The sequence below is a fragment of the Oscillospiraceae bacterium MB08-C2-2 genome (assembly GCA_035621215.1).
Taxonomy (GTDB): Bacteria; Bacillota; Clostridia; order Oscillospirales; family Ruminococcaceae; genus WRAV01.
On the sequence record CP141729.1, the window covers coordinates 2652514 to 2767856 of the forward strand.

Annotated in this window: 89 protein-coding genes, 1 pseudogene, 1 riboswitch and 1 other annotated feature (1 of these 92 running past the window's edge); of the genes and pseudogenes, 64 read left to right on the forward strand and 26 right to left on the reverse strand. The window is 52.0% G+C overall.

The genetic code is table 11. The features are described 5' to 3' along the window. On the forward strand, nt 1-326 hold the 3' portion of the coding sequence (locus U6B65_11965; GenBank protein ID WRS28951.1) for an Rrf2 family transcriptional regulator. It extends 115 nt beyond the left edge of the window; 326 of the gene's 441 nt are visible here — the last part of the coding sequence; the start codon falls outside the window, past its left edge; it ends in the stop codon at nt 324-326. A 163-nt stretch (nt 327-489) separates the two neighbouring features. On the opposite strand, the gene typA is transcribed toward U6B65_11965, so the two are convergent. From typA to ypeB, 5 genes are all read right to left on the reverse strand, one after another. Beyond that, a complete protein-coding gene (gene typA / locus U6B65_11970; GenBank protein ID WRS27037.1) occupies nt 490-2301 on the reverse strand; it encodes a translational GTPase TypA in 1812 nt (603 codons plus the stop codon). Between the two features lie 180 nt (nt 2302-2481). After that, on the reverse strand, nt 2482-3075 hold the full coding sequence (lexA, locus tag U6B65_11975) for a transcriptional repressor LexA (GenBank protein ID WRS28952.1): 594 nt from the start codon (nt 3073-3075) through the stop codon (nt 2482-2484). 651 nt (nt 3076-3726) lie between these two features. Then, nucleotides 3727-4743, reverse strand: a complete 1017-nt coding sequence (gene trpS / locus U6B65_11980) for a tryptophan--tRNA ligase (protein WRS27038.1) — start codon at nt 4741-4743, stop codon at nt 3727-3729. Between the two features lie 19 nt (nt 4744-4762). Further along, nucleotides 4763-5950 carry a PLP-dependent aminotransferase family protein gene (locus U6B65_11985; GenBank protein WRS27039.1) on the reverse strand — a complete coding sequence of 396 codons (1188 nt, stop codon included), beginning with the start codon at nt 5948-5950 and terminating at the stop codon, nt 4763-4765. Nucleotides 5951-6143: 193 nt separating this feature from the next. After that, nucleotides 6144-7502 (reverse strand): germination protein YpeB, encoded by a 1359-nt coding sequence (ypeB, locus tag U6B65_11990; protein WRS27040.1) that lies wholly within the window; start codon nt 7500-7502, stop codon nt 6144-6146. 406 nt (nt 7503-7908) lie between these two features. Between ypeB and U6B65_11995 the strand changes: the two genes are divergently transcribed. The 14 genes from U6B65_11995 (at nt 7909) to ilvB (U6B65_12060) (ending at nt 29227) form a co-directional block, all read left to right on the forward strand. After that, on the forward strand, nt 7909-9051 hold the full coding sequence (locus tag U6B65_11995) for a cysteine desulfurase family protein (GenBank protein WRS27041.1): 1143 nt from the start codon (nt 7909-7911) through the stop codon (nt 9049-9051). Nucleotides 9052-9076: 25 nt separating this feature from the next. Next, entirely contained in the window at nt 9077-10252 is a 1176-nt protein-coding gene (gene thiI / locus U6B65_12000) for a tRNA uracil 4-sulfurtransferase ThiI (protein WRS27042.1), read from the forward strand. Nucleotides 10253-10352: 100 nt separating this feature from the next. Then, complete coding sequence (gene srtB / locus U6B65_12005; protein WRS27043.1) at nt 10353-14135, forward strand: class B sortase; 3783 nt, start codon at nt 10353-10355, stop codon at nt 14133-14135. A 234-nt stretch (nt 14136-14369) separates the two neighbouring features. Further along, nucleotides 14370-14640: a binding site (T-box leader), on the forward strand. Between the two features lie 78 nt (nt 14641-14718). Continuing rightward, a complete protein-coding gene (locus U6B65_12010; GenBank protein ID WRS27044.1) occupies nt 14719-16248 on the forward strand; it encodes a 2-isopropylmalate synthase in 1530 nt (509 codons plus the stop codon). Nucleotides 16249-16291: 43 nt separating this feature from the next. Next, nucleotides 16292-17554, forward strand: a complete 1263-nt coding sequence (gene leuC / locus U6B65_12015) for a 3-isopropylmalate dehydratase large subunit (protein ID WRS27045.1) — start codon at nt 16292-16294, stop codon at nt 17552-17554. 30 nt (nt 17555-17584) lie between these two features. Then, nucleotides 17585-18091, forward strand: coding sequence for a 3-isopropylmalate dehydratase small subunit (locus U6B65_12020; GenBank protein WRS27046.1), 507 nt, complete (start codon nt 17585-17587; stop codon nt 18089-18091). After that, complete coding sequence (gene leuB / locus U6B65_12025) at nt 18088-19161, forward strand: 3-isopropylmalate dehydrogenase (protein WRS27047.1); 1074 nt, start codon at nt 18088-18090, stop codon at nt 19159-19161. Before U6B65_12020 ends, leuB begins: the two co-directional genes overlap by 4 nt. 147 nt (nt 19162-19308) lie before the next feature. Then, complete coding sequence (gene ilvB, locus U6B65_12030) at nt 19309-20931, forward strand: biosynthetic-type acetolactate synthase large subunit (protein ID WRS27048.1); 1623 nt, start codon at nt 19309-19311, stop codon at nt 20929-20931. Next, nucleotides 20928-21425, forward strand: a complete 498-nt coding sequence (ilvN, locus tag U6B65_12035) for an acetolactate synthase small subunit (GenBank protein ID WRS27049.1) — start codon at nt 20928-20930, stop codon at nt 21423-21425. Before ilvB (U6B65_12030) ends, ilvN begins: the two co-directional genes overlap by 4 nt. Nucleotides 21426-21456: 31 nt before the next feature. Further along, nucleotides 21457-22452, forward strand: coding sequence for a ketol-acid reductoisomerase (gene ilvC, locus U6B65_12040; GenBank protein WRS27050.1), 996 nt, complete (start codon nt 21457-21459; stop codon nt 22450-22452). A gap of 281 nt (nt 22453-22733) precedes the next feature. After that, on the forward strand, nt 22734-23927 hold the full coding sequence (locus U6B65_12045; GenBank protein ID WRS27051.1) for an ATP-binding protein: 1194 nt from the start codon (nt 22734-22736) through the stop codon (nt 23925-23927). 2 nt (nt 23928-23929) lie between these two features. Beyond that, nucleotides 23930-25591 carry a dihydroxy-acid dehydratase gene (ilvD, locus tag U6B65_12050; protein WRS28953.1) on the forward strand — a complete coding sequence of 554 codons (1662 nt, stop codon included), beginning with the start codon at nt 23930-23932 and terminating at the stop codon, nt 25589-25591. A 713-nt stretch (nt 25592-26304) separates the two neighbouring features. Further along, nucleotides 26305-27510 (forward strand): threonine ammonia-lyase, encoded by a 1206-nt coding sequence (gene ilvA / locus U6B65_12055; protein WRS27052.1) that lies wholly within the window; start codon nt 26305-26307, stop codon nt 27508-27510. A 40-nt stretch (nt 27511-27550) separates the two neighbouring features. Continuing rightward, complete coding sequence (gene ilvB / locus U6B65_12060; GenBank protein WRS27053.1) at nt 27551-29227, forward strand: biosynthetic-type acetolactate synthase large subunit; 1677 nt, start codon at nt 27551-27553, stop codon at nt 29225-29227. 497 nt (nt 29228-29724) lie between these two features. Here ilvB (U6B65_12060) and U6B65_12065 read toward each other — a convergent pair whose 3' ends face one another. Beyond that, a complete protein-coding gene (locus U6B65_12065) occupies nt 29725-32007 on the reverse strand; it encodes a hydratase (protein WRS27054.1) in 2283 nt (760 codons plus the stop codon). Between the two features lie 248 nt (nt 32008-32255). On the opposite strand from U6B65_12065, the gene U6B65_12070 reads away from it, so the two are divergent. After that, nucleotides 32256-33134: an LCP family protein gene (locus U6B65_12070; GenBank protein ID WRS27055.1), complete on the forward strand. Its 879-nt coding sequence runs from the start codon at nt 32256-32258 to the stop codon at nt 33132-33134. A 54-nt stretch (nt 33135-33188) separates the two neighbouring features. Here the strand turns inward: U6B65_12070 and U6B65_12075 are convergent, their stop codons facing one another. Beyond that, entirely contained in the window at nt 33189-33896 is a 708-nt protein-coding gene (locus tag U6B65_12075; protein ID WRS27056.1) for a GAP family protein, read from the reverse strand. Nucleotides 33897-33993: 97 nt separating this feature from the next. Continuing rightward, nucleotides 33994-34096: riboswitch (guanidine-I (ykkC/yxkD leader) on the reverse strand. Between the two features lie 415 nt (nt 34097-34511). After that, complete coding sequence (locus tag U6B65_12080) at nt 34512-36041, reverse strand: ABC-F family ATP-binding cassette domain-containing protein (GenBank protein WRS27057.1); 1530 nt, start codon at nt 36039-36041, stop codon at nt 34512-34514. Nucleotides 36042-36552: 511 nt separating this feature from the next. On the opposite strand from U6B65_12080, the gene U6B65_12085 reads away from it, so the two are divergent. The 3 genes from U6B65_12085 to U6B65_12095 are packed head-to-tail and all read left to right on the forward strand — an operon-like array spanning nt 36553 to nt 38670. Continuing rightward, the gene (locus U6B65_12085; protein WRS27058.1) at nt 36553-36870 is read left to right on the forward strand and encodes a PadR family transcriptional regulator; all 318 of its coding nucleotides are present in this window, start codon (nt 36553-36555) and stop codon (nt 36868-36870) included. Next, nucleotides 36867-37481, forward strand: coding sequence for a DUF1700 domain-containing protein (locus U6B65_12090; GenBank protein WRS27059.1), 615 nt, complete (start codon nt 36867-36869; stop codon nt 37479-37481). Before U6B65_12085 ends, U6B65_12090 begins: the two co-directional genes overlap by 4 nt. Beyond that, nucleotides 37474-38670 (forward strand): hypothetical protein, encoded by a 1197-nt coding sequence (locus U6B65_12095; GenBank protein ID WRS27060.1) that lies wholly within the window; start codon nt 37474-37476, stop codon nt 38668-38670. The genes U6B65_12090 and U6B65_12095 overlap by 8 nt, the downstream gene beginning before the upstream one ends. Before the next feature lie 54 nt (nt 38671-38724). Here U6B65_12095 and U6B65_12100 read toward each other — a convergent pair whose 3' ends face one another. Together U6B65_12100 and secA are read right to left on the reverse strand one after the other, a co-directional pair. Continuing rightward, entirely contained in the window at nt 38725-39153 is a 429-nt protein-coding gene (locus tag U6B65_12100; protein WRS27061.1) for a hypothetical protein, read from the reverse strand. 95 nt (nt 39154-39248) lie between these two features. Further along, the gene (secA, locus tag U6B65_12105; protein ID WRS27062.1) at nt 39249-41993 is read right to left on the reverse strand and encodes a preprotein translocase subunit SecA; all 2745 of its coding nucleotides are present in this window, start codon (nt 41991-41993) and stop codon (nt 39249-39251) included. A gap of 468 nt (nt 41994-42461) precedes the next feature. On the opposite strand from secA, the gene U6B65_12110 reads away from it, so the two are divergent. Further along, nucleotides 42462-43154, forward strand: a complete 693-nt coding sequence (locus U6B65_12110; GenBank protein ID WRS27063.1) for a hypothetical protein — start codon at nt 42462-42464, stop codon at nt 43152-43154. A 19-nt stretch (nt 43155-43173) separates the two neighbouring features. Continuing rightward, nucleotides 43174-44172 carry a GGGtGRT protein gene (locus tag U6B65_12115; protein WRS27064.1) on the forward strand — a complete coding sequence of 333 codons (999 nt, stop codon included), beginning with the start codon at nt 43174-43176 and terminating at the stop codon, nt 44170-44172. A gap of 66 nt (nt 44173-44238) precedes the next feature. Here U6B65_12115 and U6B65_12120 read toward each other — a convergent pair whose 3' ends face one another. The 6 genes from U6B65_12120 to hrcA form a co-directional block, all read right to left on the reverse strand. Then, nucleotides 44239-44682, reverse strand: a complete 444-nt coding sequence (locus U6B65_12120; GenBank protein WRS27065.1) for a hypothetical protein — start codon at nt 44680-44682, stop codon at nt 44239-44241. Further along, nucleotides 44669-44884 carry a helix-turn-helix transcriptional regulator gene (locus tag U6B65_12125; protein WRS27066.1) on the reverse strand — a complete coding sequence of 72 codons (216 nt, stop codon included), beginning with the start codon at nt 44882-44884 and terminating at the stop codon, nt 44669-44671. The genes U6B65_12120 and U6B65_12125 overlap by 14 nt, the downstream gene beginning before the upstream one ends. A 143-nt stretch (nt 44885-45027) precedes the next feature. Beyond that, complete coding sequence (gene dnaJ, locus U6B65_12130; protein WRS27067.1) at nt 45028-46170, reverse strand: molecular chaperone DnaJ; 1143 nt, start codon at nt 46168-46170, stop codon at nt 45028-45030. Nucleotides 46171-46642: 472 nt separating this feature from the next. Next, nucleotides 46643-48466 (reverse strand): molecular chaperone DnaK, encoded by a 1824-nt coding sequence (dnaK, locus tag U6B65_12135; GenBank protein WRS27068.1) that lies wholly within the window; start codon nt 48464-48466, stop codon nt 46643-46645. A gap of 95 nt (nt 48467-48561) precedes the next feature. Continuing rightward, nucleotides 48562-49107 (reverse strand): nucleotide exchange factor GrpE, encoded by a 546-nt coding sequence (grpE, locus tag U6B65_12140; GenBank protein WRS27069.1) that lies wholly within the window; start codon nt 49105-49107, stop codon nt 48562-48564. 31 nt (nt 49108-49138) lie between these two features. Then, the gene (gene hrcA / locus U6B65_12145; protein ID WRS27070.1) at nt 49139-50167 is read right to left on the reverse strand and encodes a heat-inducible transcriptional repressor HrcA; all 1029 of its coding nucleotides are present in this window, start codon (nt 50165-50167) and stop codon (nt 49139-49141) included. Nucleotides 50168-50810: 643 nt separating this feature from the next. Between hrcA and U6B65_12150 the strand changes: the two genes are divergently transcribed. The 7 genes from U6B65_12150 to U6B65_12180 all read left to right on the forward strand — a co-directional run bounded on the left by U6B65_12150 (nt 50811) and on the right by U6B65_12180 (nt 55995). Further along, nucleotides 50811-51866 carry a class B sortase gene (locus tag U6B65_12150; GenBank protein WRS27071.1) on the forward strand — a complete coding sequence of 352 codons (1056 nt, stop codon included), beginning with the start codon at nt 50811-50813 and terminating at the stop codon, nt 51864-51866. 150 nt (nt 51867-52016) lie between these two features. Next, entirely contained in the window at nt 52017-53111 is a 1095-nt protein-coding gene (gene cobT / locus U6B65_12155; GenBank protein WRS27072.1) for a nicotinate-nucleotide--dimethylbenzimidazole phosphoribosyltransferase, read from the forward strand. A 2-nt stretch (nt 53112-53113) separates the two neighbouring features. Next, nucleotides 53114-53635: a cob(I)yrinic acid a,c-diamide adenosyltransferase gene (locus U6B65_12160; GenBank protein WRS27073.1), complete on the forward strand. Its 522-nt coding sequence runs from the start codon at nt 53114-53116 to the stop codon at nt 53633-53635. After that, nucleotides 53632-54189: a bifunctional adenosylcobinamide kinase/adenosylcobinamide-phosphate guanylyltransferase gene (locus U6B65_12165; protein ID WRS27074.1), complete on the forward strand. Its 558-nt coding sequence runs from the start codon at nt 53632-53634 to the stop codon at nt 54187-54189. The genes U6B65_12160 and U6B65_12165 overlap by 4 nt, the downstream gene beginning before the upstream one ends. Next, complete coding sequence (locus tag U6B65_12170) at nt 54173-54925, forward strand: adenosylcobinamide-GDP ribazoletransferase (GenBank protein WRS27075.1); 753 nt, start codon at nt 54173-54175, stop codon at nt 54923-54925. The genes U6B65_12165 and U6B65_12170 overlap by 17 nt, the downstream gene beginning before the upstream one ends. Nucleotides 54926-55051: 126 nt before the next feature. Beyond that, nucleotides 55052-55423: a bifunctional adenosylcobinamide kinase/adenosylcobinamide-phosphate guanylyltransferase gene (locus U6B65_12175; protein WRS27076.1), complete on the forward strand. Its 372-nt coding sequence runs from the start codon at nt 55052-55054 to the stop codon at nt 55421-55423. After that, on the forward strand, nt 55396-55995 hold the full coding sequence (locus U6B65_12180) for a phosphoglycerate mutase family protein (GenBank protein WRS27077.1): 600 nt from the start codon (nt 55396-55398) through the stop codon (nt 55993-55995). Before U6B65_12175 ends, U6B65_12180 begins: the two co-directional genes overlap by 28 nt. A gap of 130 nt (nt 55996-56125) precedes the next feature. Here the strand turns inward: U6B65_12180 and polA are convergent, their stop codons facing one another. Then, on the reverse strand, nt 56126-58726 hold the full coding sequence (gene polA, locus U6B65_12185; protein ID WRS27078.1) for a DNA polymerase I: 2601 nt from the start codon (nt 58724-58726) through the stop codon (nt 56126-56128). A 52-nt stretch (nt 58727-58778) separates the two neighbouring features. After that, the gene (locus U6B65_12190; GenBank protein WRS27079.1) at nt 58779-58973 is read right to left on the reverse strand and encodes a hypothetical protein; all 195 of its coding nucleotides are present in this window, start codon (nt 58971-58973) and stop codon (nt 58779-58781) included. 117 nt (nt 58974-59090) lie between these two features. Here U6B65_12190 and dusB point away from each other — a divergent pair, with 117 nt between their 5' ends. The 11 genes from dusB to U6B65_12245 all read left to right on the forward strand — a co-directional run bounded on the left by dusB (nt 59091) and on the right by U6B65_12245 (nt 72354). Then, complete coding sequence (gene dusB / locus U6B65_12195) at nt 59091-60071, forward strand: tRNA dihydrouridine synthase DusB (protein WRS27080.1); 981 nt, start codon at nt 59091-59093, stop codon at nt 60069-60071. 140 nt (nt 60072-60211) lie between these two features. Further along, complete coding sequence (locus U6B65_12200) at nt 60212-61261, forward strand: helical backbone metal receptor (protein WRS27081.1); 1050 nt, start codon at nt 60212-60214, stop codon at nt 61259-61261. A gap of 420 nt (nt 61262-61681) precedes the next feature. Continuing rightward, nucleotides 61682-64327, forward strand: coding sequence for an alanine--tRNA ligase (gene alaS / locus U6B65_12205; GenBank protein ID WRS27082.1), 2646 nt, complete (start codon nt 61682-61684; stop codon nt 64325-64327). A gap of 27 nt (nt 64328-64354) precedes the next feature. Beyond that, entirely contained in the window at nt 64355-64693 is a 339-nt protein-coding gene (locus tag U6B65_12210; GenBank protein WRS27083.1) for a histidine triad nucleotide-binding protein, read from the forward strand. Between the two features lie 51 nt (nt 64694-64744). Then, a complete protein-coding gene (locus U6B65_12215) occupies nt 64745-65284 on the forward strand; it encodes a phosphoribosyltransferase family protein (GenBank protein ID WRS27084.1) in 540 nt (179 codons plus the stop codon). A gap of 78 nt (nt 65285-65362) precedes the next feature. Continuing rightward, the gene (locus tag U6B65_12220; protein ID WRS27085.1) at nt 65363-67447 is read left to right on the forward strand and encodes a ComEC/Rec2 family competence protein; all 2085 of its coding nucleotides are present in this window, start codon (nt 65363-65365) and stop codon (nt 67445-67447) included. Beyond that, on the forward strand, nt 67444-68490 hold the full coding sequence (gene holA / locus U6B65_12225; protein WRS27086.1) for a DNA polymerase III subunit delta: 1047 nt from the start codon (nt 67444-67446) through the stop codon (nt 68488-68490). The genes U6B65_12220 and holA overlap by 4 nt, the downstream gene beginning before the upstream one ends. Nucleotides 68491-68523: 33 nt before the next feature. After that, the gene (locus U6B65_12230; protein WRS27087.1) at nt 68524-69117 is read left to right on the forward strand and encodes a DUF4093 domain-containing protein; all 594 of its coding nucleotides are present in this window, start codon (nt 68524-68526) and stop codon (nt 69115-69117) included. 58 nt (nt 69118-69175) lie between these two features. Further along, nucleotides 69176-70510, forward strand: coding sequence for an MBOAT family O-acyltransferase (locus tag U6B65_12235; protein ID WRS27088.1), 1335 nt, complete (start codon nt 69176-69178; stop codon nt 70508-70510). A 24-nt stretch (nt 70511-70534) separates the two neighbouring features. Beyond that, nucleotides 70535-71680: a DHHW family protein gene (locus U6B65_12240; GenBank protein WRS27089.1), complete on the forward strand. Its 1146-nt coding sequence runs from the start codon at nt 70535-70537 to the stop codon at nt 71678-71680. Further along, on the forward strand, nt 71677-72354 hold the full coding sequence (locus U6B65_12245; protein ID WRS27090.1) for an HD domain-containing protein: 678 nt from the start codon (nt 71677-71679) through the stop codon (nt 72352-72354). Before U6B65_12240 ends, U6B65_12245 begins: the two co-directional genes overlap by 4 nt. Before the next feature lie 125 nt (nt 72355-72479). Here U6B65_12245 and U6B65_12250 read toward each other — a convergent pair whose 3' ends face one another. Together U6B65_12250 and U6B65_12255 are read right to left on the reverse strand one after the other, a co-directional pair. Then, nucleotides 72480-73097 carry a DUF47 family protein gene (locus tag U6B65_12250; protein WRS27091.1) on the reverse strand — a complete coding sequence of 206 codons (618 nt, stop codon included), beginning with the start codon at nt 73095-73097 and terminating at the stop codon, nt 72480-72482. A gap of 134 nt (nt 73098-73231) precedes the next feature. Continuing rightward, nucleotides 73232-74251 carry an inorganic phosphate transporter gene (locus tag U6B65_12255; GenBank protein ID WRS27092.1) on the reverse strand — a complete coding sequence of 340 codons (1020 nt, stop codon included), beginning with the start codon at nt 74249-74251 and terminating at the stop codon, nt 73232-73234. Between the two features lie 738 nt (nt 74252-74989). Between U6B65_12255 and U6B65_12260 the strand changes: the two genes are divergently transcribed. The 3 genes from U6B65_12260 (at nt 74990) to U6B65_12270 (ending at nt 83143) form a co-directional block, all read left to right on the forward strand. Further along, complete coding sequence (locus U6B65_12260; GenBank protein WRS27093.1) at nt 74990-75754, forward strand: SDR family oxidoreductase; 765 nt, start codon at nt 74990-74992, stop codon at nt 75752-75754. A 621-nt stretch (nt 75755-76375) separates the two neighbouring features. Beyond that, nucleotides 76376-82012 (forward strand): hypothetical protein, encoded by a 5637-nt coding sequence (locus U6B65_12265; protein ID WRS27094.1) that lies wholly within the window; start codon nt 76376-76378, stop codon nt 82010-82012. A gap of 75 nt (nt 82013-82087) precedes the next feature. Next, entirely contained in the window at nt 82088-83143 is a 1056-nt protein-coding gene (locus U6B65_12270) for an AEC family transporter (protein ID WRS27095.1), read from the forward strand. A gap of 88 nt (nt 83144-83231) precedes the next feature. On the opposite strand, the gene U6B65_12275 is transcribed toward U6B65_12270, so the two are convergent. Both U6B65_12275 and U6B65_12280 read right to left on the reverse strand, forming a co-directional pair. Beyond that, nucleotides 83232-83531, reverse strand: coding sequence for a Dabb family protein (locus tag U6B65_12275; GenBank protein ID WRS27096.1), 300 nt, complete (start codon nt 83529-83531; stop codon nt 83232-83234). A 74-nt stretch (nt 83532-83605) separates the two neighbouring features. Next, nucleotides 83606-85147, reverse strand: a complete 1542-nt coding sequence (locus U6B65_12280; protein ID WRS27097.1) for a YifB family Mg chelatase-like AAA ATPase — start codon at nt 85145-85147, stop codon at nt 83606-83608. A gap of 259 nt (nt 85148-85406) precedes the next feature. On the opposite strand from U6B65_12280, the gene U6B65_12285 reads away from it, so the two are divergent. The 7 genes from U6B65_12285 to U6B65_12315 all read left to right on the forward strand — a co-directional run bounded on the left by U6B65_12285 (nt 85407) and on the right by U6B65_12315 (nt 93478). Then, nucleotides 85407-87113: a phospho-sugar mutase gene (locus U6B65_12285; protein WRS27098.1), complete on the forward strand. Its 1707-nt coding sequence runs from the start codon at nt 85407-85409 to the stop codon at nt 87111-87113. Between the two features lie 104 nt (nt 87114-87217). Further along, complete coding sequence (rpmE, locus tag U6B65_12290; GenBank protein WRS27099.1) at nt 87218-87421, forward strand: 50S ribosomal protein L31; 204 nt, start codon at nt 87218-87220, stop codon at nt 87419-87421. 134 nt (nt 87422-87555) lie between these two features. Next, entirely contained in the window at nt 87556-88179 is a 624-nt protein-coding gene (locus U6B65_12295; GenBank protein WRS27100.1) for a YigZ family protein, read from the forward strand. Between the two features lie 405 nt (nt 88180-88584). Further along, a complete protein-coding gene (locus U6B65_12300) occupies nt 88585-89583 on the forward strand; it encodes a deoxyguanosinetriphosphate triphosphohydrolase (GenBank protein ID WRS27101.1) in 999 nt (332 codons plus the stop codon). A gap of 130 nt (nt 89584-89713) precedes the next feature. Continuing rightward, complete coding sequence (gene dnaG / locus U6B65_12305) at nt 89714-91471, forward strand: DNA primase (GenBank protein WRS27102.1); 1758 nt, start codon at nt 89714-89716, stop codon at nt 91469-91471. Between the two features lie 13 nt (nt 91472-91484). Next, on the forward strand, nt 91485-92573 hold the full coding sequence (gene rpoD, locus U6B65_12310; protein ID WRS27103.1) for an RNA polymerase sigma factor RpoD: 1089 nt from the start codon (nt 91485-91487) through the stop codon (nt 92571-92573). Between the two features lie 470 nt (nt 92574-93043). Beyond that, nucleotides 93044-93478: an Rrf2 family transcriptional regulator gene (locus U6B65_12315; protein WRS27104.1), complete on the forward strand. Its 435-nt coding sequence runs from the start codon at nt 93044-93046 to the stop codon at nt 93476-93478. Between the two features lie 244 nt (nt 93479-93722). Here the strand turns inward: U6B65_12315 and U6B65_12320 are convergent, their stop codons facing one another. The 3 genes from U6B65_12320 to U6B65_12330 form a co-directional block, all read right to left on the reverse strand. After that, nucleotides 93723-96053, reverse strand: a complete 2331-nt coding sequence (locus U6B65_12320; protein WRS27105.1) for a SpoIIE family protein phosphatase — start codon at nt 96051-96053, stop codon at nt 93723-93725. Nucleotides 96054-96212: 159 nt separating this feature from the next. Further along, a complete protein-coding gene (locus tag U6B65_12325) occupies nt 96213-97055 on the reverse strand; it encodes a DNA glycosylase (GenBank protein WRS27106.1) in 843 nt (280 codons plus the stop codon). Nucleotides 97056-97151: 96 nt separating this feature from the next. Next, complete coding sequence (locus U6B65_12330; GenBank protein ID WRS27107.1) at nt 97152-99410, reverse strand: transglycosylase domain-containing protein; 2259 nt, start codon at nt 99408-99410, stop codon at nt 97152-97154. Nucleotides 99411-99838: 428 nt separating this feature from the next. Between U6B65_12330 and U6B65_12335 the strand changes: the two genes are divergently transcribed. The 3 genes from U6B65_12335 to U6B65_12345 all read left to right on the forward strand — a co-directional run bounded on the left by U6B65_12335 (nt 99839) and on the right by U6B65_12345 (nt 101539). Beyond that, nucleotides 99839-100201 (forward strand): hypothetical protein, encoded by a 363-nt coding sequence (locus U6B65_12335; protein WRS27108.1) that lies wholly within the window; start codon nt 99839-99841, stop codon nt 100199-100201. Nucleotides 100202-100374: 173 nt separating this feature from the next. After that, on the forward strand, nt 100375-100743 hold the full coding sequence (locus U6B65_12340) for a VOC family protein (protein WRS27109.1): 369 nt from the start codon (nt 100375-100377) through the stop codon (nt 100741-100743). Between the two features lie 301 nt (nt 100744-101044). Further along, nucleotides 101045-101539, forward strand: a complete 495-nt coding sequence (locus U6B65_12345; protein ID WRS27110.1) for a hypothetical protein — start codon at nt 101045-101047, stop codon at nt 101537-101539. 171 nt (nt 101540-101710) lie between these two features. Here U6B65_12345 and U6B65_12350 read toward each other — a convergent pair whose 3' ends face one another. Then, the gene (locus U6B65_12350; GenBank protein ID WRS27111.1) at nt 101711-102208 is read right to left on the reverse strand and encodes an NAD(P)H-dependent oxidoreductase subunit E; all 498 of its coding nucleotides are present in this window, start codon (nt 102206-102208) and stop codon (nt 101711-101713) included. A 274-nt stretch (nt 102209-102482) separates the two neighbouring features. Here U6B65_12350 and U6B65_12355 point away from each other — a divergent pair, with 274 nt between their 5' ends. The 12 genes and pseudogenes from U6B65_12355 (at nt 102483) to U6B65_12410 (ending at nt 115301) form a co-directional block, all read left to right on the forward strand. Then, the gene (locus tag U6B65_12355; protein WRS27112.1) at nt 102483-105107 is read left to right on the forward strand and encodes a valine--tRNA ligase; all 2625 of its coding nucleotides are present in this window, start codon (nt 102483-102485) and stop codon (nt 105105-105107) included. Between the two features lie 661 nt (nt 105108-105768). Next, nucleotides 105769-106092, forward strand: coding sequence for an STAS domain-containing protein (locus U6B65_12360; GenBank protein ID WRS27113.1), 324 nt, complete (start codon nt 105769-105771; stop codon nt 106090-106092). Beyond that, nucleotides 106089-106535 (forward strand): anti-sigma F factor, encoded by a 447-nt coding sequence (gene spoIIAB / locus U6B65_12365; protein ID WRS27114.1) that lies wholly within the window; start codon nt 106089-106091, stop codon nt 106533-106535. The genes U6B65_12360 and spoIIAB overlap by 4 nt, the downstream gene beginning before the upstream one ends. Continuing rightward, the gene (locus U6B65_12370; protein ID WRS27115.1) at nt 106528-107193 is read left to right on the forward strand and encodes a sigma-70 family RNA polymerase sigma factor; all 666 of its coding nucleotides are present in this window, start codon (nt 106528-106530) and stop codon (nt 107191-107193) included. Before spoIIAB ends, U6B65_12370 begins: the two co-directional genes overlap by 8 nt. A 109-nt stretch (nt 107194-107302) precedes the next feature. Continuing rightward, nucleotides 107303-107797, forward strand: a complete 495-nt coding sequence (locus U6B65_12375; GenBank protein ID WRS27116.1) for a DUF4830 domain-containing protein — start codon at nt 107303-107305, stop codon at nt 107795-107797. Nucleotides 107798-108055: 258 nt separating this feature from the next. Then, entirely contained in the window at nt 108056-108634 is a 579-nt protein-coding gene (locus U6B65_12380) for a hypothetical protein (GenBank protein ID WRS27117.1), read from the forward strand. A 50-nt stretch (nt 108635-108684) separates the two neighbouring features. After that, nucleotides 108685-109419, forward strand: a complete 735-nt coding sequence (locus U6B65_12385; GenBank protein ID WRS27118.1) for a pseudouridine synthase — start codon at nt 108685-108687, stop codon at nt 109417-109419. Between the two features lie 364 nt (nt 109420-109783). Further along, nucleotides 109784-110869, forward strand: coding sequence for a helix-turn-helix domain-containing protein (locus U6B65_12390; GenBank protein ID WRS27119.1), 1086 nt, complete (start codon nt 109784-109786; stop codon nt 110867-110869). A 45-nt stretch (nt 110870-110914) separates the two neighbouring features. Continuing rightward, a pseudogene (gene ftsE, locus U6B65_12395) lies at nt 110915-111568 on the forward strand (cell division ATP-binding protein FtsE). A 187-nt stretch (nt 111569-111755) separates the two neighbouring features. Beyond that, nucleotides 111756-112661: a permease-like cell division protein FtsX gene (ftsX, locus tag U6B65_12400; GenBank protein ID WRS27120.1), complete on the forward strand. Its 906-nt coding sequence runs from the start codon at nt 111756-111758 to the stop codon at nt 112659-112661. Between the two features lie 19 nt (nt 112662-112680). Then, entirely contained in the window at nt 112681-113916 is a 1236-nt protein-coding gene (locus U6B65_12405; GenBank protein WRS27121.1) for a peptidoglycan DD-metalloendopeptidase family protein, read from the forward strand. 140 nt (nt 113917-114056) lie between these two features. Further along, on the forward strand, nt 114057-115301 hold the full coding sequence (locus tag U6B65_12410; protein WRS27122.1) for a S41 family peptidase: 1245 nt from the start codon (nt 114057-114059) through the stop codon (nt 115299-115301). The last annotated feature ends 42 nt before the right edge of the window (nt 115302-115343 follow it).

Sequence of the window (115343 nt, forward strand, 5' to 3'; positions counted from 1 at the left end):
AAAAATATTTGGAGCATATTGTCAGCCTTCTTGGTCAATCCAATGTTTTGCGGGCCAATCGGGGCTATCAAGGCGGCTATATGCTGGCACAGGAGCCCAGTGAATATACAGTGGGCCAGATTTTGCGCATTACAGAGGGATCATTTGTCCCGGTTGCCTGCATGGAGGATGAGCCCAACCGCTGCGACCGAAAGGATTTTTGTATGACCTTGCCTGTATGGGAGGGTCTTGGCCGGGTGATGGAGGATTATTTGAATCACATCACGCTGCAGGATATTCTGGATAGTGCCAATCAGAGGCAGGATGCCGCCTTGGCACATGAATAAAATATTGGTACGGGATTGATTTTTATAGTGTGAAAAAGGCCGGCACCGTTTTTTGTGGAGGCCTTTGCTGTAACCATTAAGCAAAGCCATTAAAAAAGGAGCCGCACAGTGAAAACTGTGTGGCTCCTTTTTTAATTATGGCAAACGGCGAATGCTGTTGTTTCTATTTAGCCTTCATGCGCAGCTGGCGGCTCAAAATTCGCTTGCGCAGGCGAATGTTTTTGGGGGTTACCTCGATAAGCTCATCATCGGCGATAAACTCCAAGGATTCTTCGAGACTCATGTTGCGGTAGGGAATCAGGCGCAGAGCCTCATCCGAACCACTGGCCCGCATGTTGGTAACATGCTTTTTCTTGCAGACGTTAACAGTTAAATCCTCGGCCTTGGGGGAAAGGCCCACAATCATACCCTCGTAAACCGGTGTGCCGGGGCCGATGAACAAAACACCACGCTCCTGTGCGTTGTAGAGGCCGTAGGTTACTGCCTCACCGGGTTCAAAGGCAATAAGAGCGCCGGTACGCTGGGCGGCGATTTCACCCTTATGGGGCTTGTAGCTGTCAAACACCGAGCTGAGAATGCCTTCACCCTTGGTGTCGGTGAGGAATTCGTTGCGATAACCAAAGAGACCCCGGGAAGGAATAATAAACTCCAGACGCATCCGGCTGCCCTGAGGGGCCATGTGCATCAGCTCGCCCTTGCGGGGGCCCATTTTTTCCATGACAGCGCCCACGGCGGTTTCGGGGCAGTCAATGACCAGCTTTTCAAAGGGCTCGCATTTTACACCCTCAACCTCCCGGTAAAGAACACGGGGGGTGCTCACCTGAAATTCAAAGCCTTCACGGCGCATGGTTTCAATGAGGATAGAAAGATGCATCTCGCCACGGCCGGAAACATTAAAGCTCTCGGTGCTGTCGGTTTCGGCAACACGCAGCGAAACATCCTTGAGAAGTTCCCGGAACAACCGCTCACGCAGGTGGCGGGAGGTGACGAATTTACCCTCCTGACCGGCAAAAGGGCTATCGTTGACCGAAAAGGTCATTTCCACTGTGGGTTCAGAAATTTTTACAAAAGGTAGCGGCTCGGGCGCCGTCATGTTTCCACAAATGGTGTTGCCGATGTTGATATTTTCAAGGCCGGAGACACACACAATATCCCCCACCTTGGCAGAGGCGGTGGCCACACGGCTCAGTCCCTGAATTTCATAGAGATTTACCAGCTTGCCCCGATAGGGAGAGATGCTCTGGTGCCAGTCGCAGACCATGCATTCCTGCCCTTGGTTCAGAGTGCCGGCTTCAATGCGTCCAATGGCGATGCGCCCTACATATTCATTGTAGTCAATGGAGGAAACCAGCATTTGCAGAGGGACGGTATCGTCCCCTTCGGGTGCCGGAATGTAATCCAGAATGGTATCGAAAAGAACAGTGAGGTCTTCATCCTGTGAATCCACGCTCTTAGAAGCTGTGCCAGCACGGCCAGAGCAGTAAATAACCGGGCTGTAAAGCTGCTCTTCGTTGGCTTCCAGGTCCATTAACAGCTCCAGAACCTCACCCTCAATTTCCTGCGCACGGGCATCGGGGCGGTCCACTTTATTGACCACCACAATAACCCGGTGGCCTAGGTCTAGGGCCTTTTGCAGAACAAAACGTGTTTGGGGCATAGCGCCTTCAAAGGCATCCACCAAGAGAAGAACGCCGTTGACCATTTTCAGCACACGTTCCACTTCGCCGCCGAAATCAGCATGCCCGGGTGTATCCACAATGTTGATTTTGACTCCGTTATAGGTAACGGAGGTGTTTTTTGCCAAAATGGTAATGCCCCGCTCCCGCTCCAGGTCGCCGGAATCCATAACACGGTCGGCTACAACCTGGTTTTCACGGAAAGCGCCGCCCTGTTTGAGCATTTCATCCACCAGAGTGGTCTTGCCATGGTCGACGTGGGCAATAATTGCCACGTTGCGTAAATCTTCTCTAATCAAAAATTGATTTCCCCTTTTTTTTGAGTATCCTGTGAAACACAAAGATGACCGCACCCAGCAAATGAGTGCGGTTAAACAGACAGCCGGATTTTTCAACTCACCCAGTATACATGAAAATTGGCCGAAACACCAGCTTTTTTAAATAAATTTGGCTAATATAACGAAAATTTCCAATTCCGCCTAATGGTAAAACCGCATAACCGATAGAACTCGGCCCAATATTTCCACTTGCTCTGCGATAATTGGCTCAAAACTGGCATTTTCCGGCTGGAGCCGGTAATACCCTTTTTCTTTAAAAAACCGCTTTACAGTGGCTTCATCCTCGATTAGTGCCACAACAAGCTCGCCGTTGCGGGCAGTGGAGGTTTTTTCCACCACCACAATGTCGCCATCCAGAATGCCGGCCTCGATCATGCTTTCTCCCTTGATGTGCAGGGCAAATAAATCCTTGGAGCTGCCCTTGCCACGAAAAGGAATGTATTCTTCGATTTCTTCCACCGCCAAAATGGGATTGCCCGCCGTTACCGTGCCCAACAGCGGCACCCGAACCATAGCGGCACCGGGGAGACGAATGGTGCGGTTAAGCCCATCGTTTTTAAGAATATGTCCCTGCTGCTGGAGAGCAGCCAAATCGCTGTGTACGGTGGAGGTGGAGGGAATATGGAGAGCCTCGCATATTTCCCGGACTGTGGGGGAGGGGTGACCGGCCTCTTCGCATTCGGCCAGAAAACGTAAAATCTGTTCCCGCCGCTCCTGAACCCGTTTCATAGGAATCTTCCTTTCAAAAAGTGATCGGGATTTCCCCCGCTTATGAGAAAAACTGGTGTGTATTTTGAGTGAATTTGGCGAAAAAGAACCGATTTCCTCGAAATTTTAGCTTCATAAATTATCCAATCAATCTTTAAGGTTTATTTACACGCTGGTAACAACCCCGCCGAAAAAAAGAGTATAATAAAGCCATACCCTAAAGAAACGAAGCCGCAACGGTTCTTGGGTATTGATCGACCCTCCTCAAAAACACACCTCAAACAAATTGGTAGAATGGCCGCACTCCGGTGCGGCCATTCTACTGTTTTTTTAAAAAACAGCAGGGGGCTTCGCGCCTTTTGTTGAAAATAGGCTAGCTATTCTGGTTGCGATTGTGCCTGGTAAGCTGCACTTTCCCAGCGCCGACAGAGGCTATTTTCCTGTAACTTTATTTTTCTTGGCTTTATACGGTTGTTTTTTTCACTTCCGCACTCATGCCGTGCGGCTGGCACATCCTTTCTCCACGATGAGAAAGGATGCAAAGAATCGCCAAGGGGGCGCTCCCCCTTGGTACCCCCCAGATCCGAACTTGAGCTAACTATAACATTGGGGCTCGGTTCATGGTTGTATCCGTCACAATTCTCGCAAAATACTTAATTGTGTCAGCAAGCGAGGATTTTAAAGCCCCGAGGAGGTAAAGCCGATTTTCTTATAAACCTTTTCTATTGTGCGGTTGGCAACCGAGCAGGCGGCTAAAGCACTCTCTTTGTAGCATTGGGTGATATAGCCCTTATCCGCCGAAAGCTCTTTGAAGCGTTCCTGAATGGGGCGCAGATGCTCGGCAACCGCTTCACCCACCGCTGTTTTAAAGTCGCCGTAGCCTTTGCCTTCAAAATCCAAAGCAATTTGCTCCATGGTTTTGCCGGTTACCAGCGAATAAATGGTCATCAGATTGTTGATGCCGTCCTTGCCCTCCCCGTACATAACCTGTGTATCCGAATCGGTGACTGCGCTGCGGAATTTTTTCACGATGGTTCCCGGCTCGTCCAGAATGGAGACAAAAGCCTTGGGGTTGGCATCCGACTTGGACATTTTTTGAGTGGGGTTAGCCAGCGACATAATCTTGGAGCCTTCCTTGGGGATATAAGGCTCAGGAACGGTAAAGGTGTTGCCATAAATACCGTTGAAACGTTCGGCAATGTTGCGGGAAAGCTCCAGATGCTGCTTCTGGTCGGCACCCACCGGCACCAGATCAGCCTGATAAAGCAAAATATCCGCAGCTTGCAGCACCGGATAGGTGAAAAGCCCGGCGTTGATGTTTTCGGGGTGGCTGGCGGATTTATCCTTAAATTGGGTCATACGGCCCAGCTCACCATAGGGGGTAAAGCAGCCCAGCACCCAGTTCAGCTCGGCGTGGGCGGAGACATGGCTCTGCACAAACAGGATGCTTTTCTGGGGGTCAATGCCGCAGGCCATCAGCAGGGCATAAGCCCGCAGAACGTTTTCACGCAGCACCTTAGGGTCCTGCCGGATGGTGATGGAATGCATATCCACCACACTATAAATGCAGCGGTAATCCTCTTGCAAGGCTACCCAGTTTTTAATGGCACCCATATAATTCCCCAGAGTCATGACTCCGGTGGGCTGAATACCGGAAAAGATAACCGGCTTTTTAACAGATGGAGACTGCTCCATAACAAAATCACTCCTGCTTTTACTTTTTCAGTGCCTGCGTAAGCCTTCCGATGCCTTCAACAATCTGTTCATCGGTGGGGGTGGAAAAATTCAGCCGGAAGGAAGAGGTGGGTGTATTCATCTGGGCACAGAAGGTGGAACCGGGCACCACGCACACCTTATGATCCCGAACCAAACAGGTGGCCAGTTCATCGGTGTTTTCCATGCCGGGCATGGTGGCCCAAATGAACAAGCCGCCCTGAGGTCGTGTAAGCTCCAGCATGTTTCCGAGAGAGCGATCCAGCTCCGAAAGCATCAGGGAGCATTTGCGGGCATAGACGGTGCGCAGATTAGCCAGATGGCTTTCCATATCACATTGAGTAATAAAGTAGTAGGCCAGCATTTGAGAAAGCATGCTGGAGTGGACATCGGTGCACTGCTTGGCCACCACCAGCCTGCCCATAAGTCCTTGAGGAGCACAGGCAATACCCACCCGGATACCGGGCGAAAGAATCTTGGAGAAGGTGCCGGCGTAGATCACTCGGCCATCGGTATCCATAGATTTAATGGTAGGCAGAGGCTCCCCTGCAAAACGCAGATCACCATAGGGGTTATCCTCTAAAATAATGGTGTTGTATTTTTGGGCAAGGGCATAGCAGGCCTTGCGTTTCTCAAGGCTCATGGTGATGCCCGTTGGGTTTTGAAAGTTGGGAATCAGATAGATAAAGCGAGTATTCGGGTTGGCCTTTAAAGCATCTTCCAGCTTTTCGATGGAGATACCATCGGATTCCACATCCACTCCCACCAAACGGGTGTTGTAAGAGCGGAAGGCGTTGAGGGCCCCGATGAAGGAAGGATTCTCGCAGATAACGGCATCCCCTTCGTTGCACAGCACCTTGCAGGTCAGGTCTATGGTCTGCTGGGCGCCCGAAACAATAAACAGATCATCGATTGAAGGATCAAAGGATTGATACCGCTCAGCCAAGAACTTTTTCATATAATCGCGCAAAGGTATATACCCTTCGCTTAGGCCATATTGCAGAGCCAGATAAGGGTTATCTTCCAGCAGCTCCCGGGTCAGACGTTTGATTTCTTCCACAGGCAGTGCCTCAGAGGAGGGGCTGCCCGCAGCCAGTGAAATCACCGCGGGATCGGCGGCGTATTTGAACATTTCCCGGATAGCCGAAGGCTTCAGCCCAGCCATCTTTTCTGAAATTGTATATTCCATCACAAGGCTCCTTTTTCCGGTCAGGCCGTTTTGCGTCAGCTCTGATTTTTATTTATATAGTATAGCACAGCTTGCCGGGGATTCCAATACTTTACAGGAACAAACATTCAACACAAAAGCCGATACCTCCCAGAATTCTGAGAGATACCGGCAGGCAAATGCGCAGCAAGAGAAGAGGACAGTGCTCTAGGGGTTACATGGCCAGAACGCCGCTTTCGGTTTCCATCAGCACAAGAATCTGCTCCTCGGCTCCGGTCTGGACATTGACATAAACCAGAATGTTGCCGCCCTCGGCGTTTTTGGTCTTGAATTCATAGGTTAGCACTTCGTTTTTTCCACCAGTAGGAATCAGGGCAAGGCCGGTGCTCTGCACCTCTAAAAGCGGGCTGATGGATTTGGAGGCTTCCTCCACAGTCAGGGTAGGCTCCGGCAGCTCACGCTGGGTGTGGTTGTTCACAAAGCCTCGGGCATCATAGAATACAATCTGGCCGTTATCCATGGCCACGCCTACCTTAATCAGATCGGTGTAGCAGAGAACATCCCCATCTTTATAAGCAAAGTTAATGGTGCATATTCCCCCAGAAATTTCATAGTAGGTTTCCTCCATGTTTTCCAGATTGTGTCCACGGAGGAACTCGAGAGCCTTTTGCCGGGCAGTATCATGGGTTAAGGTGTTATCACCAATTTCACGGGAGGATACGATATAGGTTACAAAGCCGCCTGCCTTGGTAACAGCCGCATAATATTCCTTGCCGCCAAAGGTATAGGAGGGCATCCTTGATTTTTCCTCGCTGGACTGGGTGAAAAGGGCGGCATCGATTTTGGCGTAGGCGGCAGCCTTATCCCGGGCCTCATCCTGACTGATTTCATTCATTCCCTTTGTCATCTGGGGGTCCTTTTCCAGAATGTTATCCGAGAAGGGGCCGTCGTAAATCAGGGTGGGGTAGCCGGTCATACCGTCCTCCACTGCCTTGAAGCCAACAGAGGTGCCTTCCTCCAAGGTGCTTTCGGGCAGCTCCAGAGCCTTTTCCAGCACATAGCCATCCAGCAGCTCCTGTACCGAAATCTGCCCCGAGCGCAGCAGCGCTTCCATATAGGAAACCTGCTCGTTGAGTATTTTGGCGTGCTCCAGCAGGGCCTTGTAGCTGGCCCGCTCCTCATCGGAGATTTGCTGCTGTTGGCCGGCCTTTTTGGCTAGAAACATGGAGTAATCCCCCACCTGCGAAAGAAAGCGGTAGGTGTTTTCCATTTGGAATTCCCCGGCAGGCAAAGAGGCAAACGCCGCCTTGGCTGTGCCGGAGTTTTTGAGAATTTTGGCCGAGAGAGCGGAGATTTGAGCCGGCGTGCCCGCATAGCTGGTTTTTTCCAGATCGGTGATGATGCTGTTAAGCTGGCTTGAAAGCTCCTGCAAGGAACGGGTATAGCTTTGCTCCACCTGCCGCTGGTAACGGTCAACACGGATATATTGGTTGATCAGCCCCCCGAACAGGGCGAGCACGAGAGCGCAGGTGAACGAAACAGTGCGGACAAGCTGGCGCTTTGTAAAGGACATAAAGGCAGTTTCCTCCTTTTTGGGATGGTGTTGCTTTCTATCCATTAGGTTTGCCCGGAGATGCCAATATATGTGCCAGAGTATGGCAATTTTTTGAGCCTGTATTTTTCGTTGAATATAAAGCGGCAAAGGTGTATAATATGGAGCATAATGCAACCTTCCCGCACAAAAGGGCAAACGAAAAGAAGGCATGTCTTTTTATCCGTAGTTTTTCCGAAGTCGAATTGATTTCGACGCAGGAATTCCGCTTTTGCGCCGTGGCGGCGCAATCCGGGGGGAATATGGGGGGTATTGGATACCCCCCATAGAGGGTGTAGACAAAAGTCTACACCCTCTAGCATAATGGCATGGTGCCGCCACTGAGATGCACAGTCAAAAAAACGTTTTAAACAGGAGGAACAGGCCCTTGGCAGAGATTTATCTGGATAATTGCGCCACCACCCGGGTGGATGAAAGGGTGGCGCAGCTGATGCTGGACTGCATGACCCGGTGCTATGGGAACCCTTCCTCCCTGCATCCCTTGGGAACACAGGCCGCCCTTGCGCTGGAAAAGGCCGGGCAGCAGGTGGCAAAGGCACTTGGCTGCAGGGAGGATGAGGTGCTTTTCACTTCCGGCGGAACCGAGGCCAACAATCTGGCTCTGCTGGGGGCGGCCGAGGCTATGAAACGCCGGGGCAACAAAATTGTGGCCACTGCTTGGGAGCACTCCTCCATTCTGGAGCCCCTGCGGCAGCTGGAGCAGGCAGGCTTTGCGGTTACCCTGATTTCCCCTGAGCCGGATGGGCATATCAGCCCACAGAAGCTGGCGGAAGCGGTGAATGAGCAGACCATTTTGCTCAGCTGCATGCTGGTCAACAGTGAGGTGGGGGCCGTTGCTCCCATTGCTGAAATTGCCCGGCTGGCCAAAGCGAAAAATCCCCGGCTGCTGGTGCACTGCGATGGGGTGCAGGGCTTTGGTAAGCTGCCCTTTAACGTGACCAAGTGGGGTGTGGATTTGGTCACGGTCAGTGGCCACAAGATTCACGGGCCCAAAGGGGTGGGTGCTCTGTATATCCGCAAGGGGGTTCGGGTTCTGCCCCGGGTCTTCGGCGGCAGCCAGCAGAAAAAGCTGCGGCCCGGCACCGAGAACATGCCCGGCATCTGCGGCATGGGCCTTGCGGCGGAGCTGGCCTGCGCAAATTTGGAGGAAAGCTTCTGCCATGTTACCGCTTTGAAGGAAAGCTTTTTGGAAAACCTAAAAAAAATCCCGGGACTTTGCAGTAATTCACCCATTGATGCGACACCTTATATTGTGAACATATCGGTGCCCGGCTACCGGTCGGAAACCCTGCTCCACTTTCTGGGGGCAAGGGGGATTTGTGTCTCCAGCGGCTCGGCCTGCTCCAAGGGAGCCAAAAGCCATGTGCTGGTGAGTATGGGCCTGCCGGATGCGGTGATTGACAACGCTTTGCGGGTCAGCCTGTGCGCCCATACCACAGAGGAAGAACTAAATGCCTTTGTTTCCGGTTTAGGGGAGGCTGTGGAAAGCCTTGCCGGCATTAAAAAATAGAACCAAGGAAAGGATCAGCACTCCCATGAAGGAACTGATTTTACTTAAAAGCGGCGAGATCGCTCTCAAGGGCCTCAACCGGGCCAGCTTTGAGGATATGCTCATTAAAAACGCCAAATACAGTCTTTCCGATTTGGGAAGATTTAAATTCTATAAAGCCCAATCCGCTCTTTATTGCGAACCTACCGAGGAAGGGCAGGATTTGGACGAGGTTATGGTTCGCCTTTCCCGGGTATTCGGCTTTGCTGGGCTTTCCCGGGCGCTGATTGTGGAAAAGGATTTTGACGCTATCCGGGCGGCGGCACCTAACTATCTGCGGGAAACCCTTATGGCCGCCCGCACTTTTAAGGTGCAGGCCAAGCGTTCGGATAAAAAGTTTCCGTTCAATTCCCCCCATATCTGCCGGGAGCTGGGCGGCGATCTGCTGGAGCACTTCCCCCACCTGAAGGTGGATGTGGAAAACCCGCAGGTGACCGTGACTGTGGAGGTGCGGGATTTTGCCGCTTACATCCACACCGATCAGCAGCCGGGTGCAGGCGGTATACCCGTAGGCTCTGGCGGGCGGGCGGCACTGCTGGTTTCCGGCGGGATTGACAGCCCTGTGGCCGGCTATATGATGGCCAAGCGGGGGCTGAAAATCATTGGCGTCCATTTCGCAAGCCCGCCTTATACCAGCGACCGGGCCTTGCTTAAAGTGGAAAAGCTTTGTGAAATCACCAGCGACTATCTGGGCCGGGTTCGCCTGCATGTGGTTCCCTTCACCCGGATTCAAGAGGAAATCAAGGATAAATGCCCCGAGGATTATTTCACGCTGGTCATGCGCCGGTATATGATGAAAATCGCCACCATCATTGCACAATCGGAGGATTGTGGGGCTCTTGTCACCGGCGAAAGCTTGGGGCAGGTTGCCAGCCAGACCGTTCAGGCGCTGGCCTGCACCGATGAATCGGCCGGATTGCCGGTTCTGCGCCCGGTGATCGGTATGGATAAGGAAGAAATTATCCGCATTGCCCGGCATATTGATACCTTTGAAACCTCGATTCTGCCCTATGAAGATTGCTGCACCGTGTTCACCCCCCGTCATCCCCGCACCAAGCCCAAGCTGGCCGATCTGCTGGCTGTGGAGCAAAAGCTGGATGAAGAAGCCCTGATCCGGGAGGCTGTGGAAGGCACTGTGCTCAAAACCCTTTACCGCAAGTAAGTCTTTTCCTTCTCTTGATCGAAAAGGCTGCTCCAATAAATGGCCGCTTTTAAAAGGGCGGCACGCATTGCCCAATATGTATGTAGGAGGTACCCTAGGAGTGGTAGCTGAGATTGTATTAATCCCCTCTTCCGACAGCCTGTCTCTGGAGGAATGCGCCCAGATAACAGCCCGGGGCCTTGGCGCCATCGGAATCAAGGTGCGCCCGGAGACCAGTGTCTGCAAAGGAAAAGTGGAACTTCAAAGAGCAGTGGCCAAGGCTCTTGGCCGCAGCAATGTGGTTGTTGCCATCGGCGGTATGGACAGTCGCACCGATTACCTGACCAAATCGGTGATCAGCGGCGGTCTGGGGCTTCCCCTCACCACCGATGCCCGCTGCCTTGAAGCCATAAGAACCTATTGCCGCCGCACAGGCGAGCCCTTTTCCAGCGCGGAATCCGCTTTGGCCCAGCTCCCCAAAGGGGCTGTGGTTTTTGCACCCCAATATGGGAAAGTACCGGGATGTGCTCTTTCCGCCGGCAAGCAGCACATTATTATGATGCCCGATAACAAGCAGGAGCTGACCGCTATGATTGCCTCCCAGCTTCGGCCCTATTTGGGGGAGACAGCGGCTCCGGCCGGCCAGGTGGCCCACGTGGTGCGCACCTATGGTATTTCTCTTGAGGACTGCAAGCGCCAACTGGGCGATCTGCTGGTTTCGGCCAATCCTTCGGTTACCGTTCAGGCAGATCGTGGTGAAATGCTGGTGCGGGTTCAGGCAGTGGGAACCGATGCAGAAGAAGTCTGCGCACAGGCTCTGCGTCAGGTGGCTTCCCGGTTGGGCGATAAAGCCTATGGCATCGATGTGGAAAATTTACAGTCTGCTGTGGTGGCCCGCTGCCGCAAAAAGAATCTGGATGTGGCGCTGGCCGAATCCGGAACCGGTGGAATGCTCACCCGGCTGCTGGGAGAAACCCCGGGTGGCCAGGAGATTCTGCGCTACAGTGTTCTGGCGGAAGATGCCGAGCAGAAGGTGGGTAAGCTTGGTCTTGACCCCAAACTGCTGAAAAAGAAGGGCGATGTCAGCGAGGCTGTGGCTGTGGCCATGGCGGATGCGGCCCGCCGGAAAAACAACACCCGCTTGGGTGTAGCCATCACCGCAGGTGGGGCTGGCGGCCGCGCCTTGGGCAATGCCTTTATTGCAGTCTGCGATGAAAAATCGGTATTGGTGAAAAAGCTGGTTATAAACGGCGGGCGGGATTCCATGGTGGATGCGGCTCTTTCCCGCACACTGAATATGGTACGCCTGTTTGCCGACAGCCTGCCCGGCGTTTGCAAGGGCGCTGTTGCTCTGGCAGGTGCTCTTGCCGGAAAAATCAGCGTAACCGATGCAGAAGAAGAGGGCGGCGCTGCGGATGAGGCCGAGCTCCCTTGGTATAAAAGGCTGGCCGGCAACTTCGTTTTCCGAAAAACCGATACAGCGGGCGAGATTGTCCGCAAGGGCATTTTTATTGTGGCCATTCTGGTGTTTTTGGGTTCGGCCGGTTATTTTGTTAATTACTATGCAGGCAGTGCCGCCGCTAAAAAGCAGGCGGAGGATCTGAAAAATATCTTCCAGTATGGTGAAATGGATGAGGTCTCTGTTCCGGAGGATTACCCACAGGAATATCTGACCAAGTTTGTGGGGCTTTACAGCATCAACCCGGATGTTGTGGCTTATGTTAACATTCCGGATACCAAGGTGAGTTACCCCATTGTGCAGTCTGCGGATAACGATTATTACCTGCGCCGGGATTTCTATTCCAACAAGAACGATCACGGCATTCCTTTCATGGATTACCGTGTGGATATTGACCGACCCAGCGAAAATATGGTGATTTACGGCCACAATATGAAGGACGGCCAGATTTTCGGTGAGCTGATCCCTTATCAGCAGCTGGATTACTACCAGCAGCACCCGATTCTGGAATTCAGCACCTTGTATGAAGAAAGCCAGTATAAAATCTTTTCAATCTTCATCACAAACGCCTACAGTGCGCAGGGCTGGGTTTTTGATTATCACAATTTCATCAATGAGGATGATCGTGACAACCACCAGCAGTTCCTCAACCAGCTTCAGTGGCGCAGCCTGATCAACACCGGCGTGGATGTTACACCTGATGATCAGCTTCTTACCCTTTCCACCTGCACCTACGAGTTTCAGGATGCTCGGTTTGTGGTGGTGGCCCGTAAGCTTCGGGATGGCGAAAGTGCAAAGGTGGATACAGCCGCCGCCGTTCTCAACCCCAAACCCCTCATGCCGGATATCTGGTATAAGCTTTATACCTCCACCCGGCCGGATGTAGACCCCAAATCATGGAAATCTCCTTATGAGGGGCAGTATATTCCCGATGGCTTCAGCGGCAATGGAACCAGCCCCACCAACAGCACACCGCCGGTTGTTTCTTCCATGCCCGGCAGTTCAGGTGCTTCGGGTAACCCCGAAAGCACATCGGGTTCAAGCGGTTCCTCCGGCTCGGGCAGTGCTTCGCACAGCATTGAACCTTCTGAGTCTTCCGAGAGCAGTGCTTCCACCAATAAGAAGGAAATAGCGAAGCAGGCACTGGCAGAAGCCAAGCAGGCGGCCAAGGCGGCGCAGGTTGCGGCTGAAAAGGCTGAATATTCCTCCGCCCTTTCAACAGCCAAGAAATATCTGAAGGAAGCGGAAAAACAGTATAATATAGCTGTGAAAGCCGCTGAAAAAGCACAGGCAACCGATGTTTACGATGCCGTGGATGGAGCTTATGAAGCTTCGGAGGATGCTTGGGCCGCTGTGGAGCGGGCCCGGAAGGCAGTGAAGGCACTGGAGGAGCCCAGCTCCAGCCACTCTTCCAGTTCGAGCCAGCCCTCCAGCTCCAGTCAGCCCTCCAGCTCCAGTCAGCCCTCCAGCTCCAGTCAGCCCTCCAGCTCCAGTCAGCCCTCCAGCTCCAGTCAGCCCTCCAGCTCGAGTCAGCCCTCCAGTTCGAGTCAGCCTTCCAGCTCGAGTCAGCCTTCCAGCTCCAGCAGTGAGCCGGAATCCAGCAAAGAGCCGGAGCCTGATCCGGAACCAGAACCGGAAGGACCCTCCTCCAGTGCAGGTCCTGAGGTTGTTCAGGTTTATTCGGGCGGCAAAAAGGTGAGTGCCGATGCTTTGGATATTGTGGCTCGTGTTGTTCAGCAGGAGGTAGGAGCCGGCTTTAGCGAAGAGGCAATCAAGGCGCAGGCCGTGGCTTCTTATACATACATCCTCTACCACAACAGCACCGGTGTTGCACCCACTGTATCCATGGCCTCCAGCGTAACTGCCAAAGTGGAAAACGCAGTGGAAGAAGTGATCGGCGAGGCGGTCTATTATAAAAACAAGGTGGCATTTACCCCTTATCATGCCACCAGTGCGGGGATGACCACTTCCTCCCGGGCTGTTTGGGGGGGGAGCTACCCCTATCTGGTTGCGGTGGATAGCGAAGTGGATCAGAATGCTCGGAACTATGTGACCACAAAGACCTTTTCCGCCAGCGAGGTATCCAGCTTGCTGGATCAGAAGCTGGGCATTGATACCGATGGCACCGATCCCGATGAATGGTTTGAGATTTTAACCACGGTGGATGGGGGCTACAATGGCAACATGGCGGTCTGCGGAGTAACCAAAAGCCCTAAGACAGGGGCTGTGATCACCGGGCGCATTCTGCGGGAAAGTGTATTTTCTCTTCGTTCCGCCTGCTTCACAGTGAAGTATAACGCCAGCAAGGATCAGTTTGTCTTCACCACCTATGGCTATGGTCATGGTGTGGGAATGAGCCAGACCGGAGCCAACGGCTATGCCCAAGAGGGTTGGAGCTACAACCAGATTCTGGAACATTATTACCCCGGAACCTCTATTGCCTAGTGATGCATAAACTTGAAAAGGAGTGCCGGATGCAAACGGCACTCCTTTTTGTATTTTACAAAACCATAAAAAATTAAGGTTTATAAAAAACACAGTTTAATTTGGCATAGTAGCTATATAGAAGCCCTCGTGGATCCGTTTTCTTTATAGGATTCAGAAAAAAACTTTTAAATATTGAGTTTCCTATTGACTGCCTTTTGAATACATGATATGATAACAAACAATTTAACACAACCAATTGCGTAGAAGGGAAATAGTACCCAATTTACTAGAAGCACAGAGAGGGCCGGGATGCTGAGACGGCTCGTGAAGGTGAATCGGAGAACTCATCCCGGAGCAGCAGGCGGAACACCCTTTGGGTTATTATGTCGTGCCGGAATTCCACCGTTAAAGGGAACGTGATATCGGAGGCCAAGATTTTGGTGCTCCCGTATTGTAGTAGAGTGCATGCCTTTTGGGGTATGAATTCAGGTGGTACCGCGAAGCTATAGCCTTCGTCCTGATTTTTTCAGGACGAAGGCTTTTTGTTTTGCATTTTCCATTTCTATGCAGCTGATCTCAACACAAACAGGAGGAAGCGATTATGTCTTACGAGAACAACCGCATTATTATTTTTGATACAACCTTGCGCGATGGCGAACAAACCCCCGGTGTAAACCTGAACCTTTCTGAAAAACTGGAGATTGCCCGCCAGCTTGAAGCACTTGGCGTGGATGTGATCGAAGCAGGCTTCCCGGCAGCCTCTCCCGGCGATTTCGAGGCGGTGCGGGGTGTTTCCCAGAATGTAAGCTGCTCGGTGGCCGCTCTGTGCCGCTGTGTGCCCGATGATATCACCAAGGGCTGGGAGGCAGTCAAATACAGCCAAAAGCCCCGCCTGCATGTGTTTTTGGCTACCAGTGACATTCACATGAAGTATAAGCTGCGCATGGAGCCCGATCAGGTGCTGGCCCGTGCGGTGGAAGGCGTTAAGCTGGCCAAAAGCTTTTGCGAGGATGTGGAATTTTCCTGCGAGGATGCCAGCCGCAGCACCCCGGAATTCTTATACCGCATACTGGAGGCTGTTATTGAGGCCGGTGCCACCACGGTCAACATTCCCGATACCGTGGGCTACGCCATGCCGGAGGAATTTGGTGAGCTGATTGCCGGTATCCGGGAGAATGTGCCCAACATCGACAAAGCCATTATCAGTGTTCACTGCCACAACGACCTGGGGCTGGCGGTTGCCAATACTATCTCGGCTCTGCGCAACGGCGCAAGGCAGATCGAAACCACCATCAACGGCTTGGGTGAGCGTGCCGGCAACTGCTCCATGGAGGAGGTTGTCATGGGAATTACCACCCGAAGCGGCTATTTCGGTTTGGAGCACGGCGTGGATACCACCCGCATTTACCGCACCAGCCAGCGGGTTGCCAAGCATACAGGGGTACCGGTTCCCGTCTGCAAGGCCATTGTGGGTGCCAACGCATTTGCCCATGAATCCGGCATTCACCAGCATGGGGTGCTGGCCAATCCCATGACCTATGAGATCATGACCCCCCAATCGGTGGGCAAAACCGAAAGCACCATGGTGCTGGGTAAGCTTTCCGGCCGCCACGCCTTCAACGACCGTTTGGAGAGCATGGGCTATAAGCTGACCAAAGAAGAGATTGACACCGCCTTCCAGCGCTTCAAGGAGCTGGCCGACCGGAAAAAGAACATCAGCGACGACGATTTGGAAGCACTGGTCAGCCAGCGTGTATCCGATGTGCCGGATTACTACAAGCTGGAGACCTTCCAGATTCAAAGCGGAAACAAAATGCAGGCCATGGCCAGTGTGACCTTGATTCATGAGGAACAGGAAATCACCGAAGCGGCCACCGGGGATGGACCTGTGGATGCTGCCTATAACGCAGTGGCCCGTATCGTGGGTGGAGAGTGGCCATTGGCGGCATATGATATCCGCGCTGTTACAGAGGGTATGGATGCACTGGGTGAGGTTACAGTGCGCATCAAGCAGGGCGAGCGGCTGTATACCGGCCGGGGTCTTGCTCCCGATGTAATCGAAGCCTCGGTGAATGCCTATGTCAACGGCATCAACCGGGCATTTGCCAGCAAGGCAAGAGAAGAAATCTAACCCCTGTAAAAGGGTATCTTGGTGGGAAAGAGGGAATAGTACGATGGGAATGACGATGACACAGAAAATTCTGGCCGCAAGGGCAGGCCGCGAGCAGGTATCGGCCGGTGAACTGCTGGAATGCAACTTGGATCTGGTGTTCGGCAACGACATCACCTCCCCGGTTGCCATTGATGAGTTTTATAAAATGGGGGTAGGCAAGGTTTTTGATCAAAAGAAGATTGCCTTGGTTCCCGATCATTTCACCCCCAACAAGGACATTGCCGCCGCAGGACTTGCCAAAAAGACCCGGGAATTTGCCCGGAGCATGGGCATTGTCCACTATTTTGAGGTGGGCAAGGTGGGCATCGAACACGCGCTGCTCCCCGAAAAGGGTTTGATCGTTCCCGGGAGCACCGTCATCGGGGCCGACAGCCACACCTGCACCCATGGGGCGCTGGGGGCTTTTGCCACTGGGGTAGGCTCCACCGATATGGCGGCGGGCATGGCTACCGGCAAGGCTTGGTTCAAGGTTCCCGAGGCAATTAAAATTGTGATTCAGGGCAAAAAGCAGCCGTATGTTACCGGCAAGGATGTCATCCTTCACCTGATTGGCATTCTGGGTGTGGATGGAGCCCGGTATCGCTCACTGGAATTCACCGGTGACATTGCTTCTCTGACCATGGATGATCGCTTCACCATTTCTAACATGGCTATCGAGGCGGGTGCCAAAAACGGCATTTTCCCTGTGGATGCCGCCACCTTGGAATACATTGCGGCGCACGGCGGCAACACCGGCACGACCTACCAAGCGGATGCAGATGCCTCCTATGTGCAGGAAATTGTCATCGATCTGGAAAAGGTTCCTCTGACCGTGGCCTTCCCCCATCTGCCTGAAAACGCCCGTACTATTGGGGAGGCGGAGGCTCTGCATATTCCGATTGATCAGGTGGTCATCGGCTCCTGCACCAACGGCCGTATCGACGATATGCGCATGGCGGCGGAAATCCTGAAAGGCCGCAGCGTATCCGGGGATTTGCGGTGCATCATCATCCCCGCTACACAGGAAATCTGGAAGCAGTGTGTGGATGAGGGTCTCATGAACATTTTTGTGGATGCGGGAGCGGCGGTTTCCACCCCCACCTGCGGCCCCTGCCTTGGCGGACACATGGGCATTCTGGCCGAAGGGGAAAAATGTGTCTCCACCACCAACCGCAACTTTGTGGGCCGTATGGGGCATGTCAAAAGTGAAATTTATCTGGCCTCCCCGGCTGTGGCGGCAGCTACAGCGGTTAATGGCTGGCTCTGCGGCCCCGAGGCTCTGTAAAAAAATGATCTGAAAGGTGGAGGACTACCCATGAAATGCAAAGGCTTTGCTCATAAATATGGAGATCACATCGATACCGACGTGATTATCCCGGCTCGTACTCTCAACAATCCCGACCCGGCCTCTTTGGCCTCCCACTGCATGGAGGATATTGATACCGATTTTGTTAGGCGGGTGAGGCCCGGCGATATTATGGTGGGCGGCCTCAACTTTGGCTGTGGCTCCAGCCGTGAGCACGCCCCCATTGCCCTCAAGGCTTCGGGGATTAGCTGTGTAATCGCCGAAAATTTTGCTCGTATCTTTTTCCGCAACGCCATCAACATCGGTTTGCCGGTTCTGGAATGCCCGCAGGCCTCCAAGGCCGCTCAAATGGGGGATGAAATGGAAGTGGATCTGGATAACGGCAAAATCCACAACCTGACCCGGAACGAAAGCTACACTGCCGTTCCCTTCCCGCCCTTTATGCAGAAGATCATCACCGCCGGTGGGCTGGTCAATTACATCAAGGCCGATCTGGAAGGGAGCGCCGCCCAATGAAAAGCTATCGCATTGCGGTTCTGCCCGGCGACGGCATCGGCCCCGAAATTGTCGCGCAAGCCACGGCGGTGCTGGAGGCTGCAGCCAAAAAGCACGGCTTTGAAGTGGAGCTGACCCAAGGCCTGATCGGCGGTTGCGCCATTGATGCCTGCGGCAACCCCCTCCCCCAGGAAACCATTGACCTGTGCAAAGGCTCCGATGCCGTTCTGTTGGGTGCGGTGGGCGGCCCCAAGTGGGACAGTATTTCGCCGGAGATTCGCCCGGAAAGAGGCCTGCTGGGCATTCGGGGTGCTTTGGAGCTGTTTGCCAACCTGCGTCCGGCACTGGTCTATCCTGCACTGCGGGGGGCTTCTCCCCTCAAGGATGAAATTCTGGGGGATGGGCTGGATATTCTGGTGGTGCGTGAGCTGACCGGCGGCATCTATTTCGGTGAGCGGGGCAGGCGTTCGGTGGAGGGCATTCCCGCCGCCTACGATACCGAGCAGTATACGGTGCCGGAAATTGAACGCATTCTGCGGGTTGCCTTTGAGATGGCACGCAAGCGGGGCGGCAAGCTCTGCTCGGTGGATAAGGCCAATGTGCTGGAATCCTCCCAGCTGTGGCGGGAAACCGCCAACCGGCTGGCGGCGGACTACCAGGAGGTGGAGCTGAGCCATATGTATGTGGATAACGCCGCCATGCAGCTGGTGCGAGCACCCCGCCAGTTTGATACCGTTGTAACCAACAACATTTTCGGGGATATTCTTTCGGACGAAGCCTCCCAGATTACCGGCTCCATCGGTATGCTGCCCTCGGCTTCTCTCAGCGCCGGAAAGCTGGGGCTTTATGAGCCCATTCACGGCTCTGCCCCCGATATAGCGGGCAAGGATATCGCCAACCCCATTGCTACCATTCTTTCGGTGGCTATGATGCTTCGGTATTCACTGGAAGAGCCGCAGGCGGCCGATACCATCGAAGCGGCGGTCAATGCTGTTTTGGATAGCGGCAAACGCACCGCCGATCTGGCTGCTCCCGGGCAATCGGCTTTGGGTACTATTGCTATGGGCAAGGCCATTCTTTCCGCTCTGTAAAGTGAATTTTGCCGGAAAAGGAAAAGAATAATTGACAAATTTTCCAATAAAAGATATAACAGAATAATATAGTTTCTTTACCCCCAAAACCGTATGGGCTTTCAAACAGGTTATTCTATATTCAGACAACAGGAGAAGAGGTGTCCTATGATTTCTGGAGCACAGGCAATGGTGCAGTGCCTCAAGGAGCAGGGTGTTCCGGTGGTGTTCGGCTATCCGGGCGCAACCATTGCACCTTTTTATGATAAACTGCTGGGCTCTGGCATCCGCCATGTTTTAACCCGCACCGAGCAGGGCGCCGGCCATGCCGCCAGCGGGTATGCTCGGCTTTCCGGCTCTCCCGGGGTCTGTATTTCCACCTCGGGGCCGGGTGCAACCAATCTGTTCACCGCCATTGCCACCGCCTACAGCGATAGTATCCCGCTGGTGGCCATCACCGGGCAGGTTGCCACTTGGCAGCTGGGCCGGGATGTTTTTCAAGAGGTGGATACCACCGGAGCGGTGGAGCCCTTTACCAAATACACCTATCTGGTCAAAAGCGCTGACGACATCGGCCGGGTATTCCGGGAGGCCTTCCACATTGCCTCCACCGGGCGCAAAGGCCCTGTGCTCATCGATGTGCCAGTGGATGTCCAGCAGGCGATGACCGAATTCGTTTACCCCGAGAGTGTCAGCATCCGGGGATATAAGCCTCGCACACAGGGGCATCCCTTGCAGGTTCGCAAGGTTGCCGAGGCCATTCGAACCGCCCAGCGCCCGCTGATTTGCGGCGGCGGTGGAATCTTCCTTTCCGAAGCACAGGAGCTGGTGGGCCGCCTTTGCGAGCAAACAGGCATCCCGGTGGTTTCCACCCTTATGGGGGTGGGGCTGATGCCCCAAGAGCATCCGCTTTATTTTGGGATGCTGGGCCAGAGCGGCACCAAAACTGCCAACACCGCCATCCGGGAAAGCGATCTGCTGATTCTGGTGGGCGCCCGGGTAGGCGATCGGGCCATTACCCGCCCCGACAAGCTCCAGTCTCATGCAACCATCGTCCACATTGACATTGATTCCGCTGAAATCGGCAAGAATGTGGGCACCACCATTCCCCTGGTGGGGGATGTTACCCAAGTGGTGGAGCAGCTTTTGGCGCTGGAACCGGTCAGCGACTGCAAACCATGGCAGGAGCGGCTTGGGGAGATGAAAAAACAGGAGTCAGAAGCCCGCCAAAGCAGGCCTGCACCCAAAAGCGGAGTGGAGCCCAGTGCTTTTGTTCGTGCTCTGTGCAAAAAACTGCCGGAAAATGCTGTTTATGTGGCAGATGTGGGCCAGAACCAGATATGGTCGGCCAAGAACTTCTGCGGGAGCGGGCGCTTCCTCACCACAGGCGGCATGGGCACCATGGGTTACAGCATTCCCGCGGCATTGGGCGCTAAACTGGCGGCTTTCGACCGCATGACGATCGCTGTCTGCGGGGATGGCTCCTTCCAAATGTCCATGAACGAGCTGGCCACCATGTGCCAGCATGATATACCCATTAAGGTGATTATTCTGCGCAACGGCAAGCTGGGCATGGTGCGGGAGATTCAGTCCCGGGCCTATGGCGGCCGTGAAATAGCGGTAGAGCTTTCCGGCAGCCCCGATTTCGGCAAGATTGCCGAGGCCTATGGCATTGCCCACGCCAGCGTGGAGCGGCCGGAGGAGCTGGAAGCCGCCTTGGAACAAATGCTGCAAAACGACAGCGCCTTCCTGCTGGAATGCGCCGTTGACCCGGAGGAGGGAACCGCTTGAAAACCATAGTATCTGTATTGGTGGAAAACCGTTCGGGAGTTCTCTCCCGAACTGCCGGGCTGTTTGCCCGCCGGGGCTTTAACATTGAAAGCTTGGCGGTTGGTGAAACCGAGGATCCTACCGTTTCCCGCATGACCATTGTGGTGGAAGGGGATGACCGCATCATCGAGCAGGTGAGCAAGCAGCTCAACAAGCAGGTGGATGTGATCAAAGTGCGGGAGTTGCCCGCCGTGTCTTCCACTCGCCGGGAGCTGGCCCTCATCAAGGTCAACGCCACGCCCAAAAACCGGGGCCAGATTAATGAGCTTGTGGAAATTATGAAGGCCAAGATAGTTGATATTTCCCCCGCCACCCTCACCATTGAAATTGCCGACCGCCCCGAGCGGGTGGGCCAGCTGCTTGAAATGGTGCTGCCCTATGGGGTGGTTGAAATAGTCCGCACCGGCATGATTGCTCTGCATAAGGGCAGTGAAGCCATTGGAATAGTTGAATAGAATAAAAGATCAAAAAACAGGAGGTAGCGAAATGGTACAGATGTTTTATGACAAGGACTGCAACATGGATTTATTGAAGGGTAAAACTGTAGCGATTATCGGTTACGGCAGTCAGGGTCACGCCCATGCCCAGAACCTGCATGAGAGCGGTGTAAAAGTAGTGGTTGGCCTGCGTTCCGATTCCCCCCGCTGTGAGCAGGTAAAGAAGGATGGCCTGACCGTAATGGAAACCGCAGCCGCAGCCAAGGCCGCCGACATGATTATGATGCTGACCCCTGATGAGGTTATGCCCGATATCTATAAAGAAAGTGTACTTCCCGGCTTGGAAGAAGGCAACATTTTGGCCTTTGCCCATGGCTTTTCTATCCACTTCAACCAGATCGTACCCCCCTCCAATGTTGATGTTGTTATGATTGCCCCCAAAGGCCCCGGACACACCGTTCGCAGCCAGTATCAGGAGGGCAAGGGCGTTCCTTCTCTTATCGCCATCCAGCAGGATGCCTCCGGCCGTGCAAGAGATTTTGCTCTGGCTTATGCCTGCGGCATCGGCGCAGGCCGTGCAGGCATCATCGAAACCACCTTTAAAGAGGAAACCGAGACCGATCTCTTTGGTGAGCAGGCTGTTCTCTGCGGCGGCGTAACCGAGCTGATGAAGGCTGGCTTTGATACCTTGGTGGAAGCCGGTTATTCCCCTGAAATGGCTTATTTTGAGTGTGTTCATGAAATGAAGCTGATCGTTGACCTGATTAACAGCGGCGGCTTTGCCATGATGCGCTATTCCATCAGCAACACCGCTGAATACGGCGATTATGTCACCGGCAAGCGCATCATCACCGAGGATACCCGCAAGGAAATGAAAAAGGTTCTGCGTGAGATTCAGGATGGCACCTTCGCTGGCAAATGGATCACCGAAAACCGTGCCGCTGGCAAGGCCAACTTCTTGGCAATGCGCCGTGTGGAAGCCGCTCACGGTGTGGAAACCGTTGGCGCAAAGCTCCGCAAGATGATGAGCTGGCTCAAGAAATAGGCTTATTGCTTAAAGAGTGTAGGAAAGGCCCTTCTCCTGCGCTCTTTCCCTTCAAAGGGGTTCAAGTCCATTATGGTACTACGTCAAACGCATGGAAATCTTCTAGGAAATAGAGAGACCTGAAAGTGGCCTGCTTTCCGTAATTCCTCGAAGGCGAATTCATTTCGCCGCAGATTTCCTTAACTCGCTCCCGTCCCCGGGGGCGAAACCGGGGGTACCGGGTACCCGCCCGTGAAGGTAAACGCTTTATGCGTTTGCCTTGGTATTGGAGGTAAAACAACTTGCAACAATCCGAAAACAGCCGGCAGAAGCTGGCTTCGCTGGTGATCTTCCGGGGTTTGCTGAAAGACCCGGCAGTCAGTGCCTTCCGGGAACTGCTGGCGGGGGAAAATCTGCCGATGCTCGAGCGCACCGAAAAGGCGGCGGAGCTTTCTCATTTGCTGCTGGAAGCAGGTCAAAGCTGGAGCGGTTATCTTCTGCAAAGGGCGCTGTGGGATGAAAACCCTTATGTAACCGGCAAAGCCGCAGGCAAAGAGTTTTCTGCTTCATTGGAGACGGCGCTGGGCGCTGAGCTTGTCATTTTGGAGGAGTTGGGGAGCATCACACCCGAAATGCTGGGTGTTTCGTTGCCTTTGGGCTGGCAAACCGAAGCATTGGATTTTGCCGCCGCTTATAGCCGCCAGCTTGCCCGCATCGGCGAGGCGGGTTATGGAATTTTTGCCCGGCATCACATGTTCCTGCTGGGTGAAGAGGCGCTGATCCCGGTGGTTCATCCCGATTCGGTGACACTGGAAGGCCTTACCGGCTATACAGAGGAGCGGCAGGCGGTTATTGATAATACCGTTGCCTTGCTTGAGGGCCGACCGGCCGCCAATGTTCTCCTGTATGGCGACAGCGGCACCGGAAAATCCACCTGTGTCAAGGCGGTTGCTAACAGCCTGCGGGAAAAAGGCCTGCGCCTTATTGAGCTGCGCAAGGATCAGCTGGGCCAAATCCCCCTGCTGATTGACCGCCTCAGCGGCAATCCCCTCAAATTCATTCTGTTTATTGATGATCTTTCCTTTACCGGAGAGAGCGATCATTTTTCCTCACTCAAGGCAATTTTGGAGGGAAGTGTTTCCGCACGCACCGCCAACATGGTGATTTATGCCACCAGTAACCGCCGCCATCTGGTGCGGGAGACCTTTTCCCAGCGGGATGGGGATGATGTACACATCCGGGATACGCTGGAGGAGCTTGGCTCTCTGAGCGAGCGCTTTGGCCTGACGATCACCTTTTTGCGCCCTGACCGAAAGCTGTATCTGGAAATTGTGGAGCGCTACTGCATCCGCCATAACCTTGTTTTTGACGAGGCTATGGCACAAAGGGCCGAGGCCTATGCCCTGAGCCGGGGCGGACGAAGCGCCCGCACTGCCCGGCAATTTATTGAAAACGCCGCATCCCGGCTGTCGGCAAATGAGGAGGAGCCTGTATGAACCTGCGAAGCGACAATGTAACCAAAGGGGCGGAGCGTGCCCCCAACCGCAGTCTGTTTTATGCCTGCGGCTTTACCAAGGAGGAGCTGGAGCGTCCCCTCATCGGGGTAATCAGCGCCTTCACCGAGGTGATTCCCGGCCACATCCATCTGGATAAGCTGGCAGAGGCCGCCAAGGCCGGAATACGCATGGCGGGGGGAACCCCGGTTATGATGCCTGCCATCGGTGTATGCGATGGCATTGCTATGGGTCATGAAGGCATGAAATATTCTCTGCCCTCCCGGGAGCTGATCTGTGATTCGGTGGAAACCCTTGCCACTGCCCACGGGATGGATGGTCTTGTGTTGGTTCCCAACTGCGATAAAATCGTTCCCGGCATGCTCATGGCCGCTGCCCGGCTGAATATTCCTTCCATTGTGATCAGCGGCGGGCCTATGCTGGCAGGCCGCCACCGCAAGCGGGATGTCAGCCTTTCCCAGACCTTTGAGGCGGTGGGTGCCTATAAAGCGGGCCTCATCGATGAAGAAGAGCTGGGCGAATACGAGCGGGATTGCTGCCCCGGCTGCGGCTCCTGCGCCGGTATGTATACCGCAAACAGCATGAACTGCCTCAGTGAAGCCATTGGTATGGCCTTGCCCGGCAACGGCACCATCCCCGCTGTTTCGGCAAAGCGTACCCATTTGGCCAAGGCCGCCGGTATGCAGATTATGGAGCTGGTGCGCAACAACATCTGCCCCCGGGATATTCTGACTCCTAAATCCTTTGCCAACGCTTTGGCGGTGGATATGGCTCTGGGATGCAGCAGCAACAGCGTTCTGCATTTGCTGGCTATTGCGGGTGAGGCAGGTGTCCCCATGAATCTGGAAACCATCAATCAGATCAGCGCCCGTACCCCCAACCTGTGCCATCTGGCCCCTGCAGGTGAGGATCACATTGAGGATTTGGATGCGGTGGGCGGTGTTCCTGCGGTGATGGCAGAGCTTTCTAAAAACAAGCTGCTGGATTTAAAGCTGATGACCGTTACCGGCAAAACGGTGGGTGAGAACCTTGCTCGCTTTACCGGAGCCGACGGGCAGATAATCCGCACCATTGGCCACCCCTACAGTGAAACCGGCGGCATTGCTGTTCTGTGGGGCAACATTGCCCGGGATGGCTGTGTGGTCAAACGTTCGGCTGTGGCCCAGGAAATGCTGGTTCACAATGGCCCGGCTCGGGTTTTCGACTGTGAAGAGGATGCCATAACCGCTATTTATGATGGGAAAATTCGAGCAGGCGATGTGGTTGTCATCCGCTACGAAGGCCCCAAAGGCGGCCCCGGTATGCGGGAGATGCTCAACCCAACCTCCGCTCTGGCGGGTATGAAGCTGGATAAACAGGTGGCCCTGATTACAGACGGGCGCTTTTCCGGTGCATCCAGAGGCGCTTCCATCGGCCATGTAAGCCCCGAGGCGGCGGCAGGCGGCGAAATCGGTCTGCTTCAGGATGGCGATGTCATTGAGATTAACATTCCCGCCGGTACCATTGATGTGGCCCTGGCCCCTGAGGAGCTGGAGGAACGCCGCAGCAGTTTTGTGCCCAAGGCGGCGGTAGCCCGCACCGGCTGGCTGGCCCGGTATTCCAAGCTGGTCAGTGCGGCCAGCAAGGGCGCTGTGATGCAGGCCTAGCAGTTTTTGGTTGACAGAAGCCGCCGGTCTGCGTATAATAACCTTACCCGCTGGCGAAATCAGAGATTTCGAGCGGGGCCCAAGAACATTGAAGCAACAAAAGACCGCCTATCGGCGGTAGGGGCTTTGCCCTTTAAAATGCTTCGCATTTTACTTTTGTGTTATAATAACCTTACCCAAGGCGCTTGCATTTTCTGCGGAAAATGCGAAAGTGTCTTTCAGCCACAAAGCGTCTCATGGGGGAACTAGTTCCCACATGATTCCCCTCCGGCCTCCGGCGGGGTTAAAGAGCAAAGGCTTGGAAACATAAGAATATTGGAGACCGCTCGTATGGCGGTAGAAGATTTGCTCTTCAAAATGCTTTGCATGTAATTTGTTTGTGGTAATGTATGTTATGACTGCCCTTGGGCAGTCTAAAGGTGAAAAGTTGGAAAGGCGAGCTGTATGATGCTATCTGTAAAAAACAATGGTTTGCGAATAGCCGAAACAATACCGGATATTATCCGGCTTATTTGGGCTGCTATCATTATTATTACAGACAGGCAAAGAGAAAAGCCTTTCCCGGCCGGTTGCTAGACTCCGGCAGATTTGGAAGGTCACGCTCTTTGTCTGATGCTTCGTGCGCAGATAAAGGGCGTTTTTGTTTTATTCACACTCTTTTGCGGCAATCCAGCAAGGAGTGTTATCCGATTTTTGAAAGTGAGTGTGACCCCATGGAACTAAAAAAGATTGAACAGGCCGCCCAGCGTTTGAAAGGGGTAATCCACCAGACCCCGGTGAATTCCTCTCGAACCTTTTCGGAGCTTTCCGGTGCCGAGCTGTATCTCAAGTGTGAAAATCTGCAAAAAACCGGCTCCTTTAAGGTGCGGGGAGCCTACAATAAAATCGCTTGCTTGGCCGAGGAAGGCCCCATTCCGCCCCTGATTGCTTCCAGCGCCGGGAACCATGCCCAAGGCGTTGCTTATGCCGCCACTGCTTTGGGGGCGCAGTCCACCATTGTGATGCCCCGCTCTGCTCCGCTGGCTAAGGCGGCAGCCACCGAAGGCTATGGTGCCAAGGTGGTGCTCAGCGGTGAATGCTACGACGAAGCCTATCAGCATGCCCTCCACTTGCAGGAGGAGCAGGGTGCCGTGTTTGTTCACCCTTTTGATGATGAGGCGGTGATTGCCGGGCAAGGAACCATTTCCATGGAAATTTTGCAGGCTCTGCCCACCGTGGATGCGGTGCTGGTGCCTGCGGGCGGCGGCGGCCTTTTGGCGGGCATGTCTGCCTGTATCAAGCAGATTAATCCCCGGGTCAAGGTGATCGGCGTGCAGGCGCAGGGTGCGGATGCACTGGTGCAGTCCTTTGCCGCCTGTGCCCTTCGCAACAGCGACAATGTAGCTACCATTGCGGATGGTATTGCTGTGCGCAATCCGGGTGCGCTGACCACCGAGCTGATCTGCCGCTATGTGGATGAAATGGTCACAGTCAGCGACGATGAAATCGCCGAAGCTATTCTCCTTTTGCTGGAGCGCACCAAGCTGGTGGTGGAGCCTGCGGGAGCGGCTTCTCTGGCGGCGGCCATCGGCCATAAGACCGACTTAGCAGGCAAACGGGTGGCCTGTGTGCTTTCCGGGGGCAACATCGATGTGGGCTTTATCCACCGGGTGGTGGAAAAGGGCCTTGTTACCAGAGGCAGGCAGATGAAGTTCCGTACGGTTATGCGGGATGTACCCGGTAGCCTGAGCCGCTTCTCGGACATCATGGCCAGCAGCGGTGCCAACATCATTATGGTGCAGCATGACCGGCTCAACTCCAACCTCCAATTGGGCGAAGCGATTCTGCACGTTGCTTGCGAGGTTTCCGGCCATGAGCACGGCAAAGCCTTGATCAAGCAGCTGGAGGCAAACGGCTATAAGATTCACAGGGGCTCCTGATAGTCCCCTGCATTAACATAAAGAGGTGAAGGAAAGGCTTATGAAACTGACAGGTGCTCAAATTCTCATAGAAGCTCTCCTTGCGCAGGGAACCGACGTGGTTTTCGGGTATCCCGGCGGTGCAGTGCTGAACATATACGATGCGCTCTATGAAAGGCGGGAAGCAATCCGGCATATTCTGACCTCCCATGAGCAGGGGGCTTCTCACGCCGCCGATGGCTACGCACGCTCCACCGGAAAGGTGGGTGTGGTCATTGCTACCTCCGGGCCGGGAGCCACCAATCTGGTTACCGGCATTGCCACTGCTTATCACGACTCGGTGCCGCTGGTAGCCATTACCGGCAATGTGCCGCAGGCTCTGCTGGGCCGGGATAGCTTTCAGGAAGTGGATATTGTTTCCATCACCAAAACGGTGGTGAAGAAAAACTTTTTTGTCACCAGCCCTGCCGATTTGCCGGGCATTGTGCGGGAAGCCTTTGAGATAGCTGCTTCCGGGCGCAAGGGGCCGGTGCTCATTGATATCCCCAAGGATGTCACCGCCATGAAAACCGAATACATTCCCCAGCCCCATTATCAGTACCAAACCGGGCCTGAGATAGACCCGGCCAGCCTTGCAGAAGCGGCGCAGGCCATTGCCGCCAGCGAAAGGCCTCTCATTTACTGCGGCGGAGGGGTCACCTTCTCCGATAGCTCTGAAGCACTGCTGGCCTTTGCTAAGAAAATTCAAGCACCGGTCTGCACTAGTATGATGGGGCTTTCCTCCATCCCAACCGATAGTGAACTGAATCTTGGCCTGGTGGGAATGCACGGCACCGCCACTGCCAATATGGCTGTTTCCAAGTGCGACTTGCTCTTGGCCATTGGGGCACGCTTCTCCGACCGGGTAGCCGGGGATCGGAAAAATTTTGCCCGCAATGCCCGCATTATTCATCTGGATATTGACAAAAAGGAGATCAACAAAAATGTGGAGGCTCAGCTTTGGGTGCTGGGGCATGTGGGAGAGACCCTTGCCCGGCTGACTGATCTGGTGCCGGAAGTCACCCACCCGGAGTGGATGCACACTATTTTTCGCCACAAAGCCTACAACGGCCTGCCCTTTGCCAAAAGTGAGGGGAAGAATGTTAATCCCCGTGAGGTTATCACCGCCCTGCGTCCCTTTCTGGGTGAGGAGGGCATTCTGGTTACCGATGTGGGACAGCACCAGATGCTGGCGGCTCAGTATTATCCCTTTGTAAAGCCCCGCACCTTCCTCAGCTCCAGCGGGCTGGGAACCATGGGTTATGGGATGGGAGCCGCCAACGGTGCGGCGGTAGGCAACCCCAACCGGCGTGTGGCGCTGGTCACCGGGGATGGCAGCTTTCATATGAATATGGCGGAGCTTGCTGTGGCGGTGAGCCATCAGCTTCCTCTTGTGGTTGTGATAATGAACAACGGCGTTCTGGGAATGGTGCACCAGTGGCAGAATCTCTTTTACGGTGGCCGCTACTCCCAGACTGAAATCGGGCGCAAAACCGACTTTGTGGCCTTTGCCGAGTCTTTTGGTGCTAAAGGGCTGCGCATCGAGGATGCGAGCCAGATTCGCCCGGTGCTGGAAGAAGCCTTTGCATGGGGGCAGGGCCCTTGTGTGGTGGATTGCCGCATCCCCAGTGCGGAGCGGGTGTTCCCCATCATTCCCGCAGGCGGCACCGAGGACGACATGATTTATGCAGAGGATTGATTTAGAATCTGTGTTCAATAAATATTTCCATGAGTATAGTCAAAGCTGACCTGCTCACTTAAAAGACAAGTGGTCTCAGAGAAACTGCGGCCACGGCCGACGGGAGAGGTTATCCCACGGCGGTAAGGCTTAGCCTGCCGTCAGTGACGCTGTTTTTCTTTGCATCCTTTCTTTTCTGCACAAAAAGAAAGGATGTGCCTGTGCGGCATTAGCACGACCAAAGCTAAAACTTTTCAGCTTTGCCAAATCTCGGCAGTGGGGTATCAAGGGGCAGTGCCCCTTGGCGATTCTTTGCATCCTTTCTTATCGTGAAGAAAGGATGTGCCCGGCACGGCATGAGTGCCAGATTTTAAAGCTCCACTTGGTAAAAATTACGGAAAACGCAGTTGTGCTATCATTTAGCCTACAGGCAAGAACTGTGAGCTAAGCCATAAAAATCCCCCGCAGACTTCACAGTCTGCGGGGGATTGCTGTTTGTCAGAAAAGCGAAGCTGCCTTTAATCTTGGTTATCCCGATAGAAATTGATCAGACAGCCGCTGAGAATAATCTGGCGCTCATCATCGGTGAGGGAAGCAAGGGAAAGGCTGATTTCCTGTTTGCTGGAGGGGGAGAGCACATAAGCAGGCATAGAAGGAGCCTTATCGGCTACTGCCTGACGGATGCCGGGCAGATAGAGATAGCTGCCCACCTCAAACACCGGCTCCTCCTTCAGCAGGAAGGGGAGCATGCCCCAGTTGATCAGGTTGGAGCGGTAGCGCTTGGTGGCGTATTCATGGGCAATATTGGCAAAGGTTCCCAGCACCTTCTGGCAGGAGGCTGCTTGCTCACGGGCGGAGCCATCGCCGGGCTTATTGGCAAAAACAACACTGCCAATGCCGGTATCGGTCCAATCCACAGCACCGATCTGCTCCACAGCCGTGGCCAGTTCAGCATCCAAAGCCGTGGGATTCTCACCGGCCAGCCGGGCTTTCTGCAATTCCTGTGTGACCTTGGCACGGCCCACATACTCAGGGTCTTTACGGGAAAGGGTGAATTCCGCCAGCTTAAAGGGGTTGGAGCGGTAGCTGGAGGTTTCACCGGAAGGAATCAGCTCATCGGTGGTGGTAACCGGGTCGGTAATCAGCGAGGCTACCCGGAGGATGAGGTTTTCTGCAAGAGGCTCCATAGCGGGCCAATCGGCAATGTTGGGGCCGAATTTCAGGTCTTTTTCAGGCTGGGGCTTATTCCAGCCGTTGTAGCAGCGGTTCTCATATACAGAAGCATCAAAATGGTAATCCGGGCGGGTGTATTCCACCTCAAGAGCAGTGGCGGGGGTGAGGCGGCCGCCGTTGAGGGCAGTGGCGGCGATGCTGCGGGCATCCATAAGAGCCACCGAAGCGATCTGGCCGTTTCCGGGCTTGGAGCCTTCACGGCTGGGGAAGTTGCGGGTGGTGTGACGAATGCTCAGCCCGCCGTTGGCAGGCACATCCCCGGCTCCAAAGCAGGGGCCGCAGAAAGCGGAGCGCACCGAAGCGCCCATGGTCATCAGGTTGGCAATAGCGCCGTTTTTCACCAGCTCAAGGAATACCGGCTGGCTGGAAGGGTATACACTGAGCCAGAAGGAGCCTGTGCCAAGGCTTGCGCCTTTGAGAATATCGGCTGCATCGCATACATTTTCAAAGGTACCACCGGAGCAGCCTGCAATAACGGCCTGATCCACATAGAGGCCACCATCCCGAACCTTATCCTGCAAGGAGAAGGGGGAAGCGGTTTTTCCCAGCTGCTCCTGACCCTCGACCTCCACCTTATGAAGGATATCCTTCATATTGGCGTTGAGCTCCTCAATGGTATAAACATTGCTGGGGTGAAAGGGCATGGCAATCATGGGGCGCACAGCGGAAAGATCCACGGTGACAGCACCATCGTAATAGGCAACGCCCTTAGGAGAAATTTCCTTATAAGCATCGGGGCGGCCATGAATGGCAAAATAATCCTGAATCACCGAATCGGTGGCCCAAATGGAGGAAAGGCAGGTGGTCTCGGTGGTCATGACATCAATACCGATACGGAAATCGGCGCTGAGCCCGGCGATTCCGGGGCCGACAAATTCCATCACCTTGTTTTTCACATAGCCGTTTTTAAAGACAGCGCCGATGATAGCCAGTGCCACGTCCTGCGGGCCAACACCGGGGGCCGGGCTGCCGGTCAGGTAAATGGCAACCACCTCGGGGCGGTCAATGTCGTAGGTTTTGCCCAGCAGCTGCTTGACCAGCTCGGGGCCGCCCTCACCAATGGCCATAGTACCCAGTGCGCCATAGCGGGTGTGGCTGTCCGAGCCCAAAATCATGCGGCCGCCGCCGGACATCATTTCACGCATATATTGGTGAATAACCGCCTGATGGGCGGGAACGAAAATACCGCCGTATTTTTCCGCAGCCGAAAGGCCGAAAACGTGATCGTCTTCATTGATGGTTCCCCCCACTGCGCAAAGGGAATTGTGGCAGTTGGTCAGCACATAGGGGATCGGGAAGCGGGTCAGGCCGCTGGCGCGGGCTGTCTGCACGATACCCACATAGGTGATATCATGGGAGGCCATGGAATCAAATTTGATTTTCAGCACATTCATATTGCCGGAGGTGTTGTGTGCCTCCAGAATGCCATAGGCCATGGTGTTTTCGGCTGCCTGCTCCTTGGAAAGCTTGCTTTCAGCCAAAACGTCCTCTAGATGCTCCCGGTCGGTTTCAGCTATCAGCTGTCCATCGGGCAGCAGGTAAGCTCCCCCACTGGAAAGTTTAATCATACGCTTACATCCCCTTATACAAATGGTAATATTTTAAAACTATAAAATGTTCTGTAATAAAACCTTCTCTTTACTGCTGGATTTTCGGCCAAGCAGACGGCAAGAAATATTTATATACAGTGTATCACAATACCGGAGAATTTGTAAAGAGAACTGTATAACCAAGGCCCTTGAGGCCAACATTGTTAGAGTGGAATTTTTTAGAATCACCCGCCGGCAGGCGACAGAGAAAGGAGAGGTGCCAAGCAGTGGAAGCCTATAAAAAATTTAAATATCGCTGCTTTTTCTTATCCTTCTCAGGTGCCTTTCTGGCGTTGACGGTGCTGATTTTGTGGATGGTGACAACACTTCGGCCCACCATAAAAAAAACGGTCGCTGCCACCCCGCAGGATGCGGTTTATACCCCGGTGCAAAAGGATGCTCTGACCTTGCTGGTCATGGGGCTGGAAGCGGCCGATTCTGTCCCCGGCAGTTATGTTCTGCTGCGGCTGGACCCGGTGGCCGGTTCTATACCGGTGGTGGTGCTTCCTCCCAAAACATTGGTTAGCAACGGCGGCAAGGAAGAAACCCTAGCCGAGGTTTACACCTATGGGGGAGCGGATTATACCCGCATTGCGCTGGCCGAGACACTGGGCATCACCATTGACCGGTATGCCCGCATCAATCAGGCTAATTTCATTAAGGCGGCCAAGACGGTGGGCAACGTGGAGTTTAGTCTGCCTGCGGAAACAACCATCACGGGAAGCGGCGGCATGGAGATTATCCTGCAAAAAGGCCTTCAACTCTTGGATGGAGCCAAGGTAGTGGGGCTGATTACCCATAAAGATTACATTGAAAACCAGCCTGCACGGTGCAAAATTACCGGCGATCTGGCTGTGGCAATCATCAACCAAAGGCTGGATGTGGCGCTGAGCACAGTGGTTGACCCGGTTTTCGAGGCCATAATCAACTTGATCGATTCGGATATTACCTACCCGGATTACGAACAGCGAAAGGCTGCTGCTGCCTATATGGCCAAGCTGGAAACACCGCCTGCCTACTATCTGCCGTTGGGTGCTTCGCAAAAGGGAGAGGATTACCAGTTAACCGATACCTTCGTTGCCCGTATCGGCCAGGTGTTTTCCTGATATTTCCAAATACCGATTGTATTATATCTATGTTATTTTACAAAATGTGACAAGCTATCCAAGAAAAAAGGAAGCACTGTGACCCAGCAGTACCAAACCTAAGGCACCAACTAATCCCGGCACCAACACAGCCGACCATTTGGAAATATTGCTTTTAATCAGCAGATAAAAGGAATCAAAGTGCTGCCTTGATTTGATATAAACAAAATACATGATCATCAGGGGCAGGGAATAAATAATGTTGTATACAATAAGTATAAAAACTGTTTGAGCAACTGAAAGCGTATAATTACACAAAATCGCAATAAAGGCAAAATAGGGAAGCGCAGTGGTCAGCTCCGAAAGGGTTGCCAGCACACCGAGTCCTGTTAATGCAGCGGGGGAAACCGATTTGGCTCGAAAGGCCGACTGGGAGTTTTCTTCTTCCTCCTCTGAAGCCTCAGCGGCAGGAGTGGCTCTCAGCTTGCGTATAATTATCAGGAAAGCAATCATACAGCCTACTCCCGAAAGGGCCTCAATACCAAAAAGCAGTGTGGCATATCGTTCCAGAAAGTCCCGCATAAAGCGGCCCAACAGGGCGGCCAAGCCAAAATAGGCCAGCAATCCCCAAGTGAAATTTGTAATTGCGATCGAAATGATAAAATACCAGATGTGGTAAGCCTTTTTAACAAGCCCCTGCAAAACAAATTGCTGTGTGATGGCAATGGGGTTTAGGCTATCCACCGCGCTGGTGACAACCGTTGTGGCAAGCAATGGGAACATAACGTGTTTTCTCCTTTGTCTGTAAATTAAAAGGCTTGGCTGTTGAAGGCAAATAACAGCCCTGACAGCAAAGTAAAAAGCCCAGGAGTTTTGTGAAAACTCCTGGGCTTTTATCCCACCGTGTAACACCGCCTGAGGGGCGGGCCGTTTTCTCTCGGACCTGCCCAGCCCATGGCTGCGGAACCCTAGAAAACCAAGCAAATATTTAGATTAGAGGTTGTGGATGCTATAAAAATATTTTCTTACAACTTAATGCAGTTAACAGAATTCACTTCCGCACTCATGCCGTGCGGCGGGCACATACTTTCTTCACGATAAGAAAGTATGCAAAGAATCGTCAAGGGGGCGCTCCCCCTTGATACCCCCCAGAGCCGGAAGTAAGCAAGGTTCATTATCGTGGGTTTCGGTCGTGCTTATGCAGCACAAGCAGTAACTTTCTTTTTAGCAGAAAAAGAAAGTTACCAAAGAAAAAAGCAATCCTTGGCAACAGGCAAAACCCTCGCAGTTGTTTTATCACGTGCTCATAAGGATAGCACACCTTTGGTGGGGTGTCAACTGGGAGGCCGGTGATCGGCGGCTTGGCAAGGCCAAGCACGGCCGGGCCGCAGCTGTGCTTTACCACTCGCCTTCACCCTGTGTGCGAGTTTCCCAAAATTGGGCAAAGCTGTTTTCCAGCCGGCGGATGCGCCCCTCCTCAAAAAGCAGCACCTTATCGCAAAGCTTTTGGAGAAAATAAAGGTCATGGGATACCACCAGCAGGGTACCTGCATACTGGCTCAACGTATTTTCCAGCATTTTCCGGGAGTGCAGATCCAAGTGATTGGTGGGCTCATCCAGAATCAGAAAATCCCAGTTTTTCAGAATGGCTTCCGCCATTTTTAGCTTGGTCTGCTCGCCGTAGCTAAGGGTTTTGATCGGGCGGCTCAGCTGATTTTTTTCCAGCCCCATATTGTGCAGAACGGTGCGATGGTAGCCGGAAACATTCCTCAATATATGGCCCAGATATTCCAGAATGCTTTGATCGCCCGGCAAGGTATCAAAGGTCTGCTCCAAAACAAAAGGCTTGGCGCTGGGGCTGACCCATATTTCCCCGTGGGTTGCCGCCTCTTGACCGGTGAGCATCCGAATCAGGGTGGATTTTCCACAGCCGTTCTCACCAAACAGGGCGATTTTTTCTCCCCGCAGAACACAAAAATCACTGTCGGCGAAAAGCACCCGTTCCCCAAACCGCTTGCTGACCCCGGTGGCCTGTATCATACGCTTGCCCCGGTTGCTGTTACCGGCAATTTGAAAGTATACGTTCTTTTCCTCCACCGGACGTTCGGGTCCTTGGTTTTTGAGCTTTTCCAGCCGTTTAATTTGGCTTTTCACCTGCTTATCCATTCTTTTGGCCTTAGCCCGATGATATTCCTTAAAGCCCATTGTTACCTCGCCGGAGCCTCGCTTGGTGGATTCCCGGTGGGCTTTTTCCGACCAACCACTCACTTGGCGAATGGTTTGCTCAATTTTTTTCTGCCGCTTCTGCTCCGCATCGTAGCGGTGAAGCTGCTGGGAGAAATTGCGCTGCTTCTCTTCCCGATAATCGGTGTAATTCCCTGCATACTCGGTGCAGAGACCCTCCTGTATTTCTAAGATACGGGTGACAGTTCGATCCAGAAACCAGCGGTCGTGGGATACAACAATCACCGTTCCCCGATAAGTGTTCAGAAGCGCAGCCAAAGCGTTTAGGCCCTCAAAATCCAAATTGTTGGTGGGTTCATCCAGCAAAAGAAGATCAGGCTGGCTGCCCAGTATCTGAGAAAGTGCCAGCCGGGTCTTCTCCCCACCAGAAGGGCAGGGGGAGTCCGGTTTGCCGCCAAGCTGAAACAGAGGACGATCCACAGTTGAGAGATTGGGGACAGGATCGCCTCCATCCACCGTGCTGTTCTGCTGCAAAAGTGACTGCCGCAGCTCGCCTGCCCGAAAAATCTCCCCCCAATCCTTTTCTTCCTTTCCGGCCAGCAGCCGCAAAAGAGTTGTTTTGCCGCTGCCGTTGGCCCCTACAATGCCGATGCGGTCACCTTGCGCCACCGAAAAGGTAATTTCCTTTAAAATAGTCTGTTCTCCAAAGGCTTTTCCAACCTTTTTAAAATGAATTTGTAACATATAAAATCCTCCTGCGTGATGGTGCAGGCGGATTGGATTTTCCCGCCTGCCCGAAATAGGCTCGCAGGAATTAAAAAATCCCCGCCAAAAGGCAGGGATACAGAAAACACCGATTCAAAATACCGCACAGGGAGAGCCTCTCAAAAAAGAAGCCTGCCTTTGCGCCTGAAAGGTTTTATCATATCCAAATCCACTGCCCTTTGGCAGCACATGCCGATCAAACCCCTGCAAAGCGGGGGTGAAGCATACACTGCGAGAATAAGGTTAGCGGATATTACGCATATGATAAAAGCCTCCCTCTATTGTTTTTATAAAACATTTTTAGTCTAGCAGATTTCTGCTTCTCTGGCAACCCCTAAAATACGGAATATATAGGGGAGAGAGGCCTAATTGTGAACAAACAAAAAATAAACACAAACAAGTATTGTGTATTAAACAGTAGTGTGATATTATAAATACACACAAGGGCAAGGTACTGGATGTTTCCCATCCTACTGGAAAGGAGGAGCCTATGACCACACAATTTCGCAAGGGTGTTATTGAAATGTGTATATTGGCACTGATTGAACGCAAAGATACCTATGGTTATGAGATTGTCGGCGAGATTGCCAAGCGGGCCGCAATCAATGAGGGAACGGTGTATCCCATTCTGCGCCGGTTGACAGGGGAGAATTATTTTCAAACCTATTTGGTGGAAAGCACAGGGGGGCCAGCTCGGAAATACTATTCCATAACCCCTCTGGGCAGGCAGTATCTGGAGCAGCAAAAGCGGGAATGGACTGCTTTTTCACAAATGGTGGATGAAATATTGAGAGGTGACAACGCATGAATAAGCTGGAGTATTTAAACGCACTGGAGCGGGAGCTGCAAGGCAAGCTTCCAGTGAATGAGATTGATGACATTCTGCGGGATTATGCCGAATATTTTAACGATGGCACCAGCCAGGGCATCCCGGAGGAGCAAACAGCCTACCGGTTGGGTACCCCAGCGGAGGTGGCCCGGCAGATTGTGGCGGAAAACTGCCCGCCGGATAGAGGCTTTACCGCATACTATAGCCGGATGCGAACAAAAATGCAGAAGGAAAAAAACAGCACGGCCAAGTGGATTTGGGTTATTGTTCTCATTGTTACCTTTCCGGTTTGGTTTGGTGCCTTGGCGGCAGTGGTGGGAACCCTTTTTGCAGCCCTTTTTGCAGCGGCGGCTCTCGTGGTAGCTCTGTTGGCCGGCGGTGCTGTGATGATCGGCCTAATTTTTGTTTGGATGGGTGAAATCAGCGCGCTGGCCTCGGTGTATATGGCCATAGGCGGCATCGGGCTGCTGGCGTTGGGTGTTTGCGTTGTCTGCCTGCTGGTTATGACGGTGCGGGGTATATCCCGGGCGATTCGGTATCAGGTTCAAAAAAGAAGACCCGGCACAGGGGAGGTGGATATCCATGCTTAAAAAAGTAACCATTATCAGCGCCATTACGGCGGCGGTTAGCCTGCTGATCTGCCTTGTGCTTGCGCCTTTTGTTGCTAAGCAGGTCAGCGATGGATTTTTCACCATGACCAACGAGTATGTCCAGTTCAGCACTAAGCTGGAACAGAAGCTGGAAAATACCCAGACACTAAATATCTCGGGCGGGGATTATTTTTATGAGCTTTACCGTTCTCCCGATGATACTCTGCGGGTGGAAAGCAACCGCCTTTCCACCGGGGAGACCTATGCCGAGGTATCCACAAATGATTCCACCACTTTTCTGAACCTTTACCAAAAAGGAAACGACAGCCTTTCCTATACGGTAAGAAAGCGGATTATGAAGGAGATGCGCAGGGAATGGTTTGAGGATATTCCCTTCAGCACAGTGCGGGTTTACGTTCCCGCCGGAATCACCGAAATTAATTTTCAGAGCCGCACTTGGGGGGTTGAGCCTCACGGGGATATTAACTGGGCTATGATTAAGGGCAGCGCCATCGATTCCGGCAACCTCTATCTGGGCGAGAGATACAGATATTGGAGTGATGACTGGGAAGACCGTTGGGAGCAAGAATGGGAAAGCACATGGGACGAAGCTTGGGACGAAGCTTGGGATCAGGATTGGGTGGATGCGCTGGAAAAAAATGTAACCGATAAGACCCTCGACATAACCTCGGATGCTCTTTACAGTGTATTTTCCCAAATGACTGCCAACGTGGAGCAGACCGACAAGCTAATTATGCTTAACGACCGCTATTTTGAGGTTATAGAGAGCTTTGAAAGCCGCAGTGTCTCTCACGATACGGCGCGGGGGCAGATGGAAACCATTGCAAAAGAAACCAATATCCTGTTTAACCAGATTGTAAAGGATAATGAAAGAAACATAGGCCGTCCCTTTAATCGTAATTCTATGGGCAATATCAAGGGCTTTGTGGCGGCAATTTATGATCATAACCTTGGCTTAGCGGGCCTTCGGCAAATCGAAGAGGATATGAGCAAAGGATCCATAGATCAGGGGGAATACAACCGTCTGGAAAAAAAGTATAAAGATGAGCTGCTCTCCAAACAGCAGTATGAGCTTGTCTACAGCGCATGGGAAAAAGGTGTTGTTCAGGCGTTGGAGGATTCCTTTGGAATCAGCCTGCCTATGCTGTATATAGTTAAGTTGTCTTAATTTGTGAGGTGAAAAAAGAGCTCTCCGCAATGAATGCGGAGAGCTCTTGCGGTTTTATCCCACCGTCAGCTGTGCCTGCGCCTGCTGCAAGAACCACTGATCAACGGCCTGTTTGCTGAAATAAACCCGGCCATCCAGCTTTACATAGGGGAACCCCGGCCAGTGCCCACTTAAAATATTGCTTTCCAACTCTTGGAGCAGCTTGGCTTCTGCTTGCTCATAGCTCTGCCCATTTTCTCTGTCCAGCAAATCAGAGGATGGGAATATCCCTAGATAGTCCTTAAGGGTTTCCAACTCCATCAGCTCGGGGTAGCTGTAGCTGCCTGTGGCCAGGCTGCCGCTGAAACTTCCGGTCATAGGGCGGTCAGCTAAGACATTTGCAAAAATCAGGGAGGCAATGACAATACCCACCGCAACAATCCCACCGGTCAGCAAAAGGGGCAGGCTTTTTTTCCAATCTATGGATTGCGTTTCTTTCTGCATTGCAAACAAATCCTTTCTGGTGAGGTCTATACAGAAAAAGCAGTGAAAAAGGGGAAGACCCATTCACTGCTTTTTGTACTATCAGGGTTTGCTCTTTAAGCCCCGCAGCATTTTTTATATTTTTTACCGCTTCCGCAGGGGCAGGGATCGTTGCGGCCAACCTTGCTATTGGCGTTGCGAACCGGCTGGGCTTTCACAGTGCCGTCACCACCGGCAAGGCCTGCCTGAATGGGCTTGGCTACCTGCTCACGCTTGGGGGCTTCACCGGGGCGGCGCAGCTGGAAGGCAAAGAGCAGCCGGACTGTCTCTTCACGAATGGAATCGATCATAGCGGCGAACATATCCGCTGCTTCCATGCGGTATTCCACAACCGGGTCTTTCTGGCCGTAGGAGCGCAGATAAATGCCCTGCTTCAGCTCGGTCATGGCATCGATGTGATCCATCCACATGGAGTCTACCGATTTGAGCAGAATTACCCGCTCCATTTCCCGCATCAGCTCAGAACCGAACTGAGCTTCACGCTGCTTGTATTTTTCCCGTGCCTTTTCCGTGAGTGATTCCTTGATGCTTTCCTTAGTAATGGAATCCAACTCAGTGGTGCTGTAACGGAAATCCTCATTGGTGGTGATCCATCCAAGGAAATGATCCCGCAGGCCTTCCAGATTCCAGTCATCATGGACTTCGCTGTCTGTCAGATATTGGTCAACAGCAGCCTCCATGGATTCATCGATCATCTTGGAGATGTAATCCGCCAAATCCTCGCCGTCCAGCACCTTGGCACGTTGGCCGTAGATGCTTTCACGCATACGGTTCATAACATCATCAAACTGCAAAACATTTTTGCGGATACCAAAGTTGCGGGCCTCCACTTTGCGCTGGGCGCTTTCAATGGAGCCGGTGAGCAGCTTATTTTCGATGGGCACATCGTCATCCAGTTTAAGAGAATCCATCATGGTCTGGATGCGCTCGCCGCCGAACAGCCGCATCAGGTCATCCTCCAAGGAGAGGAAGAAGCGGGTGGCACCTGGGTCACCCTGACGGCCTGCACGGCCCCGGAGCTGGTTATCGATCCGGCGGGATTCGTGGCGCTCGGTGCCGATAATGAATAGGCCCCCTGCTGCCCGAACCTGCTCGGCTGCCCCGGCAATGGCTTCCTTATGCTTCAAGAGAAGCTCTTGATACTGCTTGCGGGCTTCGATGATTTCGGTATCATCGGTATCGCCGTAGCCGGTGGCTTCGGTCAGAAGCTCCTCGGAGCAGCCTGCCTTGCGCATATCACGCTTGGCCAAAAACTCGGCGTTACCGCCCAGCACAATGTCAGTACCACGGCCAGCCATATTGGTGGCAATGGTGACAGCCCCAAAATGACCTGCCTGTGCCACGATTTCGGCTTCCTTCTCGTGGTATTTGGCGTTGAGCACCTCGTGCTTGACACCCCGGCGCTTGAGCAGCTTGGAGAGATGCTCGGATTTTTCAATGGAGATGGTACCAACCAGCACCGGCTGGCCCTTTTCGTGGGCTTCTACAATTTCATCCAGCACCGCCTCGTATTTGGCGGCCTCGGTTTTATAGACAACATCGGTGCGGTCATCACGGGCAATGGGCTTGTTGGTGGGAATTTCCACCACATCCAGCTGGTAGATTTCCCGGAACTCCTCCTCCTCAGTAAGAGCGGTACCGGTCATGCCGGAAAGCTTATGGTACATACGGAAGTAGTTTTGGAAGGTGATGGTAGCCAAGGTCTTGGATTCCCGCTCAACCTTGACCCCTTCTTTAGCCTCAATGGCCTGATGCAGCCCTTCGTTGAAACGCCGCCCCCACATAAGACGCCCGGTGAATTCATCAACAATAACAACCTGACCATCCTGTACCACATAATCCACATCCAGCTGCATGGTGCCGTGGGCCTTGATGGCCTGATTAATATGATGCTGAAGCTCCATGTTGTCGGCATCCATCAGGTTTTCAACGCCAAAATAGGCTTCTGCCTTTTTAATGCCGTCTTTGGTCATGGTAGCGGTGCGGCCCTTTTCATCTACGATGTAATCGCCTTCCACCAGATCGTCGTTGTCGGATTTATCATCGGTTTCCAGCACCTTAACCCGCTTGAGGGTGCGAACAAAGCGATCGGCCAGCTCATAAAGCTCGGTGGATTTGCTGCCTTGGCCGGAAATAATTAAAGGGGTTCTGGCCTCATCCACCAAAATGGAGTCAACCTCATCCACGATGGTGTAGTTGTGTTCCCGCTGGACTTTATCGGTTTTGTAGATCACCATGTTATCCCGCAGGTAATCAAAGCCCAGTTCGTTGTTGGTGCCATAAAGAATATCGCTGTTGTAGGCGGCTCGGCGCTGTTCGTTATCCAGCCCATGGACCACCAGACCCACGGAAAGCCCCAGATAGCGGTAAACCTTGCCCATCCACTCGGAGTCACGCTTGGCCAGATAGTCATTGACCGTGACAATATGAACACCCTTGCCGGTCAGGGCATTGAGATAAGCGGGGAGGGTGGCCACAAGGGTTTTGCCTTCACCGGTTTTCATTTCGGCGATGCGCCCCTGATGCAGCACAATGCCGCCGATGATCTGCACATAGAAATGGCGCATGCCCAGAACCCGGTCGGAAGCCTCGCGGCAGGCGGCGAAAGCATCAGGGAGCAGGTCATCTAAGGTTTCGCCTTTGGCGAGCCTTTCACGAAAAAGGGTGGTTATCCCCTGCAGCTCAGAATCGGACATGGCCCGGTAGGTCTCCTCCAACGCCATTACCTGCTTGGCAATGGGCTCAATGCGGCGGATTTCCCGGTCGGAGTAGCTCCCGAATAATTTTTGAAAAAATCCCATCTGCTTTATACCTCTATTCTTTTAAGTAGCTGACTGCCGTGAGGCGTTTTGGGAAAAACCCTCTTCTCAAACCACGAGTATTCACTGTGCCAGCCTCAATTGGTTAATTTTACCATTATCTTCCAAATTTTGCACCTTTTATTTTGTGTTCATACCCATAGAAGGATCGGTGCTTTTCAAAACCGGAAAATATTTTGGTTTGCAGGGCTTGAATTCAGCCCTGTGATAAAAGCGAGAAAAGCCCAGAAATTAAACGGCACTAGACTAACTCAATTTATCATTTTACCCTTTATAGTGCAGGCTGTCAACAAAATGGAATGACCATATTGTGAAAAAAGTGTGTACAGGCTGCCCCGAAGCCTTAGAGGGTAATTTCTTTGTGCCAATGTCTTGCGAAATTTGTCGTTTGCCATTATAATAATATTTGGATAACACCGTATACAAACAGATGTGAAAGGGGCTTTATGTATGACTTATTCTCATGAAGTAGAGCAAATGTGTACCCTCACCAAGGGTCCGCATCACGGCCCTGCGCCAATTCCCGAGGAGGGACGCTGGGTTAAAGCATATCAGATTACCGATATTTCCGGCTTGTCGCACGGCGTGGGCTGGTGTGCACCCCAGCAGGGTGCTTGTAAGCTGACACTCAACGTTAAAGAAGGCATTATTCAGGAGGCTCTGGTGGAAACACTGGGCTGCTCCGGCATGACTCACTCCGCTGCGATGGCCGGTGAGATTCTGCCCGGCAAAACCATGCTGGAAGCACTGAACACCGACTTGGTTTGCGATGCTATCAACGTTGCGATGCGTGAAATTTTCAAACAGCTGGCCTATGGCCGCAGTCAGACCGCTTTTTCTGAGGGCGGGCTTCCGATCGGAGCCGGGCTTGAGGATTTGGGCAAGGGCCTGCGTTCGCAGATCGGCACCATCTTCTCCACCAAGGCCAAGGGCGTGCGTTATCTGGAGATGGCCGAGGGTTATATCACCAAGCTGGCTGTGGATGACGGCGGCGAGGTTATCGGCTATGAGTTTGTCAAGGTGGGCAAAATGCTGGAGGATATCCGCCACGGCAAAACCCCTGACGAGGCTTATAAAAACAATTTGGGCAACTATGGTCGGTATGCGGATGCTCCCAAATACATAGACCCCCGTGAAGAATAATAGAGTGGAGGGAACAAGTATGGCTAAGTTTGAAGGACAGGCAAGAAGAATGCCCAAGATCGAGGGCTGCCTGAAAGAGTACGGATTCTCCTCCCTGGAACAGGCGAAGGAGCTTTGCCTTGAAAAGGGCATTGATGTGGAAGCCATTGTTAAGGGCGTTCAGCCCATTGCTTTTGATAACGCTGTGTGGGCCTATACACTGGGCACCGCCATTGCTCTGAAAAAGGGCAACACCAAGGCTGCCGAAGCCGCTGAGACCATCGGTGTGGGCCTGCAGGCATTCTGCATCCCCGGTTCTGTAGCCGAGCAGCGCAAGGTGGGTCTGGGCCACGGTAATCTGGGAGCCATGCTCCTGCGGGAAGAGACCAACTGCTTCTGCTTCCTGGCCGGGCATGAATCCTTTGCCGCCGCCGAAGGCGCCATCGGTATTGCAAGAACCGCCAACAAGGCTCGGAAAGCCCCCCTGCGGGTTATCCTCAACGGCCTTGGCAAGGATGCCGCTTATATCATCAGCCGCATCAACGGCTTCACCTATGTGGAGACCGAATATGATTTCGCCACCGATGAGCTGAAGGTTGTCCGTGAGGTTGCCTTCTCTAAGGGCGAAAAAGCCGCTGTTCGCGTGTTCGGCGCCAACGATGTGCTTGAGGGCGTGGCCATCATGAAGATGGAGAAGGTTGATGTTTCCATCACTGGTAACTCCACCAACCCCACCCGGTTCCAGCATCTGGTAGCCGGTACTTATAAGAAACTTTCTTGGGAAAATGGCTTCCCTTATTTCTCCGTTGCTTCCGGCGGCGGCACCGGACGCACCCTGCATCCCGACAACATGGGCGCAGGCCCTGCTTCCTACGGCCTGACCGATTCCATGGGTCGTATGCATGGTGATGCTCAGTTTGCTGGTTCTTCTTCCGTTCCTGCCCACGTGGAAATGATGGGTCTGATCGGTATGGGCAACAACCCCATGGTCGGTGCTACCGTGGCTTGTGCCGTTGCTGTTGAGGAATCTGCTCGTTAGTCGTAGTTTTTAATAGAAGAATCCCCTTCGCCTTTGGGCGGAGGGGATTTTTTATCGCCGGGCGGTTCAGTATTTTTTCTCCAGATGCCGGAAAATAAAAATGCCAATGAGAACCTGAAAAATCAGGTAGCCTGTTAAAAAAAGCGAAATGGGGATAGAATCTGTGAGGATTTCCAGCTTGCCCAATACAGAAAAAACTGTGATAGAAAAGCTGATCACAACAATACCCAGTATGTAGGCATAGCGCCCGGCCTTATTCCGCAGTTGTTTTTTGCGCTCATCCTCTAATTCGATCTGCTGTTGCTCCAGCCTTTGGGAATAACGGGCTTGATTCTTTGGCGCATTCCAATAAAGGTATCTGCCCACAGCGACAGCGCCGGGTGCCATAAAAGCCCCGGTAAAGCCGAACAATAGGCTGTCCAGCTTAGTATCCCATACCAATGCGGTGATTAGGCACAAAAGCCCCAGTATTATATAAACAAATCCTACGAAAAGATTATTTTTTTTCATGTTCCCGGTTCCTTTCATAAACAAAGATTGCCTCAATGGGCTTACCAAAGAAATCCGCTATCAGAAAAGCCAGCTCAAGGGAAGGATTGTATCGCCCATTTTCAATGGAGCTGACAGTCTGCCTTGAAACCCGGATGGCTTTTGCAAAATCCTCTTGATTCAAACCCTGTTCTTTTCGAAGCTGCTCCACATGGTTATGCAAGGTTATCCTCCTATTTGACAAGTTTGCTTTACATATCCAGTTTAGCAAACAACACCTGATATGTCAAGCTTGTTTTACATGACTCTTAAAAAATCCCCCGGCAGGCCGCTTTTAGAGCTGCTCTACCGGGGGATCGCTGTATTTTATCGGTTAATGGCATCCTTGAGCTTATCAAAAAAGCTCTTGCGCTTGGCATAGTTTTTATCGCTGGTAGAAGCCTCAAATTCCTTGAGAAGCTCTTTTTGCTTGGAGGTCAGGTTTTGGGGAACCTCCAGCACCACCCGGACATATTGATCGCCACGGCCACGCCCGTTGACATAGGGCACACCCTTATTCCGCAGGCGGAAAGTGGTGCCGGGCTGGGTTCCTTCGGGCACCGAGTAGGAAACCTTACCGTCCACAGTGGGAACCACAATTTCGTCGCCAAGAGTTGCCTGTGTGTAAGTGAGGGGAATATCGCAGTGTATGTCAAAGCCGTTGCGTTCAAAAATAGTGTCCGGACGTACGGTAACGGTGATGATGCAGTCTCCAGGAGGGCCGTTGTTCAGGCCGGAATCGCCTTCTCCACGCAGGGCAAAGGCCTGACCGTCGTCAATACCGGCGGGAACATTTACTTCCACCTTTTTGGAGGTGCGTACCCGGGCTTTGCCGCCGCAGGTGCCGCAGGGAGAAGTGATGATGCGCCCCTTACCGCCGCACCGAGGGCAGGTTTTGGCTGTCTGGATCACGCCGATGGGGGTGCGCTGAGAAACCTTTACCTGACCGGCGCCGCCGCAATCGGGGCAAACCTCGGCCGAGGTCCCCGCCGCCGCACCAGTGCCGCCGCAGTCGTGGCAACTTTCCATATGGCTGATGGAAATGGTCTTTTTACAGCCGTGGACTGCTTCCAGAAAATCCAGCGGCACGGTGATATGAACATCCCCGCCTTTGATCGGCCCGTTGGGGTTGCGGGTGCGGGTGCTTCCGCCGAAGCCGCCGAAAAAGCTCTCAAAGATATCCCCTAAATCATCAAAGCCGAAGCCACCGCCATAAGCACCGCCTCCACCGCCGAAGTTGGGGTCCACACCGGCGTGGCCATACTGGTCATACCGGCTTTTCTTTTCGGAATCGGATAAGACCTCATAGGCCTCGCCGATTTCCTTAAATTTGGCTTCCGCATCTTTGTTGTCGGGGTTCAGGTCGGGGTGGTACTCCTTGGCCAGTTTGCGGTATGCCTTTTTAATTTCACTTTCAGAGGCTCCCTTGGCCACCCCAAGAACCTCATAATAGTCTCTCTTTTCTGGCAATATGACCACCTCTGTTTGGTAAGCAGGCGGGTGCCTGCGCTTTCTTGTTGGATTTTAGCACACAAAATGTAGGTAATCGGTCAAAACACTCTTAGTCAGTATACCCGCAGACATGCCTTGGTGTCAATGGAGGCTTCGCCTCTTTCGTCGGGCATAGGCGTGTGGAAATCTTTACCTTCGTGCCCGTTGGCTTATAAGAGGCTTGCTTTGGGGTTTCGCCTCTTTCGTCGGGCATAGGCGTGTGGAAATCTTTACCTTCGTGCCCGTTGGCTTATAAGAGGCTTGCTTTGGGGTTTTGCCTCTTTCGCCGGGCATAGGCTTGCTTGCTGGAATTTGTTGAATCAGTCCTCGATGTCATGAACACGGTTTTTCTTTGCTACTTTCTTTTTTTCAAAAAGAAAGTAAGGGCATCCGCCAGCGTGAAAGCCGGCGGATGCTGATTGTATAACCTTAAGAGTAGTCCGGCAGGGGATTACTTATCGTCGTTGACTTCGGTGTATTCGGCATCCACCACACCATCATCGGGGGCGCCGGGGTTGGGAGTACCTTCGGGAGCCGCGCCGCCTGTTTGCTCATAAACCTTAGCAGAAATCTCATAGAATTTCTTCTGGAGATCCTCCTGCTTGGCTTTAATGTCATCCAGATTGCTGCCCTTAAGAGATTCCTTCAAAGCGTCTACCTTGCTCTGCACCTCGGATTTTTCAGCATCGCTGATCTTTCCGCCCAGCTCGCCCAAGGTTTTTTCGCTCTGATAAACCAGCTGATCGGCGTTGTTGCGGGTTTCAATTTCTTCCCGGCGCTTTTTATCCTCAGCGGCATACTGCTCGGCTTCCTTCATGGCCTTCTCAATATCCTCTTTGGACATGTTGGTGCTGGCAGAGATGGTGACATGCTGCTCTTTGCCGGTACCCTTATCCTTGGCGGATACATTAACAATGCCGTTGGCATCGATATCAAAGGTTACTTCGATCTGGGGAACGCCGCGGGGTGCGGGAGGAATGCTATCCAGATTAAAGCGGCCGAGGGTTTTGTTGTCGCTGGCCATGCTGCGCTCACCTTGAAGCACATGAACCTCAACGGAGGTCTGGCCGTCGGCGGCAGTGGAGAACACCTGGGATTTCCGGGTGGGGATGGTGGTGTTGCCTTCAATAATTTTGGTGAAAACGCCGCCAAGGGTTTCAAGACCCAAGGACAGAGGCGCTACATCCAGCAGAACCAAGCCTTCGACATCACCGGTGAGAACACCGCCCTGAATAGCGGCACCCAAAGCAACGCATTCATCGGGGTTGATGCCCTTAAAGGGATCCTTGCCCATGTAATTTTTAACAGCGTCCTGAACAGCGGGAATACGGGTGGAACCGCCCACCAGCAGAACCTTTTGAATGTCGCTGGGCTGGAGGCCTGCATCCTTCATGGCCTGCTTGACAGGGCCCATGGTTTTTTCCACCAGATCGGCGGTCAGCTCGTTGAACTTAGCCCGGGTCAGGGTGATATCCAAGTGCTTGGGGCCGGTTGCATCGGCGGTGATAAAGGGCAGGTTGATGTTGGCGGTGGGCATGCCGGAAAGCTCAATCTTGGCTTTTTCGGCTGCTTCCTTCAATCTCTGGAGAGCCATTTTGTCGCCCTTTAGATCAATGCCGCTTTCCTTTTTAAAGGTATCGGCCAAGTAGTTGATGACACGCTCGTCAAAATCATCGCCGCCCAAGCGGTTGTTACCGGCAGTAGCCAGAACTTCCTGAACGCCGTCGCCCATTTCAATGATGGAAACGTCGAAGGTACCGCCGCCAAGGTCATAAACCATGATTTTCTGGTCTTCTTCCTTGCCCAAGCCGTAGGAAAGGGCGGCAGCAGTAGGCTCGTTGATGATTCTCTTGACTTCAAGACCCGCAATGCGGCCGGCATCCTTGGTGGCCTGACGCTGGGAGTCGGTAAAATAAGCGGGCACGGTGATGACCGCTTCGGTGACAGGATGGCCCAGATAAGCCTCTGCATCCTCTTTCAGCTTTTTCAGCACCATAGCGGAAATTTCTTGGGGTGTATACTTTTTGCCGTCAATATCCACCTTGTAGTCGGTGCCCATGTGGCGTTTGATGGAAATCACGGTGCGGTCGGGGTTGGTGATGGCTTGACGCTTTGCCACCTGACCCACCATACGCTCGCCATCCTTGGCGAAAGCGACTACAGAAGGGGTGGTGCGGGAGCCCTCGGGATTGGCGATAACAACGGCTTCGCCGCCTTCCATAACGGCTACGCAGGAGTTGGTTGTACCTAAATCGATACCAATAATTTTACCCATAATAAAAAAGTCCTCCTTTTACAGCCGGTGGGGCGTCGCCCCGACTTTACCGGCCGGATGTTGTGTTTGATCAAATAATTTATATGAACAGGAAGCTAGTTTGCGGTTTGCACCATGGCATACCGGATAACACGATCCCCTATACTATAACCCTTTTGCAGAACCTGCGAAACCACGTTTTCGCCCAAAGCCTCATCCTCGATATGCATCACGGCGTTGTGACGCTGGGGGTCAAAGGGCTCTCCCACCACGCCGATGGCCTTGACTCCGAAGGAATCCATGACCCCTTGCAGGCTCTGGTAAATCATGTCGATGCCTTTCAGGAACTCGCTGTCTTCACAGGGATGCTCCATGGCCCGCTCAAAGTTATCCAGCACAGGCAAAAACTTTTCAACAGCGGCGGCTGTGGCAGTGGGGAAAAGCTCCTCCCGTTCCCGCTGGCTGCGCTTGCGGAAGTTATCGTATTCCGCCATAGTGCGCAGATGTTGGTCGGTCAGCTCAGCCACCCGTTTTTCCAGCAGTTCCAATTCGGTGGGCTGCTGTGCCTCCTCCTGAGAAGTGGCTTCGGTTTCCTGGCAGGTTGGGATTTCCTCCTCCAGAGGTGTTTCGAGGCAGGAATCTTTATCGTCTATGTGACCCATGTCGTGATCTGTCTCCTTTCCGTGGCCCCGCTCAATCCCGAGGCTCCAATGTTTCTGAAAGCAACTCCCCCAAGGTCTTGGCAAAATATTCAAGGTGGGGGATGATGCGGGCATAATTGATGCGGATGGGGCCAACAACGGCTACAGCCCCGGCACGCTGCCCGCCCACATCGTAGTGGGTGACCAGCACAGAGGAATTGATCAGCTCATGGGGCTGGTTTTCCTTGCCTATGGTCACACTGATGCCAGTATCGCTGGTGATCAGCTCCTGCACCTTTTCCTTCTGGCCCAAAAGATCCAGAAGATCCCGGGCAACCTGCTCAAATTCCCTGTATTCCAGCAGCCGGGTGCCGCCGGAAAGGAAATAATGGCCATCGTTGATTTCTTTGCAAAGCTCATAAATGCTGACAAGGATGGGGGTGAAAATTCTTGAATATTCACCCAGTGAAACCGAGGCGGAGCTAATGTATTCCGACGAGATGCTATCCAAGCTTTTACCGGAAAGCCGGGAGTTGATAAAGTTAATAAAAAACTCGATCAGCTTAGGTGTCAGAATAAAATCCACCCGGCAGACCTTGCTGCGAATCATACCGTTGGTGGCAATCACAATAATCACCACGGTGTTGGTACCGGCGGCAATGAGATCGATGCGGCTTACCCTGACCGTTTTGGGGGTATAGGTGGAGGCGATGGTGGCGCAGTTGGTGTAACTGGCCAGAGCCTGTGCCGTATCGGCTAAAAGCCGATCAGGGTCCGGGTTGCGCACATTAAAGAGGGAATCAATTTCGTCCCGCTCCTCTTGAGATAAAGGATCGCACCGCATAATGGAATCAATGTATTCCCGGTAGCCTAAATGAGAGGGAACCCGCCCCGCCGAAGTGTGGGGCTGCTCCAAGTAACCCATTTCAAAAAGCCAAGCCATATCGCTGCGGATGGTGGCGGATGAAACCGGCATACCCAGATATTCCACCAGAAGCTTTGAGCCCACGGGCTCTCCTGTCTGAATAAAAATTTCCACAATGGCTGCTAAAATTTTCTTTTTTCGTTCGCTGAGAGTCACAGGCTCACCTCCTTTTTATGCCATGGCTAAAAGGTTTGTTTTGGATACTGGCACTCATGTATCTTGAGTGCTAAACACAATATAGCATGAAAACTTCCCTTTGTCAAGGGCGTTCACAGATTGTTTTCACATTTTCTAGCACTCTAATCAATCGAGTGCTAGATCAACGAAATTTTTTAAAAAATTTTCCAGCAAGCTGCAATAATTTTGACATTATTCGTCACCTATTAATTGAAAGCTTTAAAATAAACCTTAATAATCACGCTTTGTAAGAATTTTAGAAAAATACGCTCCTATTGTGGTGTTTTGCATAAATTTTTGATTGCCTATATTTTGGTGATAGACTTGAGCATCGCATTGTGCGAAAACGAAGCCATAAAAAAGCTTTTAAAAAAGCCGTTTTTATAGAATTATTTTGCGGAAGCCTCTTTTTGGCACCCAGTTTGCCAGCGGTCAGCAGTGTTTTTTCCCTTACAAATTGGGATTATAATTATTACAAAAGTATGTTATACTGTATTTTGTTAAATTTTATTTTGTCTGTGAACCACTGCGGCAAGCGAAACAGAAGGTTAAACTGTAATTTTTTGCCCCTGTGCCTTTGCTTGGTACGGGCGGAAGGTTAGTTATTTTGGAGGAGGTAATTATGAGTAACCCCAGCAGACGCAGAGCTTCTTCTGCAAAAAAAGCCGTTAGGCGCACAGCTGTATTTGCTACGACTGGATTTGTGGTGATACTTAGCGGCGTTTTGTGTCTCCATTCTCTGTTTTCTACCGGCGAGGCAGCGGCTGCCCCCAGCCTGATCAATGGATCGGTGACGGTTGGCAGCGTTCAAACTAAAACACATATGGTGAGCAATTTGGCACCTTCTGCCGCAGAGGCAACCCGGGAAAATAAACCCAAGGTAGAAACAGCGGTTTATAACCCATCTTCTGCCAAGCAGACCGATACAGGCTCTGCTTTGAAGATTGCTCCCGTTTCTTTTGAAGACGACGATGATGACCAGAAGGAAGCAGTAGCTGCATCCGTTCCTGTTAAAAAATTCGGTGATAAAATTTCCGAATGGAACAAGATCAACGGCGATGTAAAGGCATGGCTGCAAGTCGGCGGCACCAATATCGATTACCCTGTTATCTTTTATCCACAGGATGTAAATTATTACACCCATTTGAACTACCGTAAGCAGCAGGATAAGAATGGCGTTATCTGGGCGGATGCCAAGGCTGTTGCCGGTTCTGCGGAGAATCTCACCAAAAATACGGTTATCTATGGACATAACTGGACAAACTACTCCACGCCGAAAATTGGCGATGCCAATGATGTGATGTTTGCTCAGCTTCCGGCCTTCCATTATCTGGATTTTGCCAAGCAGAACCAGTTCATTAACTTCTCCACGGCGGAAGGCGATATGCGGTTCCAGGTTTTTGCCGCATTCTATACCGAGATTGATTTCTATTACAACAACAGCGCTCCTACCACCGATGAGCTGAAAGCCATTATTTCCAGTGCCCGCAATCGGAGCCTTCACGATTATGACATTCAGGTAAGCGGCGACGATAAGATTGTTACCCTTTCCACCTGCACCCGTGTGTTTGGCAAGACCGACCGCCAGCGCTTTGTGGTTATGGGCAAACTGGTGGATTCCACCGCTCAAAATGTTACCGTCACTGCCAACAACGATTACCAGAAGCCCAACCTGTAATCGGATAGAATTGCATTATTAAAATCCTCCGGCTTTTTGCCGGGGGATTTTTGCCTTTAAGCGGCGGTTGACAAGCCATTGCTGCCGTGTTACCATTTTTTTAAACAACCGAAAATCAAGAGCGGCAGGACTCGGCAAAGGATGGCTAAAATGGAGCAAAACGAAAAAAGGTTAAAAAGCCTGTTTCCGCAGGTCAAAACAGTGGATGTCAAGGCGGCCCGGGCGGCACAGCGGCGGCTGGATAGCCTCATTAAGCCCACAGGCAGTCTGGGGCGCCTGGAAGAAATGGCCGTGCAGGTCTGCGGGATTACCGGCGAGCTTTATCCAGAGATCCACCGGCGCAGTCTGCTGATTATGGCGGCAGATAACGGTGTGGTGGCCCAAGGCGTGGCCGGTGCACCCCAATCGGTGACTCTTTCCCAAACGAAAAATTTGGCGCTGGGTGTTGCCGGGGCAGCTGTATTGGCACGTCAGTTTAGCGCTGATTTAGTTGTGGTGGATGTGGGTGTGGATACCGATGAGGTGATGCAGGGGGTGCTTGACCGGAAAATACGCCGCAGCACCGGGGATATTTCCCAAGAAGCGGCCATGACCCGGGAGCAGGCCTGTGCCGCTATATTGGTGGGCGTGGAAACAGCCCATGAGGCTTATGAGCAGGGTAGCCGCCTGCTGGGTGCAGGAGAAATGGGTATCGGCAACACCACCACAGCGGCGGCGGTGCTTTGCGGCCTGACCGGCCTTGCCCCCCGGCAGACCGTGGGCTTTGGCGCCGGGCTGACGCAGGAGGGCTACCAGAACAAAATCAGCGTGGTGGAAAAAGCACTTGCCTTTCATAAAGCGCATTCCAATGACCCGCTTGAGGTTCTTTCCAAGCTGGGTGGGCTGGATATTGCCGCTATGGCAGGGATTTATCTGGGTGGAGCTATCACAGGCTGCCCGGTGGTGGTGGATGGCTTTATCTCCGCAGTAGCGGCCTTGGTAGCCTGCCGCTTGGAACCGGCCATACGCCTCTTTCTGCTGGCCTCTCACCGTTCGGCGGAGCCTGGCTTCCGCTGGGTCATTGAAGAAATGGGTTTGGAGCCTCCCTTGGATTTGGGGATGCGCCTTGGTGAGGGGAGCGGCTGCCCACTGCTTTTTGCCTTGTTGGATGGGGCTTTTGCCGCCATGCGGGAAATGGCCAGCTTTCAGGAGGCCGGTATGGATGAGGAATACCAGAAGCCATTGGCTTTTGCTGCAAAGGAGTAGCCATGGAAAAGGGATATATACAAGTGTATACCGGGAATGGCAAGGGTAAAACCACTGCCTTGCTGGGTCTTGCCCTGCGGGCCTGCGGAGCGGGGCTGGGGGTATATCTGGGCCAGTTCCTCAAGGAAGACAGCACCAGTGAGATACAGGCTTTGAAGGCCTACCTGCCCCAGGTAACGGTGGAGCAGTATGGGCCGGGCTATTTTATAGCAGGCAGAGAGCCCAATGAGCAGGAAAAAGCCATGGGAACTGCCGGGCTGGAAAAGGCCCGGGTGGCCATGCTTTCAGGAAAATACAGCCTGATTTTGCTGGATGAAATCAACGTTGCCTTGAGCAAGGGCTTGGTGGAATTGGATGCTGTGCTGGCGCTGATGGAGCAGAAGCCTGCCGGTGTGGAGCTGGTGCTAACCGGCAGAGGAGCGATGCCGGAAATCATCGAGGCTGCTGATCTGGTTACCGAAATGCGGGAAATCAAGCATTACTATAAAGACGGCGTGCAGGCCCGGGTGGGGATTGAGCGATGAACATACTCATTGGCGGCGGCTGTAAAAATGGGAAATCCACCCTCGCTCAGCACCTTGCCCGGGAATTGGCGGGGGAAAAGCTTTATTACATCGCCACCATGGAGCCTGTAGATGGTGAGGATCACCAACGCATTGCCCGCCACCGCCGGGAGCGGGAGGGCTGGGGCTTTGAAACGCTGGAACAGCCTCGCCACATTGAAAAGATTCTGGAGCGAAGCGACCCGGCTGGTACCTTTCTGCTGGATAGCATCACCTCCCTGTTGGCACAGGAGATGTTTTTGCCCGATGGTTCGGTGAGCCAGGAGGCGGGAAGCCTCGTCACAAAGGGGCTGACCCAGCTGGCTCAGGCCACCGGTCATCTGGTGATGGTATCCGATGCCATTTACTCCGATGCCCGCCAGTATGATAGCCTGACCCAGCTTTATCGCCGGGAGTTGGCGGGGGTAGAGCGGGCCATGGCCGCTCTCTGCGACTGTGTGCTGGAGGTTAGTGCAGGTTGTGTGATTTTCCATAAGGGAAGGGAGGCGCTGAGCGGTTTTGAAGCGATTCTTTAAAGGCTTTGTAATGACAGTAGGCATGTTTTCCATTCTGCCTGTGCCTCCCTTGTGGGAGGATAGCCTGATGCGGCTGATGCTGCCCCTTCTGCCGCTGGTTGGACTGGTGATTGGGGCGTTGTGGATGGCACTTGCCTATCTGTTGGAAGCGTCGGCTCTGCATCCGGCCATGACAGCGGCTTTGGTAGCGGTGTTCCCGTATGTTCTGACCGGCTTTATCCATTTGGATGGCTATATGGATACCAGCGATGCCGTGCTTTCCCGCCGTCCTCTGGAAAAAAGGCGGGAAATCCTCAAAGACCCCCACTTGGGTGCGTTTGGAGCCATTATGTTGGCTGGGCTGTTTTTGCTGGCTTTTGCGGGGGCATGGGCCTTTATAGAGGGAGGGGAGAACCCTCTGCTTCTGCTGCTGGTACCGGTGGTTTCCCGGTGTGGCTGTGGTGCGGCCACTTTGGCTCTGCCGCCCATTTCCAATAGCGGCTATGCCTATACCTTTCAGCAAACAGCGGGAAAACAGGATAAGCTGGTGCCGGTGATTACAGCCATAGCCGCCGGTGTGACTGCTTTTGGTTTAGCCGGCCCCCTTGGTGCGGCGGTGGTGCTGGCAACGGCAGGCGGCTTTTGTATCGCCATGGGCTGTGCTTTTCGCTCTATGAAAGGTGTGTCAGGAGACTTGGCGGGCTTTGCCTTGACTGTGGCCGAGCTTTGCGGACTGTGGGCGGCGGCGATCCTGTGAGGCGGGCGGCCCTACAAAACAGCTTGCTGTTTTGTAGCTGGGGCGGCAAAGCCGCACCAGTGCGCAAAGCGCAGCCGCCCGCCGGGTTCACCCATCAAAATATTGCCACAGAAAGGGATAAAAACAATGGTGCTGATTATAGGCGGAGCCTTTCAAGGCAAGCGGGAATATGCGCTCGGGCGTTTTGGTCAGGCAGAGGTATGGAACTGCGCACCGGAAGATACCCGCCAGCCTAGAGGGGCTGTAATTGTGGGGCTGGAGCAATGGCTCTGGGCCTTGATTCAGGCCGGAGAGGACGTTGAACAGACGCTGGAACAAGTACTGCCATTGTGGGCGGATTCGGCTGTGCTGTGCGAGGATATCACCGGCGGCGTGGTGCCCATGGATAAGCAGGAACGCCTCTGGCGGGAGGTAACTGGCCGGGCCATGACCCGCCTTGCCGGTGAGGCAGATGAGGTGGTGAGGCTGTTTTGCGGATTGCCCACCAAGCTGAAATGAGCCGCATCCATTTGATACGCCACGGCAAAACCAGAGCAAATCTAGAGCACCTTTACTGCGGGCGCACCGACCTGCCCCTATGCTCGCAAGGCATAGAAGAGCTGGAAAAGCTGAGCCGAGCCGGGCCGTATCCGGGGGCAGACTGCTTTTTCACCAGCGGTGCTCTGCGGACAGAGCAGACCCTTGCACTGACCTATGGCGTGGTCAAGAGCGAAGCAATTCTTGCGCTGATGGAGTATCATTTTGGTGAGTTCGAGATGAAAAGCTATGAACAGCTTAAGGATTTATCCTCGTGGCAAAGCTGGGCGCTGGATACCAACGGGGAAGTTGCCCCTCCCGGCGGGGAAAGCCGCAGGGCGTTTGCCGCCCGGATTCAGGCGGGCTTTGAGCAGGTGGTCTGCCGCCTTGATGGTCAGAATGGGGCGGTTATCTGCCATGGCGGGGTGATTGCCAACTTGATGGAGGCATTTTTCCCCGGAGAAAAGAATTTTTACCAGTGGCAGCCCGCCTGTGGCCGGGGGTATACCTTGGTGCTTCAAAAAGGAAGGCCAGTGGAATATATGGCGCTATAGATATTAAACTCCCCCTTCTTTCGCCGGAAAGAAGGGGGAGTTTAATGAATGGTGCATCGGAATAAACGATGCTATCGTTCACAGAGAAAAGTTATTGTTTCTGGCCTGACCCAACCGAAAAAGAAAAGTTTTACTTAGCATCCAGCCAGTTCTGGCCGGTTCCCACATCTGCATCCAGCGGAACAGTGAGGGAAATGGCGTGTTCCATTTCTTCCTGTATCACCCGGCGGGCCTGCTGTTCTTCATCCTGCGGGCTTTCGATGATCAGTTCATCGTGCACCTGCAAAATCAGCCGGGAGCGGAGCCCCTCCGCCTGCAATCTGTCAAAGACCCGCACCATAGCGATTTTGATGATATCGGCGGCAGTTCCCTGAATGGGGGTGTTCATGGCTACCCGCTTGCCGAATTCGCGGGTGATGCGGTTGGAGGAGGAAAGCTCCGGCAAATAGCGCCGCCGCCCCAGCATGGTTTTCACATACCCATGGTCGGTGGCGTAGGCAATGGTATCCTCCATATACTGCTTCACGCCGCTGTAGGTGCGCAGATAGCCCTTGATGTAGCTATCCGCCTCGGCTACCGAAACGCCGATATCCTGCGCCAGTGAAAAGGCTCCAATGCCGTATACAATTCCAAAGTTGACCGCCTTGGCCCGGCTGCGCATCACAGGGGTAACAAACAAGGGGGGCAGATCGAACACCTGCGAGGCCGTAATGGTGTGGATATCCTCGCCGTTTTTAAAGGCGGCGATCATGTTCTCATCCTCAGCGATATGAGTCAGCACACGCAGCTCGATCTGGGAATAATCGGCATCCACCAGCACATTGCCCGCTTCTGCGTGGAAAAACCGGCGCAATTCACTGCCAAGCTCGGTGCGGATGGGGATGTTCTGCATATTGGGCTCAGTGGAGCTGATGCGCCCGGTGCGTGTCAGGGTCTGCTGGAAAACCGTATGGATACGGCCATCCGGCTCAATAACCTTGAGCAGCCCATCCACATAGGTGGATTTCAGCTTGGCCACCTTGCGGTATTCCAGAATTGCTGGGATAATGGGGTGCTTATCCATCAATCCTTCCAGTACATCGGCGTTGGTGGAATAGCCGGTTTTGGTTTTCTTTTTGGCGGGCAAGCCCAGCTTTTCAAAGAGAATAACACCCATTTGCTTGGGGGAGTTGATGTTGAATTCCTCGCCTGCCATGGAATAGATTTCGGCTTGATATTTGGCAATCTCCACGTCCAGCCGCTGGCCGTATTCGGTCAGCCCGGCGGCATCCACTGCCACCCCGGCGTGCTCCATATGGGCCAGAACCTTTGCAAGCGGCAGCTCAATGTCGGTGAAAAGATGAAGCTGGTCGTTTTCATCCATGGTTTGGTAAAGCTTATCGGCCAGAGCCGGGTATACCGCTAACTGGGCAAGATGGTGAGCCAGCTCTTCCTGTTTTTCGGAATCCGGTTCATAGGGGAGCTGGTATTCCCCTGCCAGTCTCTGGATAGAATAATCGGTGGCCGTGGGGTTGAGAATATAGGCCGCAATTTCCAGATCAAAAACAAGGTTTTGGGGTGAAATATTTTTGCGCAGGCAATAGCGGTAAAGGTTTTTGATGTGGTTGACCCGCTTGGGAAGAGCCGATTCCAACAAAATTTTTGCTGTTTCCTCCAGCTCATGGTCAAAGCAGAGGCGCTCAATACAGCCTTCCCCCTGAACCGAAACAAAGATGCCGCCCGGTTCCTCACCTTCAAAGAAAAAGAGAGCATCCAGCGCCTTGGCACGGCTTATCAGTTCAGCGGCATCGGCGGCACCCAGCTCTTCCCGGTTGGTGCACTGGATTTTTGTTTCCACAGGCTGAGAGACAGCGCCCTCCACCGGATAGACGCCCAGCTTATCCATCAAACTGAAAATTTCAAGCCGGGCCAGCAGACTGTAGGCATTGGCCATATCCGCTGGGCGCACCGCATAGGAGGCAAGGCTTGTATCAATGGGGGAATCCCGGTCGATGGTAACCAGCTCACGGCTCAGGTAAGCCATGTCTTTGCCATTTCGGAGCTTTTCCCGCAGGGCGGGGCGGATATCCAGATCCTCCAGCTTTTCGTAAATGGCATCCAGCGTGCCGTGCTCCTGAATCAGCTTGAGAGCTGTTTTTTCGCCTACGCCTGCCACACCCGGCACATTGTCGGAGGTATCCCCCATCAAAGCTTTTACATCAATGAGCTGGAGCGGCTCCACGCCGTAGGTTTCCCGGATATAGGCTTCGTCGCAGAACTGGGATTGGGGCTGTCCGCCCTTGGTGGAGGCAAGGCGCACGGTTACACAGTCCCCAATCAGCTGAAAGCTATCCCGGTCTCCCGTGGCGATGACACAGGAGTTCCCGCCCTGACAGCAGCTTTTGGAAAGAGTTCCCAGAAGGTCGTCCGCTTCGTAGCCGGAAAGCTCCACTGTGGTATAGCCCAGATAGGGGAGCAGCTCTTTGAGCAGAGGGAGCTGCTGAGCCAGCTCCTCGGGCATTCCTTTGCGCTGTGCCTTGTAGCCTTCGTATTTTTTGTGCCGAAAGGTGGGGGCTTTTAAATCAAAAGCCACTGCCACGCCATCGGGTTTGGTTTCGGAGAGCATTTTCTGCAAAATGGATAAAAAGCCGTAAATAGCATTGGTGTGCAGGCCGTCCTTGGTGGTCAGCGGGCGCACGCCATAAAAGGCTCGGTTGATAATGCTGTTGCCGTCAATGGCCAGAAGCTTCATGGTCAGGTCCTCCCTTGGCCGTATGGCGGCCGTGTGGTTTTGGTATGTCTGTTTAAGAAAAGAGAATATCAATGAGCCGGATGCTGGCGGGAGAAAACATAAACAATGCAAAAGCAACCAAAGCAAGGCCAATTAAGGGCAGCTGTATCGAAAGCATCGTTTTCCAATCCAGCCTTTTACTAAAAAAGGTGAATTTGATATACAGAACCACTCCCGTGAAAAGGGCCAGTAAATACCAGACTCCCATTGCAGTACTCCTTATTTAAAATTGGATAAGCTTAGTATAACACAAAACATTGCTAAATTTTAAGAAATTTGCTAAAATCGGATGATTGAGAATACAGAAAAGCAAAGGAGAGCAGCGTTGAAACTAGGGAAAATCCAGCTGCCAAAAACGGCCGCCCTTGCTCCCATGGCCGGTGTGGGGGATAGAGCCTTCCGGGAGATCTGCCGGGAATGGGGAGCCTGCTATGTGGTGGGCGAAATGGCCAGCTCTAAGGGAATGCAGTTTCACAATCGCAAAACAGCCCAGCTTCTGGCGCTTTCGGAGGCAGAGCGCCCGGCGGCGGTGCAGCTTTTTGGGGATGACCCAGCCATTATGGCTGATTCCGCTCGCTTGGCTATGGAGTACCGCCCGGATGTGCTGGATATCAACATGGGCTGCCCCGCTCCTAAAATTGCAGGTGGTGGGGCTGGGAGCGCTTTGATGAAAACCCCGGAGCTGGCGGGGGAGATCATAGCCGCTGTCTGCAACGCTGTGGAGATACCGGTTACGGTTAAGCTGCGCAAAGGCTGGAACGATCAGCAGGTCAACGCAGTGGAAATGGCGATCATCGCCCAGCAGGCCGGTGCGGCGGCCGTGACCATTCATGGCCGCACCCGGGAGCAGATGTATACACCCCCGGTGGATCTTTCGATTATCACCCGGGTTAAGGCGGCGGTGAGCATCCCGGTGATCGGCAACGGCGATGTGGATAGCGCCCAGTCGGCGGTGGAAATGTATGAGGCCACCGGGTGTGATCTTGTAATGGTAGGCCGGGGAGCCTTGGGAGCACCGTGGGTGTTTGAGCAGATACGCCACCGGATGGAAACTGGGGAGGAGATTCCTGCGCCGCCTCTTTCGGTGCGCATGGAGGTTATGCTAAAGCATATCAGCCTTGCCTGCGCCTATAAAGGGGAATACGTGGCTATGAAAGAAGCCCGCCGCCATGTGGGCTGTTATGTGCGAGGTCTTAAAAATGCGGCGGCTTACCGGCGGCAGGCCGGAACCCTGAGCCGGTATGAAGAGCTTGGGGAGTTTGCCGCACTTATTCTGCGGGAAAATCAGGGGGAAGAAGCCCTGTAGAGGGCTTCAAATATCCATAAACAAATACGGAATTGTTCGGATTTTCGACACATTCACAGCATTCTCCCCTTTCGTTGACAAAACACCCCCGCTGGTTTAAAATGGATAAGGACTAGCACTGTGAAAAATGGGGTATAACTATGGGAAAATGGAAGCGTTTGCTGGCTGTCGGGCTGGCGGCTGTTTTGTTTCTGACTGGGGTTGGCTGCAAGGGTTCCGATCAGCCTGACCCGGATGAAGAATCCTCGCAGGAAGAGGAAGATATGGAATACCCGGTGGAGGTGGGGGCGTTCAGCCTGCGCTCCCGGCCGGGGGATGTGGTTTCCCTTTCGCCCGCTTTAACCGAAAAGCTCTATGATTTGGGTTTTGGGAGCCGCCTGACAGGGGTTTCCGACTTCTGCGACTATCCCCCTGAGGCAGAGAGCCTGCCCCGATGCGGCACGGCCCAGCTGCCCGATATAGAGGCGATCAAAGAGCTTTCGCCGGATTTGGTGCTCAGCTCTGCGGCTTTGCCGGAGGGGGCGTGGACTGAGCTTCAGCAGTCGGATATCGAGGTTGTGGTGCTGCCGCCTGTCACCGATTTGGCGGCGCTGAGCCAAACCTATCTGGATATGGCCCGCTTGCTGGAGGGTAATACCACCGGCGCTCAAATAGGAGATTTATTTGTCAGCCAGCTGGAGGATAAAACCCAGCAGCTGGCCCGCACCATGATTGATGCCATCGGCGAGGAATCCCGCAAATCGGTGCTGTATGTCCGGGTGCTGGATTTTAACGTAGCCACCGGAGATACGCTGGAGCAGCAGCTTTTAGATCTGATCGGGCTGGATAATGCGGCCGAGGCTTTTACTGGCTGGACTGTACCGGAGGAAAGCTGGAAGGAACTGGCCCCCACCGTGATCTTTTCCGATAACTCCATCACCATGAAAATGTTTGAGCAGAATGCCTATTACAAGGGGATGAAGGCGGTAATCGGGGATGTTTGGATGCCGGTGGATGGCGCGATTCTGGAGCGGCAGAGCCTGCGCTCGCTGGATTTAATGGTGGAGATGGCAAAATATGCCTATCCTGAGGCGGATTTGGCGGGTTTTACCTTTGCACGTGAAAGCGGGGAGCCGGCAGAAGAGGCTTCCGAGCCGGATGCAAGCGGCGAGGATAGCGATCAGCTGCCATTGCCCTCTTCGATCAATTGAAAATAAGCGCAAGTGTTAGAGCCGGGAATTCCCTGAGAAATGAGGGGGAGTTTCCGGCAAAAAAGTTGACACAAAGCGGTTTGCGGGATATAATTTACAATGGAATTCGTGTTGAATAGTCTTGACTGTTCAACACGACAGCTTCAAAGGGCTGGCATGCGGTGTGTCCGCAGTGCATGAATTCGTTTTTTATAGTCATTTGGGGCATTTTTGCCCTGCGAGCTTGGCTCGCATACATAAAACAAACGCCTGTTTTATGTGCAAATGACTATATATTTGGGAAAAATTAAGGCCCTGCGCGCTGCAAAGCCCGGTTTTTCTCCCTGCAACCATATAGAAGAATAACGACTTTAAGCTGAAACAGCATAAAAGTATAACGGCTTTCCCGAGAGAGCCGTGAAAGGAATGTGGGTTAAGTTTATGGAATGGATGGGACTGAATGAGCTGCGGGAAAGTTTTCTCGCTTTTTTTGAGAGCAAGGGGCATACCCGGCTGCCCAGCGCACCCTTGGTGCCCCAGGGAGACAGCAGCCTTTTGCTGATCAATTCCGGCATGGCACCGCTGAAAAAGTATTTCCTCGGCTTGGAGACACCCCCAAACAAGCGGGTGACCACCTGCCAGAAATGCATCCGCACCCCGGATATTGAGCGGGTGGGCAAAACCAGCCGTCACGGCACTTATTTTGAAATGCTGGGCAACTTTTCCTTCGGCGATTATTTCAAGGAGGAAGCCACTACTTGGGCATGGGAGTTTATCACCAAAGAGCTGAAAATCCCCACCGACCGCCTGTGGGTTTCCATCTATGAAAACGACGACGATGCTTTTGAAATCTGGACAAAACGGCGTGGTGTCAGCCCTGACCGCATTGTTCGCTTGGGCAAGGAGGATAACTTCTGGGAAATCGGCTCCGGCCCCTGCGGCCCCTGCTCGGAGATTTATTTTGACCGGGGCGAGGCCAGCGGCTGCGGTTCCCCTGACTGTGCTGTGGGCTGCGACTGTGACCGCTATGTGGAATTCTGGAATCTGGTGTTCACTCAGTTCAATTCCGACGGCGAGGGCAACTATACCCCGTTGGAGCACCCCAACATCGATACCGGTATGGGCCTTGAGCGCTTGGCCTGCATCATGCAGGGCGTGGACAACCTCTTTGAGGTGGATACAGTCCAGAATATCATGAAGCACATTGCCCGCATTGCAGGTGTAACCTATAAACAAAACGAGAGAACCGACGTTTCTCTCCGTGTGGTCACCGACCATATCCGCTCCACTGTGTTTATGGTGGGCGATGGCGTGACCCCCTCTAACGAGGGCCGGGGCTATGTTTTGCGCCGTCTTTTGCGCCGGGCTGCCCGCCATGGCCGTCTGCTGGGTATCACCCGCCCCTTCCTGTTTGAAGTTTGCGATACCGTAATCGAAGAAAACCGCACCGCCTACCCGGCGCTGACGGAAAATGCCGGTTATATCAAAGAGGTCATCCGCTTGGAGGAGGAGCGCTTCTCCAAGACCATTGCCCAAGGCATGGAGCTGTTGGGTCAGCTGATTGACCGGGTTGAGCTTTCCGGGTTGGGCAAAAAGATTATTGATGGCCTTGCCGCTTTTAACCTGTATGATACCTTTGGCTTCCCCCTTGACCTGACCAAGGAGATCGCCGCCGATCACGGCATTGAAATCGACGAAGATGGTTTTCTTGCTCAGATGGAGCAGCAGCGCCGCCGGGCCAGAGAGGCCAGAGAAAAGAACGGAGGCGTGGGCTGGGAAGAAGATGTACTGGCACAGCTGGATATCGAGGATTCCTTTACCTATGGCTCAATGAAGGTGGATTCCAAGATTCTGGAAATTGTGGCAGAAGGCCAGCGGGTTCAGGAAATTGTGCAGGGTCAGGAAGGCGTCCTGCTCTTGCAGGAGACCCCTTTCTATGCCGAAAGCGGTGGCCAGATAGGCGATACCGGCACCATTGCTCTGGGTGACAGCGTTTTTGCGGTGGAAAACTGCAAAAAATCCCCCACCGGGCATATTCTGCACATCGGCCGGGTTGTCAGCGGCAGCTTTAAAGCAGGCGAAAAGGCTGTTGCTGCCGTGGATGAAAACCGCCGCCGTGCCATTATGCGCAACCACACCAGCGCCCACCTGCTGCAAGCCGCCCTGCGTCAAGTGCTGGGCGAGCATGTTCATCAGGCCGGCCAGATGGTGGATAACAAAGCCTGCCGCTTTGACTTCACCCATTTCAGCGCCGTAACCTCGGAACAGCTCAAAGAAATTGAAGCCTTGGTCAACGGCATGATTTTGGATTCCATTGATGTTTCCACCACTGAAATGCCCATTGAGCAGGCCAAGGAACTGGGCGCCATGGCTTTGTTCGGCGATAAATATTCCGATGTAGTCCGGGTCTGCAACGTAGGCGGACGTTCCATTGAGCTGTGCGGCGGCACCCATGTTGCCAACACCGCCCAGATTGGATTGTTCCGTATTTTGCATGAAACCTCGGTTGCGGCGGGTGTTCGCCGTATCGAAGCAGTAACCGGCTCCAATGTGCTGGCCATGCTGGATGAAAAGGATGCCATTCTCCAAAGCACCTGCGAGGCCCTTAAAGTAGGCGGAGCCGCCGAGCTTCCCGCCCGTGCCGCCGCTCTGACACAGGAGCTCAAGGATTCCCAGCGGGAAATCCAGCGCCTGAGCAGCATGATGGCCGCCGCCCAGAGCCAATCCGCTCTTTCGGATATGACCGATATCGGCCCTGTGGCCTTTGTCAGCGTCAGCTTTAACAATGCCGGTGTGGAGGCTCTGCGCTCCGCCGCCGATAAGATTAAATCCCAGCACAGCAACGCTGTGGGTCTGCTGGTTTCCCGTGAGGAGGCAAAGGCTACTCTGTTTGTTTTTGCCGGGCCGGAGGCTCTCGAGGCCGGTATTCACTGCGGCAATCTGGTTAAGGCCGTTGCCGGTGTGGCAGGCGGCTCGGGCGGCGGGCGCCCCGATGGCGCCATGGGCGGTATTGCCGACCTGAGCCAAGTGGATAAGGCCATAGCGGCTGCTCCCGGGCTTGTGGAAGAAGTGCTGGCGAAGAAGTAGAACCCCCAATACGAAAGGCGGGAGAAAATGGATTGCTTATTTTGTAAGATTGCACAGGGTGAAATACCCTCCAACAAGATTTACGAGGATGATCAGGTGGTTGCCTTTCACGATATCGACCCAAAGGCTCCCACGCATTTTCTGGTGATCCCCAAGGCGCATATCCAAAGTGCCGCTCAGATTGACAGCGCAAATTCCGCTGTGATTGGGCATGTTTATGAAGTGATCGCCAAGCTGGCCCGGGAGCTCAAGTTAGAAAAGGGCTTCCGTGTGGTAACCAACTGTGGGGAAGAAGGCGGCCAGACTGTGGGGCATCTTCACTTTCATGTTTTGGCGGGTCGGCTGCTGGCGTGGCCTCCCGGCTGATGCCTTTGCTGAAGTTTAATTTGTGAAATTTAAGTTTGTGAGGTTTTAACTGTGAAAGACACCTATACCCTGAATGTTGCTGGGCTGACCCGGGAGCTGCACATTCTTCCCATCAGCGATTCCCTTTCCATTGCCGCTTTTGTCATGTTTTCCGATGTGGAGCTGACTGTGGCCTGTGCCACCGAGCTTCTCAAAATAGCCCCGGAATTCGATGTGATCATCACCGCGGAATCAAAGGGCATTCCCTTAGCTTATGAAATGGCCCGGCAGTGCGGCAAAAACTATATTCTGGCCAGAAAAAGCCAAAAGGCTTATATGCGCAACCCGGTTGGCTACGACGTGAATTCCATTACCACCAAAGGGGTTCAGCGTCTGTATCTGGATAGCGACAACTTAGCGGCTCTCAAGGGCAAGCGGATATTGATTGTGGATGATGTAATCAGCACCGGTGAATCCCTCCATGCGCTGGAACAGCTTGTGGGTGTGGCGGAGGGAACCATTGTGGGCAAGGCGGCTGTATTGGCCGAAGGCGATGCTGCCGAGCGGAAAGACATTCTCTTTCTGGAGCCTTTGCCTTTGTTCTTTCACTAAGACAATTGTTTGAGGTGTAAAATAGACTAAAAAAAGCCGGTTGACCCAATGGTCTTTCCGGCAGGACAGGTGAATGATATGAAGCGGCCACTGTATACAGCGGGACTTGTGTTTCTCCCTGTAATGTGGGCCGCTTTTTTCATTGACTGGCAGGATGCTCTGCTGCTTTCGGGGGCTTTAGCCATAGCCGGTGTTCTCATGGGGCTGACCCGGCGGCAGGAGCTTCGGGTGGTCTGCCTTTGCCTTTTTTCCGGGGCTGTGGCTTTGGGTGCTTATGCGGGCTATGTGGTGGGTACCATAGAGCCGGTGGAGGCTCTGGCCGGTCAGGAGGTGGAGGCAATTGGTGTTGTTACCCGGGTGGATTACTATTCTTCCACCTCCTATTATGAAATTAAAGCCCATTTCCCTGCGTATCCACAGCTACCTGCCACGCAGGTGCGCATCGGCTGTGTCGATCAGCTGCGTATCCAGCCGGGGCAAGGGATTCGGATTCGTTTTATCCCGGAGCTTTCCCGGGAACGCCCCAATGCCACACGCTATCAGGCCAGAGGCGTTCTTGTGCAGGACTTTGTAAGCGCGGCGCAGGTGGAACGGGCCCAGCCGCCTTTTCCTGTGACAGCGTGGTTCCTGCGGATTCGGGAGCATCTGGCGGAAAAGCTTTCGCCTCTGATGACCGTAGAAGGCGGTCAGGTCATTTCCACCATGGTTCTGGGCACCACCGGCATGGTGTCGGCTGATCTTTCCACCGCCTTTAACCGCACCGGAACCACCCATCTTCTTTCCATTTCCGGGATGCACCTTTCTATCCTGATTGCGGCGGCACAGCGCCTGCTGGAAAAGCTTCGCCTGCCCCGGCGGGCGGTGAGCCTGCTCTGCATGGGGGTCATTCTGGGCTATGCCGCTTTGGTGGGATTTTCCGCCGCTGTGCTGCGCTCTGCCTCCATGTGGCTGATCATGCTGTTGGGGCCGGTGCTTTCCCGAAGAAGCGACGGCCTGAATTCCTTGGGCTGTGCCTGTATTTTTCTCTGCATCCTGCGGCCATATTGGGCCTTGAGCATGGGGCTGTGGCTTTCGGCGGTTTCCACTTGGGGCATCCTACTGGTGGGCTCCAAATGGTCGGATCGACTCTACAATCGCCTGAAAGGGAAAGACGTTCTGCGCAACCGCTTCTTAAAAGCCATGGTGGCTCCGGTGATGATTTCGGTTTCCGCCGCTTTGTTCACCATGCCTTTACAGGTTGCCATGAGCGGGTATGTTTCACTGGTATCCCCGCTAACCAATCTGCTGGTAACCCCTTTTGTGGGGATTTCGGTTGTAGCAGGGCTGCTGGCTGCTTTTCTGCCGCTGCCGCTGGCAAAGCCGGTTGCCTGGGCGGCGGATTTTGCGGTGAGCATGATCGATGAGATCGCCCGGCTTTTTGCCAAAGCCCCCGGAGCGGTCTGGCCACTGAACCAGCGGTATCTGCTGGTTTGGGTGGCCGCTGCGGGCGTGGCTGTTCTGTTGGTGCGGGTCTGCAAGGGCGGGCGAAAAGCCTGGCTTGTGAGCGGGGCTTTGTGTGTGATCGCCCTGTGTATAGGCAGTATTTTCCATACCACTATGCGGCAGAATAAGGTGGAGCTGGTAACCCTTGAAAACATCAATACCGCCGTGCTCATTCGGGGCAAACAGGCGGTTTTGCTGGGAGCGCCCCAAAAATACGACGGCACCCGGCTGGTGGAATATCTGACCTTTCGAGGCATCGATCAAGTGGATGCGCTGGTGGCGTGGGATAGCACCGCCCTGATGAATTCCGGCCTGACCCGGGTGTGTGAGGATTTCCCGGTGGATTTTGTCATTGGCCCCCATGACCCTGTGGTGTTGGCGGCTCTTTCCACAGCCTGCCGGGCGGATGCCTATACAGCGCAGGGCCTTTCCATGGAGGTTTTAGGCGGTGTGGTGCTGCGCCCTTTACCGGAGCAGGAGGGGCTTTTTATTGCAGCGGGGCAGGAGATTTATTTTCAATCCCCCAAGGAATATGCTATACTGGAAAAAGATCCGCCCCCATACAGCGGAACACTATTCCGGGAGGGTGTGGCGGTGAAATACCGCGACGGACAGGCCTTTTTGCCCCGGAAAGAGTTTTTCTATGGCGAAACAAGACTGATTTTGGAGAGTAGCCCATGAATTATAAGGATCATACACAGCTTAAAAAGGATATTGCCGCCGGCAAGCTGGAAAATGCCTACCTCCTTTATGGCAGTGAGGAATATTTGGTGCGGGGCTATGCCGGTCTCATTGCCGATAAGGCAATCCCCGGCGAAAAGGATGCCTTTCGCTACAGCCGCCTTTCCGGTGAGAAACTGGATGTGGATCTTTTGTATGATACCGTGGAGGCGCTGCCCCTTATGGGCGGGAGCAAGCTGGTTTGGGTGGATGGGCTGGAGGCGGATAAGCTTTCGCCGGAGCAGTTTGCTCTGTTGGAGCAGATTCTATCCGATGTGCCGCCCTCTTGTGTATTGCTGATTACGGCGGCTGCCTCTGCTTTTGGAGCGAAAAAATCCGCCCGGGAAAAGAAAATACTGGCCCATATGGAAAAAGCCGGGGCCACCGCAGAAATGGGTAAGCAGACACCGGGTGACCTGGCGAAATTCCTAGTCAAGCAGGCCAAGCAATATGGCTGCACCATTTCGACTGCCCTTTGCCGGGAACTGATCAACCTTTGCGGCGGCGATATGCTGGTGCTGCAAGGGGAAATCGCCAAGGTTTGCGCCTATGCGGGCGGAGGAGAGGTTTTGCCCGAGCATCTATCGGCGGTGGCGGTGCCCAAAATGGAGGCTCGGGTTTTTGACCTGACCAAGGAGATTCTGGCGGAAAACTACAAGGGTGCGATGGAAATACTGGCCAACCTCTTTTATCTGCGGGAATCTCCGGTGGCGATTTTGGCGGTGATGGCCATGACCTACGCCGATCTTTACCGGGCAAAGATTGCCGGCCAAAGCGGCCTGCCCGCTGTGCAGATGATCGGGGATTTCGGCTACAAGGGGCGGGAGTTCCGTGTCAACAACGCTCTGCGCTTGAGCCAAAAGCTTTCGGTGGAGTATCTGCGCCATTCGGTGCAAACTCTTCTGGCACTGGATTTGCGCCTGAAAAGCGCGGGTGCCGATGGCCGAGCCCTGCTGGAAGAGGCTGTTACCACCCTGTTTGTACTGCGTAAAAAATACTGGTAGCCCTTGGACTTTAAAGCAAAAGGAATGACCCCAATGGAAAAGCTTTCCCTTTCACAGGTGGTTGTGGTTGAAGGAAAATACGATAAAATCAAGCTGGAATCGGTGCTGGATGCCACCATTTTGGTGACAGGCGGCTTCCAGATTTATAAGGATAAGGAATTTTTGGCGATGCTTCGCACTTTGGCAAAAAAGCGGGGGCTGATTATCCTCACCGATTCGGATCGAGCGGGCTTTCAGATTCGGGGCTATCTGGCCGGGGCAGTGGAGCCGGGCTGCCTAACCCATGTGTATATCCCCGATGTTTTTGGCAAAGAGAAGCGCAAAGCCGCACCCTCCGCCGAGGGAAAGCTGGGCGTGGAGGGCATCAGCCCGGCTGTTCTACGGGAGGCTTTTGCCAAGGCAGGTGTCCTGCCTGGTTCACCCAAAACAGGGCGGCCTATTACCAAGCTGGATTTTTTTGAGGATGGGCTTACCGGTGGGCCTCAAAGCCGGGCACGGCGCAGGCTGCTGCAAAAGAAGCTGGAGCTGCCGGAGCTGCTTTCCGCCAACTCCCTTTTGACCGTGCTGGGGGCTATGATGGGCTACGAGGAATACCGCAATCTGGTGGATAGCCTTGACTTCAAGTAATAATTAAGATTTATAATACTTTATGTAATTAAAATTGAACCGAAAAGGAGGTCACCCCTTGACGCTTACATCCATATCCTTTGGATTGGTTTTTCTGCCCTTGGCTGTTTTGGCAGTGTGGGGAACACCTCCCTCGTGGCGGCAGCGCACACTGCTGGTTCTTTCGCTGGCTTTCTTTTTACTGGCGGAGCCATGGAGCCTGCCCATGGCCATAACCTCTATCCTGCTGGATTTTGGTGCTGTTCGCCTCATGGCGCAAAAAGGCAGTGACCGCCGCTGGCGGCGTTTCTGTATGTGGTTCAGTGTCATCAAGAATATCATTATGCTGGCCGTTTCCGGCGCTTTGCAGCAGCTTTATGGGGCGGGCATGCCCTTTGGCTTGGTTGTCTATACTCTCACTGCCATGGCGGCTGTGGTTGATATGTATAAGGAAGAAATTCCCTGCGAGACCGATTTGGGACGCTTTGCGCTTACCTGCCTTTTTTTCCCCAAGATGTTTGCCGGGCCGCTGGTGGAATATCGGCAATTTTCTCTCCAGATGGGCGATATTCGCCTTAAGGGCGCAAAGAGAATGTGGGGGTTGGGGCAGTATATTCATGGTATGGCTAAAAATGCGGTTATTGCTGTGGCACTGCAAAAAATTTACTTGAGTATCTGTGGCTTTCAAACGGCAGATATCACCGTTCTTTCGACTTGGAGCATGGTTCTTGCACTGGCCTTTACCACCTATTTTTCTCTTTCCGGTTTCAGCGATATGGCGGTGGGCTTGGGCCGGGTTTTCGGTTTGGAGCTTCCTAAAAACTTCTATTATCCTTATCAGGCTCGAACCGTGGAGGATTTTTTTGACCGTTTTAACATCACGGTCAGCGCTTTTGTGCGCAAATATGTCTACTTCAATCTGGATGCGGATCAAAACGGTGTGATTGCCACCTGCCTCAACCTGCTGGTGGTGGGCCTTCTCACCGGCCTATGGTTTGGCCTTCGCATCAACTATATGCTTTGGGGAGCCTATCTGGCGGCTTTTATTATGATGGAAAAATTTCTTTTCCCTAAGGTGTTCGATTTTATTCCCACCCTGTTTTCCCGCATCTATGCCTTTTGCGTGGTGCTTTCCAGCTTTACCATTTTTGCCGGGGATTCCCTGACCCAGACAGGCATTTTTATTCGCCGTATGTTCGGTTTTGGCGGAGTGGGGCTTTACAACACCAAAATTTTGTATCTGCTTTCTTCCAACTGGCTGATCCTGGTGATTTCCTGCTTTTTTGCCACCAATATGGCCGATCTGATCATGACTTGGCTGCGCAAAACAGCACCCCGGCTTTCGCAGATGATTATGGCCGTGGTGGATTTTGGCATTCTTTGCTATGTGGCGGCCTTGCTGCTGACCGCCTGATTTTTAATGAAGGGAGCTTTGCTTATGGTTCGCCATCTGATGCAGTTTGTGCTGGCAGTCTGCCTGCTGGTTATACCCACTGTGGTTCTCACCGATAAAACCGGCGAGGGTTTTCCCATACCCTTCACCATGGGCTCTTTGCAAAGTGGAACCTTTACCGGAACGCTGGAGGCCTATGTGCGGGAGAACATTCCCTTTCGGGAAGAGCTGCGCCGCTTGGGGCTGGATTTGCGCTATGCAGGAGGCTCCCGGGAGCAGAGTGGAATTTTCCTCAACGAAAATGGGCTGATGAAAAACTTTGACCAGCCAAATCCTCAGCTGGGCTATACCCAGCGCAATACCGACAGCATCCTTGCTTTCAGTGAGGCATTGGATATCCCGGCCTACATGGCGGTGATTCCCACGGCCTGTGCGGTGCGGCAGCAATATCTGCCTACCTTTGCCCAGCCGGTGAATCAGAAAAAGATGATTGAGGAAATATACAGTCAGGTCACCGGGCATATCGCCACGGCGGATGTTTACTCCACCCTTTTTAACCACGGGGATGAGTATATTTATTACCGCACAGACGACCGTTTAACCGCTCTGGGCGGCTATTATGCCTATACAGTGCTGGGCCAGCGCCTAGGAATCGATAACCGGGCTTACAGCCAGTTTGATATCCAGTATGTCACCAACAGCTACGATGGTCCCCTTTACCGGCTGTCTCCCTATAAAAATGTGAATCCCGATTCGGTGCAGGTGCTGCGGTATTCCCAGACCGACCGGCAGTATCTGGTCAATCACTGGGGGGAGAATCCCAACACCTACAACACCCTGTATCCCACTCACTTGGCCCAGTTGGGTCAGGAAAGCAGGGTGTATCTGGGTGGGCTTTCCGGCGTGACCGATGTAAAAGCGGTCTCTTCGGATAAGAGCCAGCGCAGCCTGCTGGTCTTTTGCGATGAAAGCACCTTGCCTTTTATAACCCTGTTGGCCAACCATTACAGCCGAATCACGCTGATTGATCTTTTTCAGGCAACAGAGGCAGATTACGAAGATATTGAACTGGATGAATACAGCCAGGTTTTGTTTGCTTATGGCATTGAAACCTATACACACACAAACATACCCTCACGATTGGGCAAATTGGCTCAAGCTAAAGGGCTTGAACTGGAGGGAATTCTATGAATGACGAAAAACGAACAATCACCTATACAGAAATAAGAGCCAACGAGGAAATCCGGGCTTATATCAAGCGAGCGGATGAAACCTTGTTGGCCATGGGTTTTACAGAGCATTATTTTGGACATGTGGAAAAATGCGCAAAAATAGCCGGCAATCTATTGGTGCAGCTGGGATACGATAAACGCACCTCTGAGCTTGCCCGTATTGCCGCCTACATGCATGATATTGGGAATGTGGTAAACCGCAGCAGCCACGCTCAAAGCGGGGCTATCATGGCTTTTGAAATACTCACCCGTTTGGGTATGGAGGCCGGGGAGATCGCCTCGATTGTCACGGCTATTGGCAACCACGATGAGGGAACCGGCTTTCCGGTTAACGCCATTGCAGCAGCCTTGATTCTGGCGGATAAAAGCGATGTGCGCCGTACCCGGGTTCGCAACCGTGATCGCTCCAACTATGACATTCATGACCGGGTCAATTATGCCGTAGAGCAATCCTCATTGAATCTGGATGCCAAGGCCAAAACCGTAACCCTTGAGTTGACTATCGACACAACCATCAGTGCAGTCATGGATTATTTTGAAATTTTCATGGACCGTATGCTGCTCTGCCGCAAGGCCGCCGAGGCCCTTGCTTTAAAATTCCAGCTTCACATCAACGGTATCAGTATTCTATAGCATGGTTCCTATACAAAGCATGCTTGCCTTATGAAGGCATACCCTGTCCACGCAATTCCCCGCTGACAAAGTAAGCTTGCCTGCGGAGAATTACGAATTGCTTTTTGTGGAGCCAATAGAAAGGCTCAGGAATTGCTGATGGCCAGCTCATCCAGCAGATTGGCAACATCCTCGCAGTAATCCAGAACATTTTCCATAGCGTTGATGATTTCTTTCCACTTCATCAGCTCAATGGCATTTTGCTCCTGCTGATACATGTTCTTGATAATGGCACGGTGCATCCGGTCGCCATCCTCTTCCAAGCGGTTCACCCGGATAATCAGCTCATTGAGAGTTTTGGAGTGCTTAAAGCGGGGGAATTCATCTACAGCGTCATAGAGGGCGCTGCAAGCCTGTGCAATCAGGTCGGCCAGCGTTTTGACCTCCGGCTTAACAGTGGTGATGGAAAGCATATCAAACAGATTCGCCACATCTTCAATGGCATCGGTGATATCATCCAAACGATTGATCAGGGTGATGATGTTATCCCGGTCGATGGGGGTGACAAAGCAACGGGCAAGCTCGTGCATAACCTCATGCAGGGAGCTGTCGGCCTCATGCTCGGTGACATGAATTTCTTCCGCCCGGATGGTCACATCGGTGTAGTTTGCCAGCATTAAAACCAGCTGATCGGCCGCTTTTTTGCAGTAGCCGGCCTGTCGGGTAAAGGCTTCGAAAAAATCAAGACTCTTTTTATTTGCCATTTTTCAGTTCCTCCTTTTCCTGCATGTGAGCAGGAATATATAGTAACGTTATTGAGAGTGCAGCCTGCTTCCATCGGTGACCCAAGTTAAGGGAACACCTAGATGGTCAGGCTAAAAAGCGTTTTGGTGTTTCACTAGAAAATAGCGATAAACAGTTTTGCCATTAAAAATCCAATCAATCCGCAGCCGGGGAAGGTGAGTACCCACGCCCAAACCATTTCTTTTACAATGCGCCAATCCACAGTAGAGAGCCGCCGAGCAGCGCCAACGCCCATGATAGCGGTGGTTTTGGTGTGCGTGGTGGAAACAGGGATACCCAAAACAGTGCTGAACAAAAGACATACAGCCGCACTTAGATCGGCAGCAAAGCCTTGGTATTTTTCAAGCTTGACCATATCCATGCCCACCGCTTTGATGATGCGCATGCCGCCCACAGAGGTTCCCAGACCCATGACTACCGAGCACATGACAATGACCCATAGGGGAATGTTGAAGGAGCCATCGGTCATTGGGGTGTCCATGCCATTGAGGAAAAGGCCCAGCATAAAAACGCCCATAAATTTCTGGCCATCCTGTGCACCATGGAGAAACGCCATAGCAGCGGCGCCGCCGGCTTGTCCCCAAAAGAAAACCTTATTGGTTTTTGGCCGGTTCATATTATAGCAAATTTTTTCGATCAGTTTTACAACGCCGAAGCCGCTGCCAAAGCCCAGCACAGAAGAAATCACCAGACCGATCAGAACTTTGCTCCATTCCGCAAAATTTACAGCCCCTAGCCCGCCCATAGCCATTGCTGAGCCGGTCAGGCCCGCAATCAGTGCGTGACTTTCACTGGTTGGTATTCCAAAATACCATGCTGCTGTGGCCCAAACTACAATAGCAAAAAGAGAAGCTGCCAAAGCGATTTTTGGTTCGTTGCCTGTTCCTCCCTCAAAGCTGACCATGTTGCTGATGGTGGCCGCCACACGAGCATTGAAGAGAGTCATGACCAACGCCCCAAAAAAGTTGAAGACCACTGCCATCCAAATAGCGGTTCGGGGAGCCAGAACACGGGTTGAAATGGCTGTTGCGATAGCGTTGGGTGCATCTGTCCAGCCATTTACAAAAATGACTGCCAGCACTAAAACCACCGTTGTAATCAGCGCATAATTCAATAGGTTCACCTGCCTGTTCTTTCAGTTTTATAGTGGAATTCCTGCAAAACAGTCACGGTTGCATTGCAGTACGGCCCTGAATAAAGGGCTGAGACACGGTGCCTGCGCACAGTGTGAATTCGTTCTTCAAAGTCATTGGGTGGGGAGCTTGTCCACACGGGACACACAATGCTTGCCACACCGTGTATACAATGACTTCTATAGCGCCGAAATGATTGTAAAAAAGAAGTAAGAGCGCACGCTATATAGTATAAAATTTATTGTAGAAAAATGCAACTGCTTTTTAGCTGGGGCGATGACTGATAATCAACGCAATAATTACGAGAAGGGCAAGGTGGATTTTTTATATTTAAAGAATTAATTCGGGGGAAATTTCTAAGATTTTACAAAGATAAACTCTGTGTAAAATGGTGTTTTAACATTGATTTTATAGTTTTTTCCCTGTTTTTACACTGTCTTGCCACCAATGCCGATTTATAGTTTTATTTGATTTTGCGCTGGTCAAAAAAAGCTGCAGATTCCATGTTTTTGCTCTGCCGGGTTGTGTAAAATTTATATTACAGTTTTGCGGGTGTGCTGGGAGCCCTGAAAATCCAGGAAAAAATTACCGCCCGAAACAGCCATTTGATCAGCGAATCGCCAAGACAATGCCTTGCTTTTTTTATTTGGCTGCTGTATAATTGTATTGACATATTGTGAACCATAAAACCAGACGGACAGTTGAAGGAGAAATGCACAGTGAATTTATTTGATATTAGCGGCAAAAAAGCGATTGTCACCGGTGCTGCGCAGGGGTTGGGCTATGGCATGGCTGAAGGTCTTCTGGAGGCTGGCTGCCAGGTTGTTATCATTGATTATTCCCCCAAAACAGCCGATGTTGCGGCAAAACTTTGCGAGAAAGGCTACACCTGCTATGGTGTCCAGGCCGATCTGAGCATTCGTGAGGAAAACTACCGTGCTTTTGATGAAGCGCTGGCTAAGCTGGGCGGCGATCTGGACATTATGGTTCCCGCAGCCGGCATTCAGCGCCGCAATAGCGCCGAAGATTTCCTGATGGAAGATTGGGATGCTGTTATTAACATCAACCTGCACTCCGTATTTATTATGTGCCAGCTGGCTGGCCGTGTTATGCTCAAAAAGGGCTACGGAAAAATTATCAACATTGCTTCTATGATCTCCTTCTTTGGCGGCCAGACTATCCCTGCCTATGCAGCAGCTAAGGGTGGTGTTGCTCAGCTCACCAAAGAAATGTCCAATGACTGGGCAGGCCGCGGCGTTTGTGTCAATGCTCTTGCTCCCGGTTACATGGATACCGAAATGAATGTGAATTTGAAGCCGGATAAAAACCCTGAGCGCTATGAGCAGATTAGTGCCCGTATTCCTGCTGGCCGCTGGGGAACCGGTAAAGATATGCAGGGCCCCCTGCTCTTCTTGGCTTCTTCTGCCAGTGATTATGTTACCGGCTGCATTCTGCCTGTTGATGGCGGATATCTGGTGAAATAGGCTTTTTTTGAAGCTGGCTAATCCTGAATATGTGAAAAATATGTATGCACCTTTTAGGTGCATACATATTTTTTTGTTAGATAATATACTAAAAAAGTGTTGTTACCATGTTTTTCTAAGCGTATATTTAAGCGAAATGTTTGACATACAAAATCCATATGCTAGAATAAGATATAAGTTAGTAGACTATTAAACTCCATTTTAAATACTTGGATTCGACAAGAAAAATTTCATGCATATGATAGATTGGGAAAGATCTTATATGCAGGTGAGCAAATCTCTGCATTAATGCTATCGCAAAGCCATTTTTAGCCCGCATGGTATATAAAGTTTTTAGCTTCTGTGACTTTTCACATACAACTTTATTATTTCAGTCGGTCGCATAGTGAAAATTGTATATAATCGCGATTTCTGCTGTGGCTGTGCAAAAAACCAGTGAAATTCCACTATGGTCTAATTCAATTTTAGTGAAAATATTTTTTGGTTTTTGCTTTTAAATTTCTTATATGTGACCATCGTGTGACCGGACTGATTCATAATAGAACCTATTATAAACGAGGAAAATAAATTTCATTTGGTTTTTTACTCTGAATACAATGTATGTAGTGAAGGAGAAGGCACATGAAGAAAATTTTTGTTTGTGCGGCCAAACAAAAGCTGGGTGGTAGTAAGGGCTATTTTGTGCGGGTATTGAGTATGCTCTTGGCAGTGCTTTTGATAACTGGTCAGGTTGCCTATGCTGTGGAGAATACAGTGAGCGAAGAAGGAATGGCTTTGGGCCTTTCCATCGATGATGAGCCCTCTTTGGGAGAGAGCGACGATGATATCCCCTTGGGACTAAGCGATAATGATGCGCTGGCAGAGCTTAAAAGCAAGATTACCGAGTTTGTCTTGGGGTTGAACTGCGAAGCCTCCAAGGATTATCTGGCAGAGCGCAGCACCGATGATCAGCTGTATGTTTACAGTGGGAGCCAAGTTACCGCTAAAGCTTCTTTCAGTTTTGCGGATGCAAATGGTGCAGTGGTGATTGAAGGCGGCGATCTGGCTGTGCGGTTCACTCTACATAAAATTAACGCATCCGATTTATCTTGGGGACAGAATGAAGGCCTTGCCTATCAAATAGGCGGTGCGGATGCTGCCGATGGTGACCCGGATGTGGATGCTGAGCACACCTATGTGTGGGTCACATGGACCAAAGACTTTAATCCCGGCTCCGGCCAGACTGTCAGTCTAAAAATGTGTCCCTCTGCAAATGGGGTTACCCCCAGTGGCACCTCTTACCCTGTTGAGGCCCAGCTTTTCTTTCAGGGAAAGGTGGTTGGGGGCTTAGTCAGCGACTCTGAAATTGTGGCAGTTGCGCCATATTTTGATTGGAATGCAGTTTCCACCAATCCACAATATCTGAAAAATAATGTTGCAGCCGATATTCCGAAAACCGCTGGAATACCCACCTTAACCTTAGGCCGGGAAACCGATATCCCCACCTTTAGCTTTGTTTATGAGGCGGGCTCTCAACATGCGGGCAAAACCACCGGTTTGGTTTATGGCGAAAAAATTGTCTATGAAGATACCTTTGCGGTGCCCGTGGATGAAAATGGAATGCCCCAGATACTCTTCACTAAAGAGATGATTCAGGCCCCTAACAGTGACACAGAGCTGATTGCATCTGTTCTGGAAGCCAAGACTGTAGAGGGCGTTGATTACGTAACCAAATTCAGTGTTTCTTTAAAATCCACTGACGCTGAAAGTGCCAACAAACTGGCCTTTCAGATTGCTGGTGCAAAAGTTGGCGGCGAAATTGAATATGTAGGCGGCACAGCAACTCTATCTCTTAAATCCACAGTTGCGGCTTCCACAGGCAGTATGGGCTCGGTAACCCCCTTGGTTGCCTACGAAACCGACGAAGACGGCACGACTTCAAAGGAGAAAAAGACTCTTTATAACGATGCTTCTGTCACACAGGTGGATTTTGTGGTGACCACCAGCATTGAAACCGGTTCCGAAACGGAGAACAATGGCTTTAAAAAATCCATCACTAACATTGGAAGCACCAATACAAACGGAACAACGGGCGAGCTTTCCGGCTTTGCTACCAACGAAGTGGTTTATAAGTTGGATAGCTTTAAAAACATGCAGGAAGGCCCTCTGGATAGCCTGACCATTACAGATGCGGTATACGATGCTGTAAGCAATCCGGGCGGCTATAAGCTGGAAGAAATTGTTCCCATTCGCCTGACTACCGGCCAATATATATGGGATGGGGCCACACCGGCCGAGCAATCCAAGCGATACAAGATCACCATCGGCTACAGCGGCGGGCTTTCGGATACAGTAATTTACCGGAAGTTCAATGAGGCTAATGCCACCAATGTCCTGTCAAACAGCAATAAAATTGTCTCCATTGTGTATGATTTTGCCATTGGTTCCGGCAATGACGGCCTGGATAAAGTCCCGATGGGCTTCCGGCCTACTGGCAATGCGCCAACCATCACCTATCGGGTACTGGATCAGGATGGTGAGATGGATGAGCAGGCCAACCCCATTTATATGAAAAATACAGCCAAACTGGATTATCAATACACTCTCAAGGACGTTCTCCAAAACCATTCTCTTCCCAGTGAGGCAGTGTTTCGGTATCGGGAGATTCCGACTGTAGATGTGAGTAACAATAAAAAGGTGGAGAACCTCACCACTAAAAACGCTACTAAGTTTAAACCCGGCGATATTCTCCGCTTTACCATTACCATCAACAACAGCGATGTAAATAACAAAACCTGGGGCAAGATTTTGGTTGAGGATACCTACAGCGACAATCTCAAGCCCTATCATGGGATTTTGCCGGATGGTACAGCGGCGGATGCAAATCAAACCTCCCACATGAAGCTGACTGTAATCGGCACAAGCTGGAACCAGAAGGAGACCCCCTATCCGGCACTGCTGCCACAGCCGAACGGCGTGAAGTTCGATGCAGGCAAGCATCTGATTACAGTGGAAACCAGTGGCGGCCTTGGAAAAAGCGGCACCATCACCCTTACTTATGTTATGCAGGTGCAGACAGTTGATGGGGAAGGCCAGCAATATATACACAACAGCTATAAAGCTTCTGCTTATATTTGGCAACCCGGAGAAACCGGAACAGGCGGTCCCGGCGGTCCTGAGGGCCCCGGTGGCCCCGGTGGCCCGGGAGATCAGCGTGTTGAGATTCCCGGGGGAAACTTCGGCCACACGGTTGATAAGGGCAGCCTCAAACCGATGGTCAGCATAGTCAAAACCGTTAACACAGTGGGCGGCACCGATCCCCAGGCACTGCGTGATGGTGATCAGGTTGGCTTTAAGGTCACTGTCCGCAGAGAAGTGGGCATGGGCACCGGCACCATTACCCTGAAAAATTTGGTGGACGATTTGTCCAGCTATCTGAACTATGTTCCCTTTGATGCCGAAAAAGACTCTTTGACATTCAATCATAACCCGATCACCGACTTTACCTTTGCGCAAGCGAGCAGCGGTTCAAAACGGCTTTATCTTAAACTGAATACCCCCACTGTGATGGAAGAAGGGGATATTCTGGAGTTTTCCTATCGGGCACAGGTGGTGGCCACCGGCCTTACCGGCTCCGGAACTGCGAACCAAACCAACACCGCGTATGCTCTTATTAAGGAAACATATGACTCCTATGGTGTGGTGCAGGGCACAGGCCCCGAGAACGACAGTGGCTCCGGCATTGATCAAGATAACGATACTAAATCGCGGGTCAAGAGCACTGCCGCTGTTAAAATTCTCTATGGCTCTGAACATGTGGGAGATATTGCTAAGAAGGTAAATAGCGCTTCCATACTGGTCAGCTCAGGCGGAACTCTTCAGCGTACCTACACGGTCGAAATTCAAAACACGGGCCGCAAAGATTTTACTGTCAACCATTTGGTGGATTTACTCCCCAAATTTGAAACACTGGATGGTGGGGTTAGCGTTGCTTATCAAACACAGGATGGACGCCCTGCCACTCTCAGTGCTAGTGCCGATCAAGGCGGTAGTCGTCTTACAATTACCCCCGGAACAGAGGGCCTGGTTATTCATTCGGGAGAAACGGTAAAGCTCTCCTACAAGGTTAAAATTGATCACAATGGAGCTTTAGCGGCCATTCATCAATCTAAATATGGCAATTCCAATGTGATTGATGATGTCAACAAGGTTGCTATGTATGTTCGTGAGGAGACTTTTATTCTCAAGAACGGCGCTGTTGGTCAGGTTCATTCAGATAACGGTTCCGATGACTGGGATGACAATCTGTCGACTGCTGCACGTTATCAGGCACAGGTTAATGTAAAGCTGACAGCCAATCTGCCCGGCCCCATGGTGGATATTAAAGCGCAAACCATTACCTCCAATGCGGGCACTGGGTCGGAAACTTTCCACGATTACTCTACCGCTGATACCGTTACTCCCGGTGACACAGTGGGTTGGAAGATCACGGTTGGTAATTCCTATGAAACACGTGCCGCTGACTTGCAGCCGGGTGCCAAGCTGGTTGTGGTATTGCCTGCGGGTATGACTTTTAAAGGCTATGAAGGCGGGCAAAGACCCTCCTACTTGGATGCAGAGGCTATAACCAGCCATAACGGCACACAGGTTATTACCTGGAATGTCAACAAGCTTTTGAAGGGCGGCGTTGACAACGATACCTTCCGTATTAAGGTGGGAACCTCCGTTAATGACTATACCAGCTACACAGCCCACGCCTATCTGATTCCGGCCGACGGTGATGTATTCTTGGATTCCATGGTTAAAGGTACCGGGGATTATAAAGGCACCACCTACGACTATGAGCCTGAAAGGCTGGATATGGCCGGCATCAGCGGAGAAGCGGGCACCAAGCACTTGGTGCACAGCTATGATTCTCTCAATGCCTACGGTGAGATTGCGGTTTCTTCCAAAATTACCGTTTCCAATTCCAATGCTACACCGCCCTCTGCCAACAGTACGGATAGCACCCGTGTGATTCAGCTGGCGGATAAAACAGATACCTTTACCTATACATTGGAAGTGAAAAATGAGAGAGCCGGGTCTTCCTTTAGGAATCTGGTATTGATCAACCGCCTGCCTTCCGTTGGGGATGGCGGTTCGGTGGTTTCCACCAGCCCCAGAGGCAGCAAGGCAGATGTTCGCCTGACAGATGGAACCATTGCGGTTAAAATCGATGGTATGCCCTTGCAGCCTAATCAGTACACTGTGGAATACTACATTGGCACTGACGGAGCGACTAAAGCCTTTACTGCTTCAGATTGGGCCGGAGACTCTGCAGGTTATTGGAAAGCAAATCCGACACAGCAGGAATATGGGCAGGCAACAGCCTTCCGCATTAAGCTTGCAGATGGTGTCGTGCTCTCCGGCAACCAGACCCTGACCGCAGAATATGAGGCCAACTTCCCAGATTACGAGCAGAATCTGGCAGTTGCCTACAATTCCTTTGGGTTTAGTTTCCTGAGCAAGATTGACAGAAGAGACATTCGCCTTACTCCCGAGCCAATCAAGGTGGGCGTTTGTGCGGAGGTTCCTGAGTTTATGCTGGGGCTTAAGAAGATTGTAAATCTTAAAAGCACCTTGCAGCCTAAGGATTATACCTTTACCTTCCGTGTGGTGGGAGCTCGGCCCGGTGCAAGTGAAAAGCTCTTTAACGAGACCTTTGAGATGAACGTTTCTCTGCAAAATGGGGTTTGGGAGAGCAATCGTATTCTAAGCTCCTACGAATACCCCGGTCTGCGCCCGGATTTGGAGTATATTATAACGGAAATCAATGTAGAGAGCTTAACGGGTAAATATACGGTGGCAGATACATATCCTGCCCAAGTAGGGGGGATGATGGTTTATACTATCACAAATACCCCTGAGCCGGATAATAATGGAGGCGGTGAAGAAAGCTCTTCCAGCAGCTCTGGCTCTTCCAGTAGTTCGAGCAGCTCCAGCAATTCGAGCAGTTCCAGTAGCTCCACGCCCACTTACAGCAGTAGGGATCGTGACACAGAGTATGAATCCAAAGGACGCTGGGAAACTCCTGATGACACGGAGCTCGTGACCATCACCGACGGTCTGGTGCCTTTGGCTCCCGGTTTGGTGACCATCATTGATGAGGGCGTTCCCCTTGGGAATCTGCCTCGCACCGGTGGGCAGTCTGCCACCCGAAATACCAGCTGCTTCAACGCAGGTATGATGCTGATGGGTGCTGCCGCTATCGGTGAGAAAAAGGAAGACGAAGAGGCATAAAGTGTCTGCGTTGGATTAAAACAAAGAACCTATACGAAAAAACAGCCTTCCGCCAAAATCGGGAGGCTGTTTTCTGTGAAAAAAGAAATTCAAAAGCATTTTCAAAACAAATGTGTGTGTGTTATACTGATTCGTGAAATCGCCGGGTGCGCCCACCGGTTTCGAAAAAAGAAAGGCAGGGTGGGGGAATCGGTGGAAAATTTTCTGTTGTCGGTGCGGGTGGTGCTGCCACTGTTTTTGTTGATGATGTTGGGGTATTTCTTGCGAAAATGGAAGTTCTGGGATGTACATACCATGGAGCAGCTCAACAAAATTACCTTTAAGATATTTTTGCCTGCTTTGCTCTTTATGAATATCTATGACAGCGATCTGGACGATCTTTTTAACCCTCGGCTGCTGGGCTTTGGAGTTATCTCAGTGCTGGCCATCTTTACGCTGGCTGTTCTGGCGGTGATGTTGCTGGAAAAGGATAATAAAAAGCGTGGCGTTTTGATTCAGGGGATTTTTCGCTCCAATTTTATCTTATTTGGAATGCCGGTGGCTATTTCCATTTATGGGGAAGGGAATTTAGGCTCCAGTTCCATTTTATATGCCACCACAGTGCCGCTTTTCAATGTTTTGGCGGTGGTTACCTTGGAGGTTTTCTGCGGCACCAAGGTCAATGTAGCCAAAACCCTGAAGGGGGTCGTTGCCAATCCTTTGATTATCAGTTCCCTTCTCGGGATGGCCATGCTGCTTTTGCGTATTCCCATTCCTGTGGCCGTTCATTCGGCACTGCGGGATGTTTCCCGGCTGGCAACACCGCTGGCGTTGGCACTGCTGGGTGGCCTGTTTGATTTTTCCAGTGCCAGAGGCAACCTCAAGCAGTTGATTATTGGAGTGGGGGGGAGGCTGCTGGTGATCCCGGCTATTTGTCTGCCCATTGCCATTTCTATGGGCTTCCGGGATGTGGAGCTGGTATCTCTGCTGACTTTGTTCAGCGCTCCAACAGCGGTTTCTTCCTTCACTATGGCCAAGCAGGCGGGGGGAGACAGCCGCCTTGCGGCTCAGCTTGTGGTTTTTGGAACAGCCTTTTCAGTCCTCACTGTGTTTATGTGGATATTCCTCACCAAGCAGGGCGGATACTTTTAAAAGGCGGAAAAATTTAAACGTTCAGCATTTATTGCAATAAAAAAGGAGAAGCGGTCATCCGCTTCTCCTTTTGATGGTTTTTGAGGGCTTATTCCACTTCCATATCCATGGAGGTGCGGCCGATGGCATAGGTATGCACCACGGCTTTGAGTTTTAAATGCTCGGGATGGGTCTGGTAGGCGGCTTCGGCTTCTTTGCTCTCAAACTCGGAATAGAGAGCCAGATCGTATTCGCCTTCCTTGTAGTTAAAACCGATTTCCAAGTGCAGAAGTCCGGGAATTTTCGGAGCCATGGCATAAGCTGTGGCTTTGATTTCCTCCCCGGCCTGCTGCTTGGTGCGCCCGTTTACGCCATCCTGAATTGTCCATAATACAATGTGTCGAATCATATTGCTGTTCCAACCCCTTCTTTTGAATGTATAATAAAGTTGCTTAGTTAAAGCCAATAGAAAGCATCGCATTGCTATTGTGCGCGGCCCTGCCCCCAATATTTGCGATCGAGACTGCGGTATTGAATGGCCTCGGAGATATGCGTGGTGTCAATGGTATCGCTGGCATCCAAATCGGCGATGGTTCGGGCGGTTTTCATAATCCGGTCATAGCCTCTTGCAGAAAGCCCCAGCCTTTCAAAAGCCGTTTTAAGCAGGCCGGAGGCCGCTGGGGTCATGGTGCAGTACCGCTGAAGCAGAGCCGGTGTCAGGGCGGCGTTGGAGGTTATGCCATCCTCCGCATAGCGGGCATTCTGGCGTTCTTTAGCCGCAATCACACGACTGCGCAGGGTGGCGGAATCCTCGCCCCCACGCCGAGAGGTGATTTGCTCGTATTTTACAGGCAGAACTTCCACATGCAGATCAATCCGATCCAGCAGGGGGCCGGAGATTTTGCCCAGATAGCGGGAGATAGCGGCGGGGGCACAGGTGCATTCCCGTTCAGGGTGGCCGAAATAGCCGCAGGGGCAGGGGTTCATGGCCCCCACCAGCATAAAGCGACTGGGGTATGTGATGCGGTGGCGTACCCGTGAAATGGTGATTTCTCCATCCTCCAAAGGCTGACGCAAAGTTTCCAGAGAAGCTTTAGGGAATTCCGGCAGCTCGTCCAAAAATAAAACACCGTGATGGGCGAGAGAGATATCGCCGGGTTTTGGAGAAGGGCCTCCGCCGGTGAGCGCCGCTCCCGATACAGAATGGTGTGGTGAGCGGAAAGGGCGGCTTGTCATCAAAGAAGCACCAGGCCCCAGCAAGCCGGAGACAGAATGCAGCTTGGTAATTTCAATGGCTTCTTCCCGAGTCATAGGTGGCAGAATGGAGGGGAGGCGCTTAGCCAGCATACTCTTGCCGGTACCGGGAGGCCCGATAAACAACAGGTTATGACCGCCTGCCGCTGCAATTTCCATGGCTCTTTTAGCCTGTTCCTGCCCCTTGACCTCCCGCAGATCGGGTAAAGGAGGCCCCGGGGGAGGTGGGGTATGCTCGATTTGAGCGACACTTTCCAGTGGGCTTTGGCCTGTGAGAAAAGTGAGCACCTCCCGCACATGGCTTGCCGCCAGCACCGGTATATCGGTGACCACCGCCGCCTCAGCGGCATTCTGCCGGGGAATAATCACCCTTTCGGCGCCTAAAGAGCCGGCATCCAGCACCATGGGCAAAACACCGTCAATGCCCCGGATTTCCCCGCTGAGGCTGATTTCCCCCAAGACAGCGGTTTTGCCAAAATCAAAGTGCTCGTAGCCGCTGGCGGAAATAAGCGCCAGCAAAATGGGCAAATCATAAATGGAGCCCTGCTTGCGCAAATCGGCGGGGGCCAGATTGGCCACGATTTTAGCACTGGGGAAGGGATACCCCAGATTTTGAAGAGCCGATTTTACCCGATCCCGGGATTCGCGGACTGTTGCATCGGGCAGGCCTACAATATCGAAGGCGGGCAGACCCTTGCGGGAATCCACCTCCACCGAGACCAGATAAGGCTGGATTCCTGTAAGCCCCAGACTGAGCACCGATGCATACATGCTGTCAGCTCCTTTTAGTCGACCGGATTCCGGCCTTTCTGTCATTTTCCATTATACAAAATTTGAGGGACATTTACAACCGGCCCACCCCAGTCATTGACAAACAATTCCATTAAATAGTATTATTAAATGGTATAATAGAAGTCAGTTTCAAAAGCTCAGGCAAAGGCTTTGCGGGCAAGCTCAATCGGCTCTTGGAGCAAAAAAATTAAACGTTTAACCAGATGGTTGCGATAGAAACAGGAAGGAGTTCAGGCTTATGACCGTGCAGGAACTTTATGAACAATGGCTATCCCATGTTGGGCAGGAGGAAAAACAGGAGCTGCTCTCCATTGCGGAAAATCAAGAGGAAATCAGCGATCGGTTTTACCGGGGCTTGGAATTCGGCACAGGCGGTATGCGGGGTGTCTTAGGCATCGGCAGCAATCGAATGAATATTTATACCGTAGGCAGAGCAACCCAAGGCTTTGCCAATTATCTCAAAAAACGCTGCGAGGGGCAGCCCTCCATTGCCATTGCTTATGACAGCCGCAATAAATCCCGGCTGTTTGCAGAGGTAACAGCCTGTGTGATGGCGGCCAACGGCATTACAGCGCATATTTATGAGGAGCTGATGCCCACTCCCTCTCTTTCCTACGCTGTTCGTGAGCTGGGCTGTGATGCCGGTGTGGTGGTCACTGCCAGCCACAATCCTGCTCGATACAACGGCTACAAGGCTTATGGAAGCGATGGCTCCCAGATTCCCCCCGAAACGGCGGATGAGGTCTTGGCCGAGATGGAAAAAACCGACTACTTTGCCGAGGTTAAAAAGCTGGATTTTCAGCAGGGGTTGGATCAGGGCCTGATTCACTGGATACCTCAGTCTCTCATCGACCAGTATATTGACCGGGTTATGCAGGAATCGGTTACCCCCGGAATCTGCAAGGATGCGGGCCTTAAAGTGGTTTATACCCCTCTCAATGGTGCAGGAAACCGTTGTGTGCGCCGCGTGCTGGAAAAAGCCGGTGTGGAGCATGTGACAGTGGTGCCCGAGCAGGAGCTGCCGGACGGCAACTTCCCCACCTGCCCTTATCCCAACCCGGAGATTCCGCAGGCCTTGGAGCTGGCTTTGGCCTTGTGCCGTAAGGAAGAAGCTGACCTGTTGCTGGCCACCGATCCGGATTGCGACCGGGTGGCGGTTTCGGTGCGGGATAGCGGGCAGTACTATTCCATTTCCGGCAATGAAATGGGTGTGCTTCTGTTGGATTACATCTGCAAGGCAAGGCTGGCCAAGGGCACAATGCCCCAAAACCCCGTAGCGGTCAAATCCATTGTATCCACCCGTCTGGCGCAGGCTGTGGCGGAAAAATACGGCGTAGCTATGGTCAATGTGCTCACCGGCTTTAAGTTTGTGGGCGAGGTCATTCTAGGGCTGGAACGCTTGGGCGAGGAGCAGCGGTTCATCTTTGGCTTTGAGGAAAGCTGCGGCTATCTTTCCGGCGGCTATGTCCGGGATAAGGATGCGGTCAACGCCTCACTTCTGGCCGTGGAGATGGCAGCCTATTATAAGAGGGAAGGCTTGACCCTGTGGCAGGTGCTGAATGGTATCTTTGCTGAGCTTGGCTTTTACCGCAACACGGTTAAGAGCTATGAGTTTGAGGGCGAGGACGGTATGCACCGTATGTCCGGCATGATGACCTCCTTGCGGCAGTCGCCTCCGCAGGAAATTGGCGGCAGCTCCGTGGTGGCAGTCAGCGATTATTTCACCTCTTTGCGCCGGGAAAACGGCGGGGAAACCCCCATTGATCTGCCCAAATCCAATGTGCTGGAATACCAGCTGGCCGATGGATGCACCGTGATTGTGCGCCCATCCGGCACTGAGCCGAAAATAAAAATTTACTATTCCTTTGTGGCCGACAGCCCCGATAAGCTGGATGCACTGGAGACTGTCTATGTGAAAAGCGGTGCCGGTTTGCTGGGTGTATGAACCTTTTTATTGTTTTCTCCAAGAAAAATACTTGCGTTTTTTGCCTTGTTGTGCTATAATCTTGCTGTTATATAGTTTTTGCGACTTGAAAGAGGTGAAGATAGATGAAAGAGGGAATTCATCCCAACTATAAAGCAACCACTGTTACATGCCATTGTGGTAATGTGATTGAAACAGGTTCAACCCGTGAAGATATCCGTGTTGAAATTTGTTCCAAGTGCCACCCCTTCTTTACAGGACGGCAAAAACTGGTGGACACCGGCGGCCGTGTGGATCGTTTCAAGAAACGCTTCAACTTGGACAAGTAATTCTGGTGTATTCTTCCAACAAAAACGAGAAGGCGGCGTTCGCAAGAACGGCGCCTTTTAGGTTATCGGGTTAACCGTAAGATATGGAAGAAAACCTTAATGCTTTGGGGCTGGCAGACAGAAGGAGGCCAACTGTGGAGGAATATACAACCATTTCGGCGGAGGCTGTCACCGAGTTTACAGAGCGCCGCTCCCGGTTTATCGGGGCGATTGCGCCGGTTTCCACCCCGGAGGAGGCCATGGCCTACATTGCCTCTAAAAAGGAAGCCTACTGGGATGCCAGCCACAACTGCTCCGCCTATGTTTTGCGCCAGGGGCAGCTTCGTCGTTATTCCGATGATGGCGAGCCCCAAGGAACGGCAGGCATTCCCATTCTGGATGTGCTCCAAAAGGCGGGGCTTACCGATGTGGTGGCTGTGGTCACCCGGTATTTCGGGGGCATTTTGCTGGGAGCGGGGGGCCTTGTCCGGGCTTATTCCCAAGGAGCCTCGCAGGCTGTGGCGGCCGCAGAGTGGCTGACTATGACCCCAGCGGCTGTGGTGGAAATGTCCATGGATTATTCCCTGTATGGCAAGGTCTCTTACCTGCTGCCCCAATTGGAGGCTTCTGTTCTAGCCTCGGATTTTGGCGAAAGAGTGCGTTTGGAGGCGGTGATCCGCAAGGAGCGGCTTTCTTCGCTGGAAAAGCAGCTCAGTGAGGTATCCGCAGGGGTGATCGTGCCTCGGCTTATCGAAACTCGTTACCACGATTTTGGTTGAGAATGCTGAAAAATGGCTGAAATGGAAGAAGAATTATACTAAAAGTGAGAAATTTTTATTTCAGGCAGGGATTTGCTTTTTTCTGCCGTATAATAGTATAGATAGAATCAGCATGGACTTTTAAACTGTATGGGCCTGAAAACCGGTATTTCTCCGGGAATACAGCTCAGAATCCGTGGTTTTGCTGTCTGTGGACTTGCTGTTTTGAACTGACAATGATTTTTTATGATACAGCTTCTTTGCCTGATCAAAAAGGCAGGGAATGAAATGCAGGATTTTTCCGTATACATAGTGAGGCCATTCTTTTCCAAATTCGGCATGCCGTCCGCCGTAAGGGCGGCAGCAGCCCCTTGAGCGGAGCGCCCAACAGGGCAGCTTTTCGGCGGGGCAAACGGAGCTTATACAATGACAGTGCGCCAGCAAACCGAAGCCATTGAAGCCCAAACCCTGCGCCCGACAGCGGCTTTTTCCGCCCAGACCCGGGGACGGGAGATTCCGGATGCGCCTTGCCCCATCCGCACCGAATACCAGCGGGACCGGGACCGGATCACCCACTGCAAGAGCTTTCGCAGGCTGATGAACAAAACCCAAGTCTTTCTTTCTCCCGAGGGCGATCATTACCGCACCCGCCTGACCCACACACTGGAGGTTACCCAGATTGCCCGCACCGTTGCTCGGGCCCTGCGCCTCAACGAGGATTTGGTGGAGGCCATTGCCTTGGGTCATGATCTGGGGCATACCCCCTTCGGTCACGCCGGGGAGGAGGCTCTGGGTCAGGTTTGCCCCCACGGCTACCGCCACAGCGTTCAAAGTGTTCGGGTGGTGGAGGTTCTGGAAAACGAGGGAAGGGGCCTTAACCTGACTTGGGAGGTGCGCAACGGCATCGCCTGCCACTCCAGCGGCTATGAGGCCGAAACCTTGGAAGGCCGGGTGGTGCGGTATGCGGATAAAATCGCTTACATGAACCACGACATTGACGATGCTATTCGGGCGGGGGTTCTGCGGGATGAGGATATTCCGTGGGATGTGCGCTATGTGGTGGGGCGAACCCGCTCCCAGCGCATCACCGCCTTTGTCACCGCTCTTATCGAGAACAGCGGCGACGATAAAATTGCCATGGATGCTGTTCACCAGCAGGCTTATGACAACCTGCGGGCCTTTCTGTTTCAGGCGGTGTATACCAACCCGGAGGCCAAATCCGAGGAGGGCAAGGCAAAGGGGATTGTGCGCCAGCTTTACCAATATTTTGTGGAGCACAGCGACCAGCTTCCCCCTGAATACCGCACCATTCTGGAAAAAGAAGGGGTCCACCGGGGCGTGTGCGATTATATTTCCGGCATGAGCGACCGGTATTGCGTGACTCTGTATGAGAAGCTGTTTATTCCCCGCTCTTGGAGCATTTAGGGGCTTTGCCCCTTTCGTCGGGCGTAGGCAGGATAAAGCCGCTCGCTTCCCACACGATGGCGTTGCTCTTGTTCTTATGGGCAACCGATACAAATTTAGCGGCCCCAACCCGAATCGGAGGTGACCCGGCATGATTCCCGACAGCTTTTTGGAGGAACTGAAATACCACAGCGATCTGGAGCAGGTGATCGGCTCCTATCTTGTCTTAAAGCGGCGGGGGCGCAATCTGGTGGGTCTTTGCCCTTTTCATTCCGAAAAGACCCCCTCCTTTACGGTTTATCCCGAGAACCAATCCTATTACTGCTTTGGTTGCGGGGCGGGTGGCGATGTGATCACCTTTGTCCGGCAGGTTGAAAGTCTGGAATACATAGAGGCTGTACGCTTCTTGGCACAGAGAGCCGGGCTTGCCATGCCCGAGGATGTGGCGGAGGATAAAACCGCCAAGCTGAAAACCCGCATACTGGAGATGAACCGGGAGGCCGCCCGCTTTTTTCACCAGTGCTTGACTGCACCGGCAGGGCGGCTGGCTCTGGAGTATCTTACCGGCCGGGGGCTGACAGGGAAAACCATCAAGAACTTCGGGCTGGGCTTTGCTCCCGAAGGCTGGGATACTCTGCGGGGTCACCTACAGCAGAAGGGCTTTACCCAGCAGGAAATGCTGGCAGCTGCTCTTGTTGCACAGGGGCGCAATGGCGGCACCTACGATAGCTTTCGGAGCCGGGTGATGTTCCCCATTATTGATCTGCGGGGCAATGTGATTGGCTTTGGAGGCCGCACCATGGGGGAAAAGGGGCCAAAATACCTGAATTCCTCCGATACGCCGGTGTTCAAAAAAAGCAACAACCTGTATGCGCTGAACTTTGCCAAGGCTACCAAGGCGGATACCCTGATTTTGGCAGAAGGCTATATGGATGTGATTGCCATCCATCAGGGGGGCTTTAACAACGCCGTGGCCACACTGGGAACCTCGCTCACCGAGCAGCAGTCCCGCCTGATTTCCCAATATGTGAAAAAGGTGGTGATCGCCTATGACAGTGACGGTGCCGGTCAGGCCGCTACCCGGCGTGCCATCAATCTCTTTGATAAAACCGATGTATCCGTTTCGGTGCTGGAAATGCAGGGGGCCAAAGACCCGGATGAATACCTGAAAAAATTTGGCCCCGAGCGCTTTGGTATGTTGATAGCAGGCGGAAAAGGCGCTGTGCGCTTTGAAATCGATAAGCTGCGCCGGCAGCATGATCTTGAAATGCCGGAGCAAAAGGTAGCCTTCTTAAATGAATTTTGCAAGCTGATGGCCGGAATGGGCAATCCTTTGCAGCGGGAGGTTTACATTGGAGAGATTGCCCGGGAGCTGGAAATTCCCCGGGAACAGCTCGCTTTGACCACCGCTAATATCATAAAAAAGCGGCAAAAAGCTGCTGCGAGAAAAGATTCACATAATTTGCGGGTTTATGCACAGGATAAGACAGGTATAAAAGCAAATCCACAGCGCAGCCGCAACCTGAGCCATGCTGTGGCAGAAGATAAGCTGATTACCCTTTTGCTTAAAAATCCCGATTATTTTCAGTATGTATCCACCCGGTTGACTCCGGAGGCTTTTATTACCCAGGAAAACCGGCAGGTGTATGAGCTGCTTGCGGCTCGGGCGGCGCGAAGCCAGCCTTTGGAGCTGATTTATCTTTCCGGCGGGCTGGATGCCGGGCAGATGGCGAGACTTTCACAGTTGCTGACGTCAGCGGCCTCCATGCGGTTCACCCGTGATGAGGCAGACGATTATATAAATGTATTGCTGGAACAAAAGAAGTTGAAAACCACAGATGAGGTAGCGCAAATGGATGATCGACAGCTGCAGGACTACATAACCTCTCTGACGGCTAAGAAGAAATAGGGGGAGTATTATTTTGGCAGCACAAGAAAAGAAACAGCGTCTTATTGATGACCTGGTTGAGCAGGGAAAAGCCAAGGGGAAGCTGACAACCAAGGAAATCAACGATGTTCTCGAAGAGCTTGAGTTCGATATGGAGCAGATTGACCGGCTCTATGATACTCTGGAAAACCTGAACATTGATGTTGTGGAAAACCTGGCCCAAACCGATGCCGACCTGAACATTTCCATTGTCGTCAACGAGGATTTGGAATCGGCTCTTTCCGCCGAAGGCATTAACATCGATGACCCGGTTAAGGTTTATCTGAAAGAGATCGGCAGAGTGCCTCTGCTCACCCCGGATGAAGAGGTTGAGCTGGCTACCCGGATGGATGCCGGTGATCCTCATGCCAGAAAGCGCCTCTCCGAAGCCAACCTGCGTCTGGTGGTCAGCATCGCCAAGCGTTATGTGGGCCGTGGGATGCAGTTTTTGGATTTGATTCAAGAGGGCAATTTAGGTCTGATCAAGGCCGTTGAAAAATTTGACCATACCAAGGGCTTTAAATTTTCCACCTATGCCACCTGGTGGATTCGGCAGGCCATTACCCGTGCCATTGCCGATCAGGCCAGAACCATTCGTATTCCGGTGCACATGGTGGAAACCATTAACAAGGTTAAAAAGGTCAGCTCCCAGCTTCTCCACAAAAACGGCCATGAGCCCACGGCCGAAGAGATCAGCATGGAGCTGGATATGCCGGTTGAAAAGGTGCGGGAGATCATGCGTATTTCCCAGGAGCCTGTATCGCTGGAAACGCCTATCGGTGAAGAAGAAGACAGCCATTTGGGAGATTTTATCCCCGATGATGATGCTCCCGCTCCGGCAGAGGCCGCTTCTCACACTCTTTTGAGAGAGCAGTTGGGTGAGGTTCTTTCCACTCTCACCGACCGTGAGGAAAAAGTGCTTCGACTGCGCTTTGGCTTGGAGGATGGCCGCAGCCGTACTTTGGAAGAAGTCGGCAAGGAATTTAGCGTTACCAGAGAGCGTATTCGCCAGATCGAGGCCAAGGCTCTGCGTAAGCTTCGCCACCCCAGCCGGTCCAAAAAGCTGAAAGATTTTCTAGAATAAATCTTGCTTTTTCAGTAAAAAACAGCTTGCTTATTTGTAAATAACGCAGAAATTTTTTACCTTCGGCCCTTGTGGCTTGGATGACCCATCCTATTTAGGATGGGTTTTTTGCTTGCCAAATTTGCAGAAAAAGGCCTTTTGTGTTTATAGGCATGAAAAGTAAGTCGGGGATTATCAAAATGTATATGACCATTTCTATTTGGAATGAATGAGGCGAATTATGTCGAAAAACCGCATAATTAAGCTAAAAATTGCCTATATCCCCCTTCTTGACAATGAATTTATAAATGAGTATAATAAAAAAGATGCGGGTACATATATAGACTAAATTTGTGGCTTAATTATCATCTTTTATTGAGGCAGTATATGGGAGTTTGCCCATAGAAAAAAGCGATTTGCTTTTTTCTTCATTTTTTGGATGTTTGCCCACTGGCTCATTCCATGTTTTAATATATAGAAAGGTTGGTGTTATGCATATTTCTTTGGAGACTGACTATGCTGTGCGTATTGTGGATTGCCTTGCCCGCAGCGGTCAGCGTATGGGAGCCAAAGCCATATCTGAAAAGACCTGTGTAACCCTCCGATTTTCTCTGAAAATTTTGCGTAAGCTGGTAGCCAGCGGCATTGTGTGTTCCTTCAAAGGAGCGCGGGGCGGTTACGAAATCGGGAAAGAGCTGAACCAAATCAGCATTCATGATATATTTGAGACCATCGAAGGGCCCTATATCCTGAATCGCTGTATGCTTTCAGAGCATTGCTGCACTCGGGTGCCCGATAAAGAATGCCCTTATCACAACTTGTATGAAACGCTTTCATTGGAGATGCGAGCCAAGCTGAAAGCAGTCACCATGGCAGATATTATGGCAATTTACGCCGGGAGGGCGGAGCAAAAGGCTTTGCGGTAAAACGCAGAGCCTTTTGTTTTTTTATGCTTATGTGTTTTAGCTGGCTATATAATGCCCGCTGAGCAATTCAAAAACGCAACATGATCAATGTTTTGACAGTATTTCTGGATTGTTCAGGCGCAAGGCTTTTCGCCGAAAACGGTAAAGAAACCTTACACAATGGATTTGCGGCGTATGTCCGCAAATCCATTTAGGAGGTCATCTCATGAATCTGAAACGGCGAAACGCATTTGCTCATTGAATGTTATATACCTTTTTGAACCTGAATTGCCAACACAGTGATATCGTCCTCCCGGCCATCGGTACGGCGCATTTTGGCTGTGTTGGCCAGCTTTTCGCAAAGGCGCTGGACATCCATTTTCAAGTTGGCTTCCAGCTCGGAGGCAATCCATTCTACTCCGGTGGTGATCACCCCATCCGACATCATGATTACAAGGTCATTTTCTTTGAGCATGCTGATGCTTTTTTCAAAGGCCACACCCCGCAGAATTCCCACCGGCAGAGAGGAAGATTCCAAATAGGTGGCCTTTCCGTTTTTCACAACAAAGGTGGGAGCGGCTCCGGCCTTATAAAACTCCGCCCGGCCGGTATAAAGATCCAGCGTGGTGATGTCAATGGTGGCCAAGGTTTCCTCACCGGATTTGATAAGCAAAGCGGAGTTCACCATTTTCAGGGCCGCTTCGTGGCTGATGCCCACCGAGAGCAGCTTGGAAAGAAGCTCAGCGGTCATGGTGGAATCCACGGCTGCACTGCCGCCGCTCCCCATCCCATCGGAGATAATGAAATGGGAGCGCCCGCCCCGGTTGCGGATGTAATCATAGGCATCCCCGCACAGGCGGTTGCCGCCGTTGGAGATTTGATAGGCCCCCAAAGCGACGGTGTAGGTGGCTTTTTCTGTAAAGGTGAGAGTACAGAGCTTATCCCGCACGCTGACAGTGGGCATGTCCAATTCCGCTTCCAACATAGTGCATAAATCCAGAGCCGCCTTGGTTTTATTCAGCTTGGATTCCTGATAAGCGGGAATCACCACCTCCACGGTCAGCCGCTCAAATTCATTTTCATAGCAGAGGGTGCTGCTGGGGGGAGCCCCCATCTTTTCAAAATAATCCCGGACCCGCTGGGTCTTTTTTTCGTTTTGCAGCTTCATACCGGCCAGCTCGGCGGCAATTTCTTCCACCATCATGGCGATGCCTTCAAATTGATCGGTAACCACCGAACGTACCTTGGCTACTTTAGCCTGAGTGCCTTCTCTGGCCACATATTCGGTGAACTGGGTATTCAGCTCGGTGACAAAGGATTCCAGCTTACAGCAGGTCTCGGTAAAGTATTTGGGAATGCTTTCTTTATCCAGTGTACCTTGTATTTTGAGAAGAGAGGCGCATTCATCCAGTGCGGCCATGGTTTCGGTCTGCTGATACTGCCAGCATTTTGCCTTTAACCCGCAACGCCTGCAAACCCGATCCGCCACCTTGGTATAAACGCTGCTCAGGCTGCCGGTTTCCATTTGCTCCAGCTTTTGCGAAACCTGCCGGGTGGTGGAGCAAATCTCCTTGAGTGCTTGGGAGACATCCCCCAGCTTATCCTGAACCGCCTTTTGGGTCAGGCTTACATTGGGGCAGGCAGCGCTGGAGAAATTGTGCAGCCGCAGCTTTGCCATCAAAAATCCGGGAATAGCCACATACAGTACAGAGGCCACCAGAATCTCAAACAATACCGTGTAAATATCAGTATAGGGCTTGGTCATAATGGCGATAATGGCGTTGATGAGAATGAAAGCGCCTGCCACAGCCATGCGGCCTATACCGGAAAACACCCCGGCAATCAGCCCGCCAAAGCCATAGGAAGCCACCACATAGGAATAGTCTCCTCTGGTTAAACCCATAGCCACACCGGCTGTAATACCGGCAACAGCACCCGCGGCTTCGCCGCCGCACCAAGCGCAGATCAAAATCACCAGCACCGAAAGCACCCGGCCCACCGAAATATCGGAAATGGTCAGCCCCGAAAGGCCCATAACCACAATGGTGCAGCTGATAATCATACAGGAAAGTTCTGCCCGCCCGGCTCCGCCCAAACCGGCCTCAAAGGCCTGCCGGGTACGAGAGAAGAAATAAGCCGCCCCTGTTGCCAAAAAAATCTCAGCCAGAGAAACCATAACCTGATAAATGGTGGAATCACTGGCCAGCATAACAGCGGCGGAGGAAATGCCCAGCGCTGTCAGTGTGGAAACTGTGGCAAAAACAGTGGAGCTGTCGGAGATTTTTCGTTTGCCGAACAACAATTTAATAGCCAGCACAATCATAATACCGGTTACATACTTGATGTTGGTGATCTCACCCAAAGTAAAAACATAACCCAAAATCGCGCCCAACCCGGCCCCAGCCGCAGCCCCTCCTCCTACAGCGGCACAAAAGGCCACCCCAAAGGGAGCCACTGTACCGAACAAGAAAGAGTTGGCCATTACATATCCGAGCAAGGCGCTGCCGGCCAGCCGAATAAGAGGGCGGTTTGCCTCAAGACTACGGCTCAGCCGGTTTGCCGGTGAGATTCTGACAGCTTCGCTTCTGTTTTGCATATTGGTTCCCTCCCAGAAAATATACTCACAGTATATCCACTCAAGGTGGGAAAGAATGTCGAAGCCAATCCTATTTTTTGAATTCAGGGATTTTTTGTAAAAGAAAAATCCCTGTCTCCAGTGTCAGCTGCATAGGAGGCAGGGATTAAAAAGCTGATTTTATACGGTCAGCAGAGCCGAATTGTGGCGGGAATAGTGAAAAATATACTGCTGGGCGATTCCGGCGACTGGGAGAGCAAATTCCGGAAGCCCCTGTGGGAACAGGCTGGCCATAGCCCGCTTCATCCACACATCCATGGGCACGCATTCAATGCGGCCAAGGCCGTAAAGCAGCACACAATCCGCCACCTTTGGCCCGATACCGTGTACTGTCATCAGAGACTGCCGGGCCTCATCCAGCGGGGCAGTATACAAAGGCTCCAGCACCAGCTCACCTTTGGCTACCTTCTGGGCAGCATCCAAAAGGTATTTTGCCCGGAATCCACTGCGCAGAGGAGCAAGGCTTTCGATGGTCTGCTCGGCCAGCATCTGGGCTGTAGGAAAGGCAAAGCCGCCCTCAATAGGCTCCCCAAACAGTTCACACAGGCGGGCCACAATTCCTTTGATTCGCTTGATGTTGTTGTTCTGGCTGATGATAAAGCAGCAAAGAGCCTCCCATGGCTCCTGCCGCAGCACACGGATACCCGGTGCGAAAGTTACCGTCCGCTCCAGAGTTTCATCTTGGGAAAAGGCTTCTTTTAAGGCCCCGTAATCCCGGCGCAGATCAAAATAATCCTCCCACACGGTTTCAAAGGTCATGGGGGTGGTATCGTGCAGAATCAGCTGGTCGCCCTCATGGGTAAGCCGCAGAAAATGCCCCCGGGCAATGCCTTGCCAACTACTTTCGCCGGCTGGTTCCCACCGAAAGGCCTGCCCGCAATCCAATGTTTCGGGAAGGGTGAAATGCCGAATGCCTTCCACAACAAGATCGGAGCCAACTGTATGTATACCCTGATAATCCATGAGGTCTCCTTTAATCAAATAAGTGTAATCCTGATTGAAAAAGGGAGAGAATCATGCAGATTCCCTCCCTTTGGCATATGGTGATCGCTCAAAATGTCAATCCAAATCGTCGGGCCAGTTTTGGAAGGTCGGTGTGCCGTTGTCATTGGGCTTGTTTTCCGCTGAATCACCGGAGCTATCCATAAAATCGGATCCTTGTGTGTGCAGTATACAGGAACCGGGGATGTGGGAGCTGCGGTACCATCCCGAGGCGGTGGTGGGGCAGTTGGGAGTAGCCAAATCGCCCGAAACGGTGCAGTAGGTGCGGGATACAACCTCAGGGCTGTCCGGGAAAGAGACAGGCTCAAGCCCTTCGTGGAGAGGCTGCATAATACTCTTGAAAATAACCGGCGGCGGATAGGAATAATAGCCGATGGTGCCGTTGTTGTTTTCTTTGGACTGCTTATCGTAGCCCAGCCATACCTGACAGACATAGTAGGGCGAAAATCCAATAAACCATTGGTCAACATCGCCGGTGGAGGTACCGGTTTTACCGCCGGTGGGCATATTATTGAGCTGTGCTGCCCGTCCGGTTCCCAGCTCAGCACCGGTTACCCGCTGGAGCAGCCGGTTCATAACCACAGAGGTATCCTCCGAAAGCACCTGGCGGGGAATGGTGTCGGTTTCCAAAATAATGCGGCCCTCGGAATCCTCCACGCGGGTATATAGGTAGGGTGCGGTGAATTTGCCGCCGTTAATGAACATCTGATAGCCGCCCGCCATTTCCAGGGGGGTTACACCGTAGGTCATACCGCCCAGAGCCATAGGGCTTAGATCAATATCCGAAAGAATCCTGTTTCCACTGGTGACCTGATCCACCAGACTGTAAAAATTCAAATCGTTTTTTAGGAAACTAAAGACCACCTTGGGGGTCAGAGCATCCACCAGCTTGACCGAAACGGTGTTGGTGGAGCGGCGCAGGGCTTCATCAATGGTCATAGGCCCCAGATAGGAGTTGTAATAGTTGCTGGGCCACGGCTTGCCGTTAAGCTCCTTAAAGGGAGTGTCATCAATGATGGTGGACCAAGTAACACGGTTATACTCAATGGAAAGACCATAACCGGCCAACGGCTTGATGGAGGAACCGGGATGCCGCAAAGATTGAGTGGCACGGTTGAGAACACGAGCACCCTCTTTATCGCCAATGCCGCCCACCAAGGCCAGAACCTTGCCGTTGGGGTCGGTGATGACAGCGGCGGACTGCGGATAATCCTGCCCCCAATCCTGATTTTTCAGGCGAGGGAAGTTTTCCTCTGTGGAATAGAACTCCTCCAAATGCTTTTGTATATCCATATCAACCGTGGTGTAAATGCGGTAACCGCCCTGATAAAGCTGCTGGGTAGCGTAGCTTTTGGTGTAGCCACGTTTTTCCACCAAATCCGCAATCACCTGATTGACAACTTCATCCACAAAGTAGCTCTGGATGTGCTGAATGTTTTCAAAATGCTCCTTGCCTTTAAAATCAAGGGTTTGAGCCACAGCCTGATCATGCTCTTGCTGTGTAATTTTGCCCTGCTCCAGCATTTCCGCCAGAATATGCTCCTGACGTTCCTTGTTGTTCTCAGGATAAATGAAGGGATCGTATTTTCCTGGGAACTGGGTAATGCCGATAATAGCGGCACTTTCCGCCAGAGTCAACTCAGAAGCAGATTTATCAAAATAAAGGTTGGCCGCCGATTCAATGCCGTTGGTGCCATTGCCGAAGGGCACAACATTCAGGTATGCCTCCAGAATCTGCTCCCGGGAATACCGCTGGCTCAGATTAAGAGCCCGAAAAATTTCCCGAACCTTTCGGTCAATACGGACATCGTTATCACCGGTGACATTCTTGATCAGCTGCTGGGTGATGGTGGAACCGCCCTGATTGGTGGAATATATGGGTATGAACTGATTCACAAAAGCACCGGCGGTGCGTTTCCAATCCACGCCGTTGTGCGTTTCAAAACGCTGATCCTCAATGGAAATAAGAGCATCCCGGGTGTATTTGGTGATCCCATCATAAGGCACCCAGATGCGGTTCTCCTGATAATAAAGGCGCTGGAGCTCCTCTGGCTGACCAGTTTCCTTGTTATCATAATACATGATGGAAGTATAGCCCAGTTCCAAGGCCTCCAGGCTGATTTCATCATCCGACCCAATGTATTTAAGAATATAAACGGTCATAATGCAGGCAACAATACATCCGGTGATCACGCAGACCATAATAAAGGTAGCCAATATCCGGCCAATAGCACCGAAAAAGCCTCCGATCACACCAAAGGGTGTCACCTCTGGCTTGGGAGTCCTTCCTTTGGGATGGCCTAATGGTTCATGCATAAAGAGGTTCCCCTCCTTTCAACTTAGCATAATATGTGTAGTAAGGTCTATTTTCAAACCAAGAAATTCAGCTTTTCTGCTGAAAAAGCCGATTTCTCCGCAAAACAAACCAAGGGGTGCAGGGAAGAACAGGTTCCCCGGCTAAGCCCCCAGTTTTGGCGGAGTAGAAAACAATCTAATGGGCGAAGGCTGCAAACTGCCACGAATTGGGGGCCAAAAATGCGCCTATATCCCTACACAGCGGCAAATTTCTTCTGCCCTGCGAATTATTATAGCACACATTTCACCGGAAAGCGCTACATTTATTATTAAAAATTATGAATTTGAGGCTTTTGGCAGAATATTACTCCGGGAATCCGTCAAAATTATACGTAACGGCAACGACTCACCAATGAGGCGGCTGCAGCGGCCTTGAAGGAGATGACAATATGGATAGTCGGTTTATATGGACAGCGGCGGCTATGATCGCTGTTACCGGCATTTCGGTGGTGCTGGTTAATCTTACCTCGGAAAGAAGCCCCATTGCTTCCACCGAGCCGATTTCTCATGTAGAGATTCCGGCGGATCAGCCCTCGGTGGCAAAAGAAAAGCCTCAGGAGCCGGAACGGTATATGCTCAAGGCTTATCAGGGGCGCATCGGCGTGTTTATAATCGGCCGGGAAGAGCCGGAGATGGTGCTGGATGTATATGTGAAGTTCTTACCGGAATACGATCGGGGGCAGCTGGAGCAGGGCGTAGAGGCTCGGGATACCACCCAGCTGGCGGCCTTGATCGAGGATTACAGCAGCTGAAATGTTTTTGATCTCTCCGCACCGGCCTTGCTTACAGGCTGCTGCGGAGATGTTTTTTTGTGGGGAACTTCACCATTTTGTAATACTCCTTAACCAAAATGAACTGGATTGGCAGGCTGGGGGATGCTATACTGATTTTAATAAAAAAATGACAGTGTGAGGTATTGCATCCGATGAATTTCAGTTTTGTCCACAATAATATCAATGTTTTTGATCTTGAGAGAAGCGTTGCGTTTTACAAAGAAGCTCTTGGGCTTGTGGAAGCCAGAAGAAAGGTTGCCGAAGATGGCAGCTTTGTGCTGGTTTATCTGGAGGATGGCAAAACCGGCCACCAGTTGGAGCTGACTTGGCTCAAGGATCGGGCCGACCCTTATAATTTGGGGGATAACGAAATTCATATGGCGTTTGTTACAGCTGATTACGAGGAAGCCCACAAGCATCATGCCGAGATGGATTGCATCTGTTATGAAAACACGAAAATGGGCCTTTATTTTATCTGTGATCCCGATGGTTACTGGATTGAGATTATTCCGGTGAGATAGAGAAAGTCTTTTCACCTTTCCGGGTTGTTGCCGGCTGAAATTATCATTAAAATTTCCTTGCTTTTGAGCCTGAGGCAGAGTGGTATGCCTCAGGCTCAAGCTGTTTTTTGGGGGGCCGGCGCACTGGGGGATGCAGCGAACGCAGACATTTCGACGGAAAAATCTTCCAGTTATTGTGCAAAGGGATGATCCTTTTGGCTGGCTCTTGCTCAAGAGCCAAAGATTGTGGCATAATGGAACTATTATAGCATACGTTACTAGGAGAAACTTCTTATTCCTGGTCAGCAGGATTCTCAGGCAAATGGATAATCTCAGGAAAGTAAACGGAGGTCTGATCATGGTAACCGAGTATTTTGCAAATGGTTCTGCCCCCATCGGGGGGAAGGAAATTCCTTTTGAAAAGCGCCTCGTTCTAAACCGTTTTTACCTGTATGTTCCCCATTCTTTTCAGGAGGATCGGGGTATTATATCCAATTACTGCTATATGTACAGCGTCGATAAAAGCCCTTTAGGCATTGCTCTCAAATACACCCAAGGGCTCAGTGCATTAAAGCGCCAAAAGCTGGCGGTTAATTTTTTGGCTAAGGAAGCGGCTAAAGGTGTGGATACAGCAGGTGAAAATGTCTTGTATGGCGAATCCCAGACACTGGGTGTCTTTGCGGATATCTATTCTTTGCGATTTATAATCAATATGGAAAATGGTGTGGTAACCGGCTGCTTCAATTGTGAGGCCGCTTATGCTTCCCATTGGAAAGAAGCGGTTTTGCAGGCTTTGCAGGGTGTTGAAGAGGTGTAAGCCTTTGCGGGCTTGGCTCAAACTACCGTGCGGTCTGGGAAATTGAAGGCTGTATGATGCGAAAAAGCGGAATCCCAAGGTCAAGTGACCCGAGGATTCCGCTTTTTTAATATGGCAAGTGTGACAGACCTAAGAACCTATGCCGCTGTCCTTATCTGTGATGGTGTGAGATTAATCCTGGTATTTTTTGAGAATATCGGCAATATCACCGGGCTGCAAGCGGCCGTATACATCTTCGTTAACGGTCAGCACGGGGGCCAAGCCACAAGCGCCGATGCAGCGGCAGGCTTCCAAAGAAAACTTACCGTCTGCGGTGCATTCGCCGCCGGCGATTTCAAGAGCTTTGCCCAGCTCTTCAAAGATTTCGCCTGCGCCTTTAACATAGCAGGCGGTTCCCAAGCAAACCGAAACCTTGTATTTGCCCTTGGGGTTAAGTGAGAACTGAGAATAGAAGGTAGCAACGCCATAAACCTCTTCCAGAGGCAGGCTCAGCTCTTCTGCCACCATACGCTGAACCTCAATGGGTAGATAGCCATAAATATGCTGTGCCTTTTGCAGGGCGGGCATTAAAGCTCCTGGAATGCTTTTGAGATCGCGCAAGGCTGCTTTTAATTCCTGCTCCTGCTCGGCAGTGCCCACAAAAGGCAAGGTAGTTTTCTTGTTAGCCATGTCGAAAAATCCCCCTACTATAATCAACAGACAAAATGTCTCGTTGTGAATCTAAGTATAGCTAAAGAAAAGCAAATATATTATAACAAATACATCTGTAAAAAGCCAGTGGTTTGCCCATGAAAATCCCTCCAATATTTTGGTGATTTGCACCAATCCCCAAAATTCGACAAAATTAAAATCCCCCGCAGGCAAGGGGCTTTGTATTGCACTTGCCGGGATTGTCCAGTATAATAGGGAAAGTAGATTACCGTAAGAGGAGGAAGACAGCCTCATGGCTAAAGAATTGAGCAAGCTTTATGACCCGGGTCAGGTCGAGGATAAGACCTACCGGTTTTGGTTGGAGGGCGGGTATTTTCACAGCACCCCCCATCCGGATAAAAAGCCTTATACCATTGTGATCCCGCCGCCCAACATCACCGGGCAGCTCCATATGGGGCATGCTTTGGATAATGCCCTGCAGGATGTCCTGATTCGCTGGCGGCGGATGCAGGGCTTTGAGGCACTGTGGATTCCCGGCACCGACCACGCCTCCATTGCCACCGAGGCCAAGATTGTGGAAGCCATGAAGGCCGAAGGCGTAACCAAGGATGATTTGGGCCGTGATGGCTTTCTGGAGCGGGCATGGCAGTGGAAAGAAACCTACGGCAACCGCATCATTGAGCAGCTGAAAAAGCTGGGCAGCTCCTGCGATTGGGAAAGAGAACGCTTCACTCTGGATGAGGGCTGCTCCAAGGCGGTTAACGAGGTGTTCAACCGGCTGTATGAAAAAGGCTTGATTTACCGTGGCGAGCGCATCATCAACTGGTGCCCCCACTGCCTGACCTCCATTTCGGATGCCGAGGTGGAATACGAAGAGCAGGGCGGTTCCTTCTGGAATATCCGCTATCCGCTGGCCGATGGCAGCGGCTATCTGGAGGTTGCCACCACCCGCCCCGAGACGCTGCTGGGCGATACCGCTGTTGCCGTGCATCCCGATGATGAGCGCTACAATCACCTGATCGGCAAAATGCTCAAGCTGCCTCTCACCGACCGGGAAATCCCCATTATCGCCGATACCTATGTGGAGATGGATTTCGGAACCGGCTGTGTTAAGATTACCCCGGCTCACGACCCCAACGACTTTGAGGTGGGCCTGCGCCATGATCTGCCCATTATTAATGTAATGAACCCCAACGCCACCATGAACGAAAAGGCCGGGAAATACGCCGGTATGGATCGCTTTGCCGCCCGCAAGGCCATGGTCAAGGAGCTGGAGGAGCAGGGCCTGTTGGTTTCGGTGAAAGAGCATATCCACAATGTGGGCACCTGCTACCGCTGCCGTTCCACTGTGGAGCCGAGGGTTTCTCTCCAGTGGTTTGTCAAGATGGATCCGCTGGCCAAGCCAGCCATTGAGGCGGTGCGCAACGGTGAAACCAAGTTTATCCCCGAGCGTTTTGAAAAGATTTATTACCACTGGATGGAAAACATCAAGGATTGGTGTATTTCCCGCCAGCTTTGGTGGGGGCACCGCATCCCGGCTTATTACTGCGATGCCTGCGGTGAGGTAACTGTTGCCCGTGAGGAAGTAACCACCTGCCCCAAATGCGGCAGCAATCATATGACCCAAGACCCCGATACACTGGATACTTGGTTCTCCTCTGCCCTGTGGCCTTTTTCCACCTTGGGCTGGCCGGATAAAACCCCTGAGCTGGATTATTACTACCCCACCAGCACACTGGTTACCGGCTATGACATCATCTTTTTCTGGGTGGCCCGCATGATCTTCTCCGGTGTGGAGCAGATGGGCGAGGTTCCCTTTGATACGGTGTTCATCCACGGTATTGTCCGGGATGCACAGGGCAGGAAGATGTCCAAATCCTTGGGCAACGGCATTGACCCGCTGGAGGTTATCAGCGAATACGGCGCCGATGCTCTGCGCTTTACTCTCGCCACCGGAACCTCCCCCGGCAATGATATGCGCTTCATGGAGGATAAGGTCAAGGCCAGCCGGAACTTTGCCAACAAAATCTGGAACGCTGCCCGGTATGTTATGATGAACCTGACCCCCGAGGCTCTCGGCGGCGATCTGCCCCAGGAGCTGCGCCCCGAGGATAAATGGATTCTCAGCCAGTATAACCGCTTGGCTGCGCAGGTTACCCAGAATTTGGAGAAATTCGAGCTGGGTGTGGCCGCTGCTAAGCTCTATGACTTTATCTGGAATGTGCTGTGCGATTGGTACATTGAGCTGACCAAGGCCCGCCTCTTTGAGGGCGGCGAAACGGCTCTCAACGCCCAGAAGGTGCTGATTTATGTGCTGGGCGGTACCCTCAAGCTGCTGCATCCCTTTATGCCTTTCCTCACCGAGGAAATCTGGCAGGCTCTTATGCCTCAGGGCGGCAGCATTATGGTGGCCAAATGGCCGGAGTTTCAAGAAGCTCTTAATTTTGCGCAGGAGGAAGAGGATTTCTCCCAGATTGTGGAGGCCATTCGGGCCATCCGCAACCGCCGTGCGGAGATGAATGTTCCCCCCAGCAAAAAGGCCAAGGTGTATATCGAAACCGAGCAGGGGACTGTTTTTGCCGCCGGTATTCCCTTCATTCAGAAGCTGGCTTCCGCCTCCGATGTGGAAATCGGTACCAAGTTTGAGCTGGAGGGGGCTGTTCAGGCCATCACCAACACCGCCCGCATCTTGATTCCTATGGAGGAGCTGGTGGATGCGGAAAAGGAAATTGCCCGCCTGAACAAGGAAAAAGAAACCATGCTCAAGGAAGTGGCGATGCTGGAAGGCAAGCTGGGCAACAAGGGCTTTGTGGATAAGGCTCCCCCCGCTGTTGTGCAAGGCGAACGGGAGAAGCTGGAACGAGCCAAAGAACGTTTGGCTATCGTTGAAGAAAGCTTGGCCGGGTTTAACAAATAGAATAGGCTTGCTTAGAGCGTCTGTATTTTCTTCGGAGAATACAGACGCTATCTTTTCTTTTAGAAAAAAGAAAAGATAGCAAAAGAAAACCGCTTTGGGTTTAGGCGGACAAAATCTCTTGTCTTTGCGCCCGATGGTGGTCATAACCTCACCCATTAACGAAACAGAAATTTTTGAGAGAACTGTAACGGATATAGCCAAGAAGCAAGCCTAAAAGTTACAGTTAACCCAAGTTCAGATCTGGGGGGTGCCAAGGGGGAGATCGGCGCTTGCATTTTCTGCGGAAAATCCAAAGGTGGCTTTTGCAAGCTCCAGCCACGAAGCGCCTCATGGGGGAACTAGTTCCCCCATGATCCCCCTCCAGCCTCCGGCGGGGATAAAACCATGGCTTTCTTTTTCTTAAAAGAAATGTAAGTGATTAGAGACAAGAGCCTCCTCTGGCGGCAGTCAGAGTATTTCTATCATTAGGCAAGCTTTTAGAAAAGATAGAGTTGGTTTTTCTTTGCTCCTTTCTTGTATCAAAAAGAAAGGAAGGACAAGCCCGACAGGTTGCGATAAAATTTTCAGGTAAAATCTTCTATCCTAATGGATAGGAGATTTATTTCTGGTAAAAATAGGTTCAGGGAATTCCAGAAAATAATAAGTTGGAGGAATTGAGGATATGTCGGTACGCATTTACATATCGGAAGAAACGGTAACCGCCTATCTCATGGGGGAAATCGACCATCATAGCGCCAAGGAGATTCGGGAGGAAATTGACCAGACAGTGCGCCGGGCTCATCCCGACCTGCTGGTGCTGGATTTCAGGGATGTCACCTTTATGGATTCTTCCGGCATCGGTCTGGTTATGGGCCGGTATTCCCTGATGCAGGAAATAGAGGGGCAGCTTCAGGTGGTCAGCCTTTCAGGCCACATCAAAAAGGTTATGAAGCTGGCGGGGCTGGATCGCTTATCGGTACTTGAAAATGGAGGGAAAAGCAAATGAAAACAGTGAATGAAATGAAGCTGACCTTTAAAAGCCGCAGTGTTAACGAAGGCTTTGCCCGTATGGCGGTGACCGCCTTTGTCGCTTCACTTGACCCAACGGTGGACGAGCTCACCGACATCAAAATGGCGGTATCCGAGGCGGTAACCAACTCCATTGTTCATGGGTATAGGGAAAGCATAGACAATATTTACATAACAGCCGCCATATATCCGGATAACACGGTTGTCATCAAAATAAAGGACAAGGGTTGCGGGATTGAGGATGTCAGCAAGGCCATGGAGCCTCTTTATACCACCTGCCAGACAGGCGAACGGGCCGGACTTGGCTTTGCCGTGATGCAGAGCCTTTGTGATAAGGTTCGAGTCACCTCCCGGCCGGGAAAGGGGACCACCGTTACCCTGCGGAAGAAAATCGCTTCCAGGGGAGTGAGCAATGAATAGCACCCAGATCAGCCGAGAACAGCAAATTGAAAACAACATCGGCCTTGTGCATTCCTGCGCCCAAAAGCTGCGGGGCCGTGGTATTGAATACGATGATCTTTTTCAGGCGGGCTGTATGGGGCTGGTCAAGGCGGCGGATGCCTTTGATTATGACCGTGGCGTCCGCTTTTCTACCTATGCCGTTCCGGTTATACTGGGGGAGATGCGCCGTCTTTTTCGGGATGGCGGCACTGTAAAGGTTAGCCGTACCCTCAAGGAGCTTTCCATGAAGGTAACCCGGGCAAGGGAGCATTTCAGCATCAAACATGGCCGGGAGCCTGCCCTCAGTGAGGTTGCCGAGATTTTGGGGGTGGAGGAGGCACAGGTGGTGGAAGCCATCAGTGCAGCGGCACCGCCTTTATCCCTGACCATCAGCGAAGAAGATGGCGGGGGGCAGATTGATTTGCCCATGGATTCACCGGAGGATATGCTTTCCGACCTGATTTCCCTCAAGCAGGTTATGGGTCAGCTGGAGCCGGATGATCGCAAGCTGGTCTATCTGCGGTATTTCGGGAACAAAACCCAAACCGAAACGGCCAAGGAGCTGGGGATGACACAGGTCCAGGTATCCAGGCGGGAAAAGAAGATTTTGGGCAGTCTGCGGGAGATGCTGCTCTGACCGGAGGAATTTTTCAGCTAAACCCGGTAAGTCCCCCAAATGAGACATAATTGTCCCCAAACCGGAATATGAATGGAGGGAAAAGCTATTTCCAGAGAGGTGACGATTTATGTTTTTGCTCTCCTTCCGGTTTTCTCGTAAAAAAATGCTGGTAACAGGTCTTGTGCTGTTGGTTGCTGCGGCTGCGGTTATAGGCGGGTTGGGAATCAAGGGTTCCCGAGATGCTCTGACAGTGGGCTCAGGCGAACTTTCTCAGCAGGCTAAGGTCACCACAAAGGCAAAGGATAACCAGCAGCGGGTGGATTTTATCTGCTCCTTCGGCTGGGAAATTGATTCTGAGCCCATGGAGGTTATGGAGGTCATCATTCCAGAAGAATTTGATGAAACCTATACCGCTTACAATTCCATGCAGATGACCCAAGGCTTTGATCTTTCCAAATTCAGCGGCAAACGTGTTAAGCGCTACAGCTATGCAGTTCTCAACTATCCCGGCGAGCCGGAGGTTCGGGTGAATCTGCTGGTATCCGGTGATAAGGTCATTGGCGGGGATGTCTGCTCCACCAGTCTGGATGGCTTTATGCATGGTTTTTCCATGACCGATTAGCAATTCAGACAATATACCGGTTTTAATCCAAGCTGTTTGGCGGGCCTAGGGGGCTTGTATCCAAACAGCTTTTTTGCGTTTGGTTACCTCTTGTCAAAAAAGCCGAAAAATGCTATATTGGAATCAAATGAAAAGGGTATTTTGCCGGATTTTGTTTAAGCTTGCAGGGTGCACTATAAATATATGCTGCAAAATGGATGATTCCCTATGCTTTTTGCTCCGGCAGGGCCTGACTCTATACGAGAAAGGCGGGATCACTTGAGGGAAAGACACTGGATTATGCTGCTGATTACCCTGCTGGTTTTTGCGGGGAATATTGTTTTGAGCAAAAGCCGAAAGCCTTTTTTAAATAAGCTGTATGGGTATACCTCTGCTCTTACGGGGTTAAGTGGCATCATTGGCCTTGCTTTGGTGCGGCCAGCTTTAAAGCGTCGGCTTAAAAAAGTGCAGGAAGAAGGAATCCTTGATGAGGATCGGGTTAACTGGCTGCTTGGGCGATTCAACCTTTTTGCCAAGTGCGTTTTGATTGTCATAGCAGTGGCCGCGTTGGTTCTGATTCTGCTGTTGCTTGTGAACCGCTTGCGCTATTCTCGCCGCTTTCATCGGGAATATACAGCGGTGGTGTGCTGGGTTATGCCTGGGTTGATTCTTTTAGCGCTGGGTTTCGGCTTTTTCTCGTTGGATAAGCGGTTTGATGTGGCCAGCTATATGCTGACCTATTCTTGGTTTGGAAACTTTGCCCTGTATATTTTGTTGGCCGCTAAATACCATGCAGGCCAGCTGGGGAAGAAGTGGTCTGAGCCTTCTGCTGAGGGGGAACAGCCCCAGCGCCGGTGAAGTCGCAATATAACAAAAATTTTCATATTGTGGAAAAAGGAGGCAGGTTATTGAAACCCGTTCGTCTGGATAAAGCCATTGCCGATCAGGGGCTGCTGAGCCGCCGTGAGGTTCGGGAACTGATTCGCAGGGGCGTGGTACGGGTCAATGGTGATTTGGTTTCGTCACCGGAATATCCTGTGGCCCAAGAGGATTGTGTTACGGTAGAGGGTCAGGAATTGATTATTCGCCGTTTTCTGTATTTGATGATGAATAAGCCTGCTGGCGTTCTTTCCGCCACCCGGGATCGAAACGCCTCCACTGTGGTGGATTTGGTTCCGCCTTCTCTGCGGCGCAAGGGGCTTTTTCCCGCTGGTCGCCTGGATAAAGATACCACCGGATTTGTTCTGCTCACCGATGATGGGGATTTCTCCCATAAGATTCTGTCGCCTAAAAGCCACATTCCCAAAACCTATCATGTACGGTTTGACTGCCCCATGCGCCCGGAGATGCCGGGGGCCTTTGCGGCCGGGCTGACTTTAGATGGAGGAGATGCTTGCCTCCCAGCCTCTATACGCCTGCTTGATCCTTCTGAGCCTACCGTGGCGGAGATTGTGATTCATCAGGGGCTTTATCATCAAATCAAACGAATGGCTGCGCAGTTTTCCCTTGGTGTGGTGGAGCTGCGCCGGGTGAAAATGGGTGAGCTTGCGTTGGATCAATCTTTAAAACCGGGAGAATGCCGGGAGATTACAGCCGCCGAACGCACTCTGCTCTTGCAGAAAGCTCCATTAATTTTCGAATGAAAAAAAGCCCTTTTGGGGAGTTCCCATATTTTACAAGATTGTTCTAGGCAAAATGTACAAAGAATAACAACAGGCTCCGAGATTCTGCAAACGACATTTGGCCGAATCATGGGACTATAGCAATTAAGTAAGTTCTGTTTTTAAGAAGTATTCATAAAAAGTTTTGATTTGTGACGCAAAGAAAGCGGCGAATTTGGCACTTATTCTATAGCCTAGTTCGCCATATTCGAGTAAATCGAAAATTTTGACAAAAAAAATCTTTTGGATATGTTGCAAATTATACAATTTTTTTGTAGAATAATGAGGAAAGATTTTTTGGCAGCAATGCAAATGCGTTCTGCCAGCGAAACGGGGGAAAGAGAATATGTCGAATAGGCTGTTCCAAGGCATCGTGCATCAGATGCGTGAATCCATTGACCGTGTCATTGGTGTTGTGGACGAAACCGCTACGGTTATTTCTTGCAGCGATCTGACGAGAATTGGAGAAACCTTCGAATATTTAATGCTGGGACTGACAGAAGTTACAGATACGGTGGTGCGGGATAATTATACTTTTAAATCCTTCGGCAGCAAAATAAAGCCGGAGTATGCCGTGTTTGTAGAAGGCACCGATGAGCTGGCCGCCAAATTCTGCAGTGTGCTGGCTGTCTCCTTTTTCAGCATCAAACAGTATTACGATGAGAAATACGATCGGAATAACTTTATCAAAAATGTTATTCTGGATAATATTCTTCCTGGGGATATTTATGTCAAGGCCCGGGAGCTTCACTTCAATATCGATGTCAGCCGTGCTGTGCTTTTGGTGCGCATTGTTTCGGCCAACGATATCTCCGCTTTTGATGTAATCCAGAATCTTTTCCCCGATAAGCAGAAGGACTTTGCTTTTAACATCAGCGAAACGGATATTGTGCTGGTCAAGGAGATCAAGGCTGGGATTGAATCCAAGGATTTGGAAAAGCTGGCCCGCTCCATTGTGGATACTCTAGGTTCTGAATTTTACACCAAGGTTGTTATCGGCATTGGCACTGCGGTTGTGGGTGTCAAGGATTTGGCACGCTCCTTTAAAGAGGCCCAGGTGGCGCTTGAGGTGGGCAAGGTGTTTGATACCGAAAAGGCCATTGTCAGCTACGATAATCTGGGCATTGCCCGGCTGATTTATCAGCTGCCTACCACCTTGTGCGAGATGTTCCTGAAAGAAGTCTTTAAAAAGGGTTCGATCGAAAGCTTGGATCAGGAAACTCTGTTTACCATCCAGCGCTTTTTTGAGAACAACCTGAATGTATCCGAAACCTCCCGTAAGCTGTTTGTTCACAGAAACACTCTGGTTTACCGGCTGGAAAAAATCCGCAAGCTTACCGGCCTGGATCTGCGGGAATTTGATCATGCCATTATTTTCAAGGTGGCGCTTATGGTTAAAAAATACCTCACCTCCAATCCGGTCAAATACTAACTCAGCGCAGAGTTGCTGCGCGCGCTTGGAAATGAGGCGAACACTATGATTGAATTTTCCAATGTTTCCAAAGTTTATAAAAATGGAACACAGGCGCTGAAAAATATCAGTTTTAAGGTGGAAAAGGGTGAATTCGTTTTTGTGGTCGGCGCATCCGGCGCTGGTAAAAGCACCCTGATTAAAACACTGCTGCGGGAGGAGATCCCTTCCAGCGGCACTGTTTTTGTTAACGGCAACAATTTGGGCCGTATGAAACGCCGCCATGTTCCAAAATTTCGCCGCTCCCTGGGTGTTGTGTTTCAGGATTTCCGCCTGATTCCCAACATGACTGTTTATGATAACGTAGCCTTTGCTCTGCGGGTTACCAATGTGGCCAGCAAGGATATCCGCCTGCGGGTGCCCTATATTCTGGATCTGGTGGGTCTGGCAGATAAGGCCAAGTGTTTCCCTGAGCAGATTTCCGGCGGTGAGCAGCAGCGTGTAGCACTGGCTCGGGCGCTGGTCAACAATCCCTCCATTATTATCGCGGATGAGCCTACCGGCAATATTGATCCTGAGCTGAGCTTCGAGATTGTGGACTTGCTCAGTGAGATCAATAAGTGCGGCACCACCATTCTGATGGTTACCCACGCCCATGAGTTAGTTTCTTACTTTAACAAGCGGGTGATCACCATCAGTGATGGTACTGTCATCTCCGATAACAACAGTGGCGTGGCCCCTGAGCTGTTTACAGGAGAAGCGCTGGATGACTTTGACCGTAATACAGCCGGCAAACAGAAACAAATCGATTACTCCGATGTCACCGTCAGCGATCTGCTGCGCCGGTATGAGCAGAAAAACAACCGGGGTTTCGGACAGCCTGGCAAAAAGGTGTCGGGGGGTACATATGAGAGGCCATAATATTGCCTACCTTTTTAAGGAGGGCTTTCGCAATTTATTCCATAACAAGCTGATGTCCTTTGCGTGCATCGGTGTTTTGATGGCTTGCCTGCTGCTGATCGGTGGGGCGGCCATGTTTTCCATTAATGTCAACAGCATTGTCCAATATGTAGAGGATCAAAACGAAATTGTAGCCTTTTTATCCGATTCCATGGAGCAGGGCGATATTGATGTATTGACCCTGAAGCTGGGGAAAATGGAAAATATTCTGCAGGTCACCTTTATTTCCAAAGAACAGGCTTTGGAAGGAGAAAAGGAAAAGATGGGGGAGTTTGCTTCCCTTCTGGATGGTTTGGAAGAAACCAACCCTCTGCCGGATACATTCATCATTCGTATTGACGATCTGGCGAAGCTGGAGCAAACTGTTGGTCAGCTTCGGGATATGGATGGCATTGAAAAAGTAAATGCTCAAACTGAGGTTGCCACCATTCTGACCGGCATAAAAAAAACGGTTACTGTGGCGGGCATCAGCATCGTTATTATTCTTGTGGTGGTTTCTGTGGTGATTATTACAAACACCATCAAGCTGACTGTTTTCAGCCGCCGCAAGGAAATTAATATTATGAAATATGTAGGCGCTACCGATACCTTTATCCGCATGCCTTTTGTTGTGGAGGGGATGATGATCGGGCTGATAGCGGCTTTGCTTGCGTTTGGGCTGCTTTGGGGCGGCTATTGGTATCTCCTGAAATGGATCGGGGAGAATTATGGCCCTTATATCGGCCCGGTTTATGCCAACACTGTGGATTTTGTTTCGGTTGCCCCCTATGTTCTAGGAGGTTTCTCCATCCTAGGTATTTTTATTGGGATGGTTGGGAGCGGCATGTTTATTCGCAAATATCTGAAGGTTTAGTGAGGGAGGAATCATACACATGCTTAGGACAGAAAAAAGAAGGCTGAGCTTTTTGGCCTTCACCATGGCTTTTGTATTGATCATTACAGGTTCTGTGCGCCCTCTGCTGGTTTATGCCAACGACGATGAGGAGAACGAAACCCAAGCCTCCTCCAGCACCACCAGCAAATACCAAAGTGAGCTGGATGCCATCAGCAAAAAGCTCAAGGAGCTGGAAAACAGCAGCAAAGAAATCCAGCGGAACATTGCGGATGCCAAAACTCAGAAGGACAAAGAAACCGCCAACAAAAACAGCTTGGATACACAGATCAACATCACCAAAAGCGAGATAGAACTGCTTGAGGAGCGCATTACGGTTCTGGAGCAGAAAATCGCCGATAAGGAACAGGAGATTGTGGATAAACAGGCTGAAGTCGATGCAAACTACGAACAGTTTCGTAAGCGTCTGCGGGCGATGTATATGAACGATGAAGCCAGTGTTTTGGGTCTGGTGCTGGGGGCAGACAGCTTTGCCGATTTCCTCACCAAAACCGAAACGGTGGTGCGTATTTCTGATCATGACCGTAAGCTGATGGAAAACCTCACCCAGGAACGTATCCAGCTGGAAGGCCTAAAGGCCGATCTGGAGGATAATATGGCTGATGTGGAGGAAACCCGGCTCGAAACCGAGAACAAGAAAAAGGATTTGGGTGTTAAGCTGCAAGAGGTTAACCTGAAAATCCATGAAATTGCGGATATGGAGAAGCAGTTTAACTCAGAACTGGATAAAAACAAAGCCGAAATGGCTCGCATGCGTGCCGAAATGGATGAAATCTACAAACGCATCGAGTGGGATAAGAGCCCTTATGTAGGCGGCGAAATGGCATGGCCGCTTCCCGGCTTCACCAAGATCAGCTCGGAATATGGCTATCGGTTTAATGGCGCCGATTTCCACACGGGCATGGATATCACCGGTTCCAACGTTTATGGCCAGTCTATTGTGGCGGCCAATGCCGGAACGGTCAAGTTTGTTAACTGGACTTATACTGCAGGCCGAGGTTATGGTATTTATGTCATTGTAGACCACGGCGGCGGTGTTTCCACCCTGTATGCTCACTGCTCCAGCATTGCGGTTAAGGTGGGAGATGTTGTTACACGAGGGCAGGCGATTGCATCGGTAGGCTCCACCGGCTGGTCCACTGGGCCGCATCTCCATTTTGAGGTGCGTATTGATGGGAAGCACACCAACCCTAAGCCTTATGTAATGAAGAAATAGAAGCTGTTTGGGTATATATTTTTGTATTCCGCTGACTACCGTGCCCACAGGTGCGGTAGTCATTTTCAAATAGAGCAAGGAAAGACCCGCTTATATTGTGGACGCGTTTTTCCCTCAATCCCAAGGAAGTGAGTGATGGAATGAATAAAAAAATATCGCTGGGAGCGGTTATCGCCATTTTGGCTGTAGTTGCTGCGGCTGTTTTTTCAATGACAATGACCTATGCCAACCAGACCTTTAATGCAAAAACGGCTAATCTTCGTGAAAGAGAAAAGCTGTATTCTAAATTTGCTGAAATCAACCGGCTTGTGCTGGATAATTATTTGAAAAATGTGGATGAGAACGCGTTACTGGATAGTGTTGCCCAAGGCTTTGTAAAGGGCATTGGCGATGAATATGCTGTCTATTATGATGCCAAGGCCTATGAGAAGATTTTGAAGGACGCCGATGATCAACAGGCAGGGATCGGTGCTGTTTTAACAGCCAGCCCGGATGGTTATCTGCAAGTGGGCGAGGTCTATCCGGAATCTCCGGCTCAAATTGCCGGCATCAAGGAAGGCGACATCATTGTTAAGGTGGATGAAACCGATCTGACCATGGAAAATACCCAACAAATGGCCTCGGACATTCAGGGGGATGCAGGCACCAAGGTGGTATTGGTTGTCCGCAGCGGCGGCGAGGATTCCACCAAAGAGCTAACCCGCCGCCATGTGGAGGTACCCACCGTTTATTCCCGTATGCTGCCCGATACACAGGTCGCCTATCTGCGCATTACCCGTTTTAGCGACTATACTTCCGATCAATTTAACACAGAGCTGCAAAAAATGCTGGATCAGGGCGCTCAGTCTTTAATATTTGATGTTCGGGATAACCCCGGTGGTTCCATGGCTGCCACTATGCGCATTCTGGATAAGCTGCTGCCTTCCTGTGTAATTGCTTCGGCAACCTACCGCAACAACACTACCGAGGTTCTTGCTACCTCCGATGCCAACCAGATTCAGATGCCTATGACCATTCTGGTCAACGGGAATACTTCCTGCGAGGCTGAGCTGTTTGCCATTGCCATTAAGGATGAGGGGGGAGGCCGTTTGGTCGGTTCCACCACCAAGGGCAAGGGCATTCTCCAAAAGGAGCTGCAGCTGGAGGATGGATCAGCTATCAAAATTTCCGTTGCTTATCTCAATCCGCCCAAAAGCCCCGCTTTCCACGAAGTGGGCATTAAGCCGGATTTTGATGTTGTCATGCCTGCAGAAATGGAAAAGAACTGGATGAATTTGGATGAAACGGTGGATCCTCAGCTCAAAAAGGCTGTGGAGGTTGCTGTAACGACCATGAAAACCGGTGCACAGGCCGAATCTTCCAGTGGGGTTTCTTCCGCCGGCTGAGAGAAAGTCGGCACAGGTGCTGTTACCCGTTAGTGCTCTGTA

Coding starts and splice junctions, on each gene's coding strand:
- trpS (WRS27038.1), bottom strand. CDS start 4,743: ATGGAGCAGTCTCCATCTGTTAAAAAGCCGGTTATCTTTTCCGGTATT.
- U6B65_11985 (WRS27039.1), bottom strand. CDS start 5,950: ATGGAATATACAATTTCAGAAAAGATGGCTGGGCTGAAGCCTTCGGCT.
- ypeB (WRS27040.1), bottom strand. CDS start 7,502: ATGTCCTTTACAAAGCGCCAGCTTGTCCGCACTGTTTCGTTCACCTGC.
- thiI (WRS27042.1), top strand. CDS start 9,077: ATGAAGGAACTGATTTTACTTAAAAGCGGCGAGATCGCTCTCAAGGGC.
- U6B65_12010 (WRS27044.1), top strand. CDS start 14,719: ATGTCTTACGAGAACAACCGCATTATTATTTTTGATACAACCTTGCGC.
- leuC (WRS27045.1), top strand. CDS start 16,292: ATGGGAATGACGATGACACAGAAAATTCTGGCCGCAAGGGCAGGCCGC.
- U6B65_12020 (WRS27046.1), top strand. CDS start 17,585: ATGAAATGCAAAGGCTTTGCTCATAAATATGGAGATCACATCGATACC.
- leuB (WRS27047.1), top strand. CDS start 18,088: ATGAAAAGCTATCGCATTGCGGTTCTGCCCGGCGACGGCATCGGCCCC.
- ilvB (WRS27048.1), top strand. CDS start 19,309: ATGATTTCTGGAGCACAGGCAATGGTGCAGTGCCTCAAGGAGCAGGGT.
- ilvC (WRS27050.1), top strand. CDS start 21,457: ATGGTACAGATGTTTTATGACAAGGACTGCAACATGGATTTATTGAAG.
- ilvA (WRS27052.1), top strand. CDS start 26,305: ATGGAACTAAAAAAGATTGAACAGGCCGCCCAGCGTTTGAAAGGGGTA.
- ilvB (WRS27053.1), top strand. CDS start 27,551: ATGAAACTGACAGGTGCTCAAATTCTCATAGAAGCTCTCCTTGCGCAG.
- U6B65_12065 (WRS27054.1), bottom strand. CDS start 32,007: ATGATTAAACTTTCCAGTGGGGGAGCTTACCTGCTGCCCGATGGACAG.
- U6B65_12075 (WRS27056.1), bottom strand. CDS start 33,896: ATGTTCCCATTGCTTGCCACAACGGTTGTCACCAGCGCGGTGGATAGC.
- U6B65_12080 (WRS27057.1), bottom strand. CDS start 36,041: ATGTTACAAATTCATTTTAAAAAGGTTGGAAAAGCCTTTGGAGAACAG.
- U6B65_12085 (WRS27058.1), top strand. CDS start 36,553: ATGACCACACAATTTCGCAAGGGTGTTATTGAAATGTGTATATTGGCA.
- U6B65_12090 (WRS27059.1), top strand. CDS start 36,867: ATGAATAAGCTGGAGTATTTAAACGCACTGGAGCGGGAGCTGCAAGGC.
- U6B65_12095 (WRS27060.1), top strand. CDS start 37,474: ATGCTTAAAAAAGTAACCATTATCAGCGCCATTACGGCGGCGGTTAGC.
- U6B65_12100 (WRS27061.1), bottom strand. CDS start 39,153: ATGCAGAAAGAAACGCAATCCATAGATTGGAAAAAAAGCCTGCCCCTT.
- secA (WRS27062.1), bottom strand. CDS start 41,993: ATGGGATTTTTTCAAAAATTATTCGGGAGCTACTCCGACCGGGAAATC.
- U6B65_12110 (WRS27063.1), top strand. CDS start 42,462: ATGACTTATTCTCATGAAGTAGAGCAAATGTGTACCCTCACCAAGGGT.
- U6B65_12115 (WRS27064.1), top strand. CDS start 43,174: ATGGCTAAGTTTGAAGGACAGGCAAGAAGAATGCCCAAGATCGAGGGC.
- U6B65_12120 (WRS27065.1), bottom strand. CDS start 44,682: ATGAAAAAAAATAATCTTTTCGTAGGATTTGTTTATATAATACTGGGG.
- dnaK (WRS27068.1), bottom strand. CDS start 48,466: ATGGGTAAAATTATTGGTATCGATTTAGGTACAACCAACTCCTGCGTA.
- grpE (WRS27069.1), bottom strand. CDS start 49,107: ATGGGTCACATAGACGATAAAGATTCCTGCCTCGAAACACCTCTGGAG.
- U6B65_12150 (WRS27071.1), top strand. CDS start 50,811: ATGAGTAACCCCAGCAGACGCAGAGCTTCTTCTGCAAAAAAAGCCGTT.
- cobT (WRS27072.1), top strand. CDS start 52,017: ATGGAGCAAAACGAAAAAAGGTTAAAAAGCCTGTTTCCGCAGGTCAAA.
- U6B65_12160 (WRS27073.1), top strand. CDS start 53,114: ATGGAAAAGGGATATATACAAGTGTATACCGGGAATGGCAAGGGTAAA.
- U6B65_12165 (WRS27074.1), top strand. CDS start 53,632: ATGAACATACTCATTGGCGGCGGCTGTAAAAATGGGAAATCCACCCTC.
- U6B65_12175 (WRS27076.1), top strand. CDS start 55,052: ATGGTGCTGATTATAGGCGGAGCCTTTCAAGGCAAGCGGGAATATGCG.
- polA (WRS27078.1), bottom strand. CDS start 58,726: ATGAAGCTTCTGGCCATTGACGGCAACAGCATTATCAACCGAGCCTTT.
- U6B65_12190 (WRS27079.1), bottom strand. CDS start 58,973: ATGGGAGTCTGGTATTTACTGGCCCTTTTCACGGGAGTGGTTCTGTAT.
- U6B65_12200 (WRS27081.1), top strand. CDS start 60,212: ATGGGAAAATGGAAGCGTTTGCTGGCTGTCGGGCTGGCGGCTGTTTTG.
- alaS (WRS27082.1), top strand. CDS start 61,682: ATGGAATGGATGGGACTGAATGAGCTGCGGGAAAGTTTTCTCGCTTTT.
- U6B65_12210 (WRS27083.1), top strand. CDS start 64,355: ATGGATTGCTTATTTTGTAAGATTGCACAGGGTGAAATACCCTCCAAC.
- U6B65_12220 (WRS27085.1), top strand. CDS start 65,363: ATGAAGCGGCCACTGTATACAGCGGGACTTGTGTTTCTCCCTGTAATG.
- holA (WRS27086.1), top strand. CDS start 67,444: ATGAATTATAAGGATCATACACAGCTTAAAAAGGATATTGCCGCCGGC.
- U6B65_12230 (WRS27087.1), top strand. CDS start 68,524: ATGGAAAAGCTTTCCCTTTCACAGGTGGTTGTGGTTGAAGGAAAATAC.
- U6B65_12240 (WRS27089.1), top strand. CDS start 70,535: ATGGTTCGCCATCTGATGCAGTTTGTGCTGGCAGTCTGCCTGCTGGTT.
- U6B65_12245 (WRS27090.1), top strand. CDS start 71,677: ATGAATGACGAAAAACGAACAATCACCTATACAGAAATAAGAGCCAAC.
- U6B65_12250 (WRS27091.1), bottom strand. CDS start 73,097: ATGGCAAATAAAAAGAGTCTTGATTTTTTCGAAGCCTTTACCCGACAG.
- U6B65_12265 (WRS27094.1), top strand. CDS start 76,376: ATGAAGAAAATTTTTGTTTGTGCGGCCAAACAAAAGCTGGGTGGTAGT.
- U6B65_12275 (WRS27096.1), bottom strand. CDS start 83,531: ATGATTCGACACATTGTATTATGGACAATTCAGGATGGCGTAAACGGG.
- U6B65_12280 (WRS27097.1), bottom strand. CDS start 85,147: ATGTATGCATCGGTGCTCAGTCTGGGGCTTACAGGAATCCAGCCTTAT.
- U6B65_12285 (WRS27098.1), top strand. CDS start 85,407: ATGACCGTGCAGGAACTTTATGAACAATGGCTATCCCATGTTGGGCAG.
- rpmE (WRS27099.1), top strand. CDS start 87,218: ATGAAAGAGGGAATTCATCCCAACTATAAAGCAACCACTGTTACATGC.
- U6B65_12300 (WRS27101.1), top strand. CDS start 88,585: ATGACAGTGCGCCAGCAAACCGAAGCCATTGAAGCCCAAACCCTGCGC.
- dnaG (WRS27102.1), top strand. CDS start 89,714: ATGATTCCCGACAGCTTTTTGGAGGAACTGAAATACCACAGCGATCTG.
- U6B65_12315 (WRS27104.1), top strand. CDS start 93,044: ATGCATATTTCTTTGGAGACTGACTATGCTGTGCGTATTGTGGATTGC.
- U6B65_12320 (WRS27105.1), bottom strand. CDS start 96,053: ATGCAAAACAGAAGCGAAGCTGTCAGAATCTCACCGGCAAACCGGCTG.
- U6B65_12325 (WRS27106.1), bottom strand. CDS start 97,055: ATGGATTATCAGGGTATACATACAGTTGGCTCCGATCTTGTTGTGGAA.
- U6B65_12330 (WRS27107.1), bottom strand. CDS start 99,410: ATGCATGAACCATTAGGCCATCCCAAAGGAAGGACTCCCAAGCCAGAG.
- U6B65_12335 (WRS27108.1), top strand. CDS start 99,839: ATGGATAGTCGGTTTATATGGACAGCGGCGGCTATGATCGCTGTTACC.
- U6B65_12340 (WRS27109.1), top strand. CDS start 100,375: ATGAATTTCAGTTTTGTCCACAATAATATCAATGTTTTTGATCTTGAG.
- U6B65_12345 (WRS27110.1), top strand. CDS start 101,045: ATGGATAATCTCAGGAAAGTAAACGGAGGTCTGATCATGGTAACCGAG.
- U6B65_12350 (WRS27111.1), bottom strand. CDS start 102,208: ATGGCTAACAAGAAAACTACCTTGCCTTTTGTGGGCACTGCCGAGCAG.
- U6B65_12355 (WRS27112.1), top strand. CDS start 102,483: ATGGCTAAAGAATTGAGCAAGCTTTATGACCCGGGTCAGGTCGAGGAT.
- U6B65_12360 (WRS27113.1), top strand. CDS start 105,769: ATGTCGGTACGCATTTACATATCGGAAGAAACGGTAACCGCCTATCTC.
- spoIIAB (WRS27114.1), top strand. CDS start 106,089: ATGAAAACAGTGAATGAAATGAAGCTGACCTTTAAAAGCCGCAGTGTT.
- U6B65_12370 (WRS27115.1), top strand. CDS start 106,528: ATGAATAGCACCCAGATCAGCCGAGAACAGCAAATTGAAAACAACATC.
- U6B65_12375 (WRS27116.1), top strand. CDS start 107,303: ATGTTTTTGCTCTCCTTCCGGTTTTCTCGTAAAAAAATGCTGGTAACA.
- U6B65_12390 (WRS27119.1), top strand. CDS start 109,784: ATGTCGAATAGGCTGTTCCAAGGCATCGTGCATCAGATGCGTGAATCC.
- ftsX (WRS27120.1), top strand. CDS start 111,756: ATGAGAGGCCATAATATTGCCTACCTTTTTAAGGAGGGCTTTCGCAAT.
- U6B65_12405 (WRS27121.1), top strand. CDS start 112,681: ATGCTTAGGACAGAAAAAAGAAGGCTGAGCTTTTTGGCCTTCACCATG.
- U6B65_12410 (WRS27122.1), top strand. CDS start 114,057: ATGAATAAAAAAATATCGCTGGGAGCGGTTATCGCCATTTTGGCTGTA.